Consider the following 105,019-nt stretch of genomic DNA (forward strand, 5'->3'; position numbering starts at 1 on the left):
GCTACTACCCTTTGCCTTAAATCTAAACTGTAAGCCATTGTTTAAACCTGTTCATTTTGTACACCCCATAATTTTACATTAAATTCTCTCATCGTTAATTGAAGTGACTATAACGACCACAAAAATGCTAATGCGTTGTAGGTTTCTGGACAGAAGGTCTACCTGCCTAAGCCAACCATGGGAACCAAAACCGCCCCTTAATCAGGGTCTTCAAACTTATAGCCCAAACCGATCACCGTTTTAATAAAAGTAGGATTAGCGGGGTCCGGTTCAATTTTCTTGCGTAATCGACGAATGTGGGTATCCACCACCCGTTCATCGCCAAAAAAATCATTGCCCCACAACTTTTCAATTAATTGGGTCCGATTCCAGACCCGCCCCGGATAGCTCATAAACGTAGCTAATAAATTAAATTCCAACCCGGTCAACTCCAACTCTTCCTGGCGATCGCCCTGGTAACGACTCGCCTGATGTTGGTCTAGGTCCACCTGAAAATGGTTTGTACGATAAATTTGTCCCACTGGTTGCCCCTGGCGCAATTGCCGCCGCAATAGGGCCCGTACCCTAGCGACCAATTCCCTCGGACTGAAGGGTTTGACCAAATAATCATCGGCCCCGGTGGAGAGGCCAATAATGCGGTCGATCTCCTCCCCTTTGGCGGTCAACATCAGAATATAGGGGTCTTTGCTGCCCGGTTGTTGGCGAATGCGGGTACAAACTTCCAGTCCATCCAATTTGGGTAACATCAAATCCAACACAATTAAATCTGGAACCTGTTCCTGGAAAATTCTTAAACCAGTTTCTCCATCATTGGTGACAATGCAGGTAAACTGTTCTCGCTCCAACGTTTCCCTGATTAGCTGGGCGATTTCCTGGTCATCTTCCACGATTAAAATGTTGGGCATGGCAATAAATTCAGTCCTGTTCCCCCACATTGCGACTATTACGCCACACTTGCCAGCCGAGATAAATCAACAGCACAGTGGCGCCAATGGCAAAGCCCCAACCGCTGGGAATATTGGAAAATCCCAAAGCTAGGCTACCGGCCCAGAGAGTAAGAGCATAGATAAACAGTACCGTTAGACGATGGGAAATACCGGCATTGATCAAACGATGGTGCAGGTGACCCTTATCCGCCTTAAAGGGGGATTTTCCCTTAATAACCCGGGAGAGAATCACCACCGACATATCTAAAATTGGCACCGCCAGCACCAGATAGGGCAATAAAACCGCCGTCACCGCCACCGTGGCCATGGCTGCCACTTTCACCAGGCCAATTACTGCTACGGCCCCCAAGGTAAAACCCATAAAGTAGGCTCCCCCATCCCCCATGAAAATCTGGGCAGGATTGAAGTTATAGCGCAAAAAACCCAGGGCCCCCCCGGCCAGGGCTGCTGCAATCAAGGCCGCCTCCGATTGTTCCATAAACAAACAGAGGACAAATAGCACCACTGCGGCAATGCCACAGACCCCCGCTGCTAAACCATCCAAGCCGTCAATCCAGTTAATGGCGTTGGCCAAACCCACTAACCAAATCACCGTAATAGGCAAACTTAAAATGTTTAGGTACACCAAGTTTCCCAGGAAGGGCAGGGTAAAAAAGTCAATTCTGACTCCCATATTCCACACCACCGAGGCGATCGCCACCTGGGCCAATAAACGGGAAAAAGGACTCAGATCGAACAGGTCATCAAATAAACCAATGCCAAAAAAGGCTAAACCCCCCAGCACTACGCCCCAGACTTCCCATTCCCCTTTGGTACTCATGGCACCGAAGGCCCCAAGATTCCAAACCACCAACAGGGCCACTAAGCTACCGAGGAAAATGGATACTCCCCCTAGGCGCACCATGGGTCGATGATGCATTTTGCGAGCACTGGGTTGGTCTACATAACCGGCCCTCCGTCCCCAATGGTTAATCAATGGTGTCGTGAACCAAACCACAATCACCGCCAAAATAAATGCAATGAGATAATATTGACCGCCGAGCATGGGCAAAGATGGGATTGGGAAGGGTTTAGGATAAAGTTTACCCCATATTTGTACGGTGCTTAGCCACTGTTACCCAGGCAGTAAAGACTTTGGTATGGCCCCTAGAATTTGGCTCCGATGCTGGGGGTTAAACTAAGTCAAACCGTTGACCCCGCTTAACAAAGCCCAGAAAGCCATCTTCCAACGCGGGCGGCAATGGCCCCGGTTGGTAGCCATAGAGCCACATTTTTGCTTTGATGGCGGCGGGCAGTTTACGCAACTCGTTGTAATGGGCGTGGACGGGGCTGGGATAGGGGGAAATTTCGCAATCATGGAAAATGATATCGGCCCGATGAAAATATTCCTGCAGGCGATCGTAGCTAAATTTGGTGTCGTTGCTAAAGAAAACTTGGAAGTGATTGACCGTGAAAAAAAGACCATAGGCGGGCATCAACATTGACCCCGTATCCACATGGTTGAGCTTAATTAATTGGAAGTTAACATTTTCCCAAGTGAACGTTTCTCCTGGTCCCAAGGCGTGGATCTGAAAATAGCTATCAACTTCCGTCATTCCTCCTTCAATGGCTTCCATCCCCCCGGCCAGGGAACGCTCCCATAAATCCGCCGCAATATCCTGACTTAGATATAAGTTGGGTTTGCCGCAGTTGGGGTCAAACATGGTGCTAAAACCAACGTATTCTAATCCCCCCACATGGTCTGAATGGAGATGGCTAACGTAGATATCGGTGATGTCCCGATGACTCAGGCCGAGGGCGTAGAGGGAAAAACGAATGTCGGTGCCACAATCAATTAGGAACTTTTTGCCGTTATCGAGGGTGAGAATGGCATTGGATTGAAAATTGTCCGCCCCCACCGTGAAAGCAGAGCCGGAGCCAAGAAAGGTTAGGTTAGCGGCCACAATCTAGCCCCCCTGAGCGGAAGCAATGGCCGCGGGCTGGGCCAGTGCTCCTTGGTAAAGTTGATAAAAACGCTGGGCGATGTCGGTGGGCATTGCAGAAAAATGGACGTAAAAACCGTGACTTTCCCCAGGGGCTAAGTCTAATACTTTGGCGTAGAGTGCCGGTGTTTTTCCTGGCTCTCCGTCTTCTCTCAGGTTAATTTTAATATTGGTTAGACCCTCTGGACAGTTGTGGTTTGGAGAAATCTGAATAAATCCCCCTTTAGCGGAGATTTGCTGCAACGTACCGGGAATTACTGCGTCGGTGATATGTTTTCCTTCCAAGCAGATGTATTCCAGGGATAGGGGCTGGGGGATGGGAACATATTTTTGTTCTTCCACCGCTAAGGAGAGATTATAGGGCTCCCCCACACCGGCCACGTCCCAAATGACGACGGGATCCTTCACTCCTTTGGGTTGCACGGTTCTGTTCCCGTTAACGTGAACCCGATCGCCAGCGGCCTCTAGGGTAGTGGAGGAAATGAAAATTTGTCCCCCGGTGGTGTAGGACTCAATACGATAGGTGAGGTTAACTTGTGCTCCCACCACGCCATACTTGGTGCGCTTTTCAGAACCAATGTTGCCCACTACCACTTCGCCGGTATTGATGCCAATGCCCATTTCTAAAGGTTGTAGCCCCAATCCCGTCACCTGTTGATTTACTTCCCGTAGGGCCAGTTGCATTTCCACCCCACAGGCCACCGCCCGCAGCGCGTCGTCTTGCTGGGAAGTGGGAGCCCCAAATAGCACCAAAATGCCGTCCCCCATAAATTCGTCAATGGTGCCGCCATGGTGGGTAATGACATCGGCCATTTTGCCAAAGTAGATATTTAAAACCTTAACCACTTCCTCGGGGTTTAATCCTTCGGAGGTGCTAGTAAATCCCCTTAAATCTGAAGTAAGGATAGTGATGGGACGGCGATCGCCTCCCATTTTTAGTCCTTCGGGGTTTTCCAGTAGGGTGGCCACCACTTGATCGGTCAAATAACGGCCAAAAGTGTTGCGGACTTGGACCCCAGCCCGGGCCATCCAGGTGACAATAAATACCCCCGATCCTAATAAACCCAACATGGGGGGAATAACGGGCAACCACCACCCAGCCAGCAATGCGCCATAGCTAATGGCCAGTAACGCTCCTAAGCTGCCCACAATGGCGGCGATCGGCAACCATTGCCCTCCGGAACGACGGGTAGCATAGCGTAACTGCCAGGTAATCACCGCTCCGAAAAAAGACCAGAGCCCTACCCAAAGCCATTCCACCGGTTCAGACCAACTTTTCAGGAGGGGTTGACCTTCCATGCCAGCGTTAAGGATTTGGCTGATGATATTGCCGTGGATCTCCACCCCCGGCACGGCTCTGGACAAACCAAAAGTACTGCTATTGGGGGTGAAATATAAATCCTTGAAGCTTTCCCCCACCTTACCCAAGAGGATGATTTTGCCCTTGCCCCAATCCGCCGGCAGTTTATCCTCCAACACATCAGTGAGGGAAACTTTGGGAAAAGTGGATTGATAATCAATCAGTAATTGAAAGCCCCCATCATCCGCTCGAATATAACCACCGCTGTCCGACTGGAGAGGGGAAAATGTCACTTGGTTTAGGCGAAAGTCATCACTGCCCTCCCGCACCGGTTCCGGATAAATTTTTAGGCTATCTAAAAAATGCAGAGCCAGATGTAGCCCAAAGCTGTAATGGGGTTCCCCGTCCCGCACCAAATAAATAAAGCCCCGGCGGACAATATTGTCGGCATCAATGATCAAATCATTGGCTCCGACTTGATTATTTTCCTTCAACAATGGTGGGGGATTAACGGTTTCAATGCCCGGTTTACCCGCTACCTTCTCAATGCCCACCAAATTAGGGGTACTGGTGAATACTGCCGCTAACTCGTCTGTGCCCGGTGGCATGGGTAAATCCCGGTAGAGATCCAGCCCGATCGCCGCTGGTTGTTGGGCCTTCAGCTTGGTCAGAATTTTGGCCAGCAGTTGATCATCAATGATGGGGGTGTTGAGGTAGGTGACGTCCTGTTCATCAATGCCGACAATGACAATGCGGTCATCTTCGTGCCTTGGTAAAAGCCTTACCCCAGCATCGTAGCTCTGCCATTCCAGCACCTGTAAAAGCCCTGTAAAGCGGAGCAAAATCACCATGGCCGTCACAGCAGGGGTCGCAATCCAAATACCCCGGGATTGCCAAACAAACCTTTTCCAAGCTGACGGTATGGTCCAACCCATTAATGTTCTCTGGTATTTCCTTTAGTTTTCTCCGGTGGTCAGTTAGCAGAGGCGGAAGTTTTGACCATTTGGCAACATTCCACCACGGGGGCCTCCGCCCAGGTTTTAAATCCCCCCGACTCCAGAAATTCCTGCCATTCTTCGGGTTCCTCCTTGGCGATCGCCGCTAGGGCATTCAGGGCATCCAACCACAGGCCCTGTTCCGCATAAAATGCCGCCTTTGCTAGGGAAGAATCAGGCTTAGTGGGGGAAGGAGCTAGGGGAGTATAGTTCACTGTCAGCTCCACTGTGAGATTATCTGCGGCGTTATTGGCATCACAAATAAGGGTCAAAGTAACGTTATAAAAATCATCCTTAATGGCATTATCCGGCAAGGTAACAGGGAAACGAACAATGCCCCCTTCCTTCGACACAGCGAAAGTCGTTTGATTTTGCGCCTTAGTAATGGGGTCTGCCAACTGTACCTTGGCTGTCACCTCCGACTGGGGAGGCACATAGGCATAGATAAAAGTTTCTTTGTTGGCGGTATTGTGGAAGCCGCTGCCTTGGTTATAATCACCGGGAATTAAAAGCTGAAAGGGTAAGTTAGCCTTGGTTAAACAACTACCACCGCTAGTTTGTCTGACTCCCCCACCCCCACTGGTGGCCGTTTGTCCTCGGTCAGTATTTGCTTGAGGAAACTTTAGGGCTATTAACTGGGAGGAAGATTTAACCGTGGAGCCATAGGAGGGGGAAATACCAAAGGGGAAAGCGAGGGCTAAACCCATCAATCCAGCAAAAAGTAACTTTCCTGGGCGGTTAGACATAATTAACGCTGCCTGGGCAGGACAAAGGGCAAAAACAGAGTCATTTTTACCCAAGATAACAAACTATCTACCCCTTACTTTTGTAAATGCCGGTTAAAAAATTGGCTCAGTTCCCTAAAAACCTCTGCCGATTCCGGTGTGTCAAATTCGTAGAGATATTCAGCATGGGAAAGACCTTCAAATAGCTGTAAATCCACCGGCACCTTGTTTTGTCTCAGTTTTCTTTGTAGTCGGGCCGTGTCGCTCAGCAATAAATCTCTAGTACCACTAATGAGTAGGGTAGGAGGTAAACCAGCTAAATCATTGTAAATAGGTGAAATAAGCGGATGGGTGAGGGGTAATTCTCCCGCATAAAGTCGGGCCAAACCTTCAATCAGACCGTCGTAGCTAATGGCAGTGCGGTCAACATATTCATTGGTGAAGTGGGTATCTCCAGTTTTGGTTAAATCTACCCAGGGGGACAAAGGGGCGATCGCCGCTGGTAGGGGCAAATTAAGTTGCCGCAGTTGACAAACCAGGGCTAGCAATAAACCGCCCCCCGCAGAGGTACCGAACAGGGCTAACCGATTAACATCATGGGTTTTCACCAACTCCTGCCACATGACCAAAGCATCTTCCAATGCCGCTGGAAAAGGGTAATTGGGTGGCTGACGGTAATCAATACTAATTACTCCCACCTGACCGTAGTGGGCCGCTAAGACTGCTTCCCCCGTCCCCAGTTCTCCGCCGGCCAAAGCGTAACCGCCCCCGTGGAGATGCACCCAAATTCTTTGGCTATTTTCCGGACTAATGATTGGAGGAGTCACTCGATAAACATTTACCCCGGCGATGCTTTTCTTGGTCAACGTCACCGGAAATTGTTGCCGTAATTTTTGCCATAAAACTTGGCTAGCTTGGTCATAGGCGGCAATGAGAGTTTGCCAGGCTGGTTTATCCTCCAGAGGCGGGATATTTTTGATTGCTTCCATGGCCCCTTGCAACGATTGGGCGATCGCCTTTTTTAAGGCTGGGCTAACGCTGGCCGGTACGGGCAAGGAACGGGACGGCAATGGGCGAGGGGCATAAACCATGGTTTGGTCAGAAACAAAACAATTTTTCTATTAAGTTTTATCAAGCTTAATGGCAAAATTTAACTTTAAAATTAACTTCAAAATCTGTTGGACATAATGGCGTAACTTAAACTGGGGATAAACCAGCTTTGGCTATGGAAAAGTCTCTGTACAATGGTCCAATGTTAACCAAATATACACAGTGGAATACCAATTATGACTAACCAACCCAACCAAGTGGATCCAGAAAGCAGAAATTGGGCCATGATCGCCCATCTGAGCACCTTTGCCGGCTACTTGATCCCTTTTGGTAACATCATCGGTCCTTTGGTGGTGTGGCTAATGAAAAAAGATGAGTCCGAATTTGTTAATGATCAGGCTAAGGAAGCGTTAAATTTCCAAATTAGTATCTTAATTTATGTGATTGTTTCCGCCGTCTTGATTCTCTTATTAATTGGCATTCCCCTTTTAATTGGTGTTTTGATTTTTGACTTAGTAGTAACAATTATGGCGGCCATTAAAGCCAATGAAGGAATCCGGTACCGCTATCCCCTCAAAATCACCTTTATCAAATAGTTGCTCAACAAATAAGTAGATTAACTGATGACTTATCAGCAGCTTGTTGACTGTCGGTTAAAGTTTACTTAAGTCTTTGAACTACTAGCGTTAGAACTTATTTGAAAAGTTTTATTCTGCCCCCTAAATCTCCTCACTAAAGCTCCGGCAATACTGGGGGTCTTTTGTAAGAGTTCCCCCCTTTCTAAGGGGGGCTAGGGGGGATTAAACAGCCAAAACTCAACTTTTTAAAAAGGCTCTTAAGCTTGAATTAATTAACTTGCCAAAACCTTAGTTGGTAAATAATGTTCAACAAAATCTACCACGGTACTTAATCCAGTGGCTGTTTTCAAGTTAGTAAAGACAAAGGGTTTTTCCCCCCGCATTTTTTTTGCATCCCGATCCATGATTCCCAAATCTGCCCCCACCATCGGTGCTAAATCAATCTTATTAATCACCAATAAATCTGATTTGGTAATGCCTGGGCCGCCCTTACGGGGAATTTTGTCCCCCGCCGCTACGTCAATGACATAGAGGGTTAAATCCACCAATTCCGGGCTAAAGGTGGCTGCTAAATTATCTCCCCCACTCTCCAAAAACACCATATCCAGGGGCATAAAACGGGCCTCTAAATCGGCGATCGCCGCTAGGTTGAGACTAGCATCTTCTCGAATGGCCGTGTGGGGACACCCTCCAGTTTCTACCCCAAGGATGCGATCGGGGGTGAGGGCTTCCGCTCGGACTAAAAATTGGGCATCTTCCTGAGTGTAAATATCGTTAGTGACCACAGCCAATTGATATTTTTGCCTCAAGGCTTTGCAGAGGGCTTCCAAAAGGGCCGTTTTGCCAGAGCCCACAGGGCCAGCAATGCCAATGCGGAGGGGAGTTTGAGCCATGGTACTAAATGGTACTAACAGGAAAAAAATATGAAGATAGGCTTTCAGTGTACCGTCTAATTTATATTTTCTTCCGTTGATTTGCCGGGGCAGGGTTGGTTAGGCCGATGTTAGAATTTATTTATGGGCAAAAGTTCTGTATCTCTCTCAATGCTTTGTCGCAAGGGCTTTTAGTCGCTGAGAAAACTCCAGAAATTTTGAACTCCCTAAGCCTCACTATCAGATAATTTCAGCGTTCTGAGAAAGTTTCTTGCCTACCGCCATTACCCCAGCTAACCCCTACTTCGGAATATCTGCGAACTTTTGTGACTTTTTACCAGCGCAGACTGCACGTTTTACTGATTGAAGATCAGCAATGCCAGGTGGAATTGCTCAAGGTTTTACTGGAAAGTCAATCTTTTTTTGCGGTACAGCTCCAGGTGACCCGGACCCTAGCCCAGGGCGTTAATCGCCTCCAGAGTGGTATTTTCGACACCATTTTACTAGATTTATTTTTACCCGATGGCCAGGGGATTGAAGCCTTGAGGACCGTGCAGAAGTTTGCGCCCCATATTCCCATTATTGTGCTAACGGCGGCCACAGACTTAAACATGGGTTTGGCGGCCTTACAAAAGGGAGCGGAGGATTATTTAGTTAAGGAACACCTGCGGGAAAGTCAGATTGCCAAATCAATTCTCTATGCTTTGGAAAGGAAAAAAGCTCGGCGAGAATTGCAGGTACAGATTGAACGGGAACGATTAATGGCCCGCATTCTGGAAGAAATTCGCCAGTCCTTGGATTTATCGGTTATTTTGCAGACCACTGTGGATGAGGTACGTAAATTTCTCCAGGCAGACCAAGTGGTTATTTACCGTTGCTATTCCCCCAGGGCAAGCAGAATTCTGGTGGCGGCCCCGAGTTCTTCCCTCCCAGCCAATGGCGATCGCCGTCATATCCCCGAGCGGGGACCGGATTCCAACGGTGAACCAACGGAACCGATTCCTTGCCAAACTATCAATTCCCTCCGTCAACTTCCCCTGGACGAAATAACCTTGGGGCCCAGGGCTAAAGACGGGGTGCTTATAATCCCTATCCGGCCCCAAAAGCCCCATCAAGAGGATTGCCTTTGGGGGCAATTGGTTGTCCGGGTCGGAGACCAAAAACGGTCATGGTTGCCCTGGGAAATAGAATTTTTGTGCCATCTCAGCAGTCAAGTGGCGATCGCCATTCAACAATCGGCCCTATTTGCCCAAGTGCATTACCTAGCTAACATGGATGGGCTCACAGGCATTGCTAATCGCCGCTATTTAGACCACTTTTTAGAGCAACAATGGCAAAAATTGGCCAAGCATCATCAATATCTCAGTTTAATTTTGTGCGACATCGATTTTTTTAAACAATATAACGACACCTATGGTCATTTAGAAGGGGATGAATGCTTAAAAAAAGTAGCCAATTTGCTCAAAAAAGTAATGCGTCGGGGAACGGATTTAACGGCCCGTTATGGGGGGGAAGAATTCGCCCTGGTATTACCCCAAACCAACAAGCAAGGCTGTCAAAATGTGGTAATTCATCTCCAAAGTGTGTTTAAACAGGCCCAAATTCCCCACCGCAGTTCCATTATCCAACCCTATCTCACCCTCAGCATTGGTAGTGCCACCATGGTGCCGCTCCCTAATGTACCACCAAAACAGTTAATTGACTGGGCAGATCAGGCTTTATTTAAAGCGAAAAAAGCTGGTCGTAACTGTCACTTTAGTTTTGCCGATTAATTTGGTAAAGATAATACTGCTCTTCTTGAATAAAGCTATGGCGAAATTCTGCCAAGGGAGTAATGCTTAAACCGGGCTGGCTTACTTCTAAAGGAGTGTTTAAAATCAGAATTATCGGTGGGCTTAGCTTAAGTCCCAATTGTTGATCAATTTGTTGCAAAATTTGCTGTTGATTCACTTCCTGTCGTTCGGCGGTAAAAATCACAAAACTACCTAAAGCGCGACTTTCTGGATAATAAATTTTTCTGTTTAAGTGGGCAGCAATGGGACTGGCCATAAAATCGTTACTGCCTACTAAAGTTGCTTCTTGTAGGCCTTGATCAACTAAATAATTGGCCACTGCTCGACTAGCAGAATAGGGCAAAAGTAAGTCCCTGCCGTATCCTACTAAACCGCCGATTAATTGACAAACTAAAATTAAAGTAAATAAATAAGGGACTAGTTTTTGACTCCATTGTTTAGCCCTAGATAGAACTTTTTCTTTCAACAGGGGATTGGGAGAGAGGTAAAACTTCAACCAATAACTAGCAATTAAAACCAAATATAGACTGCCAAAATGCCGAGGAGCTCCCAAAAATCTACCGTAGGTAAATAGTAAAATAGCGCCACTGCCCAACCAATAAAATAATAAAATCAGTGGATAATCGCTAAAATATAAGGACCAAATTGTGAACAGGATGAGGGAAAAAATGCTGAAAATTCCCAGATCCAACGGTCGGCGATCGGAAGGGACTAAAATCGTAATGTAACCATTCCAAACTCGGCTCAATGCTTGCCCTAAACGATACCAATCCCATTGCAAAATCCATTGGTCTGCCCCACCATGGAGGGTGCTGTCCCCTGGTTGTACCATTACCACCACCGACAGGGCCACAGCCGCAGCGAAGAATAAAATACTAAGCAACCTGTCCCACCAAGGGGCCTGTAACGTCACTCCCAAGGGTTTTTGCCAAATCCATTCCCCCCCCAAGGCGATCGCCAAGCAGACACTAATCATGAGGGCATAGGCATTGCTGTTGGCCATGAAGGCTAAACAGAAAGCCAGAGGTAAATAGGTTTGCTTTCTGCGGGGAAATAGGGCACAAAAGGCGAACAATCCCAGTAATCCCAACGCATAGTTACGACTGATCAGTAAATATTCATAAAAAGGCAAATAGCCAAGGGAGAAAATTAACTTTTGCCAACGGGGAAAGGGGCTGTAACGCAGAAAAACGGCGATCGCCGCCATGGCCAGAGCGAGATGAAATAGCTGCATGGCCAGCAAGTTGGGGGTCAGTTGATTCAACAACCAGAGCAACCCATACCAAAGCAGGGGATGGCCTTCGTAGCGCACATTACGCCAAAAATCAGCAAAATCAACACTATCCCGGCCAATTAGCCAGCCATTGACCTCATCCCGCCAAGGAGCATGGTTTAACGTCCCTATCAGCCCCAGGCAAAAAATGCCCAGCCAGAGCCACCATTCAAAGTGCGGCAGGCGATCGAGACGATGGGCAAGATTTAGTTTGGCCATGGAGAAGGGGTTTAATTTGTTGGCTGGACACCGTAAATCAGCATTACCAATAGGGGTGTGGCTAGGGTGAGGATAACAGTCAAAGGAGCGCCAATGCGGGCAAAATCTGTAAAACGGTAACCCCCAGGGCCATAGACCATGGTGTTGGTTTGGTAGCCAATGGGGGACATAAAGCTATTGGAAGCGGCAAAGGTAACCACAAACATAAACGCTAACGGATTTAAACCCAAGCTTTGGGCCACTTGGAAGGCAATGGGTAACATCAACACCACGGTGGCATTGTTGGACAAAATTTCCGTTAGCAGAGCTGTGGCAAGATAAAACAAGAGCAATAGAGCGTAGCCAGAAAGGTGGCCTCCTGCATCGGCCAAAAAGCTAGCAAACCAGGCGGTGGTGCCGGAATTTTCCATGGCAGTGCCTAGGGGAATTAACCCTGCCAACAGAAAAATCACATCCCAACGGATAGCACCATAAATTTCCCCCGGCTTCAGGCAACCACTAATCACCATGGCCATTACCCCGGCCCAACTGGTGACGCTAATGGGCAAAATATCCAATCCTGCGATGACAATGACCAAAGCCACAATGGCGATCGCCGTTTTGGCCTTATCAAGACGGAGATTATCCAAGGGTTTTTCTTCCAATACCAACAATTCCCTAGTAGTCTGCAAACCAAGGAAACTTTCCCTAGGTCCCTGGAGTAGTAGTAAATCGCCAAACTTGAGGCGCACCTTTCCCAAGCGCTGGCGAATTAATTCCTCCCCCCGGCGAATGGCAATCACTGTGGCGTTATAGCGTTGACGAAAGCGTAAATCCTTCAGGGTGGAACCAATTAAACGGGAGTTAGAGAGAATTAACACCTCCGCCACCTTTTCTTCGGAAGATTCCAGAGGCCCTGCATTATTGGTTTCGGCGCTAACAAATTGCACATCGGCCAGGATTTCAATACCTCGTTCGTCCTTAATTCTGAGTAAATCTTCCCGCCCCGCCCGCACCAGCAAAATATCCCCCATGGTCAACACCCGATCCGCCAACGGTTGGGGAAAATGGGTATCGTTATGGATAATTTCCAACACATCAATGTCAAATTTACGCTGAATTTCGCTCTGCCGCAGGGTTTGACCAATCAGGCTAGAACGGGGAGGAATAATAATTTCGCTGACATAGTCTTTAATTTGATACTCCGCCGCCACATTGCCATCGGAAATATTACGTCTAGCCGGTAAGAGTATCGGGGCCGCTAGGACAATGTAGATCAAACCAACACTGAAAGTGAGTAAGCCCAGGGGAGTGAATTGGAAAATGCTAAACCCCTGGCCAGTCAATTTTTCTGCCAAACCGCTGGCAAGAATATTGGTGGAAGTACCCAGGAGGGTAATCATTCCCCCCAGAATGGTGGCGTAGGAGAGGGGAATTAATAGTTTGGAAACGGAGATTTGTCTTTGCCTGGCCCACTCTTCAATGATGGGCAAAAAGATCGCCACGATCGCCGTGTTGTTGAGAAAGGCAGAGCTGGGGCCGACGATAAACCCCATCAGTAAAAGTTGTCTGCGTAAACTATCGCCGCCAAATTTGATCAGGCTATCGCGAATAATTTGGATAATGCCGGTGCGGGTAATGCCGTAGCTTAAAATAAACATGGCCATGATGGTGACGGTGGCGGAATTGCTAAACCCCGCAATCCCCTCCGTGGGGGTGACCAAACCCAACACCATTAAAATTACAGCCACCAGAATGGCGGTGGTGTCGATGGGTAACCACTCCAACACAAACATCACCAGCGCAAAAACAATAACTGCCAGAGTGAGGGGAATTTGATAGTCTGCCAGCCAGGTTTGCAAAAAGGCCATAGTTATCCCAAAAGATGATTAAACAAATTCTTCCCCATTGCCAGCGAGTTCACAAGAGGAAATAGTCCGATAACAATGCGTGTCATTCTGTGTGGTTACTACGGCCAAGACAATGCTGGGGATGAAGCCCTTTTAGTCTGTTTGCTGCAAATGCTTCCTGCGACGGTGGAGCCAGTGGTGCTCTCCGCCAATCCCCAGGTCACCACAGCGAGATACGGTGTTAAAGCCCACTACAACCGAGACTGGGGCAAAATTTGGCAGCTTTTGGGTCAATGTGACGGTTTTATCTGGGGGGGAGGCAGTTTGATGCAGGATGTGACCAGCGTGGTTAGTCCCCTATACTACGGTGGTTTGATGGCGATCGCCCAGATGCGGCGTTTAAAAACCATTGCCTGGGCCCAGGGCATTGGCCCCCTTAGAAGGCCGCCGTTGCGCTGGTTTACCCAACAGGTGCTCCGGGGTTGTAGCGGCATCAGCGTACGGGATCAAGCTTCTTTGCAATTAGTTAAACAATGGGGCTTAAAGGCTTTTTTAGCGGCGGATCCGGTGTGGTCTTTAGCCGCTGAAAATGCGTCTTCTTCCCCCAGCCCTTTGCCCATGGTGGCGGTGAATTTGCGGGCCCATCCTTTGTTAACCTTGGAACGCTTGGCGGTCATTACCGAAGCCCTAAGGGATTTTCAACACCAGACCCAAACCCATGTGCGGCTCATTCCCCTACAAAAATCCCAGGATTTGGCCATTGCCGAAGCGATCGCCGTGGAATTGCCGGGGAGTCATGAAATTCTTTACCGCCCCGACCCCAGGGAATGTAAAGGTTTGTTCCGGGGGGCGGAATTCACCATTGGCATGCGGCTCCACAGTTTAATCATGGCCGCGGCGGAGGGCAGTGCCTGCTTTGCCCTTAGTTATGACCCTAAAGTTAGTCGTTTAATCGCAGAGGTGGGACTACCGGGCCGGGAATTGGCGGATTTACCCAGGGATAGCAACGAACTCAGCCAGGTTTGGCAGGGACATTTCCGGCAAAGACAACCCTCTACCGGGGTAGAGTTCTTGCAAAAATCTGCCCTTCAGCATCAAACTTTGTTGCAGAAAATTTTTGTTGACTAGCTTTTCGGGTGGGAGTGTGGTATCTATAATAGCCCGAGGCAAAACATTGCCTATTTCACCAGCCTTACTGCGGAACCTTAAGCTTTATTTAACTATTGCGGTGGTTCCAAAGCCCGAATATATCGCAAGATAGATTGCAAGCAGATGGGACTGTCCTAGGCTATTACATAACCTGTGGTCTGCCTGAATTTGTCTACGGGACTTCAGTCCTAGAATGGTTGCAAAGTTTTAGTTGCTCGGACTGGGCTCCATTGTTGCCCCTGGCCGAAACCGCCGATGTTTGGGTGTGTGGAATAAAAAGTTAGTCCTCCTATCCATTGTCATTCAGCGACGACGGAGTTGGACGGATTGTTGCAATGGCCGTAGTGAGAATTTTGGCTGAGCTTAGCTAGCCAACCCGAAATAGAGTCCAAATTTTATAAATTTTTTTCCGTCCCCCATGAGTCAAACTAACTACTATCAGAATCTTTTAAATTTTCTCCGCCAAGACCTTTCCCTGCCGGCAGAATCCCTGGCGATCGCCGAGCGCACCGCTTGCAACGCCATTGACAATAGTAACAATCTACCCATTATTCTCTGGCAGTATGGGCTAATTAGTTTGGAAGAATTAGACCGGATTTTCGACTGGCTCGAAAAGTTTTAGTAGGGCCATCGCCATGGCGACGATCGCCGAGATTAATGACAAACTCCGCCGGGGTAAAGCTACGGTTTGGACGGCAGAACAGGTTAAAGCCCAGGTGGCAGAACTGGGGGTGGCCAAGGTGGCGGCCATGGTAGACGTGGTCTGCACAGGAACTTTTGAACCAATGGAATCCTCCGGGGCGGTGATCAACCTTGGACAAACGGACCCGCCGATTAAAATTCGTCAATGCTGGCTAGATGGCATTCCGGCCTACGCTGGCTTTGGAGCAGTGGATTTATATTTAGGAGCAACAGCGGCGGCAGACATTACCAACACTGGCGATAATCCCAACGAAGGGGACGGGGTGGCGGAAAGGGGCGGCGGCCATATCATTGAAGATCTCATTGCTGGTAAGAGTATTCCCCTGCGGGCTGTGGGCCAGGGCACCGACTGCTATCCCCGCACTACCTTGGAAACGGTGATTAGCACCGACCGAATTAATCAGTTCTACCTCTACAATCCCCGCAATCTTTACCAAAATTTTATCGTGGGCGTCAACGGTGGCGATCGCCTGTTATACACTTACCTGGGGCCCCTGCAACCCCGCTTGGGCAATGCGGTTTATTCCAACCCAGGCGCCATTGGTCCCCTGTTTAACGATCCTCTCCTCCAGGCGATCGGCATTGGCACCAAAATCTTCCTGGGGGGCGGTGTCGGTTACATTGCCTGGGAAGGCACCCAACATTTTCCTCTGCAAAAACGTTTGCCCAACCACACCCCCATCGGCCCGGCGGCTACCCTAGCCCTCATTGGGGATGCCAAACAAATGGATGCCCATTGGGTGCGAGGTTGTTATCTAAAAAACTATGGTCCTTCTTTAATGTTGGGGGTGGGGGTGCCCATTCCTGTGTTGAATGAACAGGTAATTGAGCAATGTGCTGTCAAAGATGAGGACATCGTGGCTCCGGTGGTGGATTTTTCCATTCCCCGTCGGGTCAGGCCCACCTTTGGTTTGGTTACCTACGGCCAACTCAAAAGCGGCAAAATTACCATCGAAGGCAAAACGGTGCGGGTGGCTCCCTTGGCCAGCATTGCCCGCTCCAGGGAAGTGGCGGAAACCCTCAAAGCTTGGCTAGACGCTGGCACCTTTGCCCTCACGGAACCGGTGGCTCCCCTGCCCACCGACCGCATGTTTCTCGCCCAGGACCCCATCGGCAATTTGTCGATTTAGGTTAACCATGGTTTGGTTTGAAAAAAATGAATTTTCCCTAGAGTGCAATCAAGTCTTAGCTGAAATTAAGAATGCACCACCCGATGGTCTGGGTTAATTAAGCGGAAAAACTTTTGCTTCAACTGGCGATCGAACACTTCCCATTTGAGTTTGGTATATTCCGCCTGGTCATTGCATCCTGTTAGGAAGCCCACCGGAATTTCAAAGCCGCCGGCCATATCCCGGCCACCGCCATAGTAGCGTCCTGTACCATCCATGCCGAGACTATCTTTTAAAAATTCATCGGGGTCTAGGGTCAACTTATTGGTGCGGAGGGAACCAATGACCAACTCAATATCATTGGCCCGGTCATGGACAATACCGTAAACCAAAGCAGTGTGTACGTTCTCCTCTGAAACCAAAAAGTCCGCCGCTTGGGGAATGGCGTCCCGTTCTTCGTAGCGGAGATAACCTACCCCCGCCAAAGAAAAGTTATTTTGTACGACTCGGTTTTGCAAAGACCGCTCTATTACTTCCATCACCCGTTTGGAGCGGGCTGATTGTAACACCGCATTGAGTAACTGGGCATCATAAATGCGACTGAGGTAGGCTGCCGCCATAAACTCCGCTTCCTGGGCCTGAAGTAAATTGATGGTGTCAGAACGCAGTCCATGCATCAAGGCCGTGGCGCATTTTACGTGGGTGGGGTTACTGCTGTTGAAATCCAACATGCCCCCCTGGAGATATTCCGTCAAAATGGTGGCAGTGGAACGACTGCTGGGACGAATATCCACAAAGGCACCTTCCGCTTCTACCTCGTCCTGCGGACTATGGTGATCAATAATCACCACAACGGGAATATTAGCTTCCTGTACTAAAGGCATCAGTTGACTATTGGTGCCCTGGCTATCCACCAGCACACAGCCTTGGTAATCAGAGAGGTCAATATCCTTGAGCATTTGCGGCCCCCAGCGCTTGGCAGGCAGGCCGGTTAACTTCACTAAAGCAATATTTTCCTGGTGGGAAAGGGTGCCTGCATAGACAATATCGCACTGAATTTCGTACTGGGCTGCAATCAGTTGAAATGCCCAGGCACTAGAGAGAGCGTCAGGGTCAGGAAAGTCCTGGATGACCAAAATCAACCGTTGCCCCTGGTGCCCTTCCAAGTGATGCTGGAGTTTGATAATTTGGGCTGTGTTAGCGGCGGGGATACGGGGAGAGACGACGTCGGCGGAGGCAATACTCCTCTGGGCGCTGATCTGCTGAGGGGAAGAAACAATGCTGGATTCCGGGACAGAAAGAGAAGGACTGTTACCAGGCTGGGAGGAAACAGAAGCCATTGCCAAAAACTAAGATAGGAGAGGGTATTAAATAGATCATAACATTGAGTCCAAACACCCCCATCCATGGGTGGAATCTGTCAGGTTCCAACCATTTTCCCCCTGGAGTGACAGAGGAAATTATCAGGAAATAAATGGGTTACCGATGCTCACTAAGATGCTTACTAAATAGTTACCAAGGACTACTAAGCATAGTGAAGGATGCCCAGTAGTAAGGAGCCGAAAAATTCGTTTGCCCCAGATTGATTAGGGATGGGGGTAAGGCGATCGCCCCCCGGGAAATGCCCGATTGTTCCAGTCCAGCAGTTAATTCTCCTCGGAGCATTTTCAGTTGGGCTTGGCGCAGGGCTTCGGCCTTGGTGGAAGTTTGACCCAATTGACGGTAGAACTCAGTCATCAGCACTAGGGTAGCAGCATCGTCTACGTTCCAAAAACTGGCGACGGCCGATTTAACCCCGGCTTTGAGGGCTAGGCCAGCAAAACCCAGTTCCGCTTGGTCGTCCCCGAGGGCGGTTTGGCAAGCACTGAGCACCAATAATTCCACCGCTGAAGATTGCCAATTTATTTGACTGACTTTGTTTAAAGCCAATTTATCGTTCCAAAATTCGATATAGGAGTTGGCTGGTTTACCGGAGCGGAAGGAAGAATGGGTGGCTAAATGAACAATGCTGGGACGTTTTTGCTCTAGCTCCTTTTGCAGGCGATCGACCGTAAAATCCTGGTTGAGGAAGGTTTCTGCCTGCCAACGGTCTGCCGCCGGACGATTGATTGCCATTTCCCAGACAATATTTTCCAATTCCACTGGCACTGCCGGCAAAGGACTTTGGTCAGCAAACTCCGATGCCCCCATGGCCAAAATATTGCCGGGCTGGAGTGGTTTATAGTTACTGTCAATTAAATTGAAAGCCGGAATGTTGGTCAGGCTATATTTCTCCAGGAGATATTCCTCCCCATCAAATAGGGCCGCCATGGGTAAACCCCGCACCCCATTGCCCAGACAAAAGAGCAGGGTGTCAATGCCTTGGGCTTCTAGGGTTTCAGCATAGGGGGCAATAATCCATTGGTACAATTGCTGGGATGCCTCCCGGCGATTGACGGTTTGGGAGAGTTGCAATTCCCGCTGAAAAGTTGACACCACAGGCCTTAATACCGCCTCCGGTACGTCATGCAAATCCACCACAATGGGGTCTAGGTCAGGGGTGACTAGTACTAAATGTAAAAATTCTTTTTCCGGAATAATCCACAACACTGCTGGTTTTTTGCCGGTTTCTGCCGTGATTTTCTGCAGAGTAAGGGCAATATCTTCTGGGGTTTGGGTCACTTCGGCCAGACTTTCACCAAAATAGGCGGCAAACTCCTGTTCCCGGGCTTTTTCCATGGCGACAATTTTTTCGCTCAGGGTTTGGGCAAAGGCGGGGGCCATACTGAAACTAGCCAAGGTCAATCCCATGCCCACCGCCATCAATTTGTTCAGCAAAGATCTCGACAAACCCCGGCGATCGCCAGAAGCTGATTGGCCCATAGCCCTGCTGTGTGTGGTAGTTTTCATTTTTAGTCCCCTTGGTTTGGGGCGATTCCTGATTAAGATTTTCTTTGACTACGGTGGGAATCACTACCCTTCAACATTACTAGTTGATTTTCCCAGAAATTATGCCAATTCTGGAGATTCCTTTGTTATCTTCGTAGGTAATTAGAAAATTCTATAAACCCAGCCCTTACCATCATAATGTCGGAACTTAGCCTGGCCCATCAGGATTACCCCGTTGACGACCTCGAACAATTATTAAGTATTCTGCCCAAACCCATCCAAGCCATCATCGCCGAACACCCCCAGCGGCAACAGTTAGTGGAAGTAGTCATGGACCTAGGGCGCTTACCGGAAGCACGTTTTCCCGGCACTGCAGTCTATTTGGGCCATGAACCGATCGCCAAGGAGGATTTACAGTACGCCATTGACCGGGTAGGGCTATTTAGCAGTGATAACCGGGCTGGCATTGAAAGGACCCTGCACCGCATCAGTGCCATCCGCAACCGCACCAACGAAATTATCGGCTTGACCTGTCGGGTAGGCCGGGCGGTGTTCGGCACCATTAACCTCATCCAAGACCTGGTGGAAACAGGGGAATCGTTACTGCTGCTCGGGCGACCGGGGGTGGGAAAAACCACTGCCCTACGGGAAATTGCCCGGGTACTAGCGGATGATTTGCACAAACGGGTGGTGATCATCGACACTTCCAACGAAATTGCTGGGGACGGGGACATTCCCCATCCGGCGATCGGTCGGGCCCGGAGAATGCAGGTGGCTAGGCCAGAACTGCAACATCAGGTGATGATTGAGGCAGTGGAAAACCATATGCCGGAAGTGATCGTCATCGACGAAATTGGTACGGAATTGGAAGCTTTAGCTGCCCGCACCATTGCCGAACGGGGAGTGCAGTTGGTGGGCACAGCCCACGGTAACCGTCTAGAAAATTTGATTAAAAATCCCACCCTTTCCGACCTGGTGGGGGGTATCCAAGCAGTGACTCTTGGGGATGAGGAAGCCCGGCGGCGGGGTTCCCAAAAAACTGTGCTGGAAAGGAAAGCTCCCCCGACTTTTTCCATGGCGGTGGAGATGTTGGAGCGGCAAAAATGGACTATCCACAGCGATGTGGCCTTGACCATTGATAATCTGTTGCGGGGCCGGCCTCCGGTGGAACAGTTGCGGTATATGAATGAGCAAGGGGAGCTACAAATCGAAACGGTGGAAGCCCAGCCCCAGGAAAGAACGCCCCAACCCCCTCCCTATTTTTCCTTGGGTTTAGTGGACGATCGACAGTTGCGCCCAAGACCTACGGGTTTACGTTCCACTGGGCGGATGAAACCCCAAGCTCCCCTCCATGCCAACGCTGACCAAGTGCGAGATTTTGAGCGGTTACTGGAGCAGTCCTGGCAACAGTGGGAAGGAGATGATGAACCAAAGATCCGGGTGCCGGGGCCCAACGGCGAAGATTTACCGGTTTATGTTTATCCCTATGGCGTCGGGCGATCGCAGTTAGACCAGGTGATTGATATCTTGCAATTACCGGTGGCGGTTACCAAGGATGTACACCAGGCCGATGCAGTGTTAGCCCTGCGTTCCCACGTCAAGGGCAACCAAAAATTACGACAGATGGCCAAGGGCATCCAGGTGCCTATTTATGGGGTTAAATCCAACACCATTCCCCAAATTAGCCGGGCCCTGAAACGGATTTTGGGCATGGATGAACCCCACAAAGCCGAAGCGGCGGATCTACGTTTGTTCACCCGCAGTGGCAGTAACGACGAATTGGAAGCGCTGGAGGAAGCCAGGTTAGCTGTGGAGCAAATTGTCATTCCCACAGGGCAACCGGTGGAGCTGCTACCCCGATCGCCCCATGTGCGGAAAATGCAACATGAACTGGTGGAACATTACCGTTTGCAGTCGGATAGCTTTGGCGATGAACCCAACCGTCGCCTAAGGATTTATCCTGCTTAGTTGGGTTAACAGTTGCGCTGTGGCCTGGGTGGGATTGGTGGTCTCCATGATGGCCCGGACGATCGCCACCTGGGTTGCCCCGGCCTCCATTACTTCCCCTAAGTTCTCCCCGTCAATGCCGCCAATGGCAAACCAAGGGACCGGAGAGTTGGTGACCGCATACTGCACATACTCCAAACCAGCGGGTTTTTTCCCAGCTTTAGTAGGAGTGGCATAGACAGGGCCCACGCCAATGTAGTCTGCTCCTTCGGCGATCGCCTTGGCCATTTCTTCTGGATTGGTGGTGGAGCGACCAATGATTTTATCAGGGCCCAATAGTTGACGAGCCACCGCTATGGGTAAATCCTGCTGTCCCAAATGCACCCCATCGGCATCCACCGCTAGGGCTAAATCGACCCGGTCGTTGACTAGAAACAGCGCTTCATACTGTCGGCACAATTCCCGTAAATCCTTAGCCCGTTGCCACCGTAACTGATCCTCCGCATCTTTATCCCGGTACTGGACTAACTTTAATCCCCCTTGCAGAGCCGCTTCCACTGTAGCTAGCAGATTTTCCTGGGGAGAAGTGACTAGGTAAAGGGAACATTGTTGCAATCTTTGTACTAATTTGGATCCCAACAACCCACTTTCCAAGGCATAAACCCGATAGCGTAACTGCTTACAACAGGCTCCCATGGCCGGGTCTCGCAGTTTGCCGTACTCCTCCAGCACCCTTAACGCCTCTTCTACCCGACAGAGATTGGCTTGTAACAGAGCTCGCACATCAGTACGCAGAGCTTCCTGGGCATGGGTCAACTGGGTGCCCACATCATTAGGGGTGTCCCGGGCCGCCCGCAGATCATCCTGGTGCCAAGGAGCCAAAGCTTGCCGCAGTTGTTTACATTCCTCCGCCAGTTCCCGATTTTCCAGGGCAAAACGACACCATTCCTCCACCGTCCGCAACCCTTCCCGGGCCCGGTTCAAATTGGCATCCAAAATTCTGGCGATCGCCGTGGGGGAAGCTTGTTGCATCTGTTTAACTTAGATAGGAAAAAAGGAGATTTTTGCCATATTTGCCCCTCAAATTGACACAAAGGCAACTCTTTTGGCCAAATCCAGCAAAATTTTGCAATTAAACGACAAAATCATCAACAAACCACTGATTTTGTTCCAGCAGGGGCATCCACCACGGTGGATTTACTAGGCTTGGACTTTAAACCCTCGGCCATGGCTTCAATGAAAGCGGACACCCGGATGGGGTCAATGGCTTCGTTAATATTGCCGTGACGTTTGAGGGAACTGGCCACAATCACCCCATTGGCCGCCTGGATTAACTGACCAATATTGTCCTCGTCTGCCCCACTGCCAATGAAAACTGGAGTGCCCTTGGCGGCGTTGGTAGCTAACTCCAGATCTTCCAAATTAGGAGGACTGCCGGTGGCCCAGCCAGAGAGAATAATGCCATCGGCCAAGCCCCGCTCAATGGTGTCGGTAACAGCGGTGGTTAAATTAGGCGTACCCAAGGGTCGGGCGTGTTTAACCAGCACATCGGCCAAAATGGCCACATCACTGCTCAATTCCCGCCGATAGCGCAATAGTTCATGGGCGTTGCCTTCGATTAAACCTTGATCCGTGGCCATCACCCCCGTGAGCACATTAACCCGGATAAATTTTGCCCCCACGCAACTGGCGATCGCCAAGGCACTATGGGCATCGTTACGCAGAACGTTGATGCCCACCGGGGCCACCACCAAATTTTGCAGGCGATCGACAATTAAGGTCATGGCGCTGACCACCGCTGGATCTACCCTTTGTTTGGGAAAAGGGGCATCGAAAAAGTTTTCCACAATAATGCCATCCACCCCCCCAGCGGCAAGGGCCGTGGCTTCTTGTTCCGCTCGCTCAATGACGGCGGTGAGATTGCCTCCCCAACGGGCCGAAGTTGGCAATGGTAGGAGGTGTACAACGCCAATAACAGGATTATGGGTCTGAAAAGTTTGAAATAAATCCACTGCACTCAATCCTAAACGCCCCTGGGTGCCGGTCGGGCCCTCGTTGTCCAAGACAGGCGGGTTGTAAATTAAACAAAGCTAAGCCAATTAAGAATTGTACCCTACCAGGGAAATTGACCGGGGGCCGGTTTCACCGCTCAGGGTATGATTTAGGGGATATGGCAGAATAAATCGTTGACCTGAGGTTGTAGCTCAGACGGATAGAGCAAGCGCCTCCTAAGCGCTGGGCCGCCGGTTCGACTCCGGCCAACCTCGCTTCCTGTCTATCATTTTCCCTTTGCTGTCGACGTTTACTTCCCTAAACCATGAGAAAAAGACTCACCCGTTTCCTTTCCCTGGCCCTGGTGCTGGGCCTACTCTGGTTTGGCACCGCCGCCTGCGCTAGTCAACCCCCTTCCCAATTTGACCAGGCCCAACAGGAGAGTACCCAACGGGGCGCCGATGCGGTCACAAAGGAATCCACCAAGGGAGGAGAATTTAACGTCTTTTTCCCCCAAGCTGAAGGGGAATATGAGCGGGTTTTTGCCCAGGAAAAACAAGGCTTTGCGGAAATTAAGCTCAAGCAAAATGGTCAAGATGTGGCGGTGATGTCCATCAATGACGTCAAAAATAATCCCACTGCGGCGAATAAATTTAAGGCTAGTACCCAGGCTATTGACGGTTTTCCCGTGGTGCAACAGGGTTCCACTGCTACTGCCCTATTGGTGGGCGATCGTTATCAGGTCAAGGTTTTGTCCCGATCGCCGTCTTTTACGCCCCAGGACCGGGAAGCTTGGTTGGGTCGATTTGACCTCAAGGGGCTAGAAAATTTGAGTGCCAGAAATTAAAACTGTTTGTAAAGTTGCCCCACCATAGTCAAGCGATTAAATAGGAGTTTTTCCCGTGAGTAAGCCAATCTTTAAGTTAGTGGATGACCTGCCTACGGGCGGGTTAACGGTGATGTTGCTCAATTCCCTCGATTTTGTCGTGCCGGGGCAATGGGAAAATTTGGTCGGTTTTGAAAATACGATCAAAAAGGTGACTGGGGAAACGGATCCTGCTCTGGTTAAACAAATTGGCGATCGGGCAGTGTGGCTGTTTAACGATAAGTCCCAGGGTTATCAAAATGCCCTTTGGCTTTACCAAACTGTGGACTCCACCGACAGTGCGTTGGGGGCGGCGGCCTTGGCTAATAAGGTGGGGGAAAGTGTTAATTTCCTCGGTTTTTTAAACAAAATTACCCCTAATCCCCAAAAAGCCCAGGCCATTGACCTGTCCATTAAGTTGGTGGCGGAACTGGTGGCCTTCTGCCAAATTAACGGTATTCCCGGCAATAGCATTGGCGATTTTGTGCGTTCCCTGACGGATTACAGCGGTGAGTCCTTAATTCGCATGGCGGCCCTGATTAGCTTTGATGGCATTATTCCCTTTGGCCCCAGCTTTGTTCTAACTACCATGGACTTTTTGGAAAAGTTGACCCCCAAGGAGTTGGAGCAGAATAAGACCTTTGAGAAAATTAAGCCCCTCATTCCCGGCAATAGCACCAGCAGTCAACTGGATTTTATCGGTGAAAGTTTTGGATCTGTACAGGGCTGGATGACCAGTTTTGTCGGCGATCGCCAGCTTACGCGGGAGAAGTTGCTGGGGAAACTGCGGAATTTCATGGAGGTGACGGAGGACAAAATGGATTACCTGGCCGCCTTCATTGATATGTCCACCAATTACTACGAGCATACGGGCATTCAAACCTTGGCCCACCGTTTAATTGAGCGTGCGGTGGCAGAAATTTAACCCCAAGCTCTTATAGCTTGTTTGCAAAGTTGTATTTTGCCCCCTAAATCCCCCAATACTGGGGGACTTTTAATACTTTCCCCCCAAACTTGGGGGGCTAGGGGGGCATTTAAAACAGACTCTCATAAGCAAACCCATGGCCAAAAAACTATTACTGGTGGGGGGAGGCCATAGCAATGCTTTGGTGCTCAAACATTGGTGTCGCCACCCCCTGGCTGATGTGGAATTAACCCTTGTCAGTGACGTTAGACAAACCCCCTATTCCGGTATGTTGCCGGGGTATTTAGCTGGTTTTTACTCCTACGGCGAAAGTCACATTGATTTAGCTCCCCTCTGTGCTTCAGCCGGAGCAATTTTTGTGCAAGATAAGGCGATCGCCGTTAACCCGGAGCAGAATTTATTAACCACTGCCGAGGGGAGACAATTAAGCTTTGATTGCCTTTCCCTTGACATTGGTAGTACTCCGTTCATAGATGATATTGTCGGGGCGGAGTATGGCATTCCCGCTAAACCAGTGCCCCAATTTTTAACTGCTTGGCTGGCTTTATTGGAGAACATTGACCAGAATCGACCGAAAAAAGTAACTTTGGCGATCGCCGGGGGAGGAGCGGGGGGAGTAGAGTTAGCTTTCAATCTGCAAGCTCGTTTGGCAAAGCTTTTCCCCGCCATGGGGTTAGATATGCAAATTTGGCAACGGGGCGCGATCCTTTTACCACACCATAGTGTCCAGGGCAGAAAACTGATTGAGAGATTGTTGGTAAAGCAAAACATTGCCGTGTTACTAAATCACCCTGTCACCAGCATTGAGCCTGAGTTTTCCCCCGATGACAATCCATTAACCTGTTACAAACTTTGGAGTAATGACCATTGGCAGTCAGTCAATGCTGTATTTTTAGTTACCCAAGCTAGCCCAGCCCCGTGGTTAGCCCAATCCGGTTTAAGCCTAGATAGCCGGGGCTTTGTGTCAGTTAAACCAACGTTGCAAAGCTATTCCCATGGGCATATTTTCGCGGCGGGGGATGTGGCCAATATGATCGATCATCCACGGCCTAAGGCGGGGGTGTTTGCTGTGCGCCAAGGCAAGCCATTGTTTGAAAATCTACAGCACTATCTTTCCCACCAGACACTTAAAACTTTTGTTCCTCAATCTAAATATTTGAGTTTATTGGGTACGAGGGATGGTAGGGCGATCGCCCTTTGGGGGCCCTGGGCTAGTTACGGCCACTGTTGGTGGCGACTTAAGGACTATATTGACCGCCAATTTATGGCTGGATTTTCTGCGTAACGCTGAGTGAACTCAGCCAGAGTAAAATAAATGGCTAGACAAGTTTTGATAGACAAAAATCAATTAAAACTAGATTCTGACTAAATCGTTGCAAGGAGCTGAAAAATATTGCCATCAACAACCCCCAAGCCCAATCAAGGCTGGATTTACACTGACCGAGTCAACCCTAAAGCCGCTGGCCAGACAGTGCTGGACTTCTACTCCCAACGCTATCTCCACTCCGAGCGCCAAGCTTGGCAGGAACGGATTGAGCAGGGGCAGATTGAAGTGGATGGCAAGACCGTTGACCCCACCTATCCTTTGCAAGCGGGGCAGACCCTCACCTATTGGCGATCGCCCTGGGTGGAGCCGGAAGTACCTTTGCAATTATCAGTTTTGCATCGAGACGAAGACCTCTGGGCCATTGATAAACCCTCAGGATTGCCGGTATTACCGGGGGGAGATTTTGTCTACCACACCGTTTTGGAACAACTAAAAATCCAATATCCCCAGGAGTCCTTGTTTCCCCTCCACCGTTTGGGCACTGGCACTTCGGGACTTTTATTGCTTGGTCGTTCTACCCTGGGTCGACGGGAACTCAGCCGTCAATTTCGGGAGCATATTTGCCGCAAAATTTACCGCACCGTGATTGGCCCCTGTGATTTGCCAGAAAAATTTGAATGCCACCAGGCGATCGGGAAAATTCCCTACCCCCAACTGGGATATATCTACGCCGCTAGCTCCCACGGCAAACCAGCCCAAAGTTACGGTCGCATTTTAGCCCGCTCCCCGGAAAAAACCTGGCTAGAAGTGGAAATTCGCACTGGTCGCCCCCACCAAATTCGCATCCATTTGGCTAGTTTAGGCTATCCCTTACTTGGCGATCGCCTCTACGGCCCCGGTGGAGTCCCCATCAATTGCCGAACTGCCCGGCCCAGTGATGGCGGCTACACCCTCCATAGTTACCAATTGGGTTTTCTCCATCTCCATACCCAACAGGCCATAAAATTAACTGCCCCCTTACCTCCCGAACTCATCACCCCAGAAGTTAAGACTATTGCCCTGGAAACTGAAAAGCATTGATGAGAAGTGATGGAAAAAAACCAGATACCTAAAATCAATCTTGGGTGGATTCAGGCGTATAAAGCTAGGTAAAGTGTTTTATTAAGTTCCTTTAAGTTAGGCAAAGTTTGGACTAATTCTAGCGGCTATAAATCTTACTAGTAAGGCATTTTGCGTCTTTACCAAGCCTAATTCTTATCAGTGCCATGGAGAGAATATATGGCCTTGCCCTGACTATTTCACTTTTCAGTGTGTCATCCGATACTGACCATGACCACCGACAATGGATAGGATAAAACCAATTTAAATTCGGTAAATCATTATTTCAACCAATGAAACCGACTCATTTCATTGGCCACTGCCCCTTACTGGAGATATTGTCCGTAGTTCAATACAGAATTGCGGATAACGCAAACACAAAAACGATTTGTGCATGTATATCTCCAAATTGTGGACCAATGGTGTCAAATGTTACGGATAGTTAAGGGTTAGTTAGTTAGCCTCAACTTAAGTTAATCAAAATTGACAAACGAGTATAAGTCGCAATGATGTATCTCCCCGTCAGCGCTGATTATCAATCCATTGCCCCGCGCCCTTGAATTTGTTACAATTCTTAACAGTGACTTAATAATCTCTTAAGAATCTTGGTGTAAAGTCTTAAGAAAATCTTAAGGTTTTCTCCTCCCCCGGAGTCATCCCTATCGAATCCTGGAAGATCTATGTTTATATTTCCACGCTTTCCCCGGTCCCTATCTGAGAATGGTTTTTCTCAGCATGGGACTGCCCCTCCCGTCGTCCCAGAGGAGAGCAATAGTTCTTCGGATCGTAAGCAATATATTAAGTGGGCCCTAACTAAAGCGGTTACTGAGGGTGGATTCAGGCTTGATTTTCAACCCCAATGGGATGGGCAGGGAATTAATTTGGTGGGGGTAGAGGCCCTAGTCCGTTGGCAAGATCCCAAGTTGGGCAATGTGCCTCCCGCAGAATTCATTCCCATAGCTGAGGAAACGGGACTGGTGACAGCCATTGGGGAGTGGGTGTTGGACACGGCTTGTCGTCAATATAAAATTTGGCAAGCCCAGGGGGTACCGGCCTTTTTGTTGGGCGTGAATTTGTCCTTGCAACAGTTGCAAAAAGCTGACTTTGCCGAGACAGTCCGGTGCATTCTGGAGGAAACGAACATGCCCGCAGCCCAACTGCAGTTGGAGATGACCGAAGGATTAATTTTTCGAGATTTGCAGCACACTATTGGGGTGCTCCGGGATCTCCAACGACTGGGAGTGCATTTGGCGATCGACGATTTTGGCACTGGTTACTCTTCCCTGTCCGTGCTGAAGGAACTTCCTGTCCACACGCTAAAAATTGACAAATCTTTTTTAGAGGATCTGGAGACGCACCAAAAGGCGGAAGTTATTATCGAAAGCATTATCAACCTCGGTCAGCGTTTACAGTTGGTGGTGGTGGCGGAGGGCGTAGAAACGGAAGGCCAACTCCATTTACTGCAATCTTTACGGTGTGATGTACTCCAGGGTTTTTTCTTCAGTTGTCCCTTAAGTGAAGACAAGATGACCCACTATCTCCACCATTGTTGTTCTGCTAAAACTTTGAGCCGGGCGATCGCCTCCTATTAGGCTTTAGGCTGGCAAAATTGCGGCCATCGACTCCTTTGTTCATATCTAGCCATATCAATATTAGTTTATAACTTAAAATTACTATGACTGCTTTGATCTTGCCTTTTTTTGAGGATCGTGCCATGGCCGATAAATTACAGAGTCCTGGGCTCCAAAAATTCCAAGATAATGGGGCTAAACGAGCAATTCCTCGGGAGTTGTTAGAACAGTTAACAGCGGATAAATTCACTGGTCAACTGGTGATCCGTAATCCCTTTGATGAATTTGTTGATTGGCAAATTTACCTGGGTAACGGCAAGATTCATTTTGCTAATAGTGCGGTGGGCAATGGTAAGCGCCTAAATTATATGTTGGGTAAATTGTTCCAGCATAGTCATCTCCAACTACCGACTGGATTGGAAAGTGACTACAACTATATCTGTGATTTATGGAAGAGAAAATATTTTTCTTTTCAGCAAACTCGGTCAGTGTTGACTCAGTTTACCCAGGAAGCTTTGGTTCAAGCCCTTTCCCTACCCAAAACTGAATATAAATTGGAGCCTAATAACAAGCTCAGACATCTTTTCTTAAACCTAAATTTAGAGCAGGCTGTGGGTCCCATCGAGAAGAAAGTCGACTATTGGTGGGAGTTGCGCTCGGAAATCAATTCTCCTTTTCAACGGCCTTTAGTGCAGGATATGCGGAAATTACGGGGAGTTCTAACGAAAGCTAATTTTCAAACCACGGAAGAATTTTGGAAAGTTTTTCAACAAAATTTAGAAAATTTACACTGTCTTTATGACATTGCCAGTGCCACTAAACTGAGCACTCTCCAGTTGGCGATCGCCATGCGGAACCTAATCAAAGCAGGGGATATCACCATGCTTCCCTACCAAGAAATTGCCATTGATAACCGCCCCTTAGTGGTTACTGTGGACGAAAATCAAGTCCATCAGCACATTGTCGAATATACATTGGAAAAAAGCGGTTATCGAGTTAATACCATCACCGACCCATTTAAGGCTTTGGCTTCCCTCCAAGGTCAAAATCCTGATTTAATTTTGATTAATGCTGACATGGAGAAAATGGATGGCTACCAATTGGCTTCCCTCTGTCGCAAATCTCCCCAGCTTAAGCAAGTGCCGATTGTATTAATGGTGGAAAATGACAATTTGGTTCATAATATCAGGGCCAAAATGTCTGGGGTGAATGATAACTTATCCAAGCCTTTTTTACCCCAGGATTTATTACTGAAAGTCAAGACCAACTTGCGGGAAATGGCCGCGGTCTAGGGCCAGGAATAATCAGAAAATCACTAAACTAATTTTAATCTTTTGACCTGGCTAGAGTTCCAGTTTTTCTGTGATTAAAATCCTAGGCTACACGAAATTAGGGATAATTACTATGACCTGTAGTAACTGACGTAAAAGGGAACTGCTCCTTTCCCTATGCAGACTGGATCTGATCAACCAGGGAAGTAGGTCAACATCCACTTTCGTATCTGGTATATTGTCCTTTTGGCGGGATATTGTGTTTTCCAAGCAAATTTTGGGAAATCAAAACCTAGATGGGGCATCACAACGATGGACACCAATACTTTACTGCTAATTCTTGCCAATATCATTGTAATTATTGGCTTAGCTCGCCTGATTGGATTGCTGTTTGCCCGTTTTCAACAGCCCCCTGTGATCGGAGAAATTATTGCAGGAATTATGCTGGGCCCTTCTCTCCTCGGTCTATTGTCCCCGGCCCTAGAAAAAAGTTTTTTCCCTGCCACTACCCAGCCATTTCTGTATTTACTCTCGGAAATTGGCTTAATTTTTTATATGTTTTTGGTGGGTTTGGAGCTTAACCCCCAATATCTACGGCAAAAATTAAAGGTTGCTATTCTAACTTCTAATGTTAGTATTTTCTTTCCATTTGTACTGGGTATAGTGCTGTCTTTTTTTGTCCTCTATTCCCTCAATCAACCCAATAAAACCAGCTTTATTCCCTTTGCCCTTTTCATTGGCGCGGCCATGTCGATTACGGCCTTTCCAGTACTGGCTCGTATTTTAAAGGACACTGGTTTGGATAAAACTCCCCTGGGGACTTTGGGGCTGACCTGTGCTTCGGTGGATGACATTAGTGCTTGGTGTCTGTTGGCGATCGCCATTGCGGTGACCCGTACGGATAACATTTTCGGTGCATTTCCTACCCTCTTGGGTATTATTGTCTACACTGTCTTCATGGTCACTCTAGGGAGAAAATTTTTTAAGTATATTCTCCGCAATTATGGTCAAAAAAATTATCTCAGCCAGGGTCTATTAACTTTTATTTATATCATGGTAATTCTTTCCGCTATGCTGACGGAATGGATTGGTATTGACGTAATTTTTGGTGGATTTATTTTAGGGGCAATTTTACCAAAAAATACAAATCTAAGCACGGAATTAGCCACTAAAACCGAGGATTTTGTTTCCACATTTCTTTTGCCTATTTTCTTTGCCTATAGTGGATTAAGTACAGACCTTGGTTTACTCAATAAGCCTTATCTCTGGGCGGTGTGTGCTTTAGTGGTGGCAGCGGCGATCGCCGGTAAATATTGCGGGGTTTATGTGACCACCAGGGCATTAGGGGTGGAAAAGCAAGAGGCCAAGGCCTTGGGCTGGCTGATGAACACGAGGGGCTTGACGGAATTAATTATTCTCAATGTGGGTCTCAAACTAGGTGTAATTTCCCCGGTGATTTTCACTATGTTTGTGATTATGGCCATCATTACCACCATTATTACCTCCCCTTTGGTAGTCAAAATTTATCCTGCCCCAGCCCATTAAAATCCATTATTGTTTTGACTTTGACTAGGCTTAAGAATCTGTTTGAAAACCCCCCTGACCCCCCAAAAAAAATTTGGGGGAAAACTGAGTGAAATCCCCCAGTATTACCGGAGCTTTAGTGAAGAAATTTAGGGGGCAGAATAAAACTTTCTAAACACGATCTAGAACCGATAACTTTTCAACGGGTAACGGGTAATGGTTTAAATTTTAAAAGTTGTCAAACACATTCCCGTACCATTGCCATTGGTAATGTCCGGGACAAAATCTAAACAGATAAATTTTCCGCCCGTTGAATAATATTTAACAGTCTGCCCACTTGCTCTGTGCCCCGCACACTAATTTCACTGTGACAGAGTACTAATTTTTCCGTCACCCTGGCCAATAAATCCCGCACAATGCGCTCAAAGCGTTCCTGGTCCCATTGCAATTGTTCCGGTTCTGTCCAGGGTTTGGGCTCTCGATGGCGCAGCAATAGAGGCGATCCAAACAATTGGGATGCTCCCCCCATTTCCCAGAGGCGATCGCCAGCATCAAGCCAAAAGTGCCAGCGGTGTTGGCTACGGAGTGAACGGTATTGGTAAATAGTCGCCAGGGTAATGGCCGGCGGTGGGGGTAACCAGTCGGGAATGTCTGGTCGGGGTTGGGCGGTAACCGTGCCTTGACCAAGTAGTTGCAAAAATAGGGCCAGCTTTTCCCGGATCTGGGGCAGACTTTCTCCGCCATGGCCAGCATTGCTCTGGAGTTTGCCCTGTACCCGCCAAAAGTGCTGGAGAGTTTCCATCAATTCCCGCAGAGAAGCCAATTCCCCGTAGGCGAGTTGATGTTCCGGGGGCAGTTGTTCACGAATGGCTCTGTCCAGCATTGTGACCGGCGATAAAGTCTCCTGGGCCAGGGCTTGTTTTTGCTTGCTTAACCAATCCCGTAGAGCGCCATAGGCTTGACTGGCTTGGTAACCAAAACGATCCCAGCGGGGATATTGCTCTATGGGCATCAGGGCCGGGGCTTGGGGATTAATGGCATAGCAAGTGTCTGCCAGTAGCCCTGCCCGCACAGGATCGATCGCCAGCTTGATTTGACCTCCAGAGCGTCTCTCACTCAGCATCACCAACATTTCCGCCACCTGTTCCCGGCGGGCCCATTCCCCCAGGTCATACACCAGGGCTAACAGAGTTAATAAACTGCGAATTAAGGGGGCACTGCTGAGGGGTCGTTGCTCATTGAGGGCGATAATGTCGATGCCGGCTTTGTTAAAAATTTCTAAAAAACTATAGCGGGCAATTTCGTCCAGACCAGGGGCGATGATGGCAATGTCCTGGGGCTTGATTTCTCCTTGGTGAACCGCCGCAATGATCTGATCGGCCGTTTGCCGTAGTAGTTGGGCCCGGGAAAAAGTTTGTAAGGCCTGCACTTGGGGAGGCAGTATGTCTGGCGATCGGGGGTCTTTGAGCAGGTTCAACACCTGGGTCGATAACTGGGGGGCCATGCCCGTTGGTCGTTCCAACCGTTCCACCTTGGCTCCTTGGGCTAATATCGCCAACGCATTGGGATCGGCATTCAACCCCAAGCGCACCTGACCGTCGGGATTAAAGCTAAATACAGCCCAGGAACAATGGGACTGCAACTGATTAAACAAATCCACGGCGATCGCCGGATAGTCGTCCACGTCATCGGCAAAAATTGCGTCGTAGCGTTGGCATAAATATTGTTGATATTGGGGCTTTTTCAGTAAATATTGACCATAACAATGAAAAATCAGCCCATAGGTTAAAAATCCCCTGGCCAAACACCATTGCCGCCAATGTTGCCAAAAGGCAATCGCCTCTTCTGCACTAATCTCCCCTGGGGTTACCCGGATTTCCCCTGCCGTTAATCGTTCCAGCACCTGGCGATCGGTCCAACCCGCTGCCCCCGCCAACTGACCCAAATCCAATAGGTTACGAACTAACCTGGACCTCTGGGCTGCATTTAAGGAACTATCCCGGCCTGGGTATTGGTTTTGCCATTGCTCCATCGCCAACCATTGTTCCGTTTCCGGTCGTAACTGGGTGGGGAAAAGTTGCTTGCTGATCCCTGCCTCTAGCAATAGGGGCCAAAATAAATGCACGTCCTCCCTCATCAGTCCCAGGGGGGTTTTGCCCATTACCGGTGCATCGCCGCCGATCGCCCGCTCTAAACTGCGGCTTAAGCGCCATCGGGTTTGGCCATTGGCCGCCAATACCAAAGCTAATGTTGGTTGATCCAAAACCCGGTCAGATTTCAAACTTCGCCACCACTGGCCATATAACTGGGTTAATCGATGGGTTTTGCCACTGAGCGATCGCCCTTCTAGCCAGATTATTTCTGCCAAATCTTTTACCCCTGATAGTTCCCGTTGGTTCTGCTAAGATTTCCTGTATTGCTCAATCCCAAAACCTTACGGATCGAACCCTGGGCCACCGTAGTTTGGGTAGCTTGAAAGAAAACTAAAACTTTATCAGACAACCTTATCAAACAATATCTTAGCTGTTTTTTTACCCAATCATCAGTCAATGGATTTAACAAATTGGTGGCAAGGGGCAACCCAGTGGTTTGGCAGATCTTCACAAAAATCCTTGGAGCAAGCCTTCCGGTCTGCCCTAAAAATAAAAGAAATTGAAGATCAATACTTCCAAGGCAAAAAAATAGGGCCAGAAAATTGTGATTATAGTGCCGACACTGTCACCTATTTTGCCAACCAAATTCAGCGGCATCTGAGGAAAATAGAGCAGGAAATTTACCACCTCAACAGCGACCAAGAATTCGTCAAAATTCTGAGCCTAGATCCAGCAGTTAAACAGGATCCACAAACGGAATATGTTCTCAATCAATTGCAATTCATTGATGACATATTGCAACGCTATGACGGTGAACTGCCCCAGGTTAGTCCCCCCAAGCAAATTGCCAATGGGGGCGTTCTGGATTTACCCGCCATAACTGCTAATAAACAACGGCAAATCAACAAAAAGCGCCGGGACGGTTTTCAATATATTCGGCGGGAAGATACCCAACAAAAAGTAGATACTGCCACCCAAAAATCTGGCGTTTTGCCCCGTTCCTTCTTGCGTACCATCGACCGTCTGAAGCGGGAAATGGACCCCCAGTCCAGTGACACTGAGCAAAAGGTGCTCAAACAATATCGCAATTCTCGCTATAAAACTGCCCTCTCAATTAAGTTTGTTTTAACCTTAATTATTGTGCCCCTGCTGGCCCATCAATTGACTAAAACATTTTTTCTTTTGCCTTCGGTGGAATCATTTTTTGAGCGTAATAGTGAGGTTGTTTTTATTAACCAGAGTATGGAGACAGAAGCCTATGAGGAATTGAGTCATTTTGAAGAATCTCTGCGTTTTCGAGAATTGTTAGGTTTTGGCGAAAAACTTTCCCCCGAAGCTAAGGAAGAAAAACTGGCGGAGAAAGCCAAAGAAATTTCCGAAAGTTACCGTCGGGTTAGCACCAATGCGATCGCCAATATTTTTGCTGATATTTTTTCCCTGGTGGCCTTTTCACTTGTTTTGGTCAATAGTCAACGGGAAATTGAAGTTTTAAAAGAATTTATTGACGAAATTGTCTATGGCTTGAGTGACTCGGCTAAGGCATTCTTGATTATTCTCTTTACCGATATGTTTGTTGGTTTTCACTCTCCCCACGGTTGGGAAGTAATTTTGGCTAGTATCGCCCGTCATTTTGGTTTGCCGGAAAATCAAGATTTTAACTTTCTTTTTATCGCAACTTTCCCGGTAATTTTAGATACGGTCTTTAAATATTGGATCTTCCGTTATCTGAATAGTATTTCTCCCTCTGCCGTGGCTACCTACCGCAATATGAATGAGTAAATGGGCAAAATAATTCCCCCTAGGCATGGTGCTCAAGGGGGAAATAAATAATTGAGGCGACTAGTTAGTAGGTAAGATTAACTAATTTATGCCCTTAAAGTCAAACTAGATTAGCTCATGGCCACGCCTTGACTGGCATAGTCAGAACGAAAATTAGCCAAAACTTTGCCTTGGATGCGGACAGCGCTGTTGACAGCTTGGTCACCACTTAAACCAATTTCTTCAGCCAAACGCACTAACAGGGATTGTTGGCGTTTTTTAATTGCCTGGGTTTTGCTGTGCAGGCGGGCCCGGACCCGGTCCTGGAAGGAAATTTGGCTGGGAGCCGCAGCGACTTCCACCTTTTTGTTGGCAGTGTACAGTTCGGGCTGTAGATCCTGGGCGGGGTTAAAGGAAACTCCCCGATAAGTTAGATTGACGTTGGGCTGAATGACGTTCTTGGTGGTGGTGCGGCGGAAACGATAGTCCAAACCACGGTAGCTGCCCGCTAGCCCCAAAACTTCGGTTTCCACTTTGGGGGGATTGTAGTCGTACTTGACTCCACGGTAACTTAATTGCATAGTGCGCTCCTAATTGTTATTGAAGGTAGAGGAGGCGCGTTCCTTCAGGAATATATCCCTACTTCCGTCTTCTTCAAAAAGAGAAGATGAACGATTTACTTTCTGTATCCATTTTTACGGTTTTTCAAGATCATGTCAAGGAATGGTCAACAAAATACGAATTTCTTAACATTCATGTAAGATTTACTGATCATTCGGCTGGACTGCTTCAGAGTTCCGTTTTCCACGAGTGCGAGGGAGATGGAACTTGGGCTGGATGCCAACGATCTGCTAGAAGGGTTACTTTTGCCTGTTCCCTGGGGCCTTAACATTGCTTGCAGTCTTTAAAATAACCTCATTTCCATGGCCAAAATCATTAGCACCGTCAATATGAAGGGCGGAGTCGGTAAAACCACTCTGACTGTTAACTTGGCCACCTGTCTGGCTAAATATTTTCAAAAACGGGTTTTGGTGCTGGACTTGGATTCCCAAATTAGTGCCACTTTGAGCTTAATGGCTCCCCATGATTTTGCTGCAATTCGCAAAAAGGGCAAAACCTTGAGCTATCTGTTGGCCAATGCCATCCAGCCGAATCCCTACAGTAAATTGGATATTTTTGATATTATTTGCCCAGAAATTTGCCAAATTGAGGGTTTAGAACTGATTCCGGGGGATATTGAACTTTATGACGAGTATCTGGTGTCGGAAAAACTCCACCAAGCGGCGATCGCCACGGAAAATCCTAACTTTGAGACGGTGTGGAATAAATTTGAGGGTACGTTAATTAAGGAAATGCTGGCGCCAGTGCTGGAGGAATATGATTTTGTCATCCTCGACTGTGCCCCTGGTTATAATCTGTTGACCCGCAGTGGCATTGCGGCCAGCGACTTTTATCTGTTGCCGGCTCGTCCTGAACCCCTATCGGTGGTGGGGATGCAGTTACTGGAAAGAAGAATTGAGAAACTGAAGGAAAGCCATAAGGCCTCCGATGATCCCCTGAATATCAATCTGATCGGAGTGGTGTTTATTCTGTCCGGCGGCGGTTTGATGAGTCGCTACTATAACCAGGTAATGCGGCGGGTACAAACGGATTTCACCCCGGGACAACTTTTTCAGCAGTCCATTCCCATGGATGTCAATGTGGCTAAGGCAGTGGATAGCTTTATGCCGGTGGTTACCTCCATGCCCAATACGGCGGGTTCAAAAGCTTTTATTAAATTAACCCAGGAATTTTTACAGAAAGTAGAAGCTTTTGGCTAAAGCAAAGCCCCCATTGATTAACAACGGGAGCTCGGCAAAAATTAATTATCGATTGGCTGGAACCTGGTCAAACCAGGGCTTTTCATCCATTGGAAAAGCGATTTTGATCATCTAGGGTCAGGAGCAAAGATCTGATCAAATATTGATCATTTATTAGGAAAGCTGAACTTTCACCACTTTATTTTTGGCTTCCTCTACTTTGGGCAAAGTCAAAGTTAGGATACCGGCATCGTAATTAGCTTTAACTTCTGTGTTTTGGATTGCTCCAGGTACAGGAATAACCCGGCGGAAACTGCCATAGCGGAACTCTGTGCGCCGCACCCCATCTTTTTCGGTGCTATGGGTATCCTGGCGATCGCCGCTGACGGTCACCGCATCCCTGGCGGCTTGGATGTCCAAATTATCGGGGTCCATGCCAGGTAATTCTAGTTTGAGCACATAGGCTTCTTCAGTTTCAGTTAGTTCTGCTTTAGGATTAAACCCTTGGCGATCGCCGTGGCGGTCCGTAGGGACAAAAACTTCTTCAAACAGTTGGTTCATCTGCTGCTGGAAATTATCCATTTCCCGCAGGGGATTGTAAAGAATGAGAGACATAATGTTAACTCCTGATGTGTGGAAGGAATTGATTACCCTTGAATGGTTCTATCTTAAAATTTCCCCTTCCAGGTTAGATTCGGTTTTCAGGAAAGAAGGTGGGGGGATTGCCGAAATTACATTTCTAGCCGCAATTTTTAGTAAAAAAAAGATGAGTTTTTACCTCACCTTAAGTAAATATTTGAGTGGCAAAACAAAATGGTAAAAATAGCTAAGCTTCCACCGCCCTATGGATTTTTGGAAGGAAGTCTTAGGTTGTGAAAAACTATAAAAACCAACCATAGGAATGGAGACCTTTACCCAACAAGTTGACCCCTAGGTAACAAATCCAAACCACCGTAAAACCGCTGGCGGCCAAAATAGCGGGCTTGCGGCCTTGCCAACCTTTGGTAATGCGGGCATGGAGATAGGCGGCAAATACTAGCCAGGTGATTAGGGCCCAGGTTTCCTTGGGATCCCAACTCCAGTAGGAACCCCAAGCTTCGTTGGCCCAGACGGCCCCGGCAATAATGCCAATGGTGAGCAGGGGAAAGCCCAGGCCAATAATGCGATAACTAATATTGTCCAAGGTGTCCGCCAGGGTAAGCCGTTGGGGAGAAAGGGTGATGGCAGGGGTAGAGGTAGTTTTTTCCAACACGGCCACATTGCCCGAGTTACCACTTACTCCTTCTAGGGCAGGATTTAGATTCCCCACCGGATTGAGATTATTACCTTTCACCAATCCTTGCCGAAATCCCCCAGTGCCCACGGAACTACCCCGGAGTTCCACCGCCTGGCCCCTGGTAACAAACAAAAAGGCGATCGCCAATAGGGAACCCACCATGAGGGTGGCATAACTGACCATCATCACACTGACGTGCATCATCAACCAATTGGACTTCAACGCCGGCACAAGGGGGGCAGATTGTTGCATATCGACCGGCAAAGTCAGGGCAGCAAAGGCCACAATTCCCAAGGCGATCGGGCTGGTGACTGCCCCAACAAAACGACTTTGGCTCATGCGCTCGGCAATGAAATGCACCGCCGTGATGCCCCACGCCAGGAAAAACAAGGATTCGTAAAGATTACTGATGGGAAAATAACCCGCTTCTAGCCACCGAGCTCCCAACAGGGCTGTAATAGTCAAATTGGCGATCGCCATGGCCCCACTGGCCCCCTGCACTAACCATGGTTTGGGAAATACCACCGCTACCCAGTAGGCAAACATGGTCAGCAAAAGCACAAGGAAGGCAGTATTGTCTAAAAAACTTTCGAGGCTGACTAGATTCATGGCAATCCACTCTAAACAAGATTAAGCAAATGGGCTTTTTACTATCCTAGCCGCTGTTGAGTTTCCGGCAACGGCGATCGCCAGTCTGGCATTTGCTTGGGCTATCACTAGAGCAAAGCCAATCAGAATCAAAGGTTTTGATCCTAGTGGGGGACCGACCCCAGGGCAAAAATCGTTGAGGGCAGATTAGTTTGGTCCTTCGCCGGTCAGAAGACTGCATTCACAGGATTCTTGCTCTAACCAGTCGGAACCTAGTTTGTGCATGGCAATCAGCACTGGCTGAATTTCCCTACCCCTGGCCGTGAGGGAATACTCCACCCTAGGGGGAATTTCTGGGTACACATCCCGATTGATAATGCCGTGGGTTTCTAGTTGCCTAAGCCTTAGGGTTAACGTTTTAGTGCTACAACCGGGCAAGGCATCTAACAACTGCCCCGTGCGTCGTTGTCCCTTGAACAGTTCCCGCAACACCAAAATAGACCACTTATTATCAAGTAAATCCACCACATGCTGAATGGGGCAAATATGTCCGGTTTCAAAACAGGGATCAGCATTGGCTTGGGTCATGGCAGTATGAGGGAAAACCTTTTCCATCAACCATTCTAACTTCCAGGGTTGGTTTCCCCACTTTACCTTGGGGGCTAAATTTCCCGGTAAACCCAGGCAGTTTGATGTTTTTTAACCCTGGCCATGGATGGAGTAATCAAACAGAGTTCTCAGCTATCAACCCAAATTTACTCATTTTCCCCAGTTGGTGGAATGGAAATCGCCCTTCTCCCCTAGATGGAGAGAAAGGGAGTTAAGAATTTTTGATACAATCGGATCTCCTATAGCAGGAGAGATTGGACGTGACCGTCAAACCGGATTGGCTCCGAGTCAAAGCGCCCCAATGGCAGAGGGTGGGCAGTGTTAAGGATATTCTGCGAGATTTACAATTAAATACCGTCTGTGAAGAAGCTTCCTGTCCCAATATTGGCGAGTGTTTTCAGGCCGGGACGGCTACTTTTTTGATTATGGGTCCTGCTTGCACCAGGGCTTGCCCCTATTGTGATATTGATTTTGAGAAAAAGCCTCAACCCTTAGACTCCACAGAGCCGGAAAGATTGGCGATCGCCGTGAAAAGGCTCAATCTTAAGCATGTGGTGATTACCGCAGTCAACCGGGATGATTTACCCGATGGAGGAGCCTCCCAGTTTGTTAGTTGCATAGAGGCTATCCGCAAAATTTCTCCAGGCACCACCATTGAGGTTTTGATTCCAGATTTGTGCGGCAATTGGCAAGCCTTAGCGGCGCTGTTGGAAGCTGCCCCAGAGGTTTTGAATCACAATATGGAAACAGTGCCCAGGCTTTATAAACGGGTGCGGCCCCAGGCGGATTATGATCAATCCCTAGAATTATTCAACCAGGCGAAACGGATTCTGCCCAAGGTTTACACTAAGTCCGGCATTATGGTGGGGCTGGGGGAAACAGATGCGGAAGTAAGACAGGTGATGGAAGATCTACGCCGGGTGGATTGCGATATTTTGACTATTGGCCAGTATCTACAACCTAGCCAAAAACATTTGGGAGTCAAGGAATTTGTCACCCCGGAACAGTTCGACGTTTGGCGAATTTATGGTGAATCCATTGGCTTTTTACAAGTGGTATCCTCCCCTTTAACCCGCAGTTCCTACCATGCGGAACAGGTGCAGGCTTTGATGACCCGTTTCCCCCGTTAAGTTGGTCTGATCTATTCTTCTAGTCCAACTTTTTGCCGTGGAAAAATCATTTTGCCAAAGGGAATGTAGCTGCCATCGGCGATCGCCACTCCAGGGCCAAGCCCCACCCCCGCACTGATAAAAACATTATTGCCAATTGTGATCCGGTCAACGTAAAGCAAAAGGTTGTGTCGTTTTGGTTTAATGGCGTGGCCCACTAGGCTGACTTGGTGACCAAATATCACTTGGTTGCCAATGTGCAGTAAACCCCGGTCTAGGACTTGTATGCTGGGGGTCCAAAGCACGTTTTTGCCAATGCTGGATCCCCATAATCGGAGCCACAGGGAAAACAAGCCTGGGACAAAGTGTAATATTCCTTCCAGGGCAGGAAAAGTGCTATAAATCAATTGAATTTGATAGGTTCCCCACCAAGGAATGTAATTTTTTCCCACTAAATAACTCAGTCCGGGTTGGAGAGGATAGAAGAGCTGATGAATCCGATAGGTTAGCAGGGGCAGCCCATAAATAATTAATAATAATAATAGTAGCCACCACCAAGCCCTAGTCATTGCCCAGAAAATGACACAACTAAGGGCTAAAGTAATTACTAGACCGGGAAATAATGCTAGGAGTTTACTTAACAGCGTCATAGCTGGTTACAAGAACTAGTCTGGATAGCGGTACGGGGAGATTAGTTGGCTTAAGAAATTTTAACTTTAGCTATTATAAATTTTGCCTGACAATTAGATGCCGTAAGATTAAGCGATTTTTTGCATTTTTTAGGTCAATGGCCAGAAAAGCTTTTGCCACAAAGTTAATTCAAGTTTAATGCCCATTCCGGAAGAAATACTAAGTTGATTTGGTAAGGTATTTTTCAAATAGGTACCATGGATTTTGTCCCAAAGTTTTAAATTAGCACCAAAATTTCCCTTGCCGATTTGGTGATGGTGCAATCCGTGGTCTTGGGGTAAAATCAGCCAGCTATTTAAGCAGTCGTGTAACCAACATTTTTTATTAATAATTAGGGAACTATGACGCCATAGATCCAGTAAGTAGGTGCAACTAATGGCGAGAATATATCCCCTGGCATCGTGCAATAAATAAATTATGAGGCTATTTAGCCAAACGTAGGGCAAAAACAAGCTAGACCAAAAAGTGTTGCGTGCACAACTAACCATATCCATTTGACTAACGGTGTGGTGGACTTGGTGAATGGGAAATAGCAATTTGCTGTGTAGTGCTCGATGGCTCCAATAATAAACGTAATCAATAGCCACAAAGCCGAGGAGAAATTGCCCCCCAGCAAATAGGTTAAAACTATGTTGCCAGTGGGGAATAATCAAGGAGTAAAAATTGATTACTAATAACAATTGCAGCAGGGGGATAATCGCTCCTTGTATACCTAAACTTACCCCATCTAACAACCAGTCTTGCCAAGGTTTACTAGCTAAAAATTGTCTTTGTTGAGGTTGCAGTAAACTGAGGGCAAAAAATAACCAAAAGCTGATTAATGATGCCATTTATTAAATCCAAATTGAATTTCTAAATTAAGTACGGTTCCACTATCCCTCTCCCTAGGAACCCAACTTGAAAGCTTCTAAGAATAAACTGTAGGAAACACCCATTTTAAAAATATTTAATACTTCAGCCTGCAAGTCCCCCATCTTCACCCCCCGGCGATAGAACCAACGATTGACCAATTCACAAAAAAGCAGAATGAAGGCAGCACAAACTACGTCCCATTGGGAATTCTGACCGGCGGTGGTGGCCACGGCTGTCCCGACAAAAAAGCCGAATAAAAAGGACAATAAACTGAGGGAAATACGTCGCCAGGGATTCCTAAAAAATTGGGAAAGTTGCTGGCCACGAACTTCAACAATGGTATTTAATCGGGTGCGCTGCATGGCAAATTACCTTAAATTTCCTGGGGGGCGGGACGGTACAGAAACAGCAATGCTCAATTCTAGGCCGTCTTTGGCCATGGGGGTATGGGAAAATGTATTGTTGGTTAACTGTCATGATTGGCGATCGCCGTTCCACGGTTGGCCATTGACCCAATAAATTTTTCCGTGGTTGTTATCCCATTTTCCCCTTGAATTGCTTGGCTTTGTTTGATATTTCTTCTCCTTGGCCCTGGTTGACCCCCAGCCATGGCATTATCGCCGCCTACCTTCTGTTGTTTGCCATCGTTCATAGTGGCTTAGCCGCCCTGCGAGCCTGGGGGGAAAGCAAAATTGGCGCTAGGGGCTATCGAGTTATATTTGCCCTGGTGAGTATTCCCCTGGCTACGGGATTAATTATTTATTTTTTCAACCATCGCTATGATGGTCTGCAACTCTGGCAAGTACAGGGAGTAACGGGAGTTAAACCCCTGGTGTGGATTTTGTCTGCCCTATCTTTTTTCTTCCTTTTTCCCGCCACTTTTAACCTGTTGGAAATTGCCGCTATCCAAAAACCGGAAATCCATCTTTATGAAACGGGCATTATCCGTATTTGTCGCCATCCTCAAATGGTCGGTCAAGTAATTTGGTGCATTGCCCACACCCTCTGGTTGGGAACCACTTTTACTCTGGTTACCAGCTTGGGATTAATTGCCCACCATTGCTTTGCAGTCTGGCATGGCGATCGCCGTTGGCAACACAAATATGGCGAGGCTTTTCTAGCAGTGAAACAAAGAACTTCCATCATTCCCTTTCAAGCGATCTGGGAGGGAAGGCAAATTCTAGTGTGGCAGGAATTTATCAAACCAGCCTATGTGGGGGTAATGGGTTTCATTGCCCTACTATGGTGGGGCCATCCCTGGTTGATGGTGATGACCTCCAGAGTTAATTGGTAGGGCTTGTGGCTTGGTTTAACCGCACGGGGAAGATATTCTGGGGATGCACTGTAATCTGCAATAATCCCCTAATTTTTAGGCTTAATTCAATTTTATGGACGATACTAACACCACATTACTGCTCAAGCGTCCCGTGGCCCTGAAGGTGATTGTCACTCCCCGCTGGAAAGAGGAGATGCAACAACAACTCCAAGCCCAGGTGGGCCAGATGGATAATCAGGTGCAACAGCTTGATGCCCAAAGTCAACGAGCGATCGCCGAAATTAAAAAACAAAGCTTGGTGCCCCTCCCCCCCAGTGTCAGCCAGCAAATTGAAAACATTCAAATGCAGGTCAACCAACAAAAGAGCGAAATTCTGGAGCAGAAAAACCAAGCCCTGCAACAAATGCAACAGGTGCAGTTATTAGAACTGAACCAAGAAGTCATCCAAGGACAGATGGAGAGCTTTTTCCGTATCCAAAAGGGGGACAACCTCGTGCAGAAAATGGGAGTGGAATTGGTACTGCGGGATGGGGTAGTGGAGGAAATCCGGGGTGAACTCTAGCCCCTGCCGAGGAGTTGTGCCTGGCAGCCTCAATGGAGATGGGAATGGTTAAGTATCGACTTTTCTAAAGACTTGTAACAACTTGTTTCCCAAAACTGCCCCCATATTGCAAAGTGTTGTTAATGTTTCTCACGATCTGTTTTTATCTAGGAGTTAACTATCCATGGCATTATCCGACACCCAAATTTTGGCAGCCCTAGTGGTTGCCCTCCTGCCTGCTTTCCTGGCTTTCCGTCTCTCCACGGAACTTTATAAGTAAACCAACGTCGGCCGTGTAATCCGATCCTTAGGGCGTGATCCGTTGCGCCCTATTGATTTTTAGGGGGAATGCTGGCATCTTTAGAGTCCGGTGTGAGTTGTCAGACCTCTTGCTTTCTCCGGCCTAAAAATTACCCGCCATGACTGCCCAAACTTTCAAACCCAGTAATGCCCGTCGTCCTCGCTCCAAAAGTCGTAAGCGCCCGGAACAAAAGTTTCAGCCTGAGCATAAGTGGCTAGTGTGGGAAATTCTTTTCAAGCTGGGTCTCAATGGTGTGTTTGTGGTGGTTTCCATTATGGCGATCGCCAGGCTGTTGCCCCATCAACAAGCTCAACAGGCTAAGTTAAACGAGATTCAGATGCAGGTGGAGGAAACAGAAGCCAGGGTTGAGCAACTCCGCAATGATTTCCAACGTAGTTTTGACCCCGGCCAGAGTCGCAAAATTATGGAGGAATTAAGCCCCCGCCATGACCCCAACCAAAGGAAAATTATTCTCACGGAACCGAAAGCTCCTTAATCCCCCCAAAAAAAGTAACGAGTTATCTGTAGGTGTCGGCGATTTTTTGGGCCAACTGAGTATGTAGTTTATGGCTAGCTTTGTAGGCGACAAAATGGGCTTGGGGAATTTTCCCCAGTAAACTTAAATCTCCTAGTAAATCCAATAGCTTATGACGCACCGGCTCATCGGGAAAACGCAGGGGGGGATTGAGCCATTTCTCTTTGTCGCACACCAAAGCATTTTCCAAGCTACCCCCTTTAATCAGCCCGGCCTGGCGCAATTTTTCAATCTGATCCGCAAAACCAAAGGTCCGAGCAGGGGCGATCGCCGTGGCAAAATTTTCCTGATCCGGTTCCCAGGTGTACCACTGTTTACCGATAGGCAGATAGGGATAGTCCACACCGTAGCTAAAACGGGTAGTGGCACAGGGAAAAGCCGCCACAAATGCATCTTCTAGCTGGCAGGTTAAAGGGTCTGTAATCACAATGGGTTGGTCTTGGCTCTTCTTTGACCGAGGCCTGGTTCCTACTTTGGCGATCGCCGTTAACCAACTAAGGGCAGAACCATCCAGCAGGGGCACTTCCGGGCCGTTAACTTCAATGCGTAAGTCACCAATGTCCAAGGCCACCAAGGTTGCGAGTAAATGTTCCACTGTCCTAATCGTTGCTCCAGGTTCCCCTAGCTCCGTTGAAAGCATGGCTTCCCGCACCCAAGTCAAATCCGCTGGAATAATAGGCTTTTTAGGCAAATCCACCCGCTGAAAATAGCGGCCTTTCCCCGCCGCCACTGGACAAAGGGTAACGGTGGTTTCCACTCCAGAGTGCAGTCCCACTCCCTGGACTGTCAGAGGTGCTTTGATAGTATGTCCCATGGTGTTTAAGGATGATTGACAAAGTAACTGTAACTGGATTTGAGATCCGGAAATAACAGTTCCTTCGTCATTACTCTGTTTAATTTGAAACAAATCCAAATACTCAAGGATTCATTCTCCTTCATCAAATTTGCGATCAAAATCCTTAGACTTCATGTATTTTAATACAGGGCTATACATATAGTGATTGGCTACTAGTACTGTCCATTGTCAGTTTTACCTAAAGTAGTTTGCTCAGGAACAGTTCTAAATCATCGAGTACTTCGTTCTTTTGGATATACTCATTGCCTTCAGTTTGATGATCCAGATAAAAACTTAACGCATCAAACACTTTCTAAAAAGGTAGTCGACCTAACATGGCCGTCAACCCTTCCACTTGTTGGTACAATTCCATCAGGCGATCACCGTTGACGTGGAGTTCTGGGGTGGGATAATTTTCCAACACTTCGATCAGTCGTACCTGATTGTCTTTTTCTGCAGAGCTGATAATAGCTCCCCGCAGAGCTTCTTTATTGTCCCGCTTAGAAGGGGTGTGGATTACCTGACCCACCTGATTGAGCACATATTCCCCGGCAAAACTGTTGAGCACCCGGGAGAGGGTAACTGGATCTGCCTGAAACGGTCGATTGAGCCAACCCCGCAATTCTTCAGGGTTTTTATTGGCCATTTTTAAATAGGCTTTGAGGGAGGGGGACACTTTCCCAGTGCGGCTCAACTCCCCTAACTCCTCAATGGAGATGGATTCTCGCAAAACACTATAGGTCAGCACCACCCGTTCCGCTGCAGCCAGGGGAAGAGTTCCAGCACCAGCCAACAGGCTAGCAAACATTAAACTTAAACAAAAGTGAGGAAAACGCACATTCATAACCACTAAATCCACATATCGACAAAAAATCTTCTCTCTATACTAGAAGAATAATTTTTAATGATTGTCGCCTCCGAGGGCAGTGGAATGAGTGTCGCCTTTAATCCCCAAATTATGACCGCTGTGGAGCAGTTGGACTATGTAGTCACGGTGGGGGACGTGGCCAGCCAGGCTGGATTAGAAATTAACCAAACCCAACAGGGGTTGCTGACTTTGGCGTCGGAGGTGGAGGGCCATCTCCAGGTGGCGGAGTCGGGGGAAATTGTGTTTGCTTTTCCCAAGCAGTTCCGGACAATTCTCCGCAATAAGTATTGGCGTTTACGGTTCCAGAGTTGGCTCCAAAGCATTTGGCAGGTGTTGTTTTACCTGATCCGCATTTCCTTTGGCATTATCCTTATCCTTTCTATCCTGTTGATGTTAGTGGCCATCATTGCCATTATCATCGCGGTCAATTCCAAGTCCGATAACGATAACGATGGGGGTTTTAAATTTTCCGGTGACGGTAACCGTGGTGGGGGTGGGGGAATATTTTTCTGGCCGGGGGACATTTTCTGGCTCCTTAGCCCCGATGGTGGCCGGCAAAAACGGGATAAGAAAAGGTCTGATAAAAATAAAAACGAGCTTAATTTCCTCGAAGCCATTTTCTCGTTTCTATTTGGAGACGGTAACCCCAATGAGGATTTGGAAGAAAAACGCTGGCAAACCCTGGGTAGTTTAATTCGCCATAACGGTGGGGCGATCGCCGCTGAACAGGCGGCCCCCTATTTGGATAATGTGACCAAATTCAATCGGGACAATGAGGACTACATAATTCCTGTGCTAGCCCGCTTTAATGGTTATCCCCAAGTTTCCCCCAGCGGCGAATTAATTTACACTTTCCCCAACCTACAAGTCAGTGCCCAGGAGCGCCAATCAACCACTTTGAGTGCTTACCTGCGGGAAAAACCCTGGAAATTTAGCCAAGCTTCCTCCGGCCAAAAAATAGCGGCGATCGCCTTGGGGGGAGTTAACCTAATTTTGGCCTTAAGTTTGGGGGTAATGCTGAAAACCTACGGCGCTGAGTTGGATTTGGGGACACTGGTTTATTTCGTCCAGAGCATTTACGGCGTTCTGGTGACCTATGCAATCGGTTTCTTGGCTATTCCCCTAGTGAGATATTTCTGGCTGCAAGAACGCAATCAAAAACTAGAACAACGCAACGGCGATCGGCAACAGCGGGCCAAACTTCTGCAACCGCCCTCCCCTCCCCTCAAAGCTAAACTAGAATTTGCCCAGGAGTGGGCCACTAGCACCGTCATTACTCCGGCGGACATCACCTACCGCACCGACCAAGACTCCCTGGAGCAGGAGTTTAAACGCTTTACCCCAACCCAGGGGGACTAACAGTTGACCAACAGTTACAAAGCCTCTATCCTTAGCATTTTTTCGCTACAGTGGCCAATTGTTTCTGAGAAGCGTTAACATAAGTTAACAACTGTTTATTATCCACTCCATCCATTGCTAACCGGTGGAATATGATAACTACACTCACTATTGGAGAGTTCTAGCGTGAGCAAAAATAATAAAAAATGGCGTAACGCGGGCCTATATGCCTTGTTGTTAATTGTCGTTTTAGCGTTGGCATCGGCCTTTTTCGACCGACCGACCCAAACTAGGGAAACCCTCAGCTACAGCGATTTTGTCAATCGGGTAGAAGCCAATCAGATCGAACGGGTCAACCTCAGTGCCGACCGCACCCAAGCCCAAGTACCCAATCCCAGCGGTGGTCCTCCCTACTTAGTCAATCTGCCCAACGACCCCGACTTGATCAATATTCTCACCCAACACAACGTGGATATTGCTGTCCAACCCCAGAGCGACGAAGGTTTCTGGTTCCGCATCGCCAGCACCCTATTTTTGCCCATCTTGCTCTTGGTGGGAATTTTTTTCCTCTTCCGTCGGGCCCAGAGTGGCCCTGGTTCCCAAGCCATGAACTTTGGTAAATCCAAAGCACGGGTGCAAATGGAACCCCAAACCCAAGTTACCTTCGGGGACGTGGCCGGTATTGAGCAAGCCAAACTAGAACTCACCGAAGTGGTGGACTTCCTGAAAAATGCAGACCGCTTCACCGAATTGGGAGCCAAAATTCCCAAGGGTGTTTTGTTGGTAGGCCCCCCCGGAACCGGTAAAACCCTGTTGGCCAAAGCCGTGGCTGGGGAAGCGGGTGTACCGTTCTTTTCCATCTCCGGTTCGGAATTTGTGGAAATGTTTGTCGGTGTTGGTGCTTCTCGGGTACGGGATTTGTTTGAGCAGGCTAAAGCCAATGCTCCCTGTATCGTCTTCATCGATGAAATTGATGCCGTTGGTCGTCAACGGGGCGCTGGCCTTGGTGGTGGTAATGATGAGCGGGAACAGACCCTCAACCAGTTGCTAACGGAAATGGACGGTTTTGAAGGCAACACCGGCATTATTATCGTCGCCGCCACTAACCGTCCCGATGTATTGGATTCTGCCTTGATGCGTCCCGGTCGTTTCGATCGCCAAGTGGTAGTAGACCGTCCTGATTATGCTGGCCGTCGAGAAATCCTCAATGTCCATGCCCGGGGTAAAACCCTTTCCCAGGATGTGGATTTGGATAAAATTGCCCGTCGTACCCCTGGATTTACCGGTGCTGACCTGTCCAACCTGTTGAACGAAGCCGCTATTTTGGCTGCCCGTCGCAACTTGACCGAAATTTCCATGGACGAAGTCAACGACGCCATTGACCGGGTGTTGGCTGGTCCTGAGAAGAAAAATCGGGTGATGAGCGAAAAACGCAAAACCCTAGTGGCTTACCATGAAGCTGGCCACGCCTTGGTGGGTGCTTTGATGCCTGATTATGATCCAGTACAAAAAATTAGCATTATTCCCCGCGGCCGGGCCGGTGGTTTAACCTGGTTCACCCCCAGTGAAGACCGTATGGAATCCGGTTTATACTCCCGTTCCTATCTGCAAAATCAGATGGCCGTTGCCCTGGGAGGCCGTATTGCTGAGGAAATTATTTTCGGCGAAGAGGAAGTCACCACCGGTGCTTCCAACGACCTCCAACAGGTAGCCCGGGTCGCCCGCCAAATGGTAACCCGTTTCGGCATGAGCGATCGCCTGGGCCCGGTAGCTTTGGGTCGTCAGGGTGGTGGGGTATTCCTTGGTCGGGACATTGCCTCTGACCGGGACTTTTCCGATGAAACCGCTGCGGCGATCGATGAGGAAGTAAGTCAATTGGTAGACCAAGCCTATCAACGGGCCAAACAGGTCTTGGTGGAAAACCGTGGCATTTTAGATCAACTGGCAGAAATCTTGGTAGAAAAGGAAACTGTTGATTCTGAAGAGCTGCAAACTCTCCTGGCTAACAACAATGCCAAATTGGCACTTCTAGTTTAAGAATCCAAGCATTGGAATTCCTAGAGTTAAAACTCTGATCAAAACATTATCCCCTTCCTGATTTACAGGGGGGGATTTTTTTGTGGGCCATTAAGAGCGTGTTTGAAAAGTCGGCATAATTGGGAAAAATGGTGAAGAATACAGAATTTTCACCGTAATGATGCTGAGAGAATTTTACAGCAGCGACATCAGTGATAGCCAGTAGCAATTGGTAGAATCCAATCTCCCCCAAGCAAAAAGTGGGGGAAGAAAACGGAAAACTAATCTGAGGGAAGTGCTTAATGCCATTTTTTACATGCTCAGAGCGGGTTGTGCTTGACGACTTCTGCCCCATGATTTTCCCAAATGGCGAAGAATGGTTATTTCCGACAGTGGTAGGAAGACGGTACCTGGAAAAAATTGAATCACATCCTCAGAAAGAAGATTCGACTTAAGGTCGGAAGAAATGCCAACCCTAGTGCTGGTTGTTTGGACTCACAGTCAGTGAAAAAGGCTGGCGCTGGACAAGAAAGTGGTTATGACGGTGGAAAAAAGGTCAATGGTCGTAAACGCACAATCCTCGTGGATACCATGGGATTACTTCTCGATGTTGTGGTTCACAGCGCTCATCGCTCAGGCCACCAAGGTCTTACTCTACTCGGTACTTGGTTTGCTCCTCTATGGCAGTGCCTGCAATTGATATGGACTGACAGCACTTTTGGCAGTAAGAATTTTACTGCCTGGGTTAATTAATGAGACCTTTGGCTAGAATTTGGAAATCGTCAGCAAAAAGGATGGACAAAAGGGTTTTGAGGCTTTGCCTCGAACTTTTCAAACATATTCTTAGTGCGCCAGTTAGTTGAAAGCAGCAAATCAAATTTTACCGAATAGTTTATTCTGCCCAGTTTTCCAAGAATAAATTGTTAATGCGTGAAAATTCTCGAAGATTATTGGTGACAAGCGTTACTCCCAGACTTAACGCATGGGCTGCAATCAGCATATCCATAGCCCCAATGACAAGACCTCTACTTTCTAGATTACTTCTAATGTTGCCATAGGCGATCGCCGCTTCCTGAATTAAATTCCACGATTTCTAGCGGCATCAAGAATTGCATTAAGGCATCACGATTTTTCGATTGTTGTTGACTTTTACTGACACCATATTCTAATTCCGCCACGGTAATGGATGAAATACCAATGTCTGATATCTCCAGGGTTTGAAATTTTGCCAAGACTTTAAACGGTTTCTTCTTAATGAGATAAATGCAAATATTCGTATCTAGTAAATACTTCATTTAGAACTCTTCTCGTATATCTAAGGGAGGCTGTTCCCTAGTTTTCATAAAATCATCTGAAAATTGATCTAAGCTTTCAATTAAGGATTGCCAAGGGTTATTTTTAGCAATCAAAATAATTGTACTTCCAATTTTTTTAATGTAAACTTCGCTTCCGGCTATCGTAAAGTTTTCTGGTAAAATAACGATTTGATGGGTGCCATCGGTGCTAATTTGAGCTGTGTTCATGACGTTGCCTCTAGGATAAGTAAGGGGGAAGAGTTGGCGATCGCCGAAAGATCGACTTTTCTTTTTTGACAAGTTAAATTAATAGACTTCATCATGGGAACCTAAATTAAGTAATAAAATTGCCTCTTCCTTGTCTTCTGGGTTGTTTACAAATTCAAATAGCAGACGATAATTATAGTCGATAGAGCATGACCAAACGTTAGCTAGTTCTCCTTTGAGTTTATGGGTGCGTAGGCTAGGGTGAAAAGGATCTGTTGCCAACTGATGTAATATTTGTTCAATCATCGGTCTCAGATTAGGATTTTTGGGAATCAGGCGCTTGAATGAACGTAATGATTTTGGAGACCAGGCAATTTTCATTCTTGATCGAGCGCTTCCAAAAATTGATTTACTGAACCAAACTGAACATCACCGTTAGCAAATTCTTGGCGAATTTCTTTGATTTCCTCGGCTAATTTTTTTCTTCTTTTTTCTTGCAATCGTTTTTGAATAATATCAAGTAAGATTTCTTGATCATCTAGGGGTAGATTTTCAACGGATTCAATGGCTTTTTGAAATTCTGATGTTTTTAGCATTGTAGTTTGACGGAATTTATTTAAGGTTTTAACTACGTGAAAGAGGATTGGCGATCGCCAAAAAATCAGCTATGGGGCACTCCGGTTAGTTGGAAAGAGTATTTACATGTTTTCTAACAGAGAGTCGAATAGATAGGCTAATTCTGGTAGTTTGTTCTCAATTACATCCCAGATTATATCCAGATCAAGTTGATCATATTCGTGAACAATAACATCTCGCATTCCTGCCATTTCCCGCCAAGGTATTGCTGGATGTTGACTGCGGAAGTCTGGAGAAATTCGCTTTGTTGCTTCGCCAATAATCGTAATTTGATAGAGAATGGCTGATAATTTCTCATCGTTAATTTCTAGTTGTACTTTATCAATTTCATTCGTATAGCGCAAAATGCGTCTAATGGCATTGGCAATATCAATAAGGGATTCTTGATTACGTTGCATAGATAATTTGGGCAGATTCTAAAATGTTTTTACGTCTGAGCCAGTTTTCACTCCGATTGATTGCACTTTTGACAATTAAATCGACAGGACGTTGAAATATTTCTTGCAGTTCATCTCGCATCTGTATGGTTTCTGTTAAACCACGTTTTGCAGTAGGCGCAAATTCAATGAGTATGTCAATGTCGCTGTCTGAATGAAAGTTTGGACGTAGGATGGAACCAAATAAAGCAAATTCTTTGACCTGCCATTTGTGACAAAATTGACGAATTTGCTCCATCGGTAAATTTGTTGTTTCCATAATCCTGACGATTTCTGTTTGAGCTATTTAAGTTTGTTTGTGTGTTTCAATGGATCTCGAAGGAAAGGAAAATTGTATAAGCTTTTCCTATTTAGCTAGAGTGACAATCAAAGAGCATTTTTTAATTTTCTATCTTTTGAAAATGGCGAATCGCTCGGCTAGTGTTTTATCTCGGCAAGCTCTCGGTTTAGTAAATAGCTTAAAATCTGTATCTTTAAATAATTCCTGCTTACTTGTCACAATAGATTTGTAAAATACATTTTCTTTGATTTTTTCGTTCTTAATAATACTGTCAAAATCTTCATTTTGAAAGCCAAGAGATATATAACGACAGAAAAATACCAACCAAACGATCTCAAAAACGGATGACATTTTCGATGCTCTGTCTAATTCATCCTTAATTGTTTCCCTAAGAAAATCCTTAAGTCCTTGATCATTTCTTTTATTTTCAATATATAAACGCTCAATAACTGATAAAACATGACATAGGATTTTTGTTGATTCTCGTTTTAGTAAAAACAAAAGAGAAATTGTCTTTCTGATTTCTTTTCCACGATTTTGACTTGAATAACTAACCTTTAAATTATGTCTTTTGTCAAATAACTCTGCAATAAATTTTTCAATAATGCTAGTACCAGGGTGCTTTCGATGAATATCTAATGCAATTAGCAAGGTATGTTCAAATTTTCTAAAAGAAATATATTTCTTTCTTCGCAATACATGAGGAAAATATGCTCGATTATGTTCTCGATAAAGCCCATCGGGAAGATTGAGAAACGATGTTTTACTTTCGTTCAATGAGAGATTATATTGAGAGAGTTGATGGGAAAGAATGTCAAGCAATTTTTTTGCATTTTCTTTCGAATTACATAATATTCTGTAATCATCTTTAAAGCGGACAGCTGCATATTCAATATGCTTGGATTCTTGGGAAAACTTACGATCAATATCTGCTAAGATAGTCTCAGCAATTAGATCAGAGAGTGCCGAACCGATGGGAATACCATTTGTTCGTCCATCATTTGAATATTGAAATAATCTATCAATTTTATTTCCAAAAAGTCTAAATTCTTTATCTTCAAGTGCTTCTTCTCTTCCATGAATGGCCCATCCAATACCATGAGTATAGATTGACGGATAGAAATTTGTAATATCGGTTTTGGCTAAAATATTAAATTTTTGACCATCTAGTATAAGGTCTTCCTCTGCCATTTCAAGCCATTCATAAATCATTCTACCTGCACGAAGAGGGCTTAAGTCTTCAAAATCTTTTTTTGAAACTGGAATAGGAAAACTGTAGGCGGCAACCTTATTTTCTGAGTGGAAAATATGGCTTAATATATTATCCCAGTTTTGATGTAAATAAAAAATAATGTCGTGATAATTCCAAGGATGCTGAACACTAAAATTTCTGTATGTTAAAGTACTTTTGGGAAATGAAACAAAAGCCACTTGACGCTTTTTTAAATCATTAATGTTGATATTGTATGGAGTGTCTTGAAGTTTAATCTCTTTTGATACAGTAAAACTCGGTGGCAGGATATTTTCTTCGGGGAAATAACCAACATTCAGCAACCATTTTGCTATTTTATCCTTATTTACTTTCCGCACAAGAGATTCTGTTTCTCGGAAATGCTCATAGGTTGCAAACTTCATTAGCTATTATAAGTAATGACTTAAATATAGATTTTATCGCTGATTCGATTAGGGATGAGATACTCCTAAGTTCTGGAATCTTTATTTCTTAAGCTTCGTGTATCCTAAGAGTGTCCCATATCCATCCTAATTTGCTATAAACATATTTTCAACCCTTGTTCATTAAGTCGGCAAAAGATAATCTGTCCCCCTATTCTACTGAAAAAGTGATTTTTTGACGTTGGGCTAGACTTCAGCCAGTTTAGCCCAGTTCCATCATAAATTTATCCTAACTCCCCCCAATGCGAGCCACATCCTTGGCATTCTCCTCAAACGCCGCATTCAAAGCATCATCGCCGCTCAAACCCGCTTCTAGCGCTTTTTTGATGGCTTGCAATACCCGTTTATAATCCCGAGGCATTACCTTAACGAATTTGGGAATACTCGCTTCCCAATCTGCTAAAACAGCTTTACCTTTGGCGCTGTCGGTGTAGTTAACATGGTTCTGGATTAACTCTTTGAGATCCTTAATTTCTTCGGGATCTTCTAGTTTTTCTAAACCCACCATGGCGGAATTGCAACGGGTGGCAAAATCCCCAGTTTCATCGAAGATGTAGGCCACACCACCACTCATGCCCGCCGCAAAGTTTCGTCCTGTTTGACCAAGAACCACGACTTTACCGCCGGTCATATATTCGCAACCATGATCGCCCACCGCTTCCACCACCGTATTGACGCCGGAATTGCGGACACAGAACCGTTCCCCCACCATGCCGGAAATATAAACTTCCCCAGCAGTGGCGCCATAGAGACAAACATTACCGGCAATGATGTTTTCCGAAGCGATAAAACTAGAGCCTTTGGGGGGATAGACAATAATTTTGCCGCCGCTCAATCCTTTACCCAGGTAATCGTTGGCATCCCCTTCCAGTTCCAGGGTCATGCCCTTGGGAATAAAGGCCCCAAAACTTTGCCCCGCACTGCCTTGGAAATGGAGATGGACAGTATCTTCCGGTAAACCTTCCCAATGGCGTTTGGTGATTTCGTTGCCGACAATGGTGCCCACCACCCGGTTGATATTGGTAATGGGTAAAGTGGCGGTGACTTTTTCCCCTTTGGCGATCGCCGGTTGGCAGAGATCCAATAACTGGGTGATGTCGAGGGAATGCTGAAGACCATGATCCTGGGGAATTTGGCAATAACGACCCACATCGTCCCCTACTTCCGGCTGATGGAGAATAGTGGAAAGATCAATGCCTTTTGCTTTCCAGTGAGCTACGGCCTTTTTCGGTTCCAGAATATCGGTGCGACCAACCATTTCGTTAATGGTGCGGAAACCCAGTTGGGCCATCACTTCCCGCAGTTCCGTGGCAATAAAGGTCATAAAGTTGACCGCATGGGCCGGATCGCCGGTGAATTTGGCCCGCAGTTCCGGATTTTGGGTGGCAATGCCCACGGGACAGGTATTTAAATGACAGGCCCGCATCATAATGCACCCCAGGGATACCAGCGGCGCAGTCGAAAACCCAAACTCTTCCGCCCCCAGTAAAGCGGCGATAGCCACGTCCCGGCCAGTTTTCATTTGCCCATCGGTTTCCACCACAATACGGGAACGGAGATTGTTCAACACCAAGGTTTGATGGGTTTCCGCTAGGCCCAATTCCCAGGGCAACCCAGCATGTTTAATGGAAGTTTGGGGTGATGCTCCGGTTCCTCCGTCATAGCCAGACACTAGCACCACATCGGCATGGGCCTTAGCCACCCCAGCGGCGATCGTGCCCACCCCGACTTCCGACACCAGTTTGACGTTAATGCGGGCTTCCCGGTTAGCATTTTTCAGGTCGTGGATTAATTCCGCCAAATCTTCAATGGAATAAATGTCATGGTGGGGCGGGGGAGAAATTAAACCTACGCCGGGAGTGGAATGACGCACTTTGGCGATCCAGGGATAAACTTTTTTGCCGGGTAGCTGACCCCCTTCCCCAGGTTTTGCACCCTGGGCCATTTTGATTTGAATTTCCTTTGCTTGGGAGAGGTACAAACTGGTCACTCCAAAGCGCCCGGAAGCCACCTGTTTAATGGCACTGTTTTTGGAATCTCCCTGATCGTTAGTCCAGGTAAACCGTTCCGGATCTTCCCCCCCTTCCCCAGTGTTGGACTTACCACCAATGCGATTCATGGCGATCGCCAGGGATTCATGGGCTTCTTTGGAGATGGAGCCGTAGCTCATGGCCCCGGTTTTAAAGCGTTTCATGATCGCTTCAATGGGTTCCACTTCTTCGAGGGGAATAGATTCTCGGTCTTGGAAATCCAGTAAGCCCCGCAGGGTAAAGAACTTTTGGTTTTGTTCATTAACCAGGGCGGCGTACTGTTTATAAAGCTCGTAATTACCTTCCCGCACCGCCCGTTGTAATAAATGAATGGTTTGGGGACTAAATAAATGCTCTTCCCCATCCTTCCGCCATTGGTACTCACCCCCTACATCAAGGGTATGCAAATCACCAGGGCGAGGAGCAAAGGCATGTTGATGGCGCAAAATAGCTTCCTGGGCAATTACACCTAAATCAGAACCTTGGATGCGGGAAGAAGTGCGGCAGAAATATTCATCAATCACACTCTGATTTAAGCCCACCGCTTCAAAAATTTGGGCACCTCGGTAACTTTGGATGGTGGAAATGCCGATTTTAGAAGCAACTTTAATTACCCCTTTGGTGGCGGCTTTGATATAGTTTTTGCAAGCGGTTTTGTGATCCACATTAACCAGTAAACCTTCGGCGATCATACCGTCCAAAGTTTCAAAAGCTAAGTAAGGATTAATGGCTCCACAACCGTAACCGAGTAGGACAGCAAAATGATGCACTTCCCTCGGTTCCCCAGATTCCAATACTAGACCCACCTTGGTACGGGAACCGTTGCGAATCAAATGGTGATGTAACCCCGACACCGCCAGCAGAGCAGGGATAGCCGCTTTTTCCGCACTAACTTGGCGATCGCTGAGAATGATTAGGTTAGCTCCTTGGGAAATGGCCTGGTCAGCTTCCGTAAACAAATTATCTAACGCAGTTTTAAGGCCCGCTTCCCCTTGGTTCGGATCAAACAAAATGTCTAGGGTGACGGATTTAAATTCATCGTCGTCTAACGCTTTGAGCTTAGCTAGATCTTCGTTGGTTAAAATGGGAGTTTTCAACTCAATTAAGCGGCAACTTTCTGGCCGAGGATCAAGCAAATTACCTTCACCACCAATGGTGGTTTCTGCGGAAGTAATAATTTCTTCCCGAATGGAATCAATGGGGGGATTGGTAACCTGGGCAAATAATTGTTGGAAATAGTTGTAGAGTAATTTGGGCTTGTCAGATAGTACAGCCAACGGAGTATCCGCCCCCATGGAACCGATCGCCTCCACCCCATCCCGACCCATGGGAGCTAGGAGAATACGCAATTCCTCAAAGGTGTAACCAAAGGCCATTTGCCGTTGCCGTAAACTTTCTGCATCGGTGCCAGGAACATTGCCGGGGGAGGGTAATTGCTCCAGGGATTTCAAATTAGCCGCTAGCCATTCACCGTAGGGATGCTGACTGACAATCTCCTGCTTAATTTCTTCGTCGGCAATGATGCGCCCCTGTTCCATATCCACCAAGAACATCCGCCCTGGTTGTAGGCGACCTTTCTTGGCCACCCGCTCCGGTTCAATGGGCAATACTCCTGCTTCGGAGGCCATAATCACCAGATCATCTTTGGTGACGTAGTAGCGGGAAGGACGCAAACCATTACGATCCAACACTGCCCCCATCATTTTGCCGTTGGTGAAGGCAATGGAGGCCGGGCCATCCCAGGGTTCCATCAAACAGGAATGGTATTTATAAAACGCTTTCTTTTCCTGACTCATGGATTCGTGGGCACTCCAGGGTTCGGGAATCATCATCATCACCGCATGGGGTAGGGAGCGGCCAGCCAGATAAAGCAGTTCCAACGCATTATCAAAAATGGTGGAATCACTGCCGTCAATGTTAATCACCGGCTGAACCTTGGCCATATCTTCCCCAAACAGGGACGATTCAAACAGGGCCTGGCGGGCCTGCATCCAGTTGACGTTGCCCCGCATGGTATTGATTTCGCCATTATGGGCAATGTAGCGGTAGGGGTGGGAGCGCTCCCAACTGGGAAAGGTATTAGTGCTAAAGCGGGAATGGACAAGGGCCAGGGCACTTTCCATGTCCGGGTCATGCAATTCCGGATAATACTGCCCCACCTGGGCTGTGGTCAGCATCCCCTTATAAACCAACGTCCGAGCCGATAAACTAGCCACATACCAATAGGTATCAATTTTCGGCGATCGGATTGCCCCGTGGGTCAACTTACGGATTACGTATAATTTGCGCTCAAAGTCCAGGTCATCAGTCAAGCCTTCCGGCCGGGCAATGTAAACCTGTTGCATAAACGGTTCACTGGCGATCGCCGTTTCCCCCAGGGGTTCGTTCTGAGTAGGAATGTCCCGCCAACCCAAAACTTTTAAGCCTTCTTGGGCAACAATGTCATTGAATTTTTGACGAGCTTCAGCCCTGGCCAATGGATCGGGGGAACCGTAAATGTTGCCCACGGCATACTGCCCCGGAGCAGGAATGGTGATGCCTTCCGCCCCGGCTATTTTTTGGATAAATTTATGGGGAACTTGGATTAAAATACCGGCCCCATCCCCGGTGTTTGGTTCACAGCCACAGGCCCCCCGATGCTCCAAATTAACCAACATTTGCAGGCCCTGCTCCACAATATCGTGGGAAACTTTGCCCTTCATCTGCACAATAAAACCTACCCCACAGGCATCATGTTCATTTTGCGGATCGTAAAGACCTTGGACTTGGGGGGCGAGGTGAGAGCTGTTCATAGGACTGGTAACCGTACAAAAGTTTGGAACGAGGGGGTGAAGACCTTCGTGGCAGGGCATTCCCCGGTTTTTGAATTGTAGCGGTCATTACGGGGGGGAGGTAGGTTTCCTTAATGAATCTATTAAGTTTTGCTCAAATTTCAGATTCTTTGTCGAGAAAAGGTAACAAATTTAACTATTTTGTTGTGGTTAGTTCCAGCGTTGAACAATTCCCCCTAAATAATGTCTAAAAGCCATCAGTTAAACTGAAGGTCAGTCCCTAGCTGCTGGAGACCACCGCTATGAGCGTAGCCCTAGATCGGCAAATAGTTTATCCCGACAGTGATGGACAACCCATGGCTGACAACACCAAGCAATTCAGTTGGATTGTTCTATTAAAAGAAAATCTGGAGTGTCTTTTTGCTAATAACTCCGATGTTTTTGTGGCGGGGGATCTGCTCTGATATCCCGTGGAGGGTAAGCCAGAAATCCGGGTTGCCCCCGATGTTTTTGTCGTTTTGGGCCGACCTAAGGGCGATCGGGGCTCCTACCGTCAATGGCAGGAAGGTAATCAACCGCCCCAAGTGGTATTTGAGGTGCTATCCCCCGGTAATCGTCTGAAGGAGATGAACAAAAAAAGAGACTTTGTATGATTTTTACGGCGTAGAGGAATACTATGTCTATGACCCAGATAATAATGAACTGGTGGGTTTGCAACGGTGGCAGGGTAAGTTAACGGTCATTGATGAAGTGGAGTATTGGACGAGTCCCCTTTTAGGCATCCATTTTGAACTTACCCCGGAGAATTTACAGATTTTCTATCCCGATCGCCGTCCATTTTTAAGCACTGTGGCTCTGGCGGCGTTGACGGAACAGGCGGAAAAACGGGCAGAGTTAGCTGAGGCGGAAAATGCTCGCTTGAAGGAGTTACTACGGCAGGCAGGGGTCATTGAGTTTTAACCTCGGCGGGCTTTGACTTTAAATCCATTCTAATCACACTAGCCAAATCAACTGGCCACTAACCCGCCTTCGTTACCGGGGAAATTGTTTAAGGTGGAGTAAAAAGGAACGCAATCAATTGGCGCTATGTTGATCCCATTTCTGTTTAAGCTTACCCTCCCCTTGGCCAGCGGCATTGCCCTCTCAAGCTGTGGAACGTTACCGGAGGCCGACCTTGGAACCGCAGCAGGAAATCAAACTTCTTCTGAGCCGACCAATTCGGTGGAGATTGTGCAAGCTAATCAACCGGAGATTAAAGCAGTGCCAGTGATCGATGGTTTAGAACATCCCTGGGGTATGGCTTGGCTACCCAATGGCGACATTTTAATTACCGAACGGCCGGGGCGACTCCGCATTGTCCGTGATGGCGTTTTAGATCCAGAGGCGATCGCCGGGGTGGTGGCAGTTTCCACGGTTTCTGCCCAACAACTGTTTGCTTCCCAACAGGGGGGCTTACTGGATATTGCCTTGCATCCCCGTTTTGCAGAAAATCGCTTTGTCTATTTCACCTACTCCCACGGCACCCAACAGGCCAATCGCACTAGGGTGGCCCGGGCAGTTTTTGATGGAGAAAAACTGACGGATTGGCAAGTCATCTTTGAAGTGGGACAAACTAAACCCGGCGGTCAGCACTTTGGCTCCCGCTTAACTTGGTTGCCGGACGAAACTCTTTTGGTTTCCATTGGCGACGGCGGTAATCCCCCGGTGGAATTGGAGGGAGATTTTATCCGTCAACAGGCCCAAAATCGGGCTAGTCACCTTGGGAAAATTATTCGCATCAATGACGATGGCACCGTGCCTGCCGATAATCCTTTTCGCAACGACCCCAAGGCGGCCCCGGAAGTTTGGAGCTACGGCCATCGCAATATCCAGGGCTTGGCCTATGATCCCGTTACCCAAAAGGTATGGGCTACGGAGCACGGCTCTAGGGGCGGTGATGAACTGAATTTAATTCAAAAAGGAAAAAACTACGGTTGGCCGGTGGTGTCCTTCAGTAAAGAATACAGTACAGACCAGCCCGTTGCTCCGGCCACATCCCGCCCTGACATGGTGGATCCTCTCCAGATTTGGACTCCGGCTATTGCCCCTTCCGGTTTAACCATCTACAACGGCGATCGCCATCCAGAGTGGCAGGGAACCATTTTTGCTGGGGGGTTAGTGGACAGGGGCATCCGCCATTTACGGCTCGATGAAAATAACCAAATTATCGATGAAACCACTATTTCTATTGGCCAAAGGGTGAGGGATGTGCGCCAAGGCCCCGATGGCCATGTTTATGTTTTAACTGATCAAAATAATGGGCAATTACTGCGACTGGAATCGTAAATCCACTGACTAAAGCTCCAGCAATAATCTAATTTCTTCCCCAAAAACTATCCGCTCTCCCAAACGCTGACTTGCAGCAATTTTAGGAGAGCGGTCTAGGGGGTCAGCTTGGTTGAAACCTGACTGCCGGAAGGAACTTTAAACGTAGCTAATTCGGATTTTTGGGAATAGTTACTCTAAAGAACGGCCCCGGCCCACAGCCGGCTAACTTCAACCAAACGACCCAGGCACATACTACTCTCTACCATGGGCATCACCTCCTGTATTCCTTAACGGTACTGACTTAAAGGGTGGATGCTTCCCAAGGTAACTCAACTTTTTTTGAAAGGCAAGACAAGCGGCTCGGAATTTTTCCACGGTGGAAATTTGACTGCCCCAATGGAGGTGGAGATAGGAAGCCTGAACAGACCCTACACACCATCCATCCGTTGTGTTTTGGTCTATGGCCAGTAGTCCCCGTTGGCGGTAGAGAGCTTGGTTAGGGAGTTTCGTCATCTGGGAACGGTGAAATTCATGGCCTCGTAGGGATTCTGTTTGCCATAACCAACTGTGGGAATTAACCACCTGGGCTTGGCGGTATCCCAAACTGAGTTTTCCCCCCATGGTGACGGCGGTGGGTAACATTTCCAGCATGGGAAAAATTTGTCCCTCAAAGTTAGTTAGGCTTTGGCTTAGGTACATTAAACCGCCACACTCTCCGTAGGTGGGCAATCCCTGGTGAATTAGGGTTTTGAGTTGATCTTTTAAGGCTTGATTTTGGCTTAATTGCTCGGCAAAAAGTTCGGGAAAGCCACCACCAAGGTAAACCCCATCGATCGCCGGCGGAAGTTCGGTATCTTCTAGGGGGCTAAAGGGAATGAGTTCAAAACCACAGTGGGTGAGCAAATCTAGGTTATCAGCGTAGTAAAAGTTAAACGCTTGATCTTGGGCGATCGCCAACCGGGCTTGGGGAGATTTTTGGGGAACATCAAACAAGCTCATAGGACTGGGCAAATTCCTGGGGGTTTCCAAGAGCGGGAGAAGTTTGGGCCAATCCAATTGCTGGGCGGCCACATGGGCTAACTGGTCAAAATATTGCTGAATTTGGGGTAACTCACCACACGGAACTAAACCCAAATGGCGATCGGGCAGAGTTAAATCCTGCTGACGAAAAAATACCCCCAGAATGGGAATACGCAAGGGTTCCAACGCAATTTTGAGCAATTCTAAATGGCGATCACCCCCTACCCGGTTAAGAATTACCCCGACTAAATTTACCCCCGGTTGCCAATGGCGATAACCCTGGACAATGGCGGCAACGGAACCGGATAAACGCTGGCAATCCATCACAAAAACGATGGGCAAATTGAGCAAGCGAGCAATGTGGGCAGTGGAACTGTAATCGGTCAAACCTTGGTAGGGCACCCCGTCAAATAAGCCCATTACCCCTTCAATCAAACTGTAGGGAGTGCCTTGGCTGTGGTAGTGGAAACACCTTTGTACATAGGCTTCGGAAGTTAAAAAGGGGTCTAGGTTACGACAAGGCCGCCCCGTAATTTGGCTGTGGAACATGGGGTCAATGTAGTCCGGCCCCACTTTGAAGGACTGCACCCTTAGTTTTTGCCGGGCCAGGTAGGCCAACATGGCCAGGGTGATGGTGGTTTTGCCGGCACCGCTTCTTTCCCCCGCAATAATTACCGTCATTGTTGTTTTTTTTCCTTGACCTGTCCCAATTCCCGGGTAATTAAATTTTCAATTAACTCTAGCAACTGTTCCTGACCCCAATTTTTGTAAAGGTGGGCGGCGATCGCCATGGCCCCGGCCCCCACCCCTTCTTTGACAAAGCCCTGTTCATAGACCTGCAGTTGAGGATAAACCGACGATGAAAAACTGAGTTGCGGAGCTAGTAGGGACACTGGGGCAAGCAAATTTGCCAGACCCACCGTATCACCACTGGCATCTTCGCAGACCCATTTGGTTGTACCCACCACTAGGCGGGAAAAATCCACTGCTAGATTCTGTTGTCGAGTCAAGGCTTGGATCAGGGCATATACCGCCAACATCTGGGTTCCCCCGGCTAACATCACCCCCGTGCTATGACTAGCGGCGATCGCCATACCGGCCACGACCATTTGCATTGGATCCCCAACGGCGGCCACAACTTCCATGGCATTGAGATGCGGGGAATGATGTTCTAGACTCTGACGCACCAAAGCCAATTTTTGTTGATGGTTGCAATGGGGATGACTACTGTTCACTTTGCCCCCAGCGTCAATGCCTAGACCTAGCAGTACCCCCAGGGCTGTGGTAGTGCCCCCCACCACGCATTCGCTTAGCACTAAGTAACTTTCGGCATGTTCCTGGGCTAACTGTGCGCCCCACTGCAAACCCTGCTGAAAAAGATGCTCCACCAGGGCCAACGGTAACGCTTGCCCTGTGGAAAGACAGCGGGCGGGTTGTCCGTCTAGATTGATGACTGGCACCGCTGGGGGAATGGGTAAACCAGAGTTAAATAAATAAACCGGAGTATGGAGGGCATCCACCAACGCTTTGGTGATGAACACTGGGGAAACCCCAGAAATGAGGGGAGGTAAGGGATAGGTTGCCCCTGCCGTAGTTCCCTTGATTAAAAATTCCGCATCGGCGATCGCCGTCAATTTTCGATCAGCGGGGGTTTTACCCGCCGCAGAAATGCCCGGAATTAAACCAGTTTCCGTAAAGCCCAACACACAGACAAACACCGGTGGACAGTGGCCATGGCGCTCAATCCAGGATAAAGCTTGGTCAGACTGGGTATAAACTGTCAACATATTTCTGCAAGAGTGGGCCCAATTGGGAAAATCAACCTCAAATCCATTGGAATAGCCTTTTTTCAACCGTAAAAATCCAACTTTCTCTCTTCCCTTCTTCCTTCCATCTGATTATGGTTACGCCAATTAACTACCATTCCATCCATTGCCTGGCGGATATCTGGGCTATCACCGGAGAAAATTTTGCCGATATTGTGGCCCTCAACGATCGCCATAGTCATCCCCCCGTAACTTTAACCTATGCCCAATTGCGGGAAGAAATTACAGCTTTTGCCGCTGGCCTACAGAGTTTAGGAGTTACCCCCCATCAACACCTGGCCATTTTCGCCGACAACAGCCCCCGGTGGTTTATCGCCGATCAAGGCAGTATGTTGGCTGGAGCCGTCAACGCCGTCCGTTCTGCCCAAGCAGAGCGCCAGGAATTACTCTACATCCTAGAAGACAGCAACAGCCGTACTTTAATCGCAGAAAATCGGCAAACCCTAAGCAAATTGGCCCTAGATGGCGAAACCATTGACCTGAAACTAATCATCCTCCTCACCGATGAAGAAGTGGCAGAGGACAGCGCCATTCCCCAATATAACTTTGCCCAGGTCATGGCCCTAGGGGCCGGCAAAATCCCCACTCCCGTTCCCCGCCAGGAAGAAGATTTAGCCACCCTGATCTACACCTCCGGCACCACAGGACAACCCAAAGGGGTGATGCTCAGCCACGGTAATTTATTGCACCAAGTACGGGAATTGGATTCGGTGATTATTCCCCGCCCCGGCGATCAGGTGTTGAGCATTTTGCCCTGTTGGCACTCCCTAGAAAGAAGCGCCGAATATTTTCTTCTTTCCCGGGGCTGCACGATGAACTACACCAGCATTCGCCATTTCAAGGGGGATGTGAAGGACATTAAACCCCATCACATTGTCGGTGTGCCCCGGCTGTGGGAATCCCTCTACGAAGGGGTACAAAAAACGTTCCGGGAAAAGTCCCCTGGGCAACAAAAGCTAATTAATTTCTTTTTCGGCATTTCCCAAAAATATATTTTGGCCAAACGCATTGCCAATAACCTGAGCTTGAACCATCTCCACGCTTCGGCGATCGCCAGGTTGGTGGCCCGGTGCCAAGCCTTGGTGCTTAGTCCTCTCCATTACCTCGGGGACAAAATTGTCTACCATAAGGTACGCCAGGCCGCTGGGGGCAGACTGGAAACTCTCATTTCCGGAGGAGGGGCGTTAGCTAGACATTTAGATGATTTTTACGAAATCACCAGCATTCCCGTCCTGGTGGGCTATGGCTTAACGGAAACGGCCCCAGTAACTAATGCCAGGGTGCATAAACATAATTTGCGCTATTCCTCTGGCCGCCCCATTCCTTTCACAGAAATTCGTATTGTTGACATGGAAACCAAGGAGGATTTGCCCCCCGAAACCCAAGGTCTTGTGCTAATCCGTGGTCCCCAGGTGATGCAGGGCTATTACAACAAGCCGGAAGCCACCGCCAAAGTTTTAGACCAGGAAGGCTGGTTCGACAGCGGTGACTTAGGCTGGGTAACGCCCCAAAATGATTTGATTCTCACCGGTCGGGCCAAGGACACCATTGTGCTCAGTAACGGGGAAAATGTGGAACCCCAACCCATTGAAGATGCCTGTTTACGCAGTGCCTACATTGACCAGATTATGCTGGTGGGCCAGGATCAAAAATCCTTGGGGGCTTTGATTGTGCCCAACTTCGATGCATTGCAAAAATGGGCAGAGACGAAAAATTTACAAATCACCGTGCCGGAACCGTCGGCTAGCAGTGAAGGGATGCAGGCTAGTGGTTTGTATGACCCCCAAGTGGTGGGGTTAATGCGGTCGGAGTTGCATCGGGAAGTGCGCGATCGCCCTGGCTACCGAGCCGATGACCAGATTAAGGATTTCCGTTTTATCCCAGCACCATTTTCCCTGGAAAACGGCATGATGACCCAAACCTTGAAGCTCAAACGACCAGTGGTAACCCAAACTTATCAACATTTAATTGACGAAATGTTTTAAGAACCTGTTTATAAAGTCTGATTCTGCCCCCTAAATCCCCCAATACTGGGGGACTTTGACTTAGTTTCCCCCCAAACTTGGGGGGCCAGGGGGGCTTTTCAAACACGATCTAAGGCCTATGGGTAAACTTTTAGTCAGGCCTATCTCTTGAGAAAGACCCTTCCCAGCCTCCCCTAATCGGGGGAAGTGCCTCGAGCTCTGCAAAGGCGGTGGGGTAAATAAAATGCTTGACTCAATTTCTCCCGTGGGTGGGTTAAGGCTAAGAGGGAAAACCCTAGCTTTGGTTGGCGAGTAAGCTTGCGGCAAGTTCGATAAGATATACACATCAATCTTGTGAAAACGCCATGCAGGGAACCCTGAACGAAATTGATCTCCGGAGTATCCTGCGGCTCATTGAATTGGGCCAGCGGACGGGGCAACTTTTCGTTGAGGTCTATCCCCATCAGAGTTGTGGTCGGGTTTTGCTAGACAAAGTTGGCTATTGGTTTTTCTTTTTTGTAGATGGCAAGTTGGTTTACGCTGCGGATCAAGACTGTGGCAATTTGCGCCGCCTCCAGGATTATCTTCGTCACCATGACATTGCTATTCCCCTCGGAGAGATGGAACTGGAAAGCCTAGCCCTGAACCACATTCCCGAATACGCTTGTCTGTGGCAATTACTTTCCAAAAATATTCTCACCCCCGCCCAAGCCCACCGCATTGTTTTAGGCATGGTGCAAGAGGTGCTGTTTGATGTGTTGAGTTTACGCCAGGGAAATTTTGTTTTTGCCTTGGGAAGTGCCCTAGAGCCGCCCCTTACTTCCTTTGCAATTACCCCCCTATTAACCCACGTCGGGCAACAAATCCAAGCTTGGAAACAGTTATACCTACGCATCCAATCCCCCGACCAACCGGTGGCGATCGCCAAGGATCCGGAATTGGCTAGTAAAATACCGGCCAAATTTGCCCAACATTTCCGCAGTTGGACCGATGGAGCCATTCCCCTACGCCAAATCTCCCGCTACCTACAAAAAAATTTGCCCGCCATTGCCCATGGCCTTTATCCCTACATCGAATCAGGGGCGATCGAAATATTTCCGGCCCATGAATCCCAAGGTGAGAACGGTTCAGCCTGGGAAACCTTGACAGACCACACCATCCATAAAGTCGTTTGCCTCGACGACGACTATGCCATTGGGAAACAAATTGAACTTTTTTTAACCAATCAAAACCCCAACTGTGAGGTGGTGGTGCTCCAGGATCCCCTCCAGGCCATGACCACCTTATTGACTTTGCAGCCTGATCTGATCCTTTGTGACATCACCATGCCCCACCTGGATGGCTATGAAATTTGTCGAATGGTCCGCCATGCCCAGCACCTAAGGGCAATTCCGATCATTATGCTCACTGGCAAGGAAGCCTACCTCGACCGACTCCTGGCCCGGATGGCAGGGGCGACGGATTACCTGACCAAACCCTTCACCCAAAAAGAACTAATTTCATTAGTTGAATCTTACTGTAAAAAATCATGATCTTTTGATCATTATCTCCATCCCCCGTCGCAGCACCGACAATTTTGCGGTAAATTGTCAACAACAATGGGCTCCCCAACAAAAAATAATACTGACTGAATTGTTAAGGGAGCGACTATGATGGAAAATAAACCAGGCAGGATTCGCCAATTTGCTTCGGATCCAGGTTTGCAGTGCCAAGCAGAAAGGACTTTTATGAACGCAGTTTTGCTGGTTGAAGACAGCTCTAGTCAGCGCGAGATGATATCTGGCATCCTCAAAGACCATGGCTGGCAGGTCACCATCGCCTGTGATGGGGTGGAGGCCCTGGAAAAATTGCAGAATTTTAGTCCGGACCTAGTGGTGCTAGATATTGTCATGCCCCGCATGAATGGCTATGAGGTTTGTCGACGCATCAAATCCGATCCGAAAACCAAAAATGTGCCAGTGATTATGTGCTCCTCCAAGGGGGAGGAATTTGACCGTTTTTGGGGCATGCGTCAGGGAGCCGACGCCTACATTGCCAAACCATTTCAGCCCATGGAACTGGTGGGCACCATCAAACAACTCCTGCGCAATTGATTGTGGGGTTTTATGAAACTTGGGTTATGGTTATTTAGGGTTTTAGGTGGGGAAATCTATGGTTAGTTCTAATTCCGCTGATATTTTCGTTGATGGCAAACAGGAATTAGATCCGGCGTTTCAGGAACTGCAGGCCCTGGAAGGGGAACTTCATCTCAGATTTTATTTGCCCTCCCGGGAAGAGTTTGCCCTGCCAGCGGTTTCCATTCGAGAAGTGATGCAACAGGAGCCAGACCGCATTACCCCCATTCCTAATGCCTCGCCCCTATTGTTAGGAACTATTAACCTCCGGGGCCAGGTCATTTGGGTAGCAGACCTAGGGCGTTTTTTGGGGAATAATGCCAATCTCAACACCGACCGGGCGGAAATTCCCGTCATTGCGGTGGAAGATCAAGAAACTCTTTTGGGTTTGGCAATCGACTCCCTCGGTAATATGGAATGGTTGGACACGGACAATCTTCAGCCGGCCAACGATGTGCCGGATCACATTGCCCCCTACGTCCAGGGAGAGTGGCAGATTCCCGCTAACGATGCCCCCTCCTCTCCTCCCCAAATTTTGCGCCTTCTAGACCATGTGGCGCTACTCCGATCCGCCCGCTGGGCAACTTGATATATCCAGCTAAGGCAATGGATTTTTATTCACCTTGGCCTACCTAAAACCGACTGAGGAAACCGGCAAAATGGCAACAGAAACCAATTTTTCGCAGCTTTATGGGTTGGCCTACGCCGCCTATGGACAGGGGAATTATCAAGAAGCTTCTTCCCATATTGAACAATTGGCCGCTGATTTTCCCGAAGATCCTAATGTATTGTTGCTCCGGGGGCATATCTATGTCGGCCTGGAACAATACGCCCTAGCCCACCAGGCTTATCAGGGGGTAATTCGGTTTTCCGATCGCCAAGACTTAATTGACTGCGCTAACCAGGCCCTAGGGCAAATCCAAGAAGAGGAACCAAGGGGCAACGGAGCCAAAGATTCCCTTGACCAGGATTGGCAAAGTGACATCGATGCCATTGACAATTCCATGGCCTGGGAAACAGGAGTGTTCACCGAAGAGGATTTCGGCGAGCCCACTTTGGGCCGGGCCCCCAGCCCCACTAATCCGGGCATGGACCATCCCTTTGGCCGCAGCTCTGCTTCCTTTGGTACCAGTGGGGCCAGGAGTTACGAAATTGAAAACCTAGATTGGAGTCCGGAAGCTTTCACCGATGACCTGGACTCCGATGATGAACAGACCATGATGCCCCAAACTGGCGAGTCTACTTTTGTGGTGCCACCGGCCTTTGGTGAAGGGATAGCGGATTTTGCCGATTTAGCGGCGGATGTCTCCTCAGCCGGCATTGGCGGGACAGATGGTGCCGAATATCCCCCATATCAAACTTGGGACGGGGGCGACTGGAGTGAAGCTCTCGGTTTGGATGATCCTGAAGCCTTGGCTCAGGCCCCTACCCCCACCTCTGGCGATTACGGCGCTGGCAATAACCTACCGAGTTTTGATGCGTTTGAGGAAGGGGTGGAGGATGAGTTGTCCGATTTTAACCTGACGGATATTGCCCCAGAGTTGCCCGATTCTTCCCTCTTTAGCCAAGCCACTAATTTGGACATAGGTGCGGTGGGTCGCATCGATGACACCCAGGGCGGTGATACGGTGGTCCATGGAGGTAATGCAGCGCCACCGGGCATGGCCACTTGGTTGAAACCGGATGGGGCCGCCACCGGGGATTTATCCAGCGCCACTAGTCCCTTTAATGACCGGCCCACCAGTGAGGTAGATGCGGGTTTTCTCGGTTGGTTCACCAATGCTTCCCTGTTTAGAAAGCAGATTTACATGGCGATCGCCTCCGGTGTGTTTTCCGGGTTCGCGGTGTTGGTATTGGGAAGCATAGTGGGTTTAGGGGGAACTCCCAAAGACGTACCTGCTCCTTCAGGGGAAACCACCACCGAAGCTCCAGCAGAAGGTGCCCCCGCAGAGGGCCAGGCCCCTTCCCAGACCCCAGAGGAAGAACCGGGCAAACCATCCCTCCTCAACCTCGCCTTCCTCACAGCCATAGCCACGGCGATCGGAGTCTTTCTGATCAATCGATTGCTGATGCAACAGATTAAGAGTATTATCGACGACCTGCAAAATCAGTTTGAATCCATCTATGAGGGCAATTTCAATGTCCGGGCCAAGGTGCGATCGGAGGATGAATTGGGGGCTTTGACCCAACGGTTTAACTATATTTCCCAAGTTATTCTCACGGCCACTAGTGAAGCCCAGGAACGGGCTGCTACCACCGAAAAAGTGCGGGAAAAATTACAGCGCCAAGTAATTCGGCTCCTGGACGATGTAGAGGGAGCTTCCCGGGGAGATTTAACCGTACAAGCGGAAGTAACGGCGGATGAGCTGGGAGCGGTGGCCGATGCCTTTAACCTAACTATCCAAAACCTGCGGGAGATTGTGTTACAAGTTAAAAATGCCGCCAAGCAGGTGAATAACAACTGTAAAGACAGTGAGTCCTTTGCCCGCAATAACTCCAGCGATGCGTTGCGAATGGCGGAGGAATTGGCCGTCACCCTCAACTCTGTTCAGTTAATGACGGAATCCATTGAACGGGTAGCAGAAAACGCCCGGGAAGCGGAGGAAGTGGCCCATACTTCATCTTTAACTGCCCTCAAAGGTGGGGAAGCGGTGGAAAGAACGGTGGGGGGCATTCTGCAAATTCGGGAAACGGTGTCGGAAACTGCCCGCAAGGTAAAACGGTTAGCGGAAGCATCCCAGGAAATTTCCAAAATTGTGGCGGTTATTTCCCAAATTGCCTCCCGGACTAACCTGTTAGCTTTGAACGCCTCCATCCAGGCGGCCCGGGCAGGGGAAGCAGGGCGGGGCTTTGCCATCGTTGCAGACGAGGTGCGACAGTTGGCGGATCGTTCTGCTAAGTCGTTGAAGGAAATTGAGCAAATCGTTTTGCAAATTCAGAGTGAAACCGGCTCCGTAATGACCGCCATGGAAGAAGGTATCCAACAGGTAATCGACGTAACTGACAAGTCGGAACAGTCGAAACGGGCCCTGGAGGATATTATTGAGGTGTCTAATCGGATTAACACTTTGGTGCGTTCCATTACTGCTGATACCGTCAAGCAGCAGGAGAACTCCGGTGCAGTGTCCAACGTCATGCAGTCCATTGAGCTGACGGCCCAGGAAACTTCCCAGGAATCTCAACGGGTAGCAGGATCTTTGCAAACCCTGGTCTCCATTTCCCGCGACCTGTTAACTTCGGTGGAACGGTTCCGGGTGGAAAGTCGCTAGGGTCAGGGCAGTGTATTTCCCCCAGCCTTGGTGTCGAAACATTGGAGTGGGGCCCACATGTCCCAGTCATTAATTATTGCAGTGAAGTATGTCGGATCGAGGCTCTCGCCACTCCCTCAGTCTTTGGTTCCAGCGTTTGGTTGCAGCCTTTTTTTTAACCGGCCAAGTTTTTTTGCACATTTTGCAAGGGCGCATTAATCGGCGCAATACCCTGGAGCAAATGAATATGGTCGGCCCCGAATCCATGGCGATCGCCTTGATTACTGCTGGTTTTGTGGGTATGGTGTTCACCATTCAAGTGGCGAGAGAATTTATTTACTATGGGGCCACCACGACCATTGGGGGAGTTTTATCCCTATCGTTAACTAGGGAATTGGCCCCGGTGCTGACAGCGGTGGTGATCGCCGGGCGGGTGGGGTCCGCCTTTGCGGCGGAAATTGGCACCATGCGGGTAACAGAACAATTGGATGCTCTGTATATGCTCAGGACAGATCCGATTGATTATTTGGTCGTTCCCCGGGTGATCGCCTGTGGATTAATGTTACCGATTTTGACCGGATTGTCTCTGTTTGTGGGCATGGCGGGAGGATTGGTAATTTCCTCCAGTCTTTATGCCATTAATCCAACCATTTTTTTAAACTCTGTGCAAAATTTCACCCAGCTATGGGATGTATTTGCTTGTTTGTTCAAATCTTTGGTATTTGGCGTCATCATCGCCATTATTGGTTGTAGTTGGGGCTTAACCACCACTGGGGGGGCCAAGGGAGTAGGCGAGTCCACCACCACTGCAGTGGTCACGTCCCTATTGGCCATTTTCATCAGCAACTTTTTCCTATCTTGGTTAATGTTTCAGGGGACGGGGGATACCGCCCTAGGCTAGAGGGCTATGGCATTGACCTTGGTTATGGGAGCCATAGCATCTCCGTGGGTTTCTGTGGGGACAAAGCTCTGCTACAGTCGGTTAAACGAATCTTTCTATCCCTCTAATCCCCTAACAGCACCCAATCCCATGAATATTTTCGGCATTGGCTTACCCGAACTAGGTTTAATCTTTGTTATTGCCCTATTGGTGTTTGGCCCTAAAAAATTACCAGAAGTGGGGCGCAGTTTGGGCAAAGCTCTGCGGGGATTCCAGGAAGCTTCCAAGGAATTTGAAACGGAACTGAAACGGGAAGCCCAAAATTTGGAAAAGTCAGTACAAATTAAGGCAGAACTAGAAGAAAGTAAAACCCCAGAGAGTAGCAGTAGCTCAGAAAAGGCCAGCTAACCCCTCCTTGGCGATCGCCAAGGAGGCAAGATTAGTTCATGGTGGGTTCCATTGACTTGATGGTGGTGCCCCTAACCGTCAATGGTTAAATGGTTGACTCCAAAGAATAGGCTATAGTTAATAGGTATGGAAACTGTCATCCCAGTTTTTTTCTACCCTGCTGAATTATTTAAACCCTTTTTTAAACATTTTTATCTTTACTAAGAGCGTGTTTGAAAAGCCCCCCTGGCCCCCCAAATTTGGGGGGAAACTAAGTCAAAGTCCCCCAGCATTGGGGGATTTAGGAGGCAGAATCAGACTTTATAAACAGGTTCTAACTAACGAAAATTTTAAATAAAAATAATACTTGGAGGAGAATAAAAGTTTTTAGTTTTAACCCCAAAAAACATAGCGCATCGGTTACCATCTGCTGATGGATAGATAGCTTGTCACACAAGAGTTCCATGCAAAATCTTTCCCTGCAAAAAGCACTTAAAAAGCCGGAAGTCAAAACTCTACTCCAGCAGTTGGGCGATTCCTTGGGGAAAAACTTTGCTATTTTTGACATCGGAGGTCACTGTCTTTGGGGCAAGGCCCAAGATTCCCAGCCAAAAGTTGATATTTATTGCCACCAAGTATTAATGGGGACCATAACTGGGGAATTTACTGAGCATTCCGCCGAGGCGATCGCCGCTATGCTAAGTTACATTGTGCAAACGGAGTATGAAAAAAAGCAGTTAGCCAAAGATACCCTACAAAAGTATGAAGAAGTAGTTTTTCTTTCACAATTTGCGAATGCTGTTGCCACCTGCACTGGGCTACAGGAGCTAATCGAAGTAATTAGGGCTGAGATTCGTCAAGTTATCAGTGTCGATGAAATATTTTTATATCTTTATGACCAAAGTCAGGATAGCCTAACTCCACTTTTGTATAAAACAGAAGAATCATTACAGAATTTTAAAGCAATTGAAAAAATTGTCGAGCGCGTTTTAAAGCTTAATCAAGTCGAAGTAATTGATGACATTCAAAATGACCAAGATTACCTCAATCAACCCTCTAAAATTCGCTCTTTACTTTGTTATTCTCTGACTGTCCAAAACTCAATTATTGGCGTTCTTGGTCTAGCTCACTACCAAGTCAAGCACTTTGATTCTAGTGACTTAAATCTTTTTTCCACCCTCACCGGCCAAGTAGCGGCAGCAATTCGTACTGCTCAATATTACGAAACCATCAAAAACTATTCCCAAACTCTAGAAATTAGGGTGAAGGAGCGTACCATGGAGTTGGAATTTGCCAAACAACAACTAGAGCAAGTTAACCAACGACTCAAACATTTAGCCATTTATGATGAACTAACCCAAATTCCCAATCGTCGCTATTTTACCAGTTACTTAGAACAGGAATGGCGACAATGTTTGCGGCAAAAATCTCCAATTTCCTTAATCTTATGCGACGTAGATTATTTCAAAAACTATAATGATCTCTATGGTCATCAGATGGGGGATAAATGTCTCCAAAGTGTGGCTAAAGTTATTCAAAATGCATTGAAACGTCCTTCCGATGTGCTCGCTCGCTATGGAGGTGAGGAATTTATTGTGATTTTGCCCTACACCGATCAATCAGGGGCTTACACCGTGGGCCAACGCATCCACCACTGCCTAGCCGAGGCACAGATTTCCCATGCCGATTCCCCTACGAGCCGTTACCTCACCATAAGTTTAGGGATTGGGACCACCGTGCCCCTATTGCATTATCATCCCAGTGATTTAATTAAAATTGCTGACCAGGCCCTCTATGCAGCCAAGGCGGCCGGGCGTAACCAAACGAAGCTGAAAACTTTATCTTTTCAATGTAGTTAGTTAAAATTGTGGGATCAAATATTAATTGGTAAGTTTTGATAATTAATTGACTAATTAGCCCATGAGTCTTGTTTTTTTAGTAGTATTTTTTCTGTTAACCAACGCTATCTTTACTAAGGTGTTGATCAGCTTGCCTGAATACTTGGTTAATCAGGGGGCAATGGTGGGGCGCTTTGCCGTACTAGGGTTAGTTGTTCTTTTGCTTAGTTGGACAATGGGGGATGATTGACTATGGTGCCCCAACAATTAATTTTAAAAAATTTCCTCAGTTATCAGGATGTGAGCCTGAACTTTCGGGGCCTGCATACGGCCTGTATCTGTGGGTCTAACGGTGCGGGTAAATCGTCTTTGTTGGAAGCAATCACTTGGGCAATTTGGGGCAAATGTCGGGCTGAAAGTGAGGATGATGTGCTCCATAACGGCACCGACCAAGTGAGAGTGGATTTTGAATTTATTAGTAATAACCAAACCTATCGAATTATTCGTAGTCGCCAACGGGGGCGCAGTAGTGTAACGGAATTTCAGATCAAAAGCGGTGATCATTTCCGCACCCTTTCCGCCAAAGGACTCAGGGCCACCCAAGAAAAAATCACCAACACCTTAAAGTTAGATTACGAAACTTTTGTCAATTCCGCCTATCTTCGCCAGGGAAGAGCCGATGAATTTATGCTACGTAAACCCAGTGAACGTAAGCAAATTCTGGCAGATTTATTAAAATTGGACCAGTATGAAATGTTGGCAACTAGGGCCAAAGATATTTCCAAAGAAGCCAAGGGTAAAATTAATATTCTCGATGAACGTTTACAAATCTTAGAGCAGGATTTAAATCAACGGCCGGATGTGGTAGCTAATCAAGCCAAACTAGTTGCAGAAATCACAGAAGTGCAAGCCCAACAACAACAGACACAATGGCAGTTACAACAGCTACAAACTAGTCAAAATCAACGTCAACAATGGCAAAAGCAAGCCGGATGGCAACAGCGACAGTGTCAGGAATTGACTACTGAGATTGCCAGGTTAGAAAACCAAAATGAAGAAATTAATCAGCAATGTCAAAAACTAAAATTACTCCTAGAGCAAGAAGCAGTTATTCAAGTTAATTTTCAGCGCTATCAAACCTTACAAAGCCAAGAAACAGAATTAGCTAAAGCTTTTCAGCAATATCAAAATTTGCAACAGCAACGACAGGATTTGGAGCAACAGTTGCAGCGTCAAGAAAATGAATTAGCGAGACAAACAGAGCAGCAGCTTCTGCGTTTGGAACATCTGGATAAGCAATTGGCCGAGTTACAACCTATTTTGGCTCAACAACAGGACATTGAAGCGGACTTAGATAAGTTAAAAATTGCCAAACAAAAACTAAGCCAGCTTGATAACCTTCAACATCAAGTTGCGCCCCTTTTACAACGACGTTCTGCCCTACAAGGGGATTTAGCTAGGGCCAGGGCCCAGTGTCAGGCTCAACTAGAACAACGCCAGGCGATCGCCAAACAATTACAGATAGCCATCGCTGCTATTCCTGAGCAAAGAAGGGCTTTTCAGGCTTTGGATGAGGAAATTTTCCAACTAAAAAATAAACAGGTTTATCTTAAACGAGTGGAAGAAAAAGGCCAGGAAAGGGGTCATTTCAAAGAACGACTCCAGGAAAATCAACGATTGTTTGAAAAACAGTTACGGGAATTAGAACAAAAACTGACCTTATTGGGCATTCCTGGGGCAACTTGTCCCCTATGTGAACAGGGTTTAGATGGCCACTACCACCAACAAGTGATTGAAAAAACTGAGCATCAATGTCAAGAACTACGCAATCAAATTTGGATTCTGAAGGAACAAATTACCCTTGCAGATCAAGAGCTAGCTATTCTCCGTAATGAATATAAAGAAATTGCCGATGGCTTAACTAATTTAGAACAATTGTTGCAACATTATGGACAAATGGAAGCAGAATTAGAAAAAAGTGGAGAAAACCATGAACAATTAGTGGAGTTAAATGAGCAAATTGCTGACTTAGAATTGAGCTTGACCGAAGGAAACTTTGCTGAATCTCTCCAATTAGAATTAGCGGCTCTAGAGCGAGAATTAACTAACTTAGCCTACGACGAACAAACCCATGCTTTGGCCCGCTCTACGGTGGATCAACTAAGAAAAGGGGAAATTCGCCAAGCTAAGTTGAAAGAAGCCCAAAGTAAATATCGACAATTAACAGGCGATCGCCCTGGTTTGGAGCAAAAATTACTGGCATTGCGTTCCCAATTGCAAAGTTTGGGCACCAGTTCTCCCCTCCGCCAACAATGGCAACAGGTGAGTACAGCTATATCCGAACTGAATTACAACAACGAAACCCATCAACAATTATTGGGAGAATTGCGACGTCAACAACCTTGGCAGTTAAAGCATCAGGAGCTAGAACAAGCCCGGCAACAATTACCAATCCTAATACAACGGGGCCAGGAATACCAAGATCTAATTGGCGATCGCCAGCGCGCCCTAGAGGAAAGACAAGGAGAATTGGCCCAGTTAGAAGAACAGATTCGCCAGTATGCAGACCATGGGGAACAAATTAAATTGTTGGAGCAAGAATTAGCACAAAGAAGGCAACAACTGGATAATTTGCTGGCAAAAAAAGGTGGTTTGGAGCAGTTATTAATTCAGATTGATACTTTACAGGGAGAATATGAAGAAACAAAACAGCAATTTGACCAGGCTAAAAAACAATTTCGCATTCATCAAGAATTGGGTAAAGCCTTTGGCAAAGATGGTATTCAGGTAATGATTATTGAAAACATTCTGCCCCAGTTAGAAGCAGAAACCAATTACATTCTGGCAAGATTAACCGGGAATCAACACCATATCCAATTTGTCACCCAAAAGGAGGGTAAAAGTAGCACCAAAAACAAACCAAAAATGATTAATACCCTAGATATTCTCATTGCTGATGCCCAGGGTACCCGTCCCTATGAAACCTATTCTGGTGGAGAAGCTTTTCGGATTAATTTTTCCATTCGTTTAGCCCTAGCTAAATTATTGGCTCAACGGTCTGGCACTGCTTTACAGTTACTAATTATTGATGAAGGTTTTGGTACCCAGGATGCGGACGGTTGCGATCGCCTGGTGGCTGCCATCACTGCCATTGCTTCAGATTTTGCTTGTATTCTCACTGTCACCCACATGCCCCAGTTTAGGGAAGCCTTTCAACAGCGCATTGAAGTGAATAAGACCGAGTTTGGTTCCCAATTGGCCATTGTTAGCTAGATTAAATCGGTATTTTTTCTGTTTATACTTAATTTTATCAGGAAAATTTTTTAAATTTGGAAACGACAGAAAGTATGAAAACTAACTATGCTTAGTGCCATCGGGGAGAATAGTTCCCGTCAACTTAGCGGCCGTTAGTTTGACCATAATTCGATTACCTGCGCCAATTTTGGCTCCCTGTAAATTAGCTCCACTCAGATCCGCCCCACTTAAATCTGCTCCTACCAGATTAGCTTCCTGCAAATTAGCTCCCCGCAGATTAGCTTCCAACAAATTGGCCCGGAAAAGATTAGCCCGAAAAAGATTGGCATTTTCCAAATTAACTTGGTGTAAAAAACTGTCGCTCAAATCTGCATTACTTAGATTGGCAGACACCATTTTCCGTCCTGACAAATCCTTCTCTTTTAAATTAGCCCAACGCAAATCTGCCCCGGTTAAGTCCCGATAGTAGGGTCGATTGTGGTTTTCTTGGTGATGGTGCTGGGAACTGGAACTGTGGTTGTGGTTGGTCTGGTGATGATGGTGATGGGATTGAGGTGGACGATCGCCGGGGGGCGGGTAAGGTGGAGGAGATGTGGCCTTGGGCTTGGATTTGGGTTTAGCTTTGGGAGCTTTGCTGGTCTGGTCCTTTTTAGGAATCTGGGAAGTTTTAGCGCTTAACTCCAGCTCCAATAATTCCTTGAGGCGATCGCGGGCTTGGTTAATTTCTTTGAGTTTCCTGGCCGCTTTGGCCAATAGGCGGGGATTGTCCCTGGGCAGGCGATCGGGGTGCCAAACAAAGGCTAAATCTCGATAGGCTTCATTGATTTCCTCCAGACTAGCCCCTACCTCTAGCCCCAGGATTTCGTAATAGTGGGAAAACTCTTGCATAATCACCGCTGTGCAATGGCCCACCTAAAAGCGTAATATAGAAAGGTTGTCAATTTTTAAGATCCCAGAGAAGTCATGGCAGTTCCCAAGAAGAAAACCTCCAAAGCAAAACGTGATCAACGCCGGGCCCACTGGCGCAGACAAGCTTCCTCCCAAGCGCAAAAGGCTTTGTCCCTCGGCAAATCCATTTTATCTGGCCGTTCTACTTTCCTCTATCCCCCCGCAGAAGAAGAAGGGGAAGAAGAGTAAAGATAAATTGTCAGTTAGCCGAATTTAGCATCAAGGTGAGGGGCGATCGCCAAGGACAAAACGGTTTTGGGAAAAATAATTGAATTGATTGAACTTCAATGCTTAACCAGTTCCCGAAGCTTCGCCTAACTCCCTTCACAACGGGCATTGTTGCTATTTTTCTGTTTTCCCTGGTTATACGATTTTGGAACCTGGGACAATTTAACCAATTAGTTTTCGATGAAGTTTACTACGCCAAATTTGCCAGTGACTATTGGTTAGGCAACGATTTTTTTCCCTCCCATCCGCCCCTGAGCCATTACCTAATTGCATTGGCCATGGGGTTGGGGCAGGTTTTTCCCGTTAATCCAGAACAAGTCAACGATCTGACGGGGGCTGTACGTTCCACCTGGAGTTACCGCTGGCTCAATGCCCTCACCGGGGCCACCATTCCCCTGCTCCTAGGGGCGATCGCCTACCTTTTAACCCAACGGCGACTGGTAACCCTGCTGACCATGGGCCTAGTGGCCTTGGATGGTCTGTTTTTGGTGGAATCCCGCTATGCATTGAATAACATTTATCTAGTTTTTTTTGGGCTCCTGGGACAAGCCTTGGTTTTGTGGCATCTACGCCAAGAGAAACTTTGGCAATTAATTCTAGGGGGCATTAGTTTAGCCTGCGCCGGAAGCGTCAAATGGAACGGTTTTGCTTTTTTATTGGGTGTTTATCTCCTCTGGGCGATCGCCTGGGTTAAACCTTTCTTCAACCAGGGTTGGACAAAGGGGGAAAGACAAGCAAATTCACTGCAACTATTGGATAGGGATGGAGAGAATAATCAAGGTTTTCTCTCCCGCTGGTTGATTATTTCCCCGCTGAAATTTGCGATCTGGTTGGTGCTAGTACCCGTTATTACCTACAGCGTCATTTGGATTCCCCATTTGTTAATGAATGGAGAATATGCCTCCCTAGAAGGTTTTTGGCGCATTCAACGGGAAACTTGGCAGTACCATCGTCGGGTGGGAAATAGCCCTGACATTCACCCCTATTGTTCCCCTTGGTATAGCTGGCTGTTGATGGCAAGACCGATCGCCTATTTTTACCAAAAATCCGGCCAGTTTGGCTTAATTAATGATGTCCACGCCATGGCTAACCCAATTTTGCTCTGGTTTTCCACCGGGGCCATGGCATTACTAACAGGCACTGTTATTTGGCAAAAAATACGTCAATTTTCCTCCCAGACCATCAATGCACCTTTGCGGGGGATAACCCTTTATATTGAGGTCAATTACGCCGTCAATCTACTGCCTTGGTTGGGCATTAGTCGTTGCACTTTTTTTTACCACTACCTACCCGCCTACGCCTTTAGTATTTTAGCCCTCGCTTTAATCCTAGAAACTTTACTGGACAGTCCCCGGCACAGTCATAACGTCATTGCTTGGGCAGTTTTAACCCTAGTGGCGATAGCCTTTTGGTATTGGTTGCCTGTTTTCTTGGGATTACCATTGACTCCTAGGGGCTTTGCCCTGCGGATGCTATTTCCCAGTTGGATTTGAAGCAAAGACAATCCTTCCAAATAAAATCGGCACGGTCTCAGATTCAGGCCGAAATGGATTGACTGGGACAGTTGGCTTCACCCCGATGGCTTCTTGGAAGTACGGACTGGGGGGTATATTGAAAAGTTGGGGTTGATGGCTCCCCAGACTAATTTTTCAGCAACTACCATTTTGAGCACTCCCAGGGAAAATTCTATGTTAGATCTCAGCGGCAAGCACGCCTTTGTTACCGGCATCGCCAATAATCGCTCCATTGCCTGGGGCATTGCCCAACAACTACACCAGGCCGGGGCTGAAATTGGCGTTAGTTATCTTCCAGATGAGAAAGGCAGATTTGAAAAGAAAGTGCGGGAGTTGACCGAGCCTTTGCATCCTACCCTCGTCTTGCCGGGGGACGTACAGGACGATGCCCAGGTGGATGCCCTGTTCCATAGCGTTAAGGAAAAATGGGGCAAACTCGATATTTTGATCCATTGCTTAGCCTTTGCCGACAAGTCCGGTTTGACGGGGAATTATACCGATATTCCCAAGGAAGCCTTTAGTCAAGCAATGGAAATTAGCACCTATTCCCTGGGGCGTTTGGCTCGGGGGGCAAAACCCTTGATGACCAATGGCGGTAGCATCATTACCCTGACTTACTTTGGCGGCGTGAAGGTTATTCCCAACTACAACCTGATGGGGGTGGCGAAGGCCGGTCTGGAAATGACTGTGCGTTATCTGGCCGCAGAATTGGGGCCCCAAAATATTCGTGTTAATGGTATTTCCGCTGGCCCCATCCGGACCCTGGCTTCTTCGGCGGTGGGGGGCATTTTGGATATGATTCACCATGTGGAAGAGGTGGCACCACTAAAGCGTACCGTCACCCAAACGGAAGTGGGGAATACAGCGGCTTTCCTGGCCAGTGACCTTTCCAGTGGCATTACCGGACAAATTATCTACGTCGATTCTGGCTATGAAATTATGGGTATGTAATGGTGAAGATTAAACGAGAAAAATAGTTCTTTGCCATGGGATCCGAGTATCAAGGCCAATTTGAGCAAAAATTTGAGGAAGGAAAGGCCGCTTTCGACCGGGGACGTTACCGCCAAAGTATTAGTCTTTTTGAGGAAGCGGTGAAGCTTTCGGCTGGGGCATCCCGTCGGGGCGGCGAAGCTCAGTTGTGGTTGGCCATGGCCCACCAAGCCAGCGGAGATCTGCCCACTGCCAAACAAATTTGCCGTAAATTGGTGCGCCATCCCCATCCTGAGTGCCGCAAGCAGGGGCAACAGGTGCTGGAAATTTTGCAAGCCCCCCAATTAACCAGGCCCAAGGAATGGTTGACTCCGATCCCGGATTTAACCGACCAGGAAAATACCAAACCCACTACTCCCCGCATGGCCCGTCGCCGTCGTCGTCTGCCGGAGCCTACCCCCATTCAGTTTGAAGATACCCGGAAAATGAATACCAAGGACAATGGTTTCATCTTTGCGGCGATCGCCTTTTTGGCAGTGTTGCTGGGGTTTACCTATTGGTTAAGTTAATAAAGTCGCCGGTGGTGGTTGCCATTTGTTACTAGTTTGCTAAAAAGCCAGTAAACTAGGCGAGAAATAATCATCCCCCACGATTGCTATGGAATGGTTCGCCATTGCCCTGTCTACTTTTCTCACTTTCCTGGCCCCAGTTAACTTCATTAGTGATCAGGTCATAGCCAATCAAATTCGCCAGCGGGTCCATGGGGTGGAAGACCTATCGGTGCGGGTGGACAATGCCCCCAACTACCAACTAATCCAGGGCAAAATCCAACGGGTACGCCTGGCCAGTCGGGGTTTGGAAATTGTGCCCAGTCTACGGATTCAACAGGTGCAATTGGAAACCGATCCCATCGACGTGGATTTGCAAGCTCTGCGGGAAAATCGCAACCTACCGGGATTGAGGCAAGCTCTACGGCAACCATTGCAAGGGGCGGCGGAACTGGTGCTCACGGAAGCTGATGTCAATAAGGCTTTGCAAAATGCCACTGTTAAAGAGCGGTTACAAAAACAAATTGACCAACGGGTGCCGGCTGATGTACCCCGCTTTCAACTGCTCAGCGCCCAGGTGGATTTCCTCCCAGACGATCGCCTAGGCATTAATTTAGAACTGGGGCAACAGTTGGAACCCAATGCTGAACTAGAAAAATTAGTCATTACCATCGAAACTGGCATCTCGATCCAAAACGGCGATCGCCTAACCCTGGTGGACCCCAGTGCCATTCTTAACGGCCGCCGCATTAATACCAATATTCTCAACAGCATCATTGGTAGTTTTAGTGATAATCTCAGCCTGAAAAGATTGGAAAATCGGGGCATCACCGCCAGAATTTTACGGTACGACATCACCGCTGATGAGTTCAGTTTCAGCGCCTTTGGCAGTATTGCTCCAGCAAAAGAATAAAAAAATGCCCCCAATACAGTGGATTAGGGGCAAAGATGGTTTACTTTGTGCATTACTGGTCTAATTCATTCCTGATCGAAGACTAATTGGGCCTAGGCGGTCGGAGTCGTAAAATCGTTAATTGTCAATTTACCACCAGTGTAGTTTTGGAGTTCGATAAAGGCATCGGTGTTGGGATTGAAGCCAAACGAGCCATTATTGATAGCCACAAAGGTGCGTGCCCCTGATCCACTGCCTACTGTGATTTGAGCAGCGTCGTATTGCCCCAGGGTTGCCAAACCAAGCACTGTTGCTCCTAGTCCAAGGATGCTGTTAACGCTCAGATGGCGAACCGCAGGAGAGAAGAAACCGTTGTTGGTGGGGGCAGATTGAACCAAGAACTTATCTTCACCACGAGTGAAATCGGTAATCACGTCAACCTTGGACAAATTAACGTTGAACCAGGAGAGGCCGAGCTGGGAATCCTTAAGATTGGTGTAGTCAAATAGGTCATTACCCATACCACCAGTCAAAATATCCTTATCGGCACCACCGATAATCAGATCATTGCCAGCACGGCCATTCAAAGTGTCATTGCCGTGACCGCCCATCAAAGTGTCATTTTTTTGGAAGCCAACTATGCTGTCATCGCCTTTACCGCCATCAAGAATGTTCTCTTGATCATCACCAATAATGATGTCATTCCCAATGGTACCGATAACGTTGTCAAAGTTGACCACCTTGACCAAACTTTGAGGAGAGCTTGCACCAGAAATCAAGATACTTTGCATGCCTAGGTCTACGTTGATAGTAATGCCTAGATCCGCACCAGAAAAGTCAATGGTGTTATTGTCCACACTGCCATCGGCGATGACTTCTTCGATGTTGAGGAGCGTATCTATGCCCAGGGATCCTAGAGGGCCTTTCTCAACGGTTAAAGTTAGATCACCAGCCCCTTTCAAGGTGATAGAACGAGGAAGAACAACCGGATCCTGTACAGTTCCATAATCCGCAGTATCAGTATCTGCACCACCGGGATCGGTACCACCGTCCAGGACGTCATTGCCGTCGCCACCATATAAAGTGTCATTTCCTAGGTCGCCGAATACGCTGTCATTTCCTAGATCACCGTATAAGCTGTCATTGTCTTGTCCACCCCTGACAATATCATTGCCTTGTCCACCCCTGACGGTATCATCGCCAACATTACCGTTCAGGGAATCCTCGCCCATATTACCGTTCAGTAAGTCATTTCCCTCACCTCCGGATATGGTGTCATTTCCCCCCAGACCACGTATGGTGTCATTTCCTCCTAGACCAGATAGGACGTTGTTTTCACCGTTACCGTCGATGATGTTGTCTAGGTCATTACCCTCACCTATGATGGCAGTCCCCGTCAGGGTTAGATTTTCAATGAAGGTGGGTGTTAACTCGGGCCTCGTCAGTGGCTCACTCAGAAACAAATATGCTGCATACTTAGTTGCACCTAGCGTGGCCAAAGCCGCTCCATTGTTTACCAACCCATTGATGGCAGGCAAGTAGAACGGCCCAGTATTTAGAGAATAATCCACAGACGATATAACGGAGTCCATGCCACCACCAGCACTCGCCTCACCGACCTTGTCGCCCGTATTATCAACGTAGTAAGTGTCGTCACCTGAACCGCCGAACATAATATCAGCGCCTGTGCCACCATCCAGGATGTCATCCCCTCCTAACCCGACAAGAATATCATTTCCTGCTTTGCCGTTGATGACATCATCTATATCACTATCGACAAACGGAGGAGACAATGATAAGTCAATCGATCCAATCAAGGCTGGCCTGAAATCAAAAAGACCGGCGAATGTATTGTTGTCGTTGCCATTCGTTCCGTTAATGAGAGCCATAGTACTTAACCTCTAGTAGTGAAATAAACTGTAGAGCAGAAAAAAATATAGTGCTCGATCGCCGAGCATTGTGTAGTTTAGGATTGCGGCGGGTGACTGAGTCTAGGTTGGGACGAAAGCCTCAAGTCAAGGGATATTTAGTATTTTCCAGATGAACCAGTAGAGTTTGACATCCACTTTCGGTGTTCATACTTAAATCCTACACTGGGTTGATTGATTTAAGTGCTAAGAAATGCTTAAGACTTTCAATTTTATGTTAATTTTTATGTTCTTTAAGTTGAGCTTTGTAAACTTAGGTTTTTTATTCACCGATCAGCTCGCCAAAAATTGTGCGGTGCAAAGATGGATTTCCCGGCGATCGCCACTGTTTAATTTCAGGTTCAAAGCCAGGAATGCCCCCACTGCCTCGAATTTTCTGCTAGAAATACCTAGGGGCCTGTTGCAAAAATCCCTTTAAAATCGAACCCTTTAGGAGAACACCACTTATATGTTTACTAACGTCAAGTCCACCATCCGCCGTGTTGATCCCGAAGCGTTGAATGGACGCCAGCTACTCAAGGTGGTTTATGTGGTCTTGGAATCCCAGTATCAGAGCGCTTTGTCGGCGGCCGTTAGAAACATTAACCGTACCAACTCCAGCCTGGCCATTCAGTTAACGGGCTATTTGATCGAGGAGTTGCGGGACCCGGAAAATTACGCCAACTTTAAACATGACGTCAGCGAAGCTAATCTCTTCATTGCTTCCCTGATTTTTATTGAAGATCTGGCCGATAAGGTGGTGGAAGCGGTAACTCCCTATCGGGACAATTTGGATGCGGCGATCGTGTTCCCCTCCATGCCCCAGGTGATGCGCCTGAACAAAATGGGTTCCTTTTCCATGGCGCAATTGGGCCAGTCCAAAAGTGCGATCGCCCAGTTCATGAAAAAGCGCAAGGAAAACAGCAGTGGTGCTGGCTTCCAGGATGCGATGTTGAAACTGTTGCGGACCCTGCCCACGGTGTTGAAATATTTGCCGGTGGAAAAGGCCCAGGATGCCCGTAATTTTATGCTCAGCTTCCAGTATTGGTTGGGAGGCTCCCAGGAGAACTTGGAAAACTTCCTGCTGATGCTGACCGACAAGTATGTTTATCCTGATTTGGGCTTGGATAAACTGGTCAACTACCAGGAGCCAGTGGTCTATCCCGATATGGGCATTTGGCATCCCCTGTCCATGCAGATGTTTGAAAACGTGAAGGATTACCTGGAGTGGTATAACCAACGTCCCGACATCAGCGAAGATCTCAAAGATCCTTTAGCCCCCTGCATTGGTCTGATTATGCAACGCACCCACCTCGTCACCGGGGATGATGCCCATTACGTTGGCATGGTGCAGGAATTGGAAGCCATGGGGGCCCGAGTGATCTGCGTGTTCTCCGGCGGTTTAGATTTCTCCAAGCCTGTCAACGAATATTTCTGGGATAAATCCGTTAACGGTGTGGAACCCCTGCCCATTGTGGATGCGGTGGTTTCGTTAACTGGTTTTGCTCTGGTGGGTGGCCCCGCTCGTCAAGATCATCCCCGTGCCATTGAATCCCTGAAAAAGCTCAACCGTCCCTATATGTGCGCCCTGCCCCTGGTGTTCCAAACCACAGAGGAGTGGGAAGCCAGCGATTTAGGTTTACACCCCATCCAAGTGGCGTTACAAATTGCCATTCCTGAACTGGACGGGGCGATCGAACCGATTATTCTTTCCGGTCGGGATGGTTCCACCGGTCGGGCCATTGCTCTCCAAGACCGCCTAGAGGCGATCGCCCAGCGGGCCATGAAGTGGGCTAATTTACGCAAAAAACCTAAGCTGGATAAAAAAGTTGCCATTACCGTATTCAGTTTCCCCCCCGATAAAGGCAATGTGGGCACAGCGGCCTATCTGGACGTGTTTGGCTCCATCTATGAAGTGATGAAAGGCCTCCAGGGCAACGGCTACGATGTGCAAGATTTACCCGGTTCCGCCAAGGAATTAATGGAAGCGGTCATCCACGATGCCCAAGCCCAATACAACAGCCCAGAATTAAACATCGCCCATCGCATGTCGGTGGAGCAGTATGAACGCCTGACCCCCTACTCGGTGCGGTTGGAGGAAAATTGGGGCAAACCCCCCGGACATCTGAACAGCGACGGGCAAAATTTACTGATCTACGGTAAGGAATTCGGTAACGTCTTCATCGGTGTACAACCCACCTTTGGTTACGAAGGGGACCCCATGCGCTTGCTATTCTCCCGTTCCGCCAGTCCCCATCACGGTTTTGCCGCTTACTACACCTATTTGAACCACATTTGGAAAGCCGATGCGGTATTACATTTCGGCACCCACGGTTCTTTGGAATTTATGCCCGGTAAACAGATGGGCATGTCCGGGGAATGCTATCCCGATAATTTGATTGGCACCATTCCCAACTTGTACTACTACGCCGCCAACAATCCTTCTGAAGCTACCATCGCCAAACGGCGGGGTTATGCGTCCACCATTTCCTACTTGACCCCTCCCGCAGAAAATGCCGGTTTATACAAAGGTTTGCAGGAGTTAAACGAGCTAATTGGCTCCTACCAAACCCTGAAGGATTCCGGCCGGGGCATCCAGATTGTTAATACCATCATGGACCAGGCCCGCATCTGTAACCTTGACCAAGATGTCAATTTGCCCGACATCAACGCCGAGGAAATGGATCAAGGTCAGCGGGATACCATTGTCGGTTCCGTTTACCGCAAGCTGATGGAAATTGAGTCTAGGCTCCTGCCCTGTGGTCTCCATGTCATTGGCCAGCCCCCAAGCGCCGAAGAGGCGATCGCCACCCTGGTAAACATTGCCAGTTTGGACCGGGAAGATGAAGGCATTTGGGCTTTGCCTACCCTGATTGCGGAAAGCATCGGGCGCAATATGGAGGAAATTTACCGCAACAGTGACAAGGGGATTTTGGCCGACGTGGAATTGTTGCAAGACATTACCCTAGCTACCAGGGCTGCTGTGGCCGCTCTGGTACAGGAACAAATTAATGCCGACGGTCGAGTTTCCTTTGTTTCCAAGCTGAACTTCTTCAAAATTGGCAAAAAAGCTCCCTGGGTCAAATCCCTCTGCGATTCCGGCTACCCCAACGTCAATGAAGAAAAACTCAAACCCCTGTTTGAATACCTGGAATTCTGTTTGGAACAGGTTTGTGCCGACAACGAATTTGGTGGCCTACTCCAAGCCCTGGAAGGGGAATACGTCCTGCCCGGCCCTGGTGGCGACCCCATCCGTAACCCCAATGTGTTGCCCACAGGAAAAAATATCCACGCCCTCGATCCCCAATCCATCCCCACCCTGGCCGCTGTCCAATCCGCCAAAGTAGTGGTCGATCGCCTGTTGGAACGGCAACGCGCCGAAAATGGTGGTAATTATCCCGAAACCATTGCTTCTGTGCTCTGGGGTACGGATAACATCAAAACCTACGGCGAATCCCTGGCCCAAATTATGTGGATGGTGGGAGCCAAACCCGTCCCCGATGCCCTCGGTCGGGTAAATAAAATCGAACTGGTGCCCCTGGAAGAACTGGGTCGCCCCCGCATTGACGTGGTGGTGAATTGTTCCGGGGTATTCCGGGATCTGTTTATTAACCAAATGAACCTGTTGGATCAAGCGGTGAAACTAGCCGCCGAAGCCGATGAACCCCTGGAAATGAACTTCGTTCGTAAGCACGCCCTGGAACAGGCAGAAGAGATGGGCATTGGCGTAAGGGAAGCGGCCACCCGGATTTTCTCCAACGCCTCCGGTTCCTATTCTTCCAACGTCAACTTAGCGGTAGAAAACAGCAGTTGGGAAGATGAGTCGGAATTGCAGGAAATGTACCTCAAACGCAAGTCCTTCGCTTTCAACTCCGATAACCCCGGCATGATGGACCAAAATCGGGATATGTTCGAGCGGGCTTTGAAAACCGCCGATGCCACATTCCAGAACTTGGATTCCTCGGAAATTAGCCTCACCGACGTATCCCACTACTTCGACTCCGACCCCACCAAGTTAATTTCCACCCTGCGGGATGACGGCAAAGCCCCCGCCGCTTACATTGCCGACACCACCACCGCCAACGCTCAGGTACGTACCCTATCGGAAACGGTGCGCCTTGATGCCCGCACGAAATTGCTCAATCCCAAATGGTACGAAGGGATGCTTTCCCATGGCTACGAAGGGGTGCGGGAACTATCCAAACGGTTAGTCAATACCATGGGCTGGAGTGCCACTGCCGGCGCAGTGGATAACTGGGTTTATGAGGATGCCAACAGCACCTTCATCAAAGATGAGGAAATGTGCAAACGGTTAATGGACTTAAACCCCAACTCTTTCCGCCGCATGGTCAGCACTTTGTTGGAAGTCAATGGCCGCGGCTATTGGGAGACTTCTGATGAAAACTTGGAACGGCTACAGGAACTTTATCAAGAAGTGGAAGACCGCATTGAAGGGGTTGAATAACTTCTAAAATCCTGAACTAAGATATAGGGGTGGGCTAGGCTCACCTTTTTTATTAGCTTAATAGCCTAACTTTAGATTCGTATAGCAAGTAAGCAGTAATTCATATGGAATTAAAAAGTGTTAAATTAAACAAATTTAAAAGATTTGAAAGTGCTGAGCTTAAAACTAATGGTAAGCTTATTGCTCTAATTGGAGCCAATGAAAGTGGAAAGACATCTATTCTAGAAGCAATACAATGTTTGGATGATGATAAAGCTTTCTCCGACGTGTTTTTTACTCGTGACCTTTCCGAACCTGAGCAAGATGAAGTCATTATCGAAGCTACATATATGTTAAGTGAAGAGGACAATGAATCAATCCTCTTTTATGATCCATTACGCGTGGCAAAGAAATTTTTGATTCTGAAAAGAGCTAATGGAAAACGGAATTTTAAAATTGAGCCTGATATTATATTTAATGACCAATATCGAAAAGAAATAATTAATAAAACATTACAGTTTATTGAAAATATATTTTATGAAGATCAAGACTTTGATAACGAACTATTAAATAATATAGTTACTGAAGGCAGAGAAATTATTTTGCAATTGCAGACGTCTTTAAATGATAAACGAAATAAGGATCGACACAATGGAGAAAAATGGCAAGTTCCACACGAAGTTCCTAACGTACTGGTGATGGAGGATCAAAAAAAGTTAGAGTTATGGATTGAGCTTATAGAAGAATTTTTGGACTTTAATCAAGGAACAAACAATGAAAAACACTTAAAAGAATTGTCAGACTCAGCAAAAAAACTATTAAAATATGAGAACTCATCACTGATAAATGGATCAATCGAGATAATTTACAAGCGACGACCTAAAGCATTACTATTTGATGATGAATCCAGAAAAATCCCGTCTTTTTTCTCAATAATCACACAAAATACAAATAAAGAAAAAATTGTAGCCAAGCCGGATAAAGCACTAGCAAATTTATTGAAATTAGCCAAGTTAGATTTGAATGAGTTATTTAAATCTCTTGGAAATTTACAGAAATCACAAATGTTGTTGAATCGAGCAAATCAAACAATAGTAGATTTTTTCAATAGCAAATGGAGTCAGTCAAATTCTCAATATCTAAAACTTTACTTGCATGGTAACACATTAAGAATCTCTATAGAGACTAATAAAGGTAGTAGTTTTAATATAGACGAAAGAAGTCAAGGCTTCAGGCAATTTGTTGCCCTAACTTGTTTTTTAGAAGTTGAGCATTTAGATGTTTTACCAATTCTACTCATAGATGAAGCAGAGCTACACTTACACTATGATGCTCAGGTTGATTTAATGAAAGTTTTGGAAAAGCAAAGTATTGCAAAAAAGGTAATTTATACGACTCACTCTATTGGTTGTTTGCCGGAAGATTTAGGAGTAGGGATCAAACTCGTAGAGACTCAAAGAGAACAATTGGAAAGAAGCATAATTGAAAACAATTTTTGGATTAAATGGAAGAAAAAAGAATTAGGAATGACTCCTATCCTATTTGGTTTGGGTGCTGCACAAATGTCATATATTGCTATTCGTCCTGCCTTATTTGGTGAAGGAATATCAGAAGTAATCATATTACCAACCATATTCAGGCAAATTATAAAAAAAGAGAATTTAGGATTTCAAATAATTGGTGGTTTATCTGAGACCAATCAGTACGCATTACTTGATGGTCAAGCACCTAAAGTTGTTTATGTAACTGATTATGATAGAGCAGGTGATGAATTCAAAAAAAAGTTAGAAGAGAATGGCATAAATCCAGAATTTATCAAGCAACTACCAGGAGATGACAACGCATCAGTTTTAGAAGATTTTATTTGTCTTGATCTTTATATTCGTGCAGTTAATGAAGAGTTAAATCAACGGAACAAAAATCCACCAAATATTAAATCTGATGATTTTGGAGAAATTAATCGTCCAAAAAATCTAAAGAAATGGTGTCAATTAAAAGGTCTTAGTGAACCAACAAAAGTCAATGTACTTTATCGCTTAATAGACTATGCTTATAGTGATGAGCAATCCCAAATTCTTGATTTTAAATATATCGAAAAATTTAAAGAACTTTATGAATCAATCATAACAATACTGGAAAGATAATCATATGTATGTATCTCTTCCACTTAATCAAGTATTAAATTTTAAATATCGGACTTTTATTATTCAAGAAGAAAGATGATTTACAGCACTGATCCCTGGCTTACCCAGTTGTATGACTCAGGGAGAAATGATAGAAGAAAATGAATATAAACAGTCATTGTCAAAGGCGATCGCCAAATCAACGAGAAAAAGTGATTAAAAGAAGTTATTCTTTTATCGTTCCCGAGGGAGAAAATTACGCCAGTGGGGAGGGAGTAGATCGTCAAAATAAGCTTCCACTAACCGGTAATGTTTTTGGTAAAGTACACCAACAGCAATAATGGCCAAACCGATGGCTGACAGTGCAAAGGGGAACAAAATGGAATCGGCAAAGACTTGGAAGGCTAAATAACTGATGTAGCCGAATACCCCAATGACACCAAACACCATAAATAGTCGTCGTTTGAGCAAAATTGATAGGGCCATCAGACCTAAATTAATCAGGCAAAAAAACAGTCGGTACCATTCCGTATCCTGCCCTGTGGCCAAGAGACTAAACCAAAAACTAATCAGTCCAAACAGGTAGAGCCAAAAGCTGTAATCCCCCCGACTGCGCCGCCAGCGCAAATCCACCCCATAGGCGATCGCCAAACAAATAATGCCAAAACCCAGGGTCAGGCGGGCCGCAGTAATGAAACTGACCGTCTCTCCGTAAATGAGCGGGGGAATATCAATGGAAAGGAACCAGAGGCAGAAGGCAAGGGGGAAGGTGAGGAAAGGAAAGTGAATAAAGCGCAAAGCCAATAAACTGGCAATAATCGTACCCATGGCCAGGGGGAAACGGCCGCTGATTAACCAGGTGGGTAAATTACGGTACACGGAAGGATCTTCAAGGGAAATTAACCCAAAACCCTGTTGCAGTCCGTAAATGGCCAAGGGGGTCATCCAAACAGCAATGGTAATCAATAGGCCGCCGGGCACAGGCAATTTTTGCTGAAAATAAAGCCATTGGCCCACTATGATCAGACCCAGTGCATATACCACTGCCACAGTGAATAGACCAAATCCCCCCAGGGCATCCCAAACAATGCTACCGAGGAAAACCATGGCCACAATCACAATCAGGGCACCAAAGTAAAAAGCAACGTTGGCAAAGTCGAATCGCAACGGCGGGGAATCACTATTTTCCCTGGCCCCTTCCATGGCAGGAAAGTCCTTATGTTCTATCCAGGCTTGCCATAATTGTTCGGCTTGCTCTGCGGACAAATAACCCTGTTCTACCGCCCAGGCTAGGTCTGTTTCGGTAATGTCCATGCCCAAATTTTCCTCCATTGCTCGCCACTGACCTTTTACCGTATCAGGCGATCGCCAGGGATAGGGGATGACAACGGGGCAATTCTGGAATTGGAAGAAATTAACGGCGACAATCTGTCTGGGGATGAACCAGAAAATCTAACTAGGATTAGCGGGAGAACTTATTGGTTAAGTTGCTTTTTGGCCTGCTGCCATAGGGTTTCCAACTCTTCTAATTTGTACTGATCCAACGGGCGATCGGCAAATTTTTCCATCAATTGTAGCCGCTGAATAAATCTTTGATTGGTGCCATGGAGAGCCAAGGAAGCGTCGAGATTGTACCAACGGGCCAGGTTGATGAGGGTGAATAATAAATCCCCTAATTCTGCCTGTTGATGGCCCTTATCCTCCGTGGTCAAAGCCTGTTTAAATTCGGTTAACTCCTCTGTAAACTTAGCCCATACGCCGTCAACATCTGGCCATTCAAAGCCCACCGCCGCTGCCTTTTGAGAAATTTTACTACCGGCCATCAGGGGGGGCAACGTACTGTTATAGCGTTCTAATTTGATGCTTAAAAGTGGTGTTTGGTCGGGGTTTAAACCCTTTTCCTGTGCCTTAATCGTCTGCCAATTGGCTTTCACTTCCTCTGCATCGCTGACTGTTACCTCAGCAAAAACGTGGGGATGGCGACGGATAAGTTTGGCGGTAATGCCCTCTGCCACCTGTTGCAAATTGAAGTGTCCTAAATCCTGGGCCACTTGGGCTTGGAGTACCACCTGGAGCAATAAATCCCCCAATTCCTCGGCGATCGCCGTTTGGTCTTGGCTTTGTAGGGCGTGGACCACTTCGTAGGCTTCTTCCACCACGTAGGGAATTAAACTTTGTTGGGTTTGGGCTAAATCCCAAGGGCATCCCCCCTTTGGCGATCGCAGTTGGGCCACTACGGCAATTAATTTTTCTAGGGCTTGGAGAATGGGGGCAGTGGCATCCATAAAAATCAGCAGTTAATCTAACCAATACAACGGGGAATCAGGGGGTAATTTTTGACCGGGCCAAAACTCTCAGATGGGTTAGCAAAGTTTCAGGCCAGGCTAATTTTCCCCAACTAAGTTAAGCAATCTTTAGGAAGCACCGGGGTAAATTCGCCCCCGCCATTGTTTGGGGGTTTGGGAAGCGGAAATGATAATCCGGGTCACCGCCAACGGATCCGCCAGGGGAGAAAGCCAATAACTCCAGGCTCCTTTTTCTGAAGGTCGGTAATAGGAAGGATAAATGGCCAACAGCATCCCCCAACGAACTAAAAGCAAAAAACCATTCAGGGCGATCGCCAAGCGGAGGGTTAAAAAGTCAAAGTCTTCCCCCCAAAGCATCAACAACAGGGAAAAAAACAAAATTGGTAAGCCTTGCACCAATAGCAGAAAAATTACCTCTGCCCATAACCGGGCCGGCACCGTTGCATCCTTGAGATCCAGGGAACGGCCCCATTCTCGCCAGGTTTCGCCAATGCCTTCGTACATTCTCACCCGGATCAAGTTAGCGCCATCCAAAAAGCCCACTCGATAACCCCGTTGGGCCGCCACCCTCGCTAAGGTCACATCATCACAAAAAGAACGAGCCGCCAGTTCATAGCCCCCCAAGGCTTCCAACACCAATCGCCGACAGAGAAAACATTGACCATTGGCCATCACCGTTTCCGGAGCCTGTTCCCTCACCCCAGCGGACTCAAAACGGTATAGCAACGTCATCAGCAAAGCCGGTTGCAGCCACCATTCCCCAGGCGATTGCAAAATAAATTGGGGCGATAGGGAAAGAATGTCGTAATTTTCTTCCTCCGCCGCCTGCACGACACTGGCCACTAGCCCCGGTTGGGGTTGGGTATCGGCATCAATGCCCAAAATCCATTCGCTGGCGGGATCACTGTGCCTAAAGCCATAATTGAGCGCCCAGGGCCGCCCCACCCAGTTATCTGGTAAAGGATCATCGGTCAGCAGTTGCAAACGGGGATTATCTTTTTGCCTTGCTTGCACCACTGCCTGGGTGCCATCGGTGGAACGACTATCCACCACCAAAATTTCCCTTAATGGTGGCCCCTGTTGGGCTAAACCAAGCAAACAAGGAGTTACCCGGGCTGCTTCATTTAAAGTTGGCACCACCACGGACACATTGCGAACCCCTTCTTCCGGCAAAAATACCGGTGCCAATGGCGATCGCCGCCGTGCTCCTTTGACCAAACGGCTGAGCAAAATTAAACTAGCTACCCCCTGGGCCACTAACAACCCCAAGCAGAGTATGGCAATGATCAGCATTATTTCTGTTTTTAATATGGATGAAGGGGAATTGCCTGCAACAACGGGCCGGAGGAGTCAACGCCAAAGTAGTGATTATAGTTGTTTAGGAATGACCAAAGATACCGTTGTGCCCTGTCCTAGCTCACTTTTGATCTCGATTCTGCCCCCATAAAAGGTTATCAACTTTCTGGCGATCGTCAAACCAATACCAATGCCGGCAATATGGCCCACGTTGGACCCCCGCTGAAATGGCTCAAAAATTTTCTCTAACTCTGTCTCCGGAATACCTATGCCATAATCTTGAATTTCAAAGATTATTTCTTCGGGAGATTCCAACAGCAGTAAATCAATAGTAAGAATAGTAGGGGAATATTTAATGCCATTGGCTAGTAAATGGGTCAAAACCGGTTTCAATAAAACAGGATCGAATTTGACTGCCAACCGGGTCTTAGAACTTAAACAGGCACAAAAATTAATTTTATAGGGATAACTAAGATATTCAGTTTTATCAATTATATCCTGGCAAAAATCAATTAAACTACCCTTAACCAACACTGGTTCGATTTCTTCTTGGTTAAGATTAATAGTAATAATATCGCCAATTAATTCATCAATTTGCTTCGCTCCCCTAAGAATTGACTCTATATATTGAACTCGTTTTTCATCGGTTAGTTTTGCTTCAAATTTTCCCATAATTGAAGCCGCACAGGAAATGGTCGTTAAGGGGGTGCGAAATTGATGGGAAATGGCCGTAATAAATTCGGAACGCAATTGATTCAGCTCTTTTTCCCGCTGTAACGCCAAGGAGGTGCTCCTTTCCATGGCTTTGCGATCGCCAATGTCTTGAACCATCACCACACAAAAATCAAGACTGCCATCTAGCCTACGATGGGCTTGTACCCCAAGATTTACATAAATATTATGGCCATCTTTGTGGATATAACGTTTATCAATTTCATAACCATCTATTTCACCATCCAATAGGCGTTGATAATTACTTAGATCTAGCTCTAGGTCATCGGGATGGGTAATTTCTGCCCAGGTTTTTATTCGCAACTCTTCAGGGGAATAGCCCACTATTTGGCAAAGCTTTGGATTAACATTAATCCATGTTTTATCAGTGGATACTATGGCTAAACCAATGATGGATTGATCAAAATAAAGTCTTAGTAATTGTTGTTGCTCATAAACTTCCTTCGTTCTCAGTTTAACCCTCTCTTCTAGTTCCTGATTAATCTGCCTAATTTCATCCCTAGATTTAGTAATTTCTTGTTCATATTTGACTCGTTTACTAATATCTTTAACATGGGAAATAAAATATAATGGCTCTCCATTAATTCCCCGCACTAAAGAAGTAGAAACTTCACCATAAATAATATGACCTTGACGATGAATATATCTTTTTTCTAGGGTGGCGTGGTCTTGATGTTCAGTAATGGCGTTTTGTATAAATGTGGGGCTAACTTGCTTATCCTCTGGTACTGCTAAGTCGTTAACTGTCATCTTTTCTAACTCTTGACGACTGTAGCCGAATATTTTTCCCATTTTGTCATTAACTTTGATCAAATGACCCTCTAAATCCACCATACACATACCAACATTGGCATTCTCAAATGCGAGGCGAAATTTTTGCTCACTTTGTTGCAAATGATGATTTGATTCGATTAATTGTTGTTCAGTCTGTTTTTCCGACGTAATATCCAGCACTACCCCAAACCAAGCCGTATCTTGATTAGCCAATTTTTCTGGTTGAGACTTGGTACGCAGCCACTTTAATTTCCCCGATGGGGTAATAATGCGCCATTCCAAACATAATGGCTCCAGGGTGGCTCGACTGTGGGCTAGGGCCTGCCTTTGCAAGATTTGGTCATCGGGGTGAATTTGTTTGAGTAAAATTTCAGCATCAGCCAACACAGCGGCCGCAGTTACTTCATGGAGAAGTTCAATTTGCGGACTAATATAGGTAAAAGCAATGGAATCATCGCTATGCTGGACAAATCGGTACAGCCAGCCGGGAATTACACCTTCTAGTTTCTGCAAAAATCTTTCTGGTTCAGAACCGAGCAAGAAAACAGACATAGCCTTAACGCCCAAATTTGAGACAGAGTTTGCAAAGCGCAGAAATAGTTTTCTCCGGGGTAGTAAAAATAACTTTAGGGCTAGTTAGGGCAAATTCCGAGTCAGCTTCATGCGCACAAAACAGTTGCTATGCTTATTTTGTAAGAATTTTTCTGTCCTACTCAGATACCGCAACCGCTGGAATAGGTTTTTAAATCATACTCCTAAAAAACTGGATTTTTCAGACAAAAAAGTTTCGATGCCTGAATCGTGTTCTTACTTGAGTATAATTTTTGGGCAAAAATTAAAGCCAAATACTTTTTCCTGATTCATAAAACTTTATCTTTCACGGCCTACTATCTCCAATGACTTACTATATCGCAACTTTGATAACTTTGCACCCTGGCTAGCCACCACCAATTTTTGTGGATTATCCAAACTTCTCTAAATACACTTCTAGGTCGGCCGTCTCGGTGAAATCCAATAGTGCTTCCCCCAAATCCTCTAACTCGGCGATCGATAGTTTCTGAACTTGTTGCACTTGAACTGCGGGCAATCCACCTAAGCGACGGTTTAACAGACGCAACACTAGGATTAAGGCTTCACTTTGACGACCTTAGAAAATGTTTGAAAAGTTTTAAGCAAGCTTTTGAACCATGAGACTAATCATGGCGACATAGAGCATTGTCTCACTAGTGGTAGGTAAATTTCATAATTCTTTCTTAAACGACGATAGCGACCAAACCAAGCAAAGGTGCGCTCGACTACCCAACGGCGGGGTAGGACTTCAAAGCCTTTGTGTCCCTGCTTTTTGCTGACCACATTCAAAGTCCAACCAAAAGTATTCTCCACCCAGAAAATAAAATCCTTGTACCATCTTCGTGCCATGGCTGAAAATAACCATAGAGCGTTCGCCATTTAGGAAAATCATGGGGCAGAAGTCGCCAGGCACACCCCGTTCTGGGCATGTAAAAAATAGCATTGAGTATCTCCCTCAGACTAGTTTTCCGTTTTCTTCCCCCAGTTTTTGCTTTGGGTAAATGAGGTTCTACCAATTGCCACTGGCTATCAGTGATGTCGCTGCTGTAAAATTCTCTCGGTATCATTATGGTGAAAATTCTATATTCTTCACCATTTTTCCCAATTATGCCTACTTTTCAAACGCGCTCTTAAGTTTTCTTTTGCGTAAGTCCTGATAGAAAAAGCTGGAAAATTTCCCATTTAATTATCATTATTTACCCTGATTTTCCTTGGGCTGGGGTGGTTTAATCTTAGGAGTTTGAATTTGGGGACTTGGTGAGCCGGAAGCGGGGACGGGGTTAATAACTCCCCATTGTTCATAGTACAAAGCTAATTGCTGTTGATGATCAAGCTGAAAGCGTAATTGTTGGCCACTGCGTTCCAGGGTGTGGGCAGTGTAAACTCGGTCTTGGAGATTTTCCGTGGAGGAAACCAATTGCCCCAGGCCATCCACCAGTTTTCTTAGGTTGTTACGAAAGGCCGGATCGCCCGTTAATTGCTCCACATCGCTGGTGATTTTTTGGGCATTTTCAAAGGTAAGTCGGGCCGCATCCAAGGTCTGCTGTAGGGTAAGCATCAAGGTAGGGTCATTGAGGTCGTTGGAAATTTGCCGGATATTGTTGCTGGTGACGGCAGCATTTTCCATCAGTAGGGCGAGGTCATTGGTTACCTTTTGGGTATCGATCGCCGCTAGGCCGTGGTTGATAGTACCGACGGCGGTCTGGATTTCTTGACCAATGGCTTGGAGATCCCGGTTAGTAGTTTCAATACTTTTCAGGGTGAGATTGAATTGGGCCCGGTTTTCCCCCACCAGTTGGTTGAGGTTAACCATTAATAGGGAAGCTTCTTCGATGGTGCGGTTAATGTAGCCTTGGTTGGTCTGCACCACCTGGTCAACTCGACTGGTCAGCAAGGAAGCATTATCGGCGGCCTTGGCGATCGCCTCGGAAGTGCGCTCAAAACCCCGCACCTGTTGATTGGCAGTTTTGCTGAGGGCAGTGATTTCGGCGCTCATGGCGGCAATGCGGGCGGCGGCCAGGTTGGCACTTTTCACGGTGGCATTAATGTCGGCCACAAACTCCGGTTCGCTATAGGCTTGGGCTAAACGGGCCATACTGTTGGTTAATTGGGTCCCGGCTTGGCCCTCCAACTCGTCCCCATCGCAGAGAATTTTATCGCTTTCGGCACAGTCCGCACTGAGGGGATCGATGGCCAAAGCGGCCTCCGACAATTGGCGATCGGGAATCATATCAATGGCCGCTTCCCCCAATAAACCGTAGCGACTGATTTCCACCTGCACATCGGCGGGGATACGCAATTGGGTAGAACTAATTTCCAGCTGGGCCAAAATGCCGTTACTACCTGGTATTAATTTAGCCACCCGACCCACTGGTACACCCCGGTAACGCACGGCGCCTCCCACCTGGAGCCCACTGGCGTCGTCAAATTGTACTAACACTTCATAGCCTGGATTGCCAAAAGCTCCCCCCCGTAACCATAGGACGATGCCACCAATGATAAATAGTCCCAACAGGGCAAACAGACCAACGGATCCTTCTTTGATGGTGCGGGGTCTGAGCATACGCAATGTCTCAATAGGGCCGAAAAATAAAGCGATTCGCCTAGGGGGCAAGGAGTTCCTTGCGGGAGGAAACGTTCAAAAAGTTAGGCTATTCCAGCATCGCCTCTTGTTCTAGGAAACGGCCAGGGGCCAATGGGTTCCCCCATCTTAGCGTCGTAGTGGTTAATCCAAAATGCGAATGGGACCTTCCACTTTGGCTTCAAAGAATTGCCGTACCAAGGGGTTATCGGTCTGGTCAATGGCGCTAACTGGCCCCTGCCATTGGATTTTGCCATCGTAAAGCAACACCACCCGATCCGCTGTCCGGCGAATAGTGCTTTCCTGGTGGCTCACCATAATATAGGTGCCGCATCCCCCCGGAGACTTTTGTAACCTCCGCACCAAATCTTCAATGACCGTGGAGGCGATCGGGTCTAAACCAGCGGTGGGTTCATCGTATAAAATCACTTCCGGATTGTCCTCTGGTTGATGGGGATTGGACATGATTGCCCGGGCAAAGCTAACCCTTTTACGCATCCCCCCCGATAGCTGGGCTGGATAGTAGTCTTCGATGCCGGTTAATCCCACCAAAGCGAGTTTGTCGGCCACCTGCTCCCGAATCACTTCTCTGGATAGGGAGGAATGTTCCAACAAGAAAAAGCCGACATTTTCCGCCACTGTCAGGGAATCAAACAGGGCTGATTGTTGGAATACGAGGGCAATGCGGATGCGCTCATTGTCGTCCTCCACTAAGCCCCGGCGGGGTTGGGTTTTGATCAGCACTTCCCCACTGTCCGGTGGCAATAGTCCGGCGATGATCCTTAAAATGGTTGATTTTCCGGTGCCAGATGGGCCAATCACCACCAATGCTTCCCCCGGATAGAGGTCTAAATCCACACTGTCCAAAATTTGGCGATCGCCAAAGGATTTACTAATACCCCGGAGTTGAATAAGGGGTTCCGTCATGTTGGATAGTCCCGCCAAAGCCTTAGTCTACCCGCTCCAACTGCCAGAGGATTTGGTTCCCTTCCCTTCTCACCCTGGAAACGACCCAGTTACGCCATGACCAATGATCCCCCCGACTGGTGACGGCACTGGGGTTAATATCCATCAAGTCAGCCAACTCCGAACTGGTAATTAAATACCCCTGCTTGGCAATTTCTTCGGCGGCCCGGAGGGTTTCTACCAAGTTACGCACCTGGAGAATCCGTTCTTCCCTCGATAACAGATACTCTTCCACATTATTGACAATATTTTCCATAGCCGTGCCTGTAAATAACACTCCAAGAGTGATCTAGAACCATATCTGGGGGAATTTTCCCTTCCACATCTTAACTAGTTTCCCGAAAACGGATGCTCAAATAAAACACTTTTTGCTTTTCTGAGTTAAATTTAGCCGTCTAGGAAGCAAAGAACTATCTGAAGTACTAAAATAATTCGTTCTTTTCCATGCCTAATTCCACCTGGGGGACCGCTATAATGGACTGGCCAAAAAGTCCCTTCCCTGGGCTTTGTGGTGGAAATATTGTTAATTTCACCCCTGATAGCCGTGTTGAACCCCAGTTTACGCCTCTTTTGCCTAGCTTTACTGGCTTGTTCGTCTAGTTTTTCTGGCAATGTTCTGGCCCAAAACATTACCCCAGCTCCGGACGGCACTGGCACCACTGTCGATGCCCAGGGCAATCAATTCAACATTGGTGGGGGGAGTTTGTCAGGGGATGGACAAAATTTATTCCACAGTTTGCAACAGTTTGGGCTAGACCAAGGACAAATTGCCAATTTCCTTTCCAACCCTGATATTCGTAACATTCTCACCCGAATTGTGGGGGGAGATGCGTCCATTATTAACGGTCTCATCCAAGTAAGCGGGGGCAATGCCAATCTCTTTTTGATGAACCCAGCGGGCATGATTTTTGGTCCCAATGCCAGCATCAATGTGCCCGGGGATTTTGTGGTCACCACTGGTTCGGCGATCGGCTTTGGCAATGACCAATGGTTCCAGGTTTTTTCCGACAATGATTACAATGCCCTGATAGGCAATCCCAGCCAATTTGCTTTTGATTTGGCTAACCCCGGTTTAATTATTAATGCGGGGGATTTGTCGGTAACGGAGGGCAAAAACCTCACTTTTTTGGCAGGAAATATCGTTAACACCGGTTCCTTGGCCGCCCCTGGAGGCAATATCACGGTGGCCGCCGTGCCAGGGCAGAATCGTATTCGTATTTCCCAAGCTGGCAGTTTACTGAGTTTGGAGGTGGAGGTTTCTCCCCAAATGAATCAGGGCGGCTCCTTTTCCGTGTTGGATTTACCGACCCTGTTAACCCAAGGAGCGAGCAATCTTGATTTGGGGTTAGCGGTGCAGCCCAATGGCAGTGTTACGACCAACGGGACTAACGCTTTGGTTTCTCCGTTACCAGGTTCTGTCACCATATCGGGCAATGTTGATGCCAGTGGTAAAAGCACTAATATTTCCTCCGGTGGCCAAGTGGCGATCGCCGGCGATCAAATAGCAGTACAAGGCGCTACCGTTGATGTTTCAGGCAATGGTGGTGGCGGCACAGTGCGCATTGGTGGCGATTTTCAGGGCCAGCTCACTTTGCCCAATGCATCCCAAACCCTGATTGATAGTAATTCAGTAGTCAAAGCTGATGCCCTACTGACAGGAAATGGGGGAACCGTTATCGTTTGGGCCGATGACTCTACCCGCTTTAGTGGGAATATTTCAGCCCAAGGTGGAACCATGGGGGGAAACGGCGGCTTTGTGGAAACCTCCGGCGCCAAAAGTTTGATGGTTGACGATACCGCCAGGGTTAATACTTTCGCCACCATGGGAGAACTTGGTACTTGGTTGTTAGATCCTCTAGAAATAATTGTCGGAACCACCGATGATCTACTTGCCGATCCAAAGCTTGTTTCGGTACTTACAATCACAACCAGCTTGGACAACGGTAACGTTATTCTTCAAGCAGATCAATCCATTGCCGTTCAGGCAAATTTTAGTGCTGATCCCTCTGCCCCCGGTAATCTCACTTTCGATTCTCCTACAATCACTATCGATGCTCTTTTTTCCTTGGGAACTGGCTCAATTATTTTTGCTAACACAGGTCCCATTAACACTGGCAATACATTAGTTACTTCTCCTTTCACCAATTTAGATTTTGACAATAAAATTCAACTCAATGCCAACACAACATTTACTGCTCCGGGATACGACATTTATTTCCGTAAATCTGTCAACGGCGGGTTTGATTTATTAGGCAACGCCAACTTTGTTTATTTTGATGACGGAGCTGGTATCACTACCCCACTGAAAAGTTTCGGTGTCACAGCTACGGAAATCTATGTAGGTAATGACATCGTTACCCAGGGAAATCAAATTTTCGACGGGGTGTTCTATGGATTACAACCAGTTAATTTGACGAGTAGCGCAGGCTCAGTAATTTTCACCAACAATATTCTGCTTAATGGAAGTCTTCAAGTTCAGACTGCCCAAAATATCGTCAGTCAACCTTCTTCTTCCCTGAGTGCAGTGGAAATAGCATCCGACGTATTACTTAATGCTGGACAAAATGTTTCGTTCGGGAATATCAATACCCGGGGGGGCAATGTTGATATACAAGCTTTGGGCAATATTTCCACTGGATCAATAGTTACCTCTCCATTTGGTGGAAATGCAGGCAATGTAATTCTCAATGCGGGTGGGACTCTCACCACCGGCTACATAGAAACGTCTGGGACGAATGGCGGTGATGTTACCACATCTTCCGGTAGTAATACTAGTACTGCTTATATTGATACCCGGGGATTTGGAGATGGCCTAGAGATAGATAGTTTGGGGGGAGCTGTTTCTATCGAAAGCAAGGGAGACATTACCACCGCCTTTATTGATACCGGAGCTTACTCAATTGAATCCTTCAATGAAGGTACGGGAGGAAATGTTTTCCTCACAGCAGATGGCAGTATCACAACGAATTACATATTCACCGCTGGAAAAAATGGTGGTGATATTTTCTTTCAAGCTGGTGAAAGCATAGAAATCATCGATTATTTAAATACCTATGGAAGTCAAACTAGTGGAGATGTATATGTTGAGGCTCCACTGGATATTTCAATTGGTTCCTACATATACACTGGAGGGGGTGGGGAGCCAGGCAATGTATTCCTGCAAGCAGGGGGAGATATTACCACTAGCTACATAGATACGTCGGCAGCCAATGGCGGTGATATTTTTATTCAGTCGGGGGGAGACACCGAAGTTGGTTATCTATTCACTAAAGGGTATGAAGGTAGGGGAGGAGATGTTTATGTTGAAACTGGCCGTTATTTTCGGGCGATCGATGGCTTTTTACTTGGTGAAGAAGGACCTTTTAGTGTCTACACCGCCGGCCTCACCGTTGGTGGTTCTGTGTACATTCAATTTGGTGGAAGTGAACCTTTCATCATCGGCAATCCAATTACCAATGGAACCATTGGGGCAATCAGTTCGGGAGATGACAATACTGTACCAATCGGTACACCACCAATTTTTGATACTTTTACCCTGGACAATATAACCATAACCACTGAACCCGAGCCGGAACCTGAACCCGAGCCGGAACCTGAGCCGGAACCTGAACCCGAGCCGGAACCTGAGCCGGAACCTGAACCCGAGCCGGAACCTGAACCCGAGCCGGAACCTGAACCCGAGCCGGAACCTGAGCCGGAACCTGAACCCGAGCCGGAACCTGAGCCGGAACCTGAACCCGAGCCGGAACCTGAGCC

The 105,019-nt window shown here is 47.4% G+C and carries 86 protein-coding genes, 1 tRNA gene, 4 pseudogenes and 1 riboswitch; of the genes and pseudogenes, 46 read left to right on the top strand and 45 right to left on the bottom strand.

Annotated features, from left to right (window positions below; translation table 11 throughout):
* Positions 1-197 precede the first annotated feature (197 nt).
* The 6 genes from H6G46_RS01945 to H6G46_RS01970 all read right to left on the bottom strand — a co-directional run bounded on the left by H6G46_RS01945 (position 198) and on the right by H6G46_RS01970 (position 7,040).
* Positions 198-905, bottom strand: a complete 708-nt coding sequence (locus H6G46_RS01945; RefSeq protein ID WP_020861430.1) for a response regulator transcription factor — start codon at positions 903-905, stop codon at positions 198-200.
* A gap of 10 nt (positions 906-915) precedes the next feature.
* Positions 916-1,992 carry an MraY family glycosyltransferase gene (locus H6G46_RS01950; protein WP_010871595.1) on the bottom strand — a complete coding sequence of 359 codons (1,077 nt, stop codon included), beginning with the start codon at positions 1,990-1,992 and terminating at the stop codon, positions 916-918.
* 127 nt (positions 1,993-2,119) lie between these two features.
* A complete protein-coding gene (locus H6G46_RS01955) occupies positions 2,120-2,890 on the bottom strand; it encodes an MBL fold metallo-hydrolase (protein ID WP_010871596.1) in 771 nt (256 codons plus the stop codon).
* A gap of 3 nt (positions 2,891-2,893) precedes the next feature.
* Complete coding sequence (locus tag H6G46_RS01960) at positions 2,894-5,164, bottom strand: adenylate/guanylate cyclase domain-containing protein (protein WP_010871597.1); 2,271 nt, start codon at positions 5,162-5,164, stop codon at positions 2,894-2,896.
* Between the two features lie 38 nt (positions 5,165-5,202).
* The gene (locus H6G46_RS01965; RefSeq protein WP_010871598.1) at positions 5,203-5,970 is read right to left on the bottom strand and encodes a DUF928 domain-containing protein; all 768 of its coding nucleotides are present in this window, start codon (positions 5,968-5,970) and stop codon (positions 5,203-5,205) included.
* A 74-nt stretch (positions 5,971-6,044) separates the two neighbouring features.
* Positions 6,045-7,040 carry an alpha/beta hydrolase gene (locus H6G46_RS01970; RefSeq protein ID WP_010871599.1) on the bottom strand — a complete coding sequence of 332 codons (996 nt, stop codon included), beginning with the start codon at positions 7,038-7,040 and terminating at the stop codon, positions 6,045-6,047.
* Positions 7,041-7,235: 195 nt separating this feature from the next.
* On the opposite strand from H6G46_RS01970, the gene H6G46_RS01975 reads away from it, so the two are divergent.
* Complete coding sequence (locus H6G46_RS01975) at positions 7,236-7,595, top strand: DUF4870 domain-containing protein (protein ID WP_010871600.1); 360 nt, start codon at positions 7,236-7,238, stop codon at positions 7,593-7,595.
* A gap of 254 nt (positions 7,596-7,849) precedes the next feature.
* Here the strand turns inward: H6G46_RS01975 and ureG are convergent, their stop codons facing one another.
* A complete protein-coding gene (gene ureG / locus H6G46_RS01980) occupies positions 7,850-8,470 on the bottom strand; it encodes an urease accessory protein UreG (protein ID WP_010871601.1) in 621 nt (206 codons plus the stop codon).
* A gap of 305 nt (positions 8,471-8,775) precedes the next feature.
* Between ureG and rre8 the strand changes: the two genes are divergently transcribed.
* Complete coding sequence (gene rre8 / locus H6G46_RS01985) at positions 8,776-10,221, top strand: high salinity-induced biofilm formation responseregulaton Rre8 (RefSeq protein WP_010871602.1); 1,446 nt, start codon at positions 8,776-8,778, stop codon at positions 10,219-10,221.
* On the opposite strand, the gene H6G46_RS01990 is transcribed toward rre8, so the two are convergent.
* On the bottom strand, positions 10,205-11,734 hold the full coding sequence (locus H6G46_RS01990; RefSeq protein WP_010871603.1) for a hypothetical protein: 1,530 nt from the start codon (positions 11,732-11,734) through the stop codon (positions 10,205-10,207). The two genes, rre8 and H6G46_RS01990, sit on opposite strands and share 17 nt — an antisense overlap.
* Positions 11,735-11,745: 11 nt before the next feature.
* Positions 11,746-13,584 (bottom strand): SLC13 family permease, encoded by a 1,839-nt coding sequence (locus tag H6G46_RS01995; RefSeq protein WP_010871604.1) that lies wholly within the window; start codon positions 13,582-13,584, stop codon positions 11,746-11,748.
* 75 nt (positions 13,585-13,659) lie between these two features.
* On the opposite strand from H6G46_RS01995, the gene csaB reads away from it, so the two are divergent.
* The 3 genes from csaB to H6G46_RS02010 all read left to right on the top strand — a co-directional run bounded on the left by csaB (position 13,660) and on the right by H6G46_RS02010 (position 16,544).
* Positions 13,660-14,691, top strand: a complete 1,032-nt coding sequence (csaB, locus tag H6G46_RS02000; protein WP_010871605.1) for a polysaccharide pyruvyl transferase CsaB — start codon at positions 13,660-13,662, stop codon at positions 14,689-14,691.
* Positions 14,692-15,130: 439 nt separating this feature from the next.
* On the top strand, positions 15,131-15,334 hold the full coding sequence (locus tag H6G46_RS02005) for a DUF2949 domain-containing protein (protein ID WP_010871606.1): 204 nt from the start codon (positions 15,131-15,133) through the stop codon (positions 15,332-15,334).
* Between the two features lie 13 nt (positions 15,335-15,347).
* Positions 15,348-16,544: a homocysteine biosynthesis protein gene (locus tag H6G46_RS02010; RefSeq protein ID WP_010871607.1), complete on the top strand. Its 1,197-nt coding sequence runs from the start codon at positions 15,348-15,350 to the stop codon at positions 16,542-16,544.
* A 65-nt stretch (positions 16,545-16,609) separates the two neighbouring features.
* On the opposite strand, the gene H6G46_RS02015 is transcribed toward H6G46_RS02010, so the two are convergent.
* Both H6G46_RS02015 and H6G46_RS02020 read right to left on the bottom strand, forming a co-directional pair.
* Entirely contained in the window at positions 16,610-17,863 is a 1,254-nt protein-coding gene (locus tag H6G46_RS02015; protein ID WP_010871608.1) for a bifunctional oligoribonuclease/PAP phosphatase NrnA, read from the bottom strand.
* A gap of 172 nt (positions 17,864-18,035) precedes the next feature.
* On the bottom strand, positions 18,036-19,412 hold the full coding sequence (locus H6G46_RS02020) for a CHAT domain-containing protein (protein ID WP_010871609.1): 1,377 nt from the start codon (positions 19,410-19,412) through the stop codon (positions 18,036-18,038).
* Between the two features lie 177 nt (positions 19,413-19,589).
* On the opposite strand from H6G46_RS02020, the gene H6G46_RS02025 reads away from it, so the two are divergent.
* Positions 19,590-21,359: a R3H domain-containing nucleic acid-binding protein gene (locus H6G46_RS02025; protein ID WP_010871610.1), complete on the top strand. Its 1,770-nt coding sequence runs from the start codon at positions 19,590-19,592 to the stop codon at positions 21,357-21,359.
* On the opposite strand, the gene H6G46_RS02030 is transcribed toward H6G46_RS02025, so the two are convergent.
* The gene (locus tag H6G46_RS02030) at positions 21,339-22,370 is read right to left on the bottom strand and encodes a thiamine phosphate synthase (protein WP_010871611.1); all 1,032 of its coding nucleotides are present in this window, start codon (positions 22,368-22,370) and stop codon (positions 21,339-21,341) included. The genes H6G46_RS02025 and H6G46_RS02030 overlap by 21 nt on opposite strands.
* 116 nt (positions 22,371-22,486) lie before the next feature.
* On the bottom strand, positions 22,487-23,350 hold the full coding sequence (btpA, locus tag H6G46_RS02035) for a photosystem I biogenesis protein BtpA (RefSeq protein ID WP_010871612.1): 864 nt from the start codon (positions 23,348-23,350) through the stop codon (positions 22,487-22,489).
* 181 nt (positions 23,351-23,531) lie between these two features.
* On the opposite strand from btpA, the gene H6G46_RS02040 reads away from it, so the two are divergent.
* The 8 genes from H6G46_RS02040 to H6G46_RS02075 all read left to right on the top strand — a co-directional run bounded on the left by H6G46_RS02040 (position 23,532) and on the right by H6G46_RS02075 (position 31,872).
* Positions 23,532-23,605, top strand: a tRNA-Arg gene (locus H6G46_RS02040).
* 50 nt (positions 23,606-23,655) lie between these two features.
* Complete coding sequence (locus H6G46_RS02045) at positions 23,656-24,177, top strand: hypothetical protein (RefSeq protein WP_010871613.1); 522 nt, start codon at positions 23,656-23,658, stop codon at positions 24,175-24,177.
* A 55-nt stretch (positions 24,178-24,232) separates the two neighbouring features.
* Entirely contained in the window at positions 24,233-25,120 is an 888-nt protein-coding gene (locus H6G46_RS02050) for a hypothetical protein (RefSeq protein ID WP_010871614.1), read from the top strand.
* A gap of 136 nt (positions 25,121-25,256) precedes the next feature.
* Positions 25,257-26,405: an FAD-dependent oxidoreductase gene (locus tag H6G46_RS02055; protein ID WP_010871615.1), complete on the top strand. Its 1,149-nt coding sequence runs from the start codon at positions 25,257-25,259 to the stop codon at positions 26,403-26,405.
* A gap of 108 nt (positions 26,406-26,513) precedes the next feature.
* Positions 26,514-27,467: an RluA family pseudouridine synthase gene (locus H6G46_RS02060; RefSeq protein WP_020861436.1), complete on the top strand. Its 954-nt coding sequence runs from the start codon at positions 26,514-26,516 to the stop codon at positions 27,465-27,467.
* A 698-nt stretch (positions 27,468-28,165) separates the two neighbouring features.
* Positions 28,166-29,077 carry a cyclic diguanylate phosphodiesterase gene (locus H6G46_RS02065; protein WP_010871617.1) on the top strand — a complete coding sequence of 304 codons (912 nt, stop codon included), beginning with the start codon at positions 28,166-28,168 and terminating at the stop codon, positions 29,075-29,077.
* Positions 29,078-29,160: 83 nt separating this feature from the next.
* On the top strand, positions 29,161-30,348 hold the full coding sequence (locus tag H6G46_RS02070; RefSeq protein WP_010871618.1) for a response regulator: 1,188 nt from the start codon (positions 29,161-29,163) through the stop codon (positions 30,346-30,348).
* A 291-nt stretch (positions 30,349-30,639) separates the two neighbouring features.
* Positions 30,640-31,872, top strand: coding sequence for a cation:proton antiporter (locus tag H6G46_RS02075; protein WP_010871619.1), 1,233 nt, complete (start codon positions 30,640-30,642; stop codon positions 31,870-31,872).
* A 265-nt stretch (positions 31,873-32,137) separates the two neighbouring features.
* Here the strand turns inward: H6G46_RS02075 and H6G46_RS02080 are convergent, their stop codons facing one another.
* Positions 32,138-34,219: a hypothetical protein gene (locus tag H6G46_RS02080; RefSeq protein WP_020861439.1), complete on the bottom strand. Its 2,082-nt coding sequence runs from the start codon at positions 34,217-34,219 to the stop codon at positions 32,138-32,140.
* Positions 34,220-34,400: 181 nt separating this feature from the next.
* Between H6G46_RS02080 and H6G46_RS02085 the strand changes: the two genes are divergently transcribed.
* Complete coding sequence (locus H6G46_RS02085) at positions 34,401-35,723, top strand: proton extrusion protein PcxA (RefSeq protein WP_010871621.1); 1,323 nt, start codon at positions 34,401-34,403, stop codon at positions 35,721-35,723.
* A 110-nt stretch (positions 35,724-35,833) separates the two neighbouring features.
* On the opposite strand, the gene H6G46_RS02090 is transcribed toward H6G46_RS02085, so the two are convergent.
* Positions 35,834-36,283: a DUF4278 domain-containing protein gene (locus tag H6G46_RS02090; RefSeq protein ID WP_010871622.1), complete on the bottom strand. Its 450-nt coding sequence runs from the start codon at positions 36,281-36,283 to the stop codon at positions 35,834-35,836.
* A 33-nt stretch (positions 36,284-36,316) separates the two neighbouring features.
* Positions 36,317-36,378: riboswitch (Glutamine riboswitch) on the bottom strand.
* A 247-nt stretch (positions 36,379-36,625) separates the two neighbouring features.
* Between H6G46_RS02090 and H6G46_RS02095 the strand changes: the two genes are divergently transcribed.
* Positions 36,626-37,522, top strand: a complete 897-nt coding sequence (locus tag H6G46_RS02095) for a ParA family protein (RefSeq protein WP_010871623.1) — start codon at positions 36,626-36,628, stop codon at positions 37,520-37,522.
* A gap of 153 nt (positions 37,523-37,675) precedes the next feature.
* Here the strand turns inward: H6G46_RS02095 and H6G46_RS02100 are convergent, their stop codons facing one another.
* Entirely contained in the window at positions 37,676-38,116 is a 441-nt protein-coding gene (locus H6G46_RS02100) for an Hsp20/alpha crystallin family protein (RefSeq protein WP_010871624.1), read from the bottom strand.
* Between the two features lies 1 nt (position 38,117).
* On the opposite strand from H6G46_RS02100, the gene H6G46_RS02105 reads away from it, so the two are divergent.
* On the top strand, positions 38,118-38,321 hold the full coding sequence (locus tag H6G46_RS02105; RefSeq protein WP_041425770.1) for a hypothetical protein: 204 nt from the start codon (positions 38,118-38,120) through the stop codon (positions 38,319-38,321).
* A gap of 60 nt (positions 38,322-38,381) precedes the next feature.
* On the opposite strand, the gene ccsB is transcribed toward H6G46_RS02105, so the two are convergent.
* Together ccsB and H6G46_RS02115 are read right to left on the bottom strand one after the other, a co-directional pair.
* Positions 38,382-39,386 (bottom strand): c-type cytochrome biogenesis protein CcsB, encoded by a 1,005-nt coding sequence (ccsB, locus tag H6G46_RS02110; protein WP_010871625.1) that lies wholly within the window; start codon positions 39,384-39,386, stop codon positions 38,382-38,384.
* A 186-nt stretch (positions 39,387-39,572) separates the two neighbouring features.
* Positions 39,573-39,980, bottom strand: a complete 408-nt coding sequence (locus H6G46_RS02115) for a winged helix-turn-helix transcriptional regulator (protein ID WP_010871626.1) — start codon at positions 39,978-39,980, stop codon at positions 39,573-39,575.
* A gap of 254 nt (positions 39,981-40,234) precedes the next feature.
* Here H6G46_RS02115 and lipA point away from each other — a divergent pair, with 254 nt between their 5' ends.
* Complete coding sequence (gene lipA, locus H6G46_RS02120; protein ID WP_010871627.1) at positions 40,235-41,104, top strand: lipoyl synthase; 870 nt, start codon at positions 40,235-40,237, stop codon at positions 41,102-41,104.
* An 11-nt stretch (positions 41,105-41,115) separates the two neighbouring features.
* Here lipA and H6G46_RS02125 read toward each other — a convergent pair whose 3' ends face one another.
* From H6G46_RS02125 to H6G46_RS02135, 3 genes are all read right to left on the bottom strand, one after another.
* Positions 41,116-41,733, bottom strand: a complete 618-nt coding sequence (locus H6G46_RS02125; RefSeq protein WP_010871628.1) for a hypothetical protein — start codon at positions 41,731-41,733, stop codon at positions 41,116-41,118.
* Between the two features lie 129 nt (positions 41,734-41,862).
* Entirely contained in the window at positions 41,863-42,603 is a 741-nt protein-coding gene (locus tag H6G46_RS02130) for a sterol desaturase family protein (protein WP_010871629.1), read from the bottom strand.
* A 54-nt stretch (positions 42,604-42,657) separates the two neighbouring features.
* The gene (locus H6G46_RS02135) at positions 42,658-42,987 is read right to left on the bottom strand and encodes a DUF565 domain-containing protein (protein ID WP_010871630.1); all 330 of its coding nucleotides are present in this window, start codon (positions 42,985-42,987) and stop codon (positions 42,658-42,660) included.
* On the opposite strand from H6G46_RS02135, the gene H6G46_RS02140 reads away from it, so the two are divergent.
* The 5 genes from H6G46_RS02140 (at position 42,986) to H6G46_RS02160 (ending at position 45,239) form a co-directional block, all read left to right on the top strand.
* Positions 42,986-43,144 (top strand): hypothetical protein, encoded by a 159-nt coding sequence (locus H6G46_RS02140; protein WP_158299068.1) that lies wholly within the window; start codon positions 42,986-42,988, stop codon positions 43,142-43,144. The two genes, H6G46_RS02135 and H6G46_RS02140, sit on opposite strands and share 2 nt — an antisense overlap.
* 31 nt (positions 43,145-43,175) lie before the next feature.
* The gene (locus H6G46_RS02145; RefSeq protein ID WP_048908407.1) at positions 43,176-43,919 is read left to right on the top strand and encodes an NnrU family protein; all 744 of its coding nucleotides are present in this window, start codon (positions 43,176-43,178) and stop codon (positions 43,917-43,919) included.
* A gap of 94 nt (positions 43,920-44,013) precedes the next feature.
* Positions 44,014-44,463, top strand: a complete 450-nt coding sequence (locus H6G46_RS02150) for a YlqD family protein (RefSeq protein WP_010871632.1) — start codon at positions 44,014-44,016, stop codon at positions 44,461-44,463.
* A gap of 163 nt (positions 44,464-44,626) precedes the next feature.
* Positions 44,627-44,722, top strand: coding sequence for a photosystem I reaction center subunit XII (gene psaM, locus H6G46_RS02155; protein ID WP_010871633.1), 96 nt, complete (start codon positions 44,627-44,629; stop codon positions 44,720-44,722).
* 139 nt (positions 44,723-44,861) lie between these two features.
* Positions 44,862-45,239 carry a hypothetical protein gene (locus H6G46_RS02160; RefSeq protein WP_010871634.1) on the top strand — a complete coding sequence of 126 codons (378 nt, stop codon included), beginning with the start codon at positions 44,862-44,864 and terminating at the stop codon, positions 45,237-45,239.
* Between the two features lie 22 nt (positions 45,240-45,261).
* Here the strand turns inward: H6G46_RS02160 and lpxC are convergent, their stop codons facing one another.
* Positions 45,262-46,092 (bottom strand): UDP-3-O-acyl-N-acetylglucosamine deacetylase, encoded by an 831-nt coding sequence (gene lpxC, locus H6G46_RS02165; RefSeq protein WP_010871635.1) that lies wholly within the window; start codon positions 46,090-46,092, stop codon positions 45,262-45,264.
* A 334-nt stretch (positions 46,093-46,426) separates the two neighbouring features.
* On the bottom strand, positions 46,427-46,921 hold the full coding sequence (locus tag H6G46_RS02170; RefSeq protein WP_242018632.1) for an alpha/beta hydrolase: 495 nt from the start codon (positions 46,919-46,921) through the stop codon (positions 46,427-46,429).
* 96 nt (positions 46,922-47,017) lie between these two features.
* On the opposite strand from H6G46_RS02170, the gene H6G46_RS02175 reads away from it, so the two are divergent.
* From H6G46_RS02175 to H6G46_RS02185, 3 genes and pseudogenes are all read left to right on the top strand, one after another.
* On the top strand, positions 47,018-48,340 hold the full coding sequence (locus H6G46_RS02175; RefSeq protein WP_010871637.1) for a hypothetical protein: 1,323 nt from the start codon (positions 47,018-47,020) through the stop codon (positions 48,338-48,340).
* A gap of 165 nt (positions 48,341-48,505) precedes the next feature.
* Positions 48,506-50,356 carry an ATP-dependent zinc metalloprotease FtsH3 gene (gene ftsH3 / locus H6G46_RS02180; protein ID WP_010871638.1) on the top strand — a complete coding sequence of 617 codons (1,851 nt, stop codon included), beginning with the start codon at positions 48,506-48,508 and terminating at the stop codon, positions 50,354-50,356.
* A 208-nt stretch (positions 50,357-50,564) separates the two neighbouring features.
* Positions 50,565-51,101: pseudogene (locus H6G46_RS02185) on the top strand (IS5 family transposase); the annotation flags it as partial.
* Between the two features lie 126 nt (positions 51,102-51,227).
* On the opposite strand, the gene H6G46_RS18725 reads toward H6G46_RS02185, so the two are convergent.
* From H6G46_RS18725 to gltB, 9 genes are all read right to left on the bottom strand, one after another.
* Complete coding sequence (locus tag H6G46_RS18725; RefSeq protein ID WP_343122265.1) at positions 51,228-51,413, bottom strand: PIN domain-containing protein; 186 nt, start codon at positions 51,411-51,413, stop codon at positions 51,228-51,230.
* Positions 51,379-51,630: a type II toxin-antitoxin system VapC family toxin gene (locus H6G46_RS02190; RefSeq protein WP_010871640.1), complete on the bottom strand. Its 252-nt coding sequence runs from the start codon at positions 51,628-51,630 to the stop codon at positions 51,379-51,381. Before H6G46_RS02190 ends, H6G46_RS18725 begins: the two co-directional genes overlap by 35 nt.
* Positions 51,631-51,858, bottom strand: a complete 228-nt coding sequence (locus H6G46_RS02195) for a virulence factor (protein ID WP_010871641.1) — start codon at positions 51,856-51,858, stop codon at positions 51,631-51,633. It abuts the gene before it with no gap.
* A gap of 78 nt (positions 51,859-51,936) precedes the next feature.
* On the bottom strand, positions 51,937-52,218 hold the full coding sequence (locus H6G46_RS02200; protein WP_020861443.1) for a type II toxin-antitoxin system mRNA interferase toxin, RelE/StbE family: 282 nt from the start codon (positions 52,216-52,218) through the stop codon (positions 51,937-51,939).
* Positions 52,215-52,433, bottom strand: a complete 219-nt coding sequence (locus H6G46_RS02205) for a hypothetical protein (protein ID WP_010871642.1) — start codon at positions 52,431-52,433, stop codon at positions 52,215-52,217. Before H6G46_RS02205 ends, H6G46_RS02200 begins: the two co-directional genes overlap by 4 nt.
* A 102-nt stretch (positions 52,434-52,535) precedes the next feature.
* The gene (locus H6G46_RS02210) at positions 52,536-52,871 is read right to left on the bottom strand and encodes a DUF86 domain-containing protein (protein ID WP_010871643.1); all 336 of its coding nucleotides are present in this window, start codon (positions 52,869-52,871) and stop codon (positions 52,536-52,538) included.
* Positions 52,861-53,169, bottom strand: a complete 309-nt coding sequence (locus H6G46_RS02215) for a nucleotidyltransferase family protein (protein WP_010871644.1) — start codon at positions 53,167-53,169, stop codon at positions 52,861-52,863. Before H6G46_RS02215 ends, H6G46_RS02210 begins: the two co-directional genes overlap by 11 nt.
* Before the next feature lie 129 nt (positions 53,170-53,298).
* Positions 53,299-54,825 (bottom strand): reverse transcriptase domain-containing protein, encoded by a 1,527-nt coding sequence (locus tag H6G46_RS02220; protein ID WP_010871645.1) that lies wholly within the window; start codon positions 54,823-54,825, stop codon positions 53,299-53,301.
* Between the two features lie 268 nt (positions 54,826-55,093).
* Positions 55,094-59,746 (bottom strand): glutamate synthase large subunit, encoded by a 4,653-nt coding sequence (gene gltB / locus H6G46_RS02225; RefSeq protein WP_010871646.1) that lies wholly within the window; start codon positions 59,744-59,746, stop codon positions 55,094-55,096.
* Positions 59,747-59,967: 221 nt separating this feature from the next.
* Between gltB and H6G46_RS02230 the strand changes: the two are divergent.
* Positions 59,968-60,625: pseudogene (locus H6G46_RS02230) on the top strand (Uma2 family endonuclease).
* A gap of 126 nt (positions 60,626-60,751) precedes the next feature.
* Entirely contained in the window at positions 60,752-61,990 is a 1,239-nt protein-coding gene (locus tag H6G46_RS02235) for a PQQ-dependent sugar dehydrogenase (protein WP_010871649.1), read from the top strand.
* A gap of 234 nt (positions 61,991-62,224) precedes the next feature.
* Here the strand turns inward: H6G46_RS02235 and H6G46_RS02240 are convergent, their stop codons facing one another.
* Positions 62,225-63,673, bottom strand: a complete 1,449-nt coding sequence (locus H6G46_RS02240) for a cobyrinate a,c-diamide synthase (RefSeq protein ID WP_010871650.1) — start codon at positions 63,671-63,673, stop codon at positions 62,225-62,227.
* Complete coding sequence (gene cobT, locus H6G46_RS02245; protein WP_010871651.1) at positions 63,670-64,779, bottom strand: nicotinate mononucleotide-dependent phosphoribosyltransferase CobT; 1,110 nt, start codon at positions 64,777-64,779, stop codon at positions 63,670-63,672. Before cobT ends, H6G46_RS02240 begins: the two co-directional genes overlap by 4 nt.
* A gap of 113 nt (positions 64,780-64,892) precedes the next feature.
* Between cobT and H6G46_RS02250 the strand changes: the two genes are divergently transcribed.
* From H6G46_RS02250 to sbcC, 10 genes are all read left to right on the top strand, one after another.
* The gene (locus H6G46_RS02250) at positions 64,893-66,803 is read left to right on the top strand and encodes an AMP-binding protein (protein WP_014407070.1); all 1,911 of its coding nucleotides are present in this window, start codon (positions 64,893-64,895) and stop codon (positions 66,801-66,803) included.
* 344 nt (positions 66,804-67,147) lie between these two features.
* Complete coding sequence (locus tag H6G46_RS02255; protein ID WP_010871653.1) at positions 67,148-68,314, top strand: response regulator; 1,167 nt, start codon at positions 67,148-67,150, stop codon at positions 68,312-68,314.
* A 195-nt stretch (positions 68,315-68,509) separates the two neighbouring features.
* Positions 68,510-68,875 (top strand): response regulator, encoded by a 366-nt coding sequence (locus H6G46_RS02260; protein WP_014407071.1) that lies wholly within the window; start codon positions 68,510-68,512, stop codon positions 68,873-68,875.
* A gap of 46 nt (positions 68,876-68,921) precedes the next feature.
* Positions 68,922-69,485 carry a chemotaxis protein CheW gene (locus tag H6G46_RS02265; RefSeq protein WP_010871655.1) on the top strand — a complete coding sequence of 188 codons (564 nt, stop codon included), beginning with the start codon at positions 68,922-68,924 and terminating at the stop codon, positions 69,483-69,485.
* A 70-nt stretch (positions 69,486-69,555) separates the two neighbouring features.
* Entirely contained in the window at positions 69,556-72,165 is a 2,610-nt protein-coding gene (locus tag H6G46_RS02270; RefSeq protein WP_010871656.1) for a methyl-accepting chemotaxis protein, read from the top strand.
* Between the two features lie 88 nt (positions 72,166-72,253).
* Positions 72,254-73,045 (top strand): MlaE family lipid ABC transporter permease subunit, encoded by a 792-nt coding sequence (locus H6G46_RS02275; protein WP_010871657.1) that lies wholly within the window; start codon positions 72,254-72,256, stop codon positions 73,043-73,045.
* Between the two features lie 129 nt (positions 73,046-73,174).
* Positions 73,175-73,432: a TatA/E family twin arginine-targeting protein translocase gene (locus H6G46_RS02280; RefSeq protein WP_041425909.1), complete on the top strand. Its 258-nt coding sequence runs from the start codon at positions 73,175-73,177 to the stop codon at positions 73,430-73,432.
* Positions 73,433-73,875: 443 nt separating this feature from the next.
* Positions 73,876-75,270, top strand: a complete 1,395-nt coding sequence (locus H6G46_RS02285; RefSeq protein WP_010871659.1) for a sensor domain-containing diguanylate cyclase — start codon at positions 73,876-73,878, stop codon at positions 75,268-75,270.
* 61 nt (positions 75,271-75,331) lie between these two features.
* Positions 75,332-75,499, top strand: a complete 168-nt coding sequence (locus tag H6G46_RS02290; protein ID WP_158299069.1) for a hypothetical protein — start codon at positions 75,332-75,334, stop codon at positions 75,497-75,499.
* Between the two features lie 2 nt (positions 75,500-75,501).
* Positions 75,502-78,522 carry an exonuclease subunit SbcC gene (gene sbcC / locus H6G46_RS02295; protein ID WP_010871660.1) on the top strand — a complete coding sequence of 1,007 codons (3,021 nt, stop codon included), beginning with the start codon at positions 75,502-75,504 and terminating at the stop codon, positions 78,520-78,522.
* 81 nt (positions 78,523-78,603) lie between these two features.
* On the opposite strand, the gene H6G46_RS02300 is transcribed toward sbcC, so the two are convergent.
* Complete coding sequence (locus H6G46_RS02300) at positions 78,604-79,392, bottom strand: pentapeptide repeat-containing protein (protein WP_020861451.1); 789 nt, start codon at positions 79,390-79,392, stop codon at positions 78,604-78,606.
* 75 nt (positions 79,393-79,467) lie between these two features.
* On the opposite strand from H6G46_RS02300, the gene rpmF reads away from it, so the two are divergent.
* The 5 genes from rpmF to H6G46_RS02325 all read left to right on the top strand — a co-directional run bounded on the left by rpmF (position 79,468) and on the right by H6G46_RS02325 (position 83,585).
* Positions 79,468-79,641, top strand: coding sequence for a 50S ribosomal protein L32 (rpmF, locus tag H6G46_RS02305; RefSeq protein ID WP_010871662.1), 174 nt, complete (start codon positions 79,468-79,470; stop codon positions 79,639-79,641).
* 98 nt (positions 79,642-79,739) lie between these two features.
* The gene (locus tag H6G46_RS02310; protein WP_010871663.1) at positions 79,740-81,173 is read left to right on the top strand and encodes a dolichyl-phosphate-mannose--protein mannosyltransferase; all 1,434 of its coding nucleotides are present in this window, start codon (positions 79,740-79,742) and stop codon (positions 81,171-81,173) included.
* 195 nt (positions 81,174-81,368) lie between these two features.
* Entirely contained in the window at positions 81,369-82,145 is a 777-nt protein-coding gene (gene fabI / locus H6G46_RS02315) for an enoyl-ACP reductase FabI (protein ID WP_014407072.1), read from the top strand.
* A 35-nt stretch (positions 82,146-82,180) separates the two neighbouring features.
* Complete coding sequence (locus H6G46_RS02320; protein ID WP_010871665.1) at positions 82,181-82,693, top strand: tetratricopeptide repeat protein; 513 nt, start codon at positions 82,181-82,183, stop codon at positions 82,691-82,693.
* Between the two features lie 88 nt (positions 82,694-82,781).
* Positions 82,782-83,585 carry a DUF2993 domain-containing protein gene (locus H6G46_RS02325; RefSeq protein ID WP_010871666.1) on the top strand — a complete coding sequence of 268 codons (804 nt, stop codon included), beginning with the start codon at positions 82,782-82,784 and terminating at the stop codon, positions 83,583-83,585.
* Between the two features lie 92 nt (positions 83,586-83,677).
* On the opposite strand, the gene H6G46_RS02330 is transcribed toward H6G46_RS02325, so the two are convergent.
* Positions 83,678-85,453 carry a calcium-binding protein gene (locus H6G46_RS02330; RefSeq protein WP_010871667.1) on the bottom strand — a complete coding sequence of 592 codons (1,776 nt, stop codon included), beginning with the start codon at positions 85,451-85,453 and terminating at the stop codon, positions 83,678-83,680.
* A gap of 487 nt (positions 85,454-85,940) precedes the next feature.
* Between H6G46_RS02330 and H6G46_RS02335 the strand changes: the two genes are divergently transcribed.
* Both H6G46_RS02335 and H6G46_RS02340 read left to right on the top strand, forming a co-directional pair.
* Positions 85,941-89,936 (top strand): magnesium chelatase subunit H, encoded by a 3,996-nt coding sequence (locus H6G46_RS02335; protein WP_010871668.1) that lies wholly within the window; start codon positions 85,941-85,943, stop codon positions 89,934-89,936.
* A 104-nt stretch (positions 89,937-90,040) separates the two neighbouring features.
* On the top strand, positions 90,041-92,059 hold the full coding sequence (locus H6G46_RS02340) for an ATP-dependent endonuclease (protein WP_010871669.1): 2,019 nt from the start codon (positions 90,041-90,043) through the stop codon (positions 92,057-92,059).
* Positions 92,060-92,272: 213 nt separating this feature from the next.
* Here the strand turns inward: H6G46_RS02340 and H6G46_RS02345 are convergent, their stop codons facing one another.
* From H6G46_RS02345 to H6G46_RS02385, 9 genes and pseudogenes are all read right to left on the bottom strand, one after another.
* The gene (locus tag H6G46_RS02345) at positions 92,273-93,352 is read right to left on the bottom strand and encodes a DUF2157 domain-containing protein (RefSeq protein ID WP_041425910.1); all 1,080 of its coding nucleotides are present in this window, start codon (positions 93,350-93,352) and stop codon (positions 92,273-92,275) included.
* 161 nt (positions 93,353-93,513) lie between these two features.
* Positions 93,514-94,323 (bottom strand): nucleoside triphosphate pyrophosphohydrolase, encoded by an 810-nt coding sequence (gene mazG, locus H6G46_RS02350; protein WP_010871671.1) that lies wholly within the window; start codon positions 94,321-94,323, stop codon positions 93,514-93,516.
* Between the two features lie 129 nt (positions 94,324-94,452).
* Positions 94,453-95,637, bottom strand: a complete 1,185-nt coding sequence (cruG, locus tag H6G46_RS02355) for a 2'-O-glycosyltransferase CruG (RefSeq protein WP_010871672.1) — start codon at positions 95,635-95,637, stop codon at positions 94,453-94,455.
* Between the two features lie 75 nt (positions 95,638-95,712).
* Positions 95,713-97,698: a PAS domain S-box protein gene (locus H6G46_RS02360; RefSeq protein ID WP_010871673.1), complete on the bottom strand. Its 1,986-nt coding sequence runs from the start codon at positions 97,696-97,698 to the stop codon at positions 95,713-95,715.
* 409 nt (positions 97,699-98,107) lie between these two features.
* Positions 98,108-98,281 (bottom strand): annotated as a pseudogene (locus H6G46_RS02365) (DUF4351 domain-containing protein); the annotation flags it as partial.
* 33 nt (positions 98,282-98,314) lie between these two features.
* Positions 98,315-98,783: pseudogene (locus H6G46_RS02370) on the bottom strand (transposase).
* A gap of 125 nt (positions 98,784-98,908) precedes the next feature.
* Positions 98,909-100,279 carry an MlaD family protein gene (locus H6G46_RS02375; protein WP_010871677.1) on the bottom strand — a complete coding sequence of 457 codons (1,371 nt, stop codon included), beginning with the start codon at positions 100,277-100,279 and terminating at the stop codon, positions 98,909-98,911.
* Between the two features lie 162 nt (positions 100,280-100,441).
* Positions 100,442-101,224, bottom strand: a complete 783-nt coding sequence (locus H6G46_RS02380; protein ID WP_010871678.1) for an ABC transporter ATP-binding protein — start codon at positions 101,222-101,224, stop codon at positions 100,442-100,444.
* Positions 101,225-101,246: 22 nt separating this feature from the next.
* Positions 101,247-101,519 carry a hypothetical protein gene (locus H6G46_RS02385; RefSeq protein WP_041425911.1) on the bottom strand — a complete coding sequence of 91 codons (273 nt, stop codon included), beginning with the start codon at positions 101,517-101,519 and terminating at the stop codon, positions 101,247-101,249.
* A gap of 288 nt (positions 101,520-101,807) precedes the next feature.
* On the opposite strand from H6G46_RS02385, the gene H6G46_RS02390 reads away from it, so the two are divergent.
* Positions 101,808-105,019 (top strand): filamentous hemagglutinin N-terminal domain-containing protein (locus tag H6G46_RS02390; RefSeq protein ID WP_347338222.1); only part of this gene is annotated, 3,212 nt, incomplete at its 3' end.

Origin of the sequence: Synechocystis sp. FACHB-908 (assembly GCF_014698595.1) — a bacterium.
Taxonomy (GTDB): domain Bacteria; phylum Cyanobacteriota; class Cyanobacteriia; order Cyanobacteriales; family Microcystaceae; genus Synechocystis.

Bases quoted from the DNA above. Each gene is read 5' to 3' on its own strand.
- H6G46_RS02375 (WP_010871677.1), bottom strand. From the start codon at position 100,279: ATGCTCAGACCCCGCACCATCAAAGAAGGATCCGTTGGTCTGTTTGCC.
- H6G46_RS02025 (WP_010871610.1), top strand. From the start codon at position 19,590: ATGTCGGAACTTAGCCTGGCCCATCAGGATTACCCCGTTGACGACCTC.
- psaM (WP_010871633.1), top strand. From the start codon at position 44,627: ATGGCATTATCCGACACCCAAATTTTGGCAGCCCTAGTGGTTGCCCTC.
- H6G46_RS02135 (WP_010871630.1), bottom strand. From the start codon at position 42,987: ATGCAGCGCACCCGATTAAATACCATTGTTGAAGTTCGTGGCCAGCAA.
- H6G46_RS02045 (WP_010871613.1), top strand. From the start codon at position 23,656: ATGAGAAAAAGACTCACCCGTTTCCTTTCCCTGGCCCTGGTGCTGGGC.
- csaB (WP_010871605.1), top strand. From the start codon at position 13,660: ATGCGTGTCATTCTGTGTGGTTACTACGGCCAAGACAATGCTGGGGAT.
- rpmF (WP_010871662.1), top strand. From the start codon at position 79,468: ATGGCAGTTCCCAAGAAGAAAACCTCCAAAGCAAAACGTGATCAACGC.
- H6G46_RS02275 (WP_010871657.1), top strand. From the start codon at position 72,254: ATGTCGGATCGAGGCTCTCGCCACTCCCTCAGTCTTTGGTTCCAGCGT.
- H6G46_RS02240 (WP_010871650.1), bottom strand. From the start codon at position 63,673: ATGACGGTAATTATTGCGGGGGAAAGAAGCGGTGCCGGCAAAACCACC.
- H6G46_RS02100 (WP_010871624.1), bottom strand. From the start codon at position 38,116: ATGTCTCTCATTCTTTACAATCCCCTGCGGGAAATGGATAATTTCCAG.
- lpxC (WP_010871635.1), bottom strand. From the start codon at position 46,092: ATGGGACATACTATCAAAGCACCTCTGACAGTCCAGGGAGTGGGACTG.
- H6G46_RS02105 (WP_041425770.1), top strand. From the start codon at position 38,118: ATGTTAACTCCTGATGTGTGGAAGGAATTGATTACCCTTGAATGGTTC.
- H6G46_RS02235 (WP_010871649.1), top strand. From the start codon at position 60,752: ATGTTGATCCCATTTCTGTTTAAGCTTACCCTCCCCTTGGCCAGCGGC.
- H6G46_RS02020 (WP_010871609.1), bottom strand. From the start codon at position 19,412: ATGAAAACTACCACACACAGCAGGGCTATGGGCCAATCAGCTTCTGGC.
- H6G46_RS02090 (WP_010871622.1), bottom strand. From the start codon at position 36,283: ATGCAATTAAGTTACCGTGGAGTCAAGTACGACTACAATCCCCCCAAA.
- H6G46_RS02170 (WP_242018632.1), bottom strand. From the start codon at position 46,921: ATGTTTGCTAGCCTGTTGGCTGGTGCTGGAACTCTTCCCCTGGCTGCA.
- H6G46_RS02095 (WP_010871623.1), top strand. From the start codon at position 36,626: ATGGCCAAAATCATTAGCACCGTCAATATGAAGGGCGGAGTCGGTAAA.
- H6G46_RS02380 (WP_010871678.1), bottom strand. From the start codon at position 101,224: ATGACGGAACCCCTTATTCAACTCCGGGGTATTAGTAAATCCTTTGGC.
- H6G46_RS02260 (WP_014407071.1), top strand. From the start codon at position 68,510: ATGAACGCAGTTTTGCTGGTTGAAGACAGCTCTAGTCAGCGCGAGATG.
- H6G46_RS02290 (WP_158299069.1), top strand. From the start codon at position 75,332: ATGAGTCTTGTTTTTTTAGTAGTATTTTTTCTGTTAACCAACGCTATC.
- H6G46_RS02195 (WP_010871641.1), bottom strand. From the start codon at position 51,858: ATGAACACAGCTCAAATTAGCACCGATGGCACCCATCAAATCGTTATT.
- H6G46_RS02070 (WP_010871618.1), top strand. From the start codon at position 29,161: ATGACTGCTTTGATCTTGCCTTTTTTTGAGGATCGTGCCATGGCCGAT.
- H6G46_RS02065 (WP_010871617.1), top strand. From the start codon at position 28,166: ATGTTTATATTTCCACGCTTTCCCCGGTCCCTATCTGAGAATGGTTTT.
- H6G46_RS02075 (WP_010871619.1), top strand. From the start codon at position 30,640: ATGGACACCAATACTTTACTGCTAATTCTTGCCAATATCATTGTAATT.
- H6G46_RS02205 (WP_010871642.1), bottom strand. From the start codon at position 52,433: ATGCTAAAAACATCAGAATTTCAAAAAGCCATTGAATCCGTTGAAAAT.
- H6G46_RS02055 (WP_010871615.1), top strand. From the start codon at position 25,257: ATGGCCAAAAAACTATTACTGGTGGGGGGAGGCCATAGCAATGCTTTG.
- H6G46_RS02215 (WP_010871644.1), bottom strand. From the start codon at position 53,169: ATGGAAACAACAAATTTACCGATGGAGCAAATTCGTCAATTTTGTCAC.
- H6G46_RS02115 (WP_010871626.1), bottom strand. From the start codon at position 39,980: ATGGAAAAGGTTTTCCCTCATACTGCCATGACCCAAGCCAATGCTGAT.
- H6G46_RS02220 (WP_010871645.1), bottom strand. From the start codon at position 54,825: ATGAAGTTTGCAACCTATGAGCATTTCCGAGAAACAGAATCTCTTGTG.
- H6G46_RS02385 (WP_041425911.1), bottom strand. From the start codon at position 101,519: ATGGAAAATATTGTCAATAATGTGGAAGAGTATCTGTTATCGAGGGAA.
- H6G46_RS01945 (WP_020861430.1), bottom strand. From the start codon at position 905: ATGCCCAACATTTTAATCGTGGAAGATGACCAGGAAATCGCCCAGCTA.
- ccsB (WP_010871625.1), bottom strand. From the start codon at position 39,386: ATGAATCTAGTCAGCCTCGAAAGTTTTTTAGACAATACTGCCTTCCTT.
- gltB (WP_010871646.1), bottom strand. From the start codon at position 59,746: ATGCCCTGCCACGAAGGTCTTCACCCCCTCGTTCCAAACTTTTGTACG.
- H6G46_RS02325 (WP_010871666.1), top strand. From the start codon at position 82,782: ATGGAATGGTTCGCCATTGCCCTGTCTACTTTTCTCACTTTCCTGGCC.
- H6G46_RS02030 (WP_010871611.1), bottom strand. From the start codon at position 22,370: ATGCAACAAGCTTCCCCCACGGCGATCGCCAGAATTTTGGATGCCAAT.
- H6G46_RS01970 (WP_010871599.1), bottom strand. From the start codon at position 7,040: ATGGTTTATGCCCCTCGCCCATTGCCGTCCCGTTCCTTGCCCGTACCG.
- H6G46_RS01975 (WP_010871600.1), top strand. From the start codon at position 7,236: ATGACTAACCAACCCAACCAAGTGGATCCAGAAAGCAGAAATTGGGCC.
- H6G46_RS02140 (WP_158299068.1), top strand. From the start codon at position 42,986: ATGGCAAATTACCTTAAATTTCCTGGGGGGCGGGACGGTACAGAAACA.
- H6G46_RS02280 (WP_041425909.1), top strand. From the start codon at position 73,175: ATGAATATTTTCGGCATTGGCTTACCCGAACTAGGTTTAATCTTTGTT.
- H6G46_RS02360 (WP_010871673.1), bottom strand. From the start codon at position 97,698: ATGTCTGTTTTCTTGCTCGGTTCTGAACCAGAAAGATTTTTGCAGAAA.
- H6G46_RS01995 (WP_010871604.1), bottom strand. From the start codon at position 13,584: ATGGCCTTTTTGCAAACCTGGCTGGCAGACTATCAAATTCCCCTCACT.
- H6G46_RS02015 (WP_010871608.1), bottom strand. From the start codon at position 17,863: ATGGCTTCTGTTTCCTCCCAGCCTGGTAACAGTCCTTCTCTTTCTGTC.
- H6G46_RS02130 (WP_010871629.1), bottom strand. From the start codon at position 42,603: ATGGCATCATTAATCAGCTTTTGGTTATTTTTTGCCCTCAGTTTACTG.
- H6G46_RS01990 (WP_010871603.1), bottom strand. From the start codon at position 11,734: ATGGCCAAACTAAATCTTGCCCATCGTCTCGATCGCCTGCCGCACTTT.
- mazG (WP_010871671.1), bottom strand. From the start codon at position 94,323: ATGGATGCCACTGCCCCCATTCTCCAAGCCCTAGAAAAATTAATTGCC.
- H6G46_RS02005 (WP_010871606.1), top strand. From the start codon at position 15,131: ATGAGTCAAACTAACTACTATCAGAATCTTTTAAATTTTCTCCGCCAA.
- sbcC (WP_010871660.1), top strand. From the start codon at position 75,502: ATGGTGCCCCAACAATTAATTTTAAAAAATTTCCTCAGTTATCAGGAT.
- H6G46_RS02200 (WP_020861443.1), bottom strand. From the start codon at position 52,218: ATGAAAATTGCCTGGTCTCCAAAATCATTACGTTCATTCAAGCGCCTG.
- H6G46_RS01965 (WP_010871598.1), bottom strand. From the start codon at position 5,970: ATGTCTAACCGCCCAGGAAAGTTACTTTTTGCTGGATTGATGGGTTTA.
- H6G46_RS02250 (WP_014407070.1), top strand. From the start codon at position 64,893: ATGGTTACGCCAATTAACTACCATTCCATCCATTGCCTGGCGGATATC.
- H6G46_RS02255 (WP_010871653.1), top strand. From the start codon at position 67,148: ATGCAGGGAACCCTGAACGAAATTGATCTCCGGAGTATCCTGCGGCTC.
- H6G46_RS01950 (WP_010871595.1), bottom strand. From the start codon at position 1,992: ATGCTCGGCGGTCAATATTATCTCATTGCATTTATTTTGGCGGTGATT.
- H6G46_RS02010 (WP_010871607.1), top strand. From the start codon at position 15,348: ATGGCGACGATCGCCGAGATTAATGACAAACTCCGCCGGGGTAAAGCT.
- H6G46_RS02190 (WP_010871640.1), bottom strand. From the start codon at position 51,630: ATGAAGTATTTACTAGATACGAATATTTGCATTTATCTCATTAAGAAG.
- H6G46_RS02085 (WP_010871621.1), top strand. From the start codon at position 34,401: ATGGATTTAACAAATTGGTGGCAAGGGGCAACCCAGTGGTTTGGCAGA.
- H6G46_RS02320 (WP_010871665.1), top strand. From the start codon at position 82,181: ATGGGATCCGAGTATCAAGGCCAATTTGAGCAAAAATTTGAGGAAGGA.
- H6G46_RS02345 (WP_041425910.1), bottom strand. From the start codon at position 93,352: ATGGACATTACCGAAACAGACCTAGCCTGGGCGGTAGAACAGGGTTAT.
- H6G46_RS02125 (WP_010871628.1), bottom strand. From the start codon at position 41,733: ATGACGCTGTTAAGTAAACTCCTAGCATTATTTCCCGGTCTAGTAATT.
- ureG (WP_010871601.1), bottom strand. From the start codon at position 8,470: ATGGCTCAAACTCCCCTCCGCATTGGCATTGCTGGCCCTGTGGGCTCT.
- fabI (WP_014407072.1), top strand. From the start codon at position 81,369: ATGTTAGATCTCAGCGGCAAGCACGCCTTTGTTACCGGCATCGCCAAT.
- H6G46_RS02160 (WP_010871634.1), top strand. From the start codon at position 44,862: ATGACTGCCCAAACTTTCAAACCCAGTAATGCCCGTCGTCCTCGCTCC.
- H6G46_RS02310 (WP_010871663.1), top strand. From the start codon at position 79,740: ATGCTTAACCAGTTCCCGAAGCTTCGCCTAACTCCCTTCACAACGGGC.
- cruG (WP_010871672.1), bottom strand. From the start codon at position 95,637: ATGCTGATCATTGCCATACTCTGCTTGGGGTTGTTAGTGGCCCAGGGG.
- H6G46_RS02210 (WP_010871643.1), bottom strand. From the start codon at position 52,871: ATGCAACGTAATCAAGAATCCCTTATTGATATTGCCAATGCCATTAGA.
- H6G46_RS02300 (WP_020861451.1), bottom strand. From the start codon at position 79,392: ATGCAAGAGTTTTCCCACTATTACGAAATCCTGGGGCTAGAGGTAGGG.
- H6G46_RS02330 (WP_010871667.1), bottom strand. From the start codon at position 85,453: ATGGCTCTCATTAACGGAACGAATGGCAACGACAACAATACATTCGCC.
- H6G46_RS02285 (WP_010871659.1), top strand. From the start codon at position 73,876: ATGCAAAATCTTTCCCTGCAAAAAGCACTTAAAAAGCCGGAAGTCAAA.
- H6G46_RS02175 (WP_010871637.1), top strand. From the start codon at position 47,018: ATGATTGTCGCCTCCGAGGGCAGTGGAATGAGTGTCGCCTTTAATCCC.
- H6G46_RS02335 (WP_010871668.1), top strand. From the start codon at position 85,941: ATGTTTACTAACGTCAAGTCCACCATCCGCCGTGTTGATCCCGAAGCG.
- H6G46_RS02340 (WP_010871669.1), top strand. From the start codon at position 90,041: ATGGAATTAAAAAGTGTTAAATTAAACAAATTTAAAAGATTTGAAAGT.
- H6G46_RS01960 (WP_010871597.1), bottom strand. From the start codon at position 5,164: ATGGGTTGGACCATACCGTCAGCTTGGAAAAGGTTTGTTTGGCAATCC.
- cobT (WP_010871651.1), bottom strand. From the start codon at position 64,779: ATGTTGACAGTTTATACCCAGTCTGACCAAGCTTTATCCTGGATTGAG.
- H6G46_RS02270 (WP_010871656.1), top strand. From the start codon at position 69,556: ATGGCAACAGAAACCAATTTTTCGCAGCTTTATGGGTTGGCCTACGCC.
- H6G46_RS02150 (WP_010871632.1), top strand. From the start codon at position 44,014: ATGGACGATACTAACACCACATTACTGCTCAAGCGTCCCGTGGCCCTG.